The following is a 110,865-nucleotide window of genomic DNA, read 5'->3' as shown; positions in this document are numbered from 1 at the left end:
CGATGAGCGAGATCGCCACGGGTGTGACGTCGACCCTGCTGACACGGGCGGCGGACGTGGTGCTGAAGGAGCGCCGCCCTCTGGTGCTGATGGTGCGCGAGACGCCGTTCCACCTGGGTCACCTGCGGACCATGACGGCCCTGACCGAGATGGGGGCGATCATCGCGCCGCCGCTGCCGGCCTTCTATGCGCGCCCCGAGAGCATCGCCGACATCGTGGACCAGTCGGTCGGGCGGGCGCTGGACCTGTTCGGGCTGGACTGGGAACCGGTGCGGCGCTGGGACGGGCTGAAGGGTCCGGCGTGACGGGATCCCGATCTTCCGCTCATCCCCGCGAAAGCGGGGATCCAGTCCTTTGGAGCTGGATGATTTCGAGCGAGCGACGCCCTCGATCCCCGACGCCCTGCCTCACTTCAGCACTGGGTCCCCGCTTTCGCGGGGATGAGCGGAAAAATGATTGACGTTCAATCGCGTGCAGAGCTCTGGGCCTGGGCACTGACCGCCTATCGCGCGTCGGGCGTGTCCGAGACGTGCCTCGGCCTTCAGGATGTGAACGGGCAGAATGTGCCGCTGCTGCTGTGGGCGGCCTGGGCGGCGCGCACGGGCCGGGCGCTGGACGAGGACACGGTCGAGGCGGCCTGCGATGCCGCGCGGGCGTGGGACCGGGTCGCGGTGACGCCGCTGCGGGCCGTGCGGCGGACCCTCAAGCGGCCGGTGCCGGACATCGACGATACGGCGCGAGAGGCGCTGCGGGATCAGGTCAAGGCGGTCGAACTGGCGGCCGAGCGGCATCTGCTGGCCGGACTCGAGGCGCTGGCACCGACGGCGGAGGGTCCGCCGCGGCCGGCGATCGAGGGTCTGGTGGCGGTGGCCAGGGCCTGGAGCCGGGTCGTGCCGCGCCCGGCGCTGATCGCGCTCGCCGAACGACTTCCGGCGTGACCGACGAAGCGCTATAAGCCGCCGCGCGCAGGGTATCCGATGAACGACGACCAACCGTTTCTGACCGAGGAAGAACTGGCGCTGCATGCCCAGGTCAAGGCGCTGCGGCTGGAGCATTCCGACCTCGACGCCTCGATCGAGGCTCTGTCGCACATGCCGATCCCCGACCAGCTGCTGATTGCCCGGCTGAAGCGCAAGAAGCTGTCGCTGCGCGACGAGATCGTGAAGATCGAAAGCCGGATTCTGCCCGATATCATCGCCTGAGTTCGTTGGACTCTCTGAGTCCAGAGAAACTCATCCAGGTCATTGAAATCTATACAATTGTACGCGTTGCACCCGGTTTTTCTGAGTCCATTTCTGACGCCCGGGCGATCTTGGCCGCAAGCTTTCAGAAACGCACTTAATCATCTGAAAAACAGGGACTATCGCCCCCGTTTTCTGACCCACATGGCCGCATCGGCTTCGGCCAGCCAGGTCTCGACGTCGGTCTGGCCGGCGAAAGCCCGGACGCCGAAGGAGCCGGCGAGGGGGGCGGGCCGGTCGTCGTAGCGGAAGTCGGCCTCTTCCAGCGCCGCCTTCAGCCCGGCCGCCTTCTCGCGGCCTTCGTCGATACCGGCGTTCAGCAGCAGCAGGCCGAACTCGTCGCCGCCCAGCCGTCCGACGGCATCGGTGGCACGCACATTGTCCAGCAGCAGCCCGGCCACGCGGACCAGGGCGGCGTCGCCCGCGGCGTGACCCAGACTGTCGTTGACCCCCTTGAAGCCGTCGAGGTCGAGGTACAGCAGGACGGCGGGCACATTGTAGCGGCTGCAGTAGGCCATGGTCCGCTGCATGGCCGCGACGAAGCCGCGCCGGTTCAGGACGGGGGTCAGGACGTCGTAGTCGGCCGCGGCCTCGGCCGCTTCGGCGCGGGCCCGCAGGGCCTCGACCTCGGCACGCAGACGGGCGATCTCGGCCTGGGGATCAAGCCCGCTGTCGATGTCGGCGGCGTCGGTCACGAGGGGCGAAGGCTCCGGGGGCGCGCGACTCAGACGAATGAGGCACGGCCCTAGGCTAACGCCGTCAGTTGCGGGCGCAACGTGCGTGCTGTAACCGGCCGCTTTCGCAGCCGGGGGCTTCATCGACCATGACGACGACGACCGCGCCGGTGGCGATCATCATGGGCAGCCGCTCGGACTGGCCGACGATGAAACACGCGGCCGACGCGCTGGATCGGCTGGGCGTGGCCTGGGACGCGCGGGTGATCTCCGCGCACCGGACGCCCGCACGCCTTTACGACTTCGCGACCACGGCCCGGGCAGCGGGGTTCAAGGTCATCATCGCGGGCGCGGGCGGGGCCGCGCACCTGCCGGGCATGGCGGCCGCGATGACGCCCCTGCCGGTGCTGGGCGTGCCGGTGGAGTCCAGGGTGCTGAAGGGGCTCGATAGCCTGCTCTCCATCGTCCAGATGCCGGGCGGCGTCCCCGTGGCCACCCTGGCCATCGGCGAGGCGGGGGCGAAGAACGCGGGCATTCTGGCGGCGCAGATCCTGGCCCTGTCCGATGGGAACCTTGCCGGTCGGCTGGAGGCCTTTCTGGCGGCCCAGACCGAGGCTGTGCACGAGACGGTCGAGGACTGATTGAGCGCCGTGTCCGATCCTTCTCCCCTGGCCCCGGGATCGACGCTCGGGATCCTCGGCGGTGGCCAGCTGGGCCGGATGCTGTCGCAGGCGGCCTCGCGGCTGGGCTTCGATGTCGTCATCCTGGACCCGGAGGAGAACAGTCCGGCGGGGCGGGTCTCGCGCGGCCAGATCGTCGCCGCCTATGACGACCCGACGGCGCTGGGCGTGTTCGGCCGGGTCTGCGACGTGGTGACCTTCGAGTTCGAGAACGTCCCGGCCAGTTCGGTCGAGCGGCTGGCGGAGGCCGGGGCCCTGGTGGCGCCGGGACCGACGGCGCTGGCCGTGGCCCAGGACCGGGTGGACGAGAAGACCTTTCTGAACGCCGTAGGCGCATCGACGGTCGGCTTCGTCGCCGTCGAGGGTCTGGACGACCTGAAGGCCGGGCTGGAGACGCTGGGCCTGCCCGCGCTGCTGAAAACCCGCCGCGACGGCTATGACGGCAAGGGTCAGGTCTGGATCAAGTCGGCGAAACAGGCCGAGGCCGCGCTGGCGTCGCTGGGTGGACGCCCCGCCATCCTGGAGGCCAGGGCACCGTTCATCCGCGAGCTTTCGATCATCGCCGCGCGCGGCCGGGACGGGTCGGTCGCGGTCTATCCGCCGGGCGAGAACCGGCATTCGGGCGGCGTCCTGCGGACCACCCAGGCCCCGGCCGGGCTCGACAGGAAGACGGAGCGGCGCGCCCGGGCGATCGCAGCGGCCGTTCTGGACGGGCTGGCCTATGTCGGGGTGATCGGCATCGAGCTGTTCGATCTGGGGGACGGCAAGCTTCTGGTCAACGAGATCGCGCCGCGTGTGCACAACACCGGGCACTGGACCCAGGACGGCTGCGTCTGCGACCAGTTCGAGCAGCATATCCGCGCCATCGCGGGCTGGCCTCTGGGGCCGACGGCAGCCCATGCGCGGGTCGAAATGACCAATCTGCTCGGCGACGAGGTGAATCAGTGGTCCCGCGTGGTCGCGCGCGCCGATCAGCGGCTGCATCTGTATGGCAAGACCGACGCCCGGCCGGGCCGCAAGATGGGCCACGTCAACCGGGTACGGCCGCTGGGCTGAGGCCCCGAACATCTGGACCGCGTCGGTCGGCGGATGCTAGATCACTCGCGTCCGGGGAGAACATATCGCCATGCGCATCGGTCTCTATCCGGGCACCTTCGATCCCGTCACCAACGGGCATCTCGACATCATCGGCCGGGCCGTGAAGCTGGTGGACCGGCTGGTCATCGGCGTGGCCCAGAACGACGACAAGGGGCCGCTGTTCAGCACCGCCGAGCGCGTCGAGATGGTGCGGGCCGAGGTCGCGGGCCTGGGAGGCGACATCGATGTCCAGCCGTTCTCGACCCTGTTGATGCATTTCGCCGAGCGGCTGAACGCCAATGTCATCGTGCGGGGCCTGCGCGCCGTGGCGGATTTCGAGTACGAATTCCAGATGACGGCCATGAACCAGCGCCTCAATGCCGACATCGAGACCGTGTTCCTGATGGCCGATCCGCGCCACCAGGCGATCGCCTCGCGGCTGGTCAAGGAGATCGCCCGGCTGGATGGTGACATCGACAGCTTCGTCAGCCCCGCCGTCGCCGCAGCTGTGCGCGAGCGGGTCAAACGCTAACCCCGGGATGCCTCGCTTGAAGCTCACGCCTTTCGCCTTCGCCGCCGCCCTGTCGGTCCTGATGCCCGCCGTCGCTTCGGCGCAAACGGGCCCCGCGCCCGCCGCCACGGACTGGCGGACGGTCGCGCCCGAGAACCTGCTGGTCATCGACACGTCCAGGGGGCGGATCCTGGTCGAGCTGGATCCGCTGGTGGCCCCCAACCATGTCGTCCGCGTCCGCACCCTGGCCGATCAGGGGTTCTACGACAGCCTGACGTTCCACCGCGTGCTGACGGGCTTCATGGCCCAGACCGGCGATCCCCTGGGGACCGGGGCGGGCGGGTCGGAGCTGCCGGATATCGCGGGAGAGTTCAGCTTTCGGCGCGGCCGGGATGCCGGTTTCGCCCCGGTCGAGGGCGGCGGCACGGGCCTGGTCGGCTTCATCCATGCGATCCCGGTCGTGACCCAGCCGGATGCCCAGATGATGGTGACGTCCGACTTCAAGACCCCGGCGACGGGTCTGTTCTGCGCCGGGGTGGTGGGCATGGCCCGGGCCGGTAGCCCCGACAGCGCCAACAGCCAGTTCTTCCTGATGATGGGCCGCAACGACACCCTGAACGGCAATTACACGATCTTCGGACGTGTCGTGTCGGGGCTGGATGTCATCTCGCGCCTGAAGCCGGGACCGGAAGCCGAGGACGGCAAGGTCACCGACAACCCCGACATCATGACCCGTGTCCGCACCGCCTCCGCCCTGTCGGAGGCGGAACGTCCGACGGTGCGGATTCAGGACCCGCGCTCCGCCGCCTTCCAGGCCCATGTGGCCGAGGCGCGCGCCGCGAAAGGCGCGACCTTCAACGTTTGCGACGTCCAGCCCGTGACCGAGGTGATCGCTCCATGATCCGACTGTCCGTTCTGGCCCTGACCCTGCTGGCCTGCGCCCCCGTCGCTTCGGCGCAGGACATGGGGACGACGGCCACCGAACCGTCCATGGCCGTCGCCAGCGACTGGCGCACCGTGCCGGCCGAAAACCTGCTGGTCATCGACACGAACAGGGGCCGGATCTTGGTCGAGATGACGCCGGAGATTGCGCCCCTGCATGTCGAGCGGATGCGGCTGCTGGCCCGGCGCGCCTTCTTCGACGGCATCGTCTTCCACCGCGTGATCGACGCCTTCATGGCCCAGACCGGGGATCCGCTCGGCACCGGGGATGGCCAGAGCCCCTATCCCGACCTGAAGGCGGAATTCACCTTCCGGCGCGGGCCGGACATGCCCTTCGCCATGGTCGCGGCCCCGGCCGGCGCGCCGCTGGGATTCCTGAACAGCCTGCCGGTCCAGACCCAGCCCGACGCCCTGATGGCCACGACGGCCGACGGCAAGGTCCACGGCTGGGGCACCTATTGCCCCGGCGTGGCGGGCATGGCGCGCGACGAGGCGAACGACAGCGCCAACAGCCAGTTCTTCCTGATGCGCCAGCCCTATCCGGCGCTGGACAAGCGCTACTCCGTCTGGGGCCGGGTGGTGTCCGGCCTGGACATCGTGAGGGCTATCAAGGTGGGTGACGGCGAAAACGGCATGGTGACGGCCGATCCCGACCGGATGATCCGTGTCCGCGTGGCGTCTGACCTGCCGGTCGACCAGCGGCCGGTGGTCCAGGTGATGGCGACGTCGTCGGCGGCCTTCCTCACCCTGATCGAGAGCGTGCGGATGGTGCGCGGTGCGGATTTCTCGATCTGCGACGTGGACCTGCCCGTTCAGGTCTCGGGCCCGGCGGCGCCCGCCGTCTGAGGCCGTCCCCGGCCGCGTCCGCGCCGCCGCCGTACGGGCCGTCTGGCCTGACGCATCTGCTGCAGCAGCAGGCCCTCGCGCAGGCCGCGATCGGCGACGCGGACACGCTCGCTCGGCCAGGCCCGCTGGACGGCATCCAGGATCGCGGCGCCCGCCAGCACCAGGTCGGCGCGGTCGGGCCCGATGCAGGATTCGGCCGCCCGCCCCCCGGGCCCCATGGCCTTCAGCCGGTCGGCCGCCGCGTCGCACTCGGCCCGCGTCATCCACAGGCCGTCGACCCGGTCGCGCTGATAGCGGGGCAGGTTCAGGTGCACGCCCGCGAGGGACGTGATCGCGCCGGAGGTTCCGACGAGGTGGCCCTGGCCGCCCTCATACAGGCGCCGGAACTCCGGATCGTCGAATCCGTCGGCGGCCAGGGCTGCGGACATGTCGGCCACCATGGCCTCATACCAGGCCTGACCCGAGCCCTCCGGCTCGGGATGGCGCTCGGCCAGGGTGACGACCCCCAGCGGCACGGACAGCCAGGCAACCGTCTTCATCTCGGTGCCCGACTTGCGCAGCCAGGACAGCTCGGTCGAGCCACCGCCGACGTCGATGACCAGAACGGCCTCTGCCGCCGGGTCGAACAGGTTCAGACAGCCCTCGACCGACAGGCGGGCCTCCTCGACCGGATCGATGATGCGGAGCTTCAGCCCGGTGCCCTTGCGCACCCGCTCCACGAAGGCGGCTCCGTTCTCGGCCTGACGACAGGCCTGGGTGGCGACCGCGATCAGCCGGCTGGTGTCGACGCCGCGCCGGATCACCCGTTCGGCGCACTGGGCCACGGCCTCATAGGCGCGGTCCATGGCCGCCTCGTCCAGACGACCGGTGCGCGACAGACCTTCGCCCAGGCGCACGATCCGGCTGAAGCTGTCGACCACGCGGAAGCCGTCCCGCGCCGGGCGCGCGATCAGCAGACGGCAGTTGTTGGTCCCCAGATCAAGCGCGCCATAGACGGGGCCGTCGCGAGCCGACGCATCCCCGTTCGACGCCCGCTGGACCCGGGACCGTTCGTCGCGCCGTCGTGGCGCGCCGTCGGGTGCCGGCATGGGCCGAACTTTCACCTGGGCGCAACCGGGACGGGCGCCTGTCCCGGTCAGCCTAATGCGCGTTGATCGTCCGTGCCAAGCCTATCTGACGCCAGGATGAACGGATCTGACAGCGTCCCGCTCAGGCCGGCTGTCGTACAGAAGGGTCATGACCCGGTCCCTGACTGCCAAATTCGGCCTCGGCCAGATCGTACGTCACCGCGAGGAATCGTTTCGCGGGCTCGTGGTCGACGTCGACGGCGTCTATGCCGGACCCGCCAGCGAGCCCGGCCCGGATTATCGCGACCAGCCCTTCTATCGCGTCCTGGCCATGGGCGAGGACACCGGCTTTCTGGTCTATGCCGCCGAGGCGGTGCTGGAGCCCGACCCCGACATCGCCCCGATGAACGCCGACGACCGCGCCCGGTGGTTCACCATCGACGAGGCGGGACACCATGCGCCGAGGGCCCAGCCCATTCATTGACGCTTGGAGGGCGGGCGGGTGGCCTCTAGATTGGGGGCAGGGAGTTTCGCCATGGCCGATTTCGAACACGTCTTTCAAAGCCCGCCGGAGGGCGCGGCCGCCGACTGGACGATCAGCCAGAACTGGCGGGCCTATACCCAGGTCGAGCACGACACCTGGGACACCCTGTACGCGCGGCAGATGGAGATTCTGCCCGGGCGGGCCGCCGGTGCCTTCATGAAGGGGCTGAGCGCGCTGGACCTGAACACCGGCGGCATCCCCGATTTCGCCCTGATGAATCCGAAGCTGAAGGCCCTGACCGGCTGGACCGTGGTCTGCGTGCCCGGACTGGTGCCCGACGAGGTGTTCTTCGACCACCTGGCCAACCGGCGGTTCCCGTCGGGGCAGTTCATCCGCAAGGCCGACCAGCTGGATTACCTGCAGGAACCGGACATCTTCCACGATGTCTTCGGCCATGTGCCGATGCTGACCGACCCGGACTTCGCCGACTATATGCAGGCCTATGGCAAGGGCGGGCAGCGGGCGCAGAGCCTGGGCATGCTGAGGAACCTGGCCCGGCTGTACTGGTATACGGTGGAGTTCGGCCTGATCGACCAGGGCGAGGGCCTGCGGATCTATGGCGCGGGCATCGTGTCCTCGGCGTCCGAGAGCGTCTTCGCGCTGGAGGATCCATCGCCCAACCGCATCGCCTTCGACCTGGAGCGGGTCATGCGGACCGACTACCGCATCGACGACTTCCAGCAGGTCTATTTCGTCATCCCCTCGATCGAGGCCCTGAACGATGCGACCCTGGAAGACTTCGGCCCGATCTACGACCGGCTGAAGGGGCAGACCGACATCGGCATCACGGCGATCCAGCCCTATGACCGGGTCGTCACGCGGGGTACTCAAGCCTATGCGGCCAAGGGCGGGAGGTTCGCGGCGTGAGAAAGACCTTCGTCGTCCTTCTGGTCACGGGGCTGGCGGTGTCGGCCGCGGCCTGCACCGATGCCAGGCGCGCGCGGAACGCGGCGACCTTTGGCGACAAGCCTGCAGACATCACCTGCTGGACCTATGGGACCGAGACCTTTGCCGGCCGCTCGACAGGCAAGGTCGAATACAACGACGGCGGGCGCATCGCCTTCGTCGACGCCGCGAACGGCCGCTACACCACGATCGATGGCGAATGCCGGGTGGTCTATCTGGCCGACGGCGACGAGGCTGCGAAGGCCGCCGTAGCCCCGGGTGAAGCGGGCGGGCCGGTCGCGCCGCCGCCCGCGGTGCCGGAAGCCTAGTTAGGCTTGTCATCCCCGACGGAGCGAAGCGGAGATCGCTCTCTTGTCATCCCCGACGGAGCGCAGCGGGGGTCGGTCCCTTGTCATCCCCGACGGAGCGCAGCGGAGATCGCGCTCTTGTCATCCCCGACGGAGCGCAGCGGAGATCGCTCTCTTGTCATCCCCGACGGAGCGCAGCGGGGGTCGGTCCCTTGTCATCCCCGACGGAGCGAAGCGGAGATCGGGGATGGCGAAAGTCCCATCGTGTCTGGCCACGCCCGGACAGCCCGCATGGGCTGAGCCGGGCGACAGCGTGGGACCGAAAGAATGGCGGGAACCACGCATGAACGCCACGGCGAGGCGTCATACACCCGCGTCGCCGCCACCCGTCTCCCGGCTCAGCCCGGGCGGGCTGTCCGGGAGGGTCAGGAGGTGTGGGACCGTCCCGTCCCCGATCTCCGCTTCGCTCCGTCGGGGATGACAAGCCATCCGGGCGCCTAATCCTCGACGATCAGACTCTTCGTCTTCGTGTCGCGCATCAGGACGTAGGTGATCAGTGAAATCCCGATCATGCCGGTGACGTACCAGAAATACAGGCTCTCGCGTCCGTCCAGCTTGAACCACAGGGCGACGTATTCGGCCGTGCCGCCGAACACGGCATTGGCGAGGGCATAGGGCAGGGCGACGCCCAGCGCCCGGATATGGGCGGGGAACAGCTCGGCCTTCACCACCGCATTGATGGCGGTGTAGCCGGAGACGATGACCAGGGCAGCGAGGCTCAGGGCGAAGGCGGCGAGCGCATTGGTGGTGACCGCCAGGGTGCTCATGATCGGCACGGTGCAGACCAGGCCCAGGACCCCGAAGGCGATCATCACCGGCTTGCGGCCGATCCGGTCCGACAGCGCCCCCACGGCGGGCTGCAGCAGCATGAAGAGGAACAGGGCAGCGGCGCTGATCTCGGTGGCCTCGGCCTTGGAGAAGCCGGAGGTGTTGGTCAGGAATTTCTGCAGGTAGGTCGTGTAGGTATAGAAGGCGAGCGTCCCGCCGGCCGTCAGGCCGATGACGATCAACGCCTCCTTCGGATGGCGCAGGACCAGTTCCAGCGCGCTGGATTTCGGCGCGGCGCGGGTGCCCGGATCCGTGAAGGCGGTGGTCTCGTCCAGGCCCCGGCGCAGCCAGAAGACCACGACTGCCAGGGCCGCGCCGACGAAGAAGGGGATGCGCCAGGCCCAGTCCGACAGGGCGGTCTCGCCCAAGGTCCGCTGCAGCAGGATCAGCAGCATCAGGGCCAGCAGCTGGCCCGAGATCAGGGTCACATACTGGAAGCTGGACCAGAAACCGCGGTGCCGGGCCGTGGCCATCTCGGACAGATAGGTGGCGCTGGAACCGTATTCGCCGCCGACGCTGAGGCCCTGCATCATGCGGGCGATCAGCAGCAGGGCAGGGGCGGCGAGGCCGATGGTGGCATAGCCGGGCGTGCAGGCGATGATCAGCGAGCCCGCGCACATCAGGCTGACCGACAGGGTCAGGCCGGCCTTGCGCCCCCTGCGGTCGGCATAGACCCCCATGACCCAGGCCCCGACCGGCCGCATCAGGAAGCCGACCGCGAAGATGGCCGCGGTGCTCAGCAGCTGGGCGGTCGGCTCGCCCTTCGGGAAGAAGACCGGGGCGAAATAGACGGTGAAGGCCGCATAGGCGAACCAGTCGAACCACTCGACCAGATTGCCGGCCGAGCCGCCGACGATGTTCTTCAGGCGGCGGGCGGGGGTCATGGGGTGCACGCAGGTGGGGCCATCGCGGGTCCGATCAGAGGCGCTGGAACGGGTAGAATCCGGACCCGAGCTTAAGCAGGCCGGTCAGTTCGTCCAGCGCGCCCCGCGTCTCTGCGATCAGGGCCGGGTCGGCGAGGTCGGCGGGGGCCAGGGTGTCGCGGTAATGGCGGTTCGCCCAGTCCGACAGGCGGGCGTGCAGGGCGTCGGTCAGGCGCATGGCGGGGTTGGTGGCGGCCAGCTCGGCCTCGGTCAGGACGACGCGCAGGCGCAGGCAGGCCGGGCCGCCGCCGTTCCGCATCGACTGGCGCACATCGACGTATTCGACCCGGCCGATGGGGCCGTTGGAGGCGGTCAGAGACTGGGCGACCGCGTGGCTGCGGGGGTTGTCGCGGGTCTCGGTCGGGCAGATCAGGGTCAGGCGATCCTCGCCCGGGATCTGCACCAGCATGGAGTTGAACAGATAGCTGGAGATGGCGTCGGCCAGGGGCAGGTCAGCTGAGGACACCTCGACGAAGATCGGCTCGAAGCCTTGGGCCGCCGCCCGGATGGCGGCATGGGTGGCGGCGGTGTCCTCGAAGGCCAGGTCGTGGTGGAACAGGGTGTCCAGCGCGCCGACGCAGACCACGTCGTTGTGGAAGGTGCCGCCGGCGATGGCGGCGCGGGACTGTTGGGCGAGGACCGCGCCCGAGGCCGCGTGGCGACGGGCGATGGCCTCGGAGGCCTGACGCGTCTGGCGGGCGGGGAAGGGGCCGTCCCAGACCTGATGGGCGTCGCGGCCCCAGACCAGAAGGTTCACGCCGGGCGACCCATGCTCGGCGCACAGGCGGACATGGTTGGCGGCCCCCTCATCGGCCAGATGGGCGACGGCGGGCAGGGCGTCGTGGACGGCGAAGCGGGTGGGGTCGGGAAACAGGACGTCCAGCGACCGCTTCGTCTGGGCGTGCTCCAGGCTGCGGTGCAGATTGGTGTGCAGGTTGGCGGGGGTGAAATGGACGCGGCCGTCGGCTGAGTCCGCGCTGGGCGTCACGGTGGCGGCATTGGCGGCCCACATGGGACTGGCGGACAGGGCGGCGGCGGCGAAGGACGGGGCATCCTTCCAGGCCTGCTCCAGCACGCGGGTGTCCGGGCCGGTGAAGCCGAGGCTGCGCAGGAAGGGGATGTCGGGGCGCTCGTGCGGCGGCAGGACGAACTGGGGCAGGCCGAGGTCGGCGAGCCGCTTCATCTTGTCGAGCCCCTGCAGGACGGCCGCGCGGGGGTTGGACGCCTCGCCCTTGTTCAGGCTGGAGGCGAGGTTGCCGGGGCTGAGACCGGCATAGGAATGTGTCGGACCGATCAGGCCGTCGGCATTGGCTTCGAGGGCGGTCACAGACCCCTCTCCCGGCGGGAGAGGGTCATTGTCTCAACCCCTTGATCTCGCCCTCGATGTTCTTCACCGCCCCGGCCTCGAAACTGGCCACCGGATAGGCGCAGTAGTCGGCGGCGTAGTATGCGGACGGGCGGTGGTTGCCGCTGGCGCCGAGGCCGCCGAAGGGCATGTCGCCGGCGGCGCCGGTGGTCGGGCGGTTGAAGTTGACGACGCCCGCACGGATGCGGCGGATGAAATGGTCCCAGTGGGCGGGGTCGTCGCTGATGAGGCCGGCGGACAGGCCATAGCGGGTGGCGTTGGCGGCGGCGATAGCGGCCTCGAAGGTCGGGACGCGGGTGACGGACAGGAAGGGGGCGAACATCTCCTCGTCGGGGACGTCGATGCCGGTCACGTCGAGGATGGCCGGTTTGACGAAGGCCCTGGGCAGGCTGCCGACAGGACCGGAGGCGCGGATCACCCTGGCACCTATGTCGATCCGCTGCTGCAGGGCCGCCAGCGCCTGTTCCGCCGCGCGCTGCGAGATCAGGGGGCCACCATAGGGTTCGGGCGTCGCGTCCCAGGGGGCGAAAATCAACCGGTCGACGAGGCTGTTGACAGCCTCGACGATGGCGTCGCCCGACGCCCCCTCGGGCACGATCAGGCGGCGCGCGCACGAGCAGCGTTGGCCGGTGGTGACGAAAGCGGATTGGACGACGAGGCCGGCGACGGCCTCGGCATCGGCGGCATCCCAGACGACCAGCGGATTGTTGCCGCCGAGCTCCAGCGCCAGGATGACGTGCGGATCGTCGGCGAACTTGCGCCTGAAATGGGCACCGGCCGCACCGGAGCCGGTGAACATCAGGGCGTCGATGGGCTGGTCCAGCAGGGCGGCCCCGACGTCGCGGCCACCCTGAACGAGGTTGAACACGCCCGCGGGCAGGTCGGCTTCCTCAAGGCATTCGGTGATCAGCTGACCGGCGTGGGGCGTCTCCTCCGACGGCTTGAACACGACGGTATCCCCGGCCAGCAGGGCAGGGACGATATGGCCGTTGGGCAGGTGGCCCGGGAAGTTGAACGGGCCCAGCACCGCTGCGACGCCGTGCGGACGGTGGCGCAGGGTGGCGTGGCCGAAGGCGGTCTCGGCCGTGCGCTCGCCGGTGCGCTCGTCATAGGCGCGGATGGAGAGGTCGACCTTGCCGGTCATGGAGCCCAGTTCCGCCGTGGTCTCCCACAGGGCCTTGCCGGTCTCTCTGGAGATGGCTTCGGCGAAGGCGGGGGCGCGGGCCTTGAGCGCGGCCTGATAGCGTTTCATGGCCGCGATCCGCTCGGTGCGCGGGCGGTCGGCCCAGTCGGGGAAGGCGGCGCGGGCGGCCTCGACGGCGGCGCCGACCTGATGGGTCGAGGCCTCGTTGCCGCGCCAGACGCGGGCTTCGGTCGCCGGATCGAAAGAGGCGAAGCCGTCGCCCGCGCCCTCGGTCCAGGCCCCGTTCAGATAAAGGTGTCCCTCGGACATTCAAACAACTCCGCTCATCCCCGCGAAAGCGGGGACCCAGTTCTTTCATGACGCTCGGGGCGTCGGATTCCGACGTGCGTGATCTCTCAATGTCGGAGCCGCCAGACCACTGGGTCCCCGCTTTCGCGGGGATGAGCGGGGAGAGGGGGTCATGACTTCACCCTGACGACATCGCCCGTGCGGACTTTCAGGGCCTCCGCCACCTCGGCGGGCAGGCGCACGGTGTCGCCGTCGATCGCGGCCCGGCCCCGCACCGCGCGGAAGTCGCCGACGCTGTCGGTCGACACCAGCGAGGGCAGCTCGGCCTCGACGTCGTCGACCACAGAAGCCGTCAGGCGGCGGGCGTCACGCACGGTGCGGATGTGGTCGCGGGAACAGCTGACGGTCGGGCCGGCATCGAAGATGTCGATCAGGCCGTTGGGGCGAAAGCCCTCGCTTTCCAGCAGGGCCATGGCCGCCACGCCCTGGGGGTGGACCTTGCCGATCACGGCGCGGGCCGGCTCGGGCAGCAGCGCGACGTAGATCGGGTGGCGCGGGGCGAGGTCGAGGATGAACTGCTTGTCGGTGGAGCCCGTCATCATGTCCGCCTGGTCGAACGGCATGGGGAAGAATTTGTGCGCCACATGGTCCCAGAAGGGGCAGGCGCCGTCGGGGGTGAAGACGCCCCGCAGCTCGGCGAGGACCGTCTCGGCGAACAGGTCGGGCTGGGTCCCGATCAGCATGTAGCGGGACTGGGACAGCAGCCGCCCCGCGCCGCCCTTGCGCCGGTCCGCCTTCAGGAACAGGGAACCGACCTCGGTCCAGCCGGTGCATTCGTTGACCAGCTGCAGCGTCTGATGCTCCAGCCTGATGTCCAGCGACGGGGAGGACGAGGCGTTGGTCACGAGCCGGAACGAGAAGAAGGGCCGGTTCAGCCCGACCGCCGCCTTGACCGAGGCGATGCCGTCCACGTCGCCGGTGTCGGTCTCCTCCATCATCAATGTGTACCACCGGGCCTGGGGGGCCAGGGTCCCGGCGAAGCTGTCGCGGCTGATGTCGAGGCGTTCGGCCAGCTGGTCCGGGTCCTCGGGCAGGCTGGTGAAACCGGGGCCGGAGAGGATGGCCAGTTCCAGCAGGTGATCCAGGTCGGCGGGACCGGCGGGGCGGATGACGAGCATCAGGTGATCCTCCCCTGTTGGGGGAGGGGGACCGCGTCTTCGCGGTGGAGGGGGCTAACCCCGGACTCCGGTGTCTGTGGTGGGCCCCCTCCGGCGCTGCGCGCCACCTCCCCCGATGGGGGAGGATTGAGCCGCAGCGACTTCAGCTTCAGCGCGTCGATCTCTCCGGACGCGATCTTGCACAGCATCAGGGTCGAAAGCTGCGCCCGCTCGACGAAGCTGTCGGGCCAGGCGAACTCTTCCTGCGAATGGATCAGGCCGCCCCGGACGCCGAGGGTGTCGATATTGGGCAGGCCGGCGGCGTGCAGGTTGTTGCCCTCGCAGACGCCGCCCGAGGGCGACCAGGCGATGGTCTGGCCCAGCAGGGCACCGGTCTCGCGCACCGCCTCGAACAGGGCGGTCTGGGACGCGTCCATCGGCTTGGGCGCGCGGGTCATGCCGCCGTGCAGGTCCAGGGTCAGGCCGTCGAACGGGGGCGAGGCGACGATCTCGGCGATGGCGTCGGTGATCCAGGCGGCGGCCTGGGCATCCGGGACGCGGACGTTGAAGCGGACGACCGCATTGTCGGCGACGACGTTCAGCGCCCCGCCGCCCGAGATGCGGGCGACGTTGACCGTCACGCCTTCACGCCGGCCGTTCAGGGCGTGAAGGGCGGCGGCGACGATGGCGGCCCCGGCGACGGCGTTGGCGCCTTCGTGGAAGGCGCGTCCGGCGTGGGCGGCCTTGCCCGTGACGATCAGGTGGAAATTGCCGCTGCCCTTCCTCGCCCCCGCCAGGGTGCCGTCGGCCAGGGCGGGTTCGTAGGTCATGCCGACATGACCGCGCGCGCCCAGTTCGGCCAGAAGGGGGGCGGAGGCGGGCGAGCCGATCTCCTCGTCCGGGGACAGCAGGACGGTCCAGCCCACGCCGTCGCGATCGGGGTGGGTTTCGAAGGCGGCCAGGGCCCCGAGCATGACCGAGATGCCGCCCTTCATGTCCGCGATGCCCGGGCCGTTCAGGGCCCCGTCGGCACGGCTCACAACGGTCTGGAAGGCGCTGTCGGCCGGGTAGACGGTGTCATAATGGCCGGTCAGGACGACCTGGATCGGCGCATCGGGGCGGGCGGTGATCTTCAGGGCGTCGGCGCGGGCCTGGGAGCGGACGGTGCCGTCGTCGGCGACGGTGGAAAAGCCCTGGGTGGGGATGCGGGCGACCTCGGCGGGCAGGCGGCCGGCCTCGGCCTCCAGCAGGGCCAGGATTTCGTTCAGGCCGTCGGGATTGTCGCTGCCGGAGTTGATGTTCGACCAGGCGACCGCACGGTCGATCAGGACCGCCGCGCCCCGCCCGACCAGGTCGAGGGCGGCATGATCCTGTGGGAGAATCCGCATGGCCTTACCTTAGCCGGGCCGATCCGAAAGGTGAAGGCTTGCGATACGTCCGGATTGAGTGTAAAGCCTGCTTGTCATTTTGGGAGGATTTCGATGACCGACTGGATCAAGGCCTTCAACCCGGGCAGCCCGATCACCACCGAGGCCGAGGCCGAAAGCGCGGCACGGGCCAGCGCAGTGGCCATGTTCATCGGCGCACTGGTCGGCGTCGTAAGCCTCGCATGGGCTGTGGCCAATCCTGCCGAACTCCAGGCGGCCGTGGACGCCGCCAGCGCTGCCAATCCGGCGGGTGCCGCCTCCGCTGCGGCCAGCGTCCAGATCGGGCTGTGGACCGCGGGCGGGTTCGCCGCGCTTCAGCTGATCCTTGGCGTGGTCCAGTGGCGGAACCCCGGCAAGATGCTGGCCATCCTGTTCATGGTCCTCGTGATTTTCGGGATCGTATCGACGGCGGCGACGCCTCTGATCGCCAGCGCCATGCCCAATATCCCGGCGACCCCGATATGGCAGATCGCCCTGTCGCTGATCGTCATGGTGGTCCAGCTGATCCTGCTGATCGCGGGCCTTCGCGGCATCGGGCGGCTGGACCGGCTGCAGATGGAAAGCGCCCGCTAATCTGACGGACGATTCGGGCGGCGGTCGTCATCACCGGCGGCCGCCCCCGGCACCCGCGACTGACGCCGCCACCGGATCGACAGGGTGGCGTCGCCCTGGCCGCCGAACCGGGAGCTGATGGCCACGTTCCGGCGCACCTGCCATTCGACGTTGACGGCCGCGCCGCCTTCACCTCCGCCGATGATCTCCAGATAGACGTCGTCGGTGATGTAGCGACCGCCCGAGACGGTCAGGGCCGAGGCCTCGCCACTGAATGACAGCCGGTCCAGACCGGCCAGTTCGCGCAGATTGCCGATCACGTCGAAGCCGCCGCCGCCCGCCAGGGACGCCACCCCGGCTGCCAGCTGCGCCGCCTCGAACGGCGACAGCTGCGAGGCCGAGCGGCCGAACAGGACCTGGGACAGGATCTCGTCCTGGGGCAGCTGGGGTGTCGAGGTCAGGACGATGACGGGCAGGGCGGCGGTGCCGGTCACGCGGATGGTGGCGGCCAGGGCCGGGTCCTCGCGCACAGCCGCCAGGTTCAGCCGGATCCGCGCCGGATCGGTGGACAGGGCGACGGAGCCGCGATCGTCGAACACGAACCGCTTGCCCGCGAAATCATAGTCGCCGCGCACGATCCGCGCCGTGCCGCTGAGGGTCGGCCGGGCGACCGTGCCGCGCACCCGCGCATTGACGCTGAGATAGACGTTCAGGCCGCGTCCAACCACGCGCACGGCATTGCCGGTCGAGCGCAGACGAATGTCCAGACCGATCTGGGGCCCGCGATGGGTGGTGACCTCATCGCTCCCGGCCGGGTCGCCTCCCGCCCGGTTGATCTCGACGACGTCCATGGCGGTGACGCCGCTGGGAACCGGGGGATTGGCCTCGATCCGGGCCTCGTCGATCGCCATCTGACCCGCCAGCTGGATGTTGCCGTCGGCCCCGCGCGTGACGGTCAGGGGGCCGGTCGCGCGCCCCTGGGCGATGTCGTTGTCGATGATCCGGAAACGGGTCAGGGCCAGCTGGAAACTGGAGCCGGAGCCCTGGCGCAGGCCGATGCGGCCGTCGCCCGAGACGGTGCCGCCCGCGCCGTCGGTGGCAGTGAAGGTCTGGATCAGCGCCGTCGTGTCGTCGAACCGGCTGGCCAGGGTGACGTCGTTCAGCACCAGGCCCGTGCCATTGTCGCGGAACCGGCCCTGGGCCAGGTTCAGGCGACCGGTGATCAGGGGGGCGTTTATCGTGCCGTTCAGGATGGCGCGACCGTCGACCTGACCGGCCAGGGTGCGCTCGCCGCCGAAGAAGACGTCCCAGATCGGCTGGATCTGTCCGTTGACCACCACTTCGCCGGACATGGGCCGGGTCTTGTTGATGGCGAGGCGCAGCGGGGCAGCCGAGGCCTCGACCGGCAGGGTGACATCGGCGGTGGCGCGCACGGCGTCGGTCCCGGCCGCATTGGCCTGGATGCGCAGCGTGTTGTTGACCAGGGTCGCATTGACCGAGCCATCGACCGACAGGCCGCGCGGGGCATCGACGCTGCGCAACTGGGCCAGGGTGACGTTGGCGGAGCCCGACAGGTCGTCGCCCGAACCGCGCAGGGAGACCCGGCCCGTGACCCGGCCGCCGAGATCGGGCGCGATGGAGCCCAGTTCGACGCTGGTCAGATCGGCCTGGATCACGGCCGCTCCGGCATCCTGGCGCATCTCGCCCAGCAGGATGCCGCCGCCGACCGTCATGTCGACGCGGACCACCCGACCGTCGCCGGCCAGGGCGATCACCGCCGGGCTGCGAGTGGCGAAGGCCACCTCGCGCACGCGACCGTTGCCGGACAGGGTCAGGCTCCGGGCCGTGTCCTGGTGCGCGTATACGCCGGTGCCGTCGAAGGAGACCGGGGTCGGTCCCCCGACGTCGGCGACGACGCGGAAGGGCAGGCGGTCGAGGGTACCGCGTCCGTCCAGACTGATGCGGCGGATCACATAGGGCGATCCGGAGAAACTGAGGTCGCGGCCGGTCACGTCCAGAATGGCGCTCTCGCTGCCCGGACCGTCGGTGAGGCGGATGCGGCCTTCCGCCGTGCCGGACGTCAGGAAGGCCCCCGGCCGCGCGGTGAAGGTCAGGTCCGCGCTGGACGGCGTATTGTTGTTCAGGGCCAGGGCCCCCTGGGCGGTGACGCCGCCTGCGTTCAGATCGACGTCGGTCAGGCGGAGCGCACTGCCGCCGAGGTAGAAATTGCCCGAGGCGGTCGCCGGGCCGTAGTTCGAACCGGCCGTGAGCACGACGCGGCCATCCGAGGCGTCCGCACCCTTGCGGAAGCTTAGGATCAGATGGGTGTCGGTCAGGGTCAGGGCCCCGGCGGCGACGCTGGCGAAGGTCGCGGTCAGGTCGGCGCGGGGCCGGGCGAGGGTGCCGGTCAGGGCACCATTGCCGGTCATGGCTCCGTCGATCGCGACCGGCCCCACGCCGAAGGGCCCCTGGGCATTCCAGTCCAGCGCCAGGCGCAGGCGCCCGGCCGACTCGATCAGGCCCTTCGCGCTGGCCCGGCCCGCCGCCCCCGTCAGCAGGCCCTGCTCGACCTCGATGCGTCCGCCATTCAGGGCACCGCCCAGTTGCAGGCGGGGAGTGGCGCCCAGCAGGCGATCCAGCTCGGCCATGCCCGTGGCCAGACGCGCGGCACGACCGTCGAAGGTCAGACGCCAGGGTGCGCCCGATCGGGCCGAGGACGCCTGGATCGGTCCGCCGAATGTGCCGCGCGCGCCGGGGCGAAGGCGGCCGACGTCGGTGATCTCGGCCCGGCCCCGGAAGTCCAGGCCGCCCAGCAGGTTGCGACCGCCCGAGCCGGTCAGGGTCAGGGCCTGGCCGCGCGCGTCGATGTCTTCCAGCAGGATCGCGCCGTCCTTCGCGCGGGCGGCGGCGAACTTGAAGCGCGGTCGGGACCCCAGCAGGGCGCCGACGATCCCGGCGCTGCGACCGCCCGTCACCGACAGGTCGCCGCCCAGGGTGAAACGGCCGTTGTCGGCGGCGAAATCGAGCGGGCCGGACACCTGGCCGGCCGCATAGCTGGCGATGTCGGCGTTCGACAGGCGGACATTGCCGTCGAGTTTCCAGACTTTCGCATCGCCCGTGAACATCGCCGAATAGGTCGCTGCCCCGCCGATGGTGGTGCCCGCCAGCCGGGACATCGATCCCGTGGAGATGGACACGGCGACGCCGTCGTCGGCCGTCTGGGTCTTCAGGTCGATGATCCCGCGCGCGCTGGAGGTCAGATTGTCGGCGATCAGCCGCCAGGCCATGCCCTGGACGTTCCCGTCCTCGGCCGTCGGCACCGAGGCGAAGCCGAACCGGGCCGTCCGCCCGATCCGCTGCACGAAGGGCTCCAGCAGATCCGAGCCACTGAAGTCGAAATAGCCGGAGATCCGCGATCCCGCGACGCCATAGCGGCCCCGTACCGTCAGGGGGACGAACGGCCCCGTCTGGAGGGTGGCATTGACGATCTCTCCATTCACCACGGCGACGGCGGAGAAGGGCTGGTCCGGCGAATAGCCCAGCGACCCGGCCAGGGGACCGCCCTGGGCCTCGCTGGCGCGAAGGTTCAGGCGCAGGTCCTCGATCTTGCCGCCGAAGGTGGTGGTGACGCGCAGATAGTCGCCGGGCCGGTTCCGGCTGTAGGCGTTCAGGGAGGCCGACTTGTTGCCGAGACGCGGGATCAGGGCGTCGCCGTTCAGACGCCATTTGCCGTATTCCTTCGAAAAGCCTTCTAGAAGTTCGACGTCGGCCGAGAACCGGTCGATGTCGACGCCGATGGGGCTGGGCTGCGGCGGCTTGCCGTCGGGCGGATCGAGCGTCGGGCGGCGCAGCAGGCGGATGGACCGGGCGCTGATGTCGGTCGCATGGAACCGGCGTGTGACGAGTGGCCAGAAATCCCAGTCCACGCGGACATCGCTCGCTTCCAGCCAGACGCCGTCCCTGTCGGTGACGGTGACGCGCGCCAGGGTGAAGTCGTCGAACAGGTCGCCCGTCAACCCCTCAACGTTTATGCGGCCATAGCGGCTGATCTTCTTGCCGGCGATGAAGCTGGTGATCAGATCGCGGCCGGGACCCGAGACCAGATACATCCGTCCGCCGACCGCCAGGATCAGGGCGAGGGCCGCCAGACCGACCAGCACCAGACCGGCGATGAAGCCAAAGGCCTGAAGGCGCGTGCGACGGCGCCTTTCGGCCTTCGTCGGCGTCTCGACCTCGGGCGTTTCGGGGCCCGGATCGGTCAAAACGCCTGACCGATGCTGACATAGACCTGGAAGCTGGCGTCGCCTTCACGCTTGTCCAGGGGAATGGCGATGTCGGCGCGGATGGGGCCGAAGGACAGGGTGTAGCGGCCACCGACACCGACCGAATAGCGCAGGTTCGAGAAGTCCGGGGTTTCGTCGAAACCGATGGATCCCGCGTCGATGAAGGCCACGGCGCCGAAATTCCGGCCCAGATCGCGGCGGACCTCGGCGGAAACCTCGAACAGGGAGATGCCGCCGCGCGGGGTGTTGTCGGGCAGACGCGGGCCGACGCCCTGGTATTCGTAGCCGCGCACCGAGCCGCCGCCACCCGAGAAGAACAGGCGATCGGACGGCGCGCTGAGCTCGCTGCCGCCGAGGATGGAGCCCAGTCTCATGCGGCCTGCCAGGACCGTCCGGTTGCGCGGGTCCAGCGGCCGGTAGCCGGTGATCTGGGCCTCGCTGCGCAAAAACAGGATGGTGTCCTCGCCCGCCACGGCGGTCGGCTGGATATTGACGGTCAGTCGCCACCCGTTCGCGGGGTTCAGCGGATCGTTCGACTGATCGATATAGGCGCTGATGCGGCCGGTGAAGAGGGCGAGGTCGCGATCGAGGCTGACCGGCAGCCGGGTGACCGGATCGAACCGGCCTTCGTCGTATCGGCCGAAGTCCAGGCCGACGCCATAACTGTACCAGGACGTCTTGCCGAGGCGCTGGCGCAGGTCGGCGGACAGGACCCCGGCCGTGCGGATATAGGCGTCGGTGTCCTCGTTCACGACGGCGGCGGACAGGGCCAGGGTCTGGCCCGGCGCGCGCCAGTGGGGCAGGGACAGGTCGGCCCCGATCCGGCTGTCGACATTGGCGATGCGCGCCTGAAACCGCAGGGTGTCGGCTCGACCGAAGCGGTTGTACCAGGTCCACAGACCTTCGACCCCCGATCCCTCGGCGGTGGAGAAGGTGGCACCGGCCTCGAGGATCCTGCGGGGGCGATCGGTCAGGGTCACCACGATCGGGCGGTTGCCGTCGGGCGTGGTCTGGTCCGGGCCGGTCAGGGCCACGGCCACCCCGTCATAGACGCCGGTTTCCAGCAGGCGTCGCTCCAGCTCGCCGACCAGTTCGGGATCGTAGCGCTGGCCCGCGCTCCAGGGGGCCAGGTTGGCGACCCACTCGGGATTGGTCGGTCCCCGGGTCTCCACGCGGACGCCGTCCAGACGCACCAGGGCACCGGAGCTGATGTTGAAGGTCGGTTGCACCGTCATGGCGGCATGATCGACCACCACGCGGCGCGGCCGGGTGGCGGCGTCGGGATAGCCTTCGCGCGTCAGGCTGGCGATGATCCGACCCTCGGCGGCGACGACCTCGGCGGCCCGACCGGGGTCACCGGGGGTCAGTCCGATGTCGGTCCGGGCCGTCTGGATGACCTCGGGCTCCGGCTCCGGCGCGACCCACTGGATCGTCGCGGGGGCCAGGACGAAACGGGGGCCGGGGCGCACGCTGACGATGGCCACGGGGGCGTCCTCGCCCTCGACGATGTCCTCGAGGATCGACTGGTAGTAGCCCTCGGACCGCAGCAGGGCCTCAGCGGACTCCATCGCCCCGCGGGCGCGGCGTCGGGCCTCGAAACGGTTTCCCGGCGCATCGTCGACTGCGCCGATGGCCTGGACCAGACGGGTCCGAAGATCGGCGGGCAGATCGCCCCGGACCTGCGCCCGGGGGTCGGCATGGGCGTCATCAACACCGCCCAGCCAGCCGCACGCCGTCACGAGGACGGCCGACAGGCACAATGCGTAGCGGTGACGACACAACCTCAATCTCTATCCTTCATCGTCGACCCCCGCGGTCGACGGGCGCGGCTTGTGAGACCCGATCGCGACGACGTTGCGGCAACGGCTCAATAGAACAGGGTTTCGCTTTCCGGCTGAACCGACTGTTCCGAAGACCGTTCGTCGGCAGGCAGGGTGGTCGTCGATGGCGTCGTCGGCGCGGTCGTGTCGGTGACGGGTGCGGTCTGGTCGGCCGCTGACGGCGCAACCGGCGTTTCCATGGGCTGCGACGCCGTCCCGGTCTCCTCCCGATAGGGCTCGTCACAGGCCGACAGGGTCAGGGCGGCCACCCCGATCGCCGCAACAAACATCAATGACTTCATCTGCATCTCCCCCGGATCGGCGTCGAAACGCCCCGTGCTCCGGCCCGTTCCATAACGCGACACCGCGCCGGGGTCACGCCCGTTCAGCCTGACGGAAACCAATCCTTCGTCTCTTTCAGCTTATGGTGTTCGGTGAAGAGAGGTGCGCAATGACCGCCAACGGCTATTCCATGATCGCGCAGGTTCGCTTTCGTGAGCTGAAGACGCGGATCGCCCTTGCCCTGTTCATCGCCGGGACGGCCTGTTTCCTGTCGAAATCCTTCTGGCCCGCCGTCTGGTTCGGGGCGGTTCTGGTGGGCCAGTTCATCGACTGGCTGGTATGCCGACCCATCCGGCGCAATCCAGAGATCAATCCCACGCAGGCCTATCGCGTGGCGATGTGTGCCACCACCAGCCTGAATGTCATCATCTTCTCGGGCATCTCTGCCTATCTGTGGATGACCGCCGGCGAGGCGGGACGGCTGTTCGCCATGATCCAGGTGGCCGGAGGTCTTCTGCACGTCAGCCTGCATATGCACCATATGCGAGCGCTGCTGCTGTCGGCGGTCATCCCTCACGGTCTCTATTTCCTGGGTTTGCCGATCATGGGAGCCATTCTGGGGCGCCAGCCCCAGGACTTGCTGATCGCCATCGGTGGCGTTCTGTACATGACCCATCTGATCGTCGCCGCCCGCCAGAGCTCCATGACCACACGCGCCATGCAGGAAGCCAATGACGAGGCGCGGGCCGAACGCAGAAAGGCCGAGATCGCCAGCGCCGCCAAGTCCGACTTTCTGGCCGTCGTCAGCCACGAGATTCGCACGCCGATGAATGCCGTGATCTCGGCCGCCAATCTTCTGCGCCGGACGCGCCTCGACCGCCAGCAGCGGGAACATGTCTCCATGCTGCTGGATGCGGGTGACGTGCTCGTCGGCCTGCTCAACGACGTGCTGGACTTTTCCAAGATCGAAGCCGGCAAGATGCAGCTGGAGATGGCCGATATCGATCTGCGCGAAAAGATCGGTTCGCTGGTCCGGCTGTGGGAGCCCAAGGCCAGCGCCAACAGCGTGCGGCTGAAGGTGATGATTTCGGACCGGACACCGGCCCGCATTCGCACCGACCCCCTGCGGCTGCAGCAGATGCTTTTCAACCTGCTGTCCAATGCGGTGAAGTTCACCGAGCATGGCGCCATCACCCTTTCGGTCGACTGGCAGGCCGGGCCGGGTCACCTGGTGGTGTCGGTTGCAGACACGGGATGCGGCATTCCCGCCGATCGGCTGGCGAACATCTTCAACAGTTTCGAACAGGTCGATGCGGGCACGACCCGGAAATACGGCGGTACCGGTCTGGGACTGGCCATCAGCCGTCGCCTGGCCGAGATCATGGGCGGGCAGCTGACTGCCGCAAGCGTAGAGAACAAGGGTTCGACCTTTACCCTGACCCTGCCCGTCGAGGTGGCCGAGGCCGCCATTCCGGAGCCGAAGCGTCGGGCCGTCACCAGCGGCTCTCTCGCCGGCAAGATCATCCTGGCGGCGGACGACCACGCCGTGAACCGCCGGATCCTGGCCCTGCTGCTGGAGCCGCACGGCTGCAATCTCGTTCTGGTCGAAAACGGCGCGGAGGCGGTCGAGGCCGCGGCGAGCCAGCGGTTCGATGCCATACTGATGGACATGCAGATGCCGGTGATGGACGGGCTCGAGGCCTCGGCCCAGATCCGGCGGTCAGACCTGAACCGCAGCACGCCGCTGATTGCGCTGACGGCCAACGCCATGGATGTGCACCGCGCGGTCTGGGACGCGACGGGTGTCTACGCCTTCCTGACCAAGCCGATCGATCCGGTCCTGCTGGCCCAAACCCTGGCTGAAGCGTGCGCCTCCGTCGAAGACGAGGCCCCGGAGCACAACGCCGCCTGAATCCACGAAAGCGGCAACCGGCCTTGACCCGGCTGCTGCGATGCACCAGAAGGCGCAACCGCGAAACGGCGTCGCCGTTCAGCAGCGATGCGCGTCCTTAGCTCAGTTGGTTAGAGCATCTGACTTTTAATCAGAGGGTCCTCGGTTCGAGCCCGAGAGGACGTACCATCCGCATTCTGTCGCGCGATCGCGCCCGACGCGGTCGATCGTGACGTCGGTGCGGTCTTGCCTTCCGGGACATGACGGTGGAAGCGTGCGGGACGGGGTGGTCGGAGTACGGTCTTGGTGAAGCTCGGCGTCATGTCGGCCCTGGTGGCCGTGGCTCTTGTGGGCTGTTCGGCGGCGACCCAGGTGCGCGACGGCGTGGGCGCGGCGGTCACGGCCCCGCTGAACGACTTCAATCTGAGGCGCGAGTTCATCCCCACCGTCCTGCTGCAGGCGGAGGGCAATCCCTATGACACCCGCAACCTGAACCAGTGCACCACGATCGCGGCCGAGGTCATCCGCCTGAACGATGCGCTGGGTCCGGACACCGATGAGCCGCCGCACGACGACGGGACCCTGATGAGCGAGCGGGCCCAGGACGCGGCCGCGCGCGCGGCGCTGGATGCGATCCGCAACAGCGTGACCGACTTCATTCCCGGGCGGAACTGGGTCCGGCAGCTGTCGGGGGCCGAACAACACAGCCGACATGTGCAGTCCGCGATCCAGGCCGGGCGGTCGCGCCGGGCCTATCTGAAGGGGCTGGGGATGCAGCGGAACTGTGCGCCCCCCGCATCCCCCAGCTGGTACCGGCCGCGCAGCGCGGCCTACCCGCAGTAAACCTACTCTCGGTTGCCGAACACGGAGGCGGCCGTGGGTTCGGCGGTGCGACGCTCGCGCTCCTCGGGCACGAATTCCGGCTCGACGGGTTCCGAAGCGATCGGCTCCAGCGCCGGTCCGCCCTTTTTGGCGTCGTCGCGGTTCTTCTTTTCGGCCGCTTTGGAGATCAGGTCGTCCAGGACCAACTGACCGACCAGGCCCAGGGTCACCGGATCGACCGGCTTGATGTTGGGGCTGTTCCAGTGGGTGCGGTTGCGCACGCTGTCGATCGTCGACTTGGTGGTGCCCAGCAGTTTGGCGATCTGGGCGTCGGTCACCTCGGGGTGATTCTTGACGAACCAGCTGATGGCGTCCGGCCGGTCCTGACGACGCGAGACCGGCGTATATTTCGGCGCGGGCTTGTTGGTCTTCAGCAGTTCGGCGTGACGGCTGACGATCGCGGTCATCCGATAGCTTTCGTCGGCCTGGGCCCTGTCCAGTTCCTCGCGGGTCAGTTGACCGCCCGTGATCGGATCGACGCCCCGGATGTCGCGGGCCACGTCGCCGTCGGCGATGCCGCGCACTTCGAGGGGGTGCAGGCCACAGAAGGCGGCGATCTGTTCGAACGTCAGCGAAGTGTTGTCGACCAGCCAGACGGCGGTCGCCTTGGGCATCAGGATGTCGGTCATGGGTGGTGGTCCCGAAAGTGTGCGAGGGCCCGGCGATCCCGGGCTCCGGATACGACGGCGCCCGGCCTTTCGACCGGGCGCCTGATGCTGGCGATATAGGCCGTTTCGCGCGAAAAGAAAACGACGTCATGCAGTGCTATACAGCAACGGTTCATCCGGACTGGAAAACAATGGCTCACCGGATGCGAGAGGCATCCCCCCTGGAGGAAGAAAATCATGAAGACACCCGCTTTCATCGCTGCCGGTGCCGTCCTTGCGACGGTCGGCTTCGCGTCGGTTCCCGACGCGGCCGAGGCCCAGGCGCGGGGCGCGCCGCGCGGCAGCTATGCCCAGTCCTGTTCCGGGGCCTATGTGAATCAGGGTCGGCTGTATGCCGACTGCCGGGACACGCGGGGCCAGACGCGGTCGACGTCGATCGAGCTGGCCCCCTGTTCGTCCAGCGACATCGGTAACGACAACGGCCTGCTGGTTTGCCAGGGCGTTCGCGGCGAGTTCGAGAACAACGGCGGCAACAACGGCGGCGGCTGGAATGGCGGCGGTGGCGGCAACAACGGCGGTGGCTGGGGTGGCGGCGGGAATAACGGCGGTGGCTGGAACGGTGGCAACAACGGTGGCGGCTGGAACGGCGGCAACAACGGCGGCCGCAACAGCATCACCGTCTTCGCCGATCGCGACTATCGCGGTGCGTTCCAGACGTTCCGGGGCGAGCAGTACAATCTGTCCAACACGGACTTCAACGACCAGATCAGCTCGATCCAGCTGAACGGCCCGTGGGAGGTGTGTTCGGACTCCGGCTTCCGCGGCTACTGCCAGGTCATCGAGGGCAATGTGCGCAACCTGAACACCACCGGCCTGAACGACCGCATCTCCTCGATGCGCCCCCTGCGCGGCGGCGGTCGCTACTAGACCGTCAGGACGATCTTGCCGACGTGCTCGCCCGCTTCCAGCCGGAGGTGGGCGAGACCGGCCTGGTCCAGCGGAAAGGTGGCATCGATCGGCGGCCGGATCCGGCCGGACGCGACCCAGGGCCAGGCGTGCGTCTCGATGGCTGCGGCGAGCCGCGCCTTTTCGTCCGCCGGGCGACGGCGCAGGGTCGAACCCGTCAGGGTCGCCTGCTTCATCATGACCTTGCCCAGCTCGATCCGGGACAGGCCGCCGGTCAGCGTCGCGATCACGACCCAGCGGCCGAAGGGCCTGAGCGCGTCCAGGTTCAGCCCGGCATAGTCTGCACCGACCATGTCGAGGATGACGTCGGCCCCACCGGCATCGGCGATGCCCTTCGCCAGGTCGCCTGAGGTGGCGTCAAGACTGACGTCCGCGCCCAGATCGCGCGCAGCCCCGGCTTTCGTGGCCCCGCGCGAGGTTGCGATGACGCGGGCCCCGGCCGCCCTGGCCATCTGGATCGCCATGACGCCGATGCCGGAGGTGGCGCCGTGGACCAGCAGGGTCTCTCCGGCCGCGAGTCGCCCGCCCTCGAAGACGTTGGTGAACACGGTGAACAGGGTTTCGGGCAGGGCGGCGGCCTGGACGAAATCGAGGTCGTCGGGCAGGAGCAGGGTATGGCGGGCGTCGACCACGGCGTATTCGGCATAGCCTCCTCCGGCCAGAAGCGCACAGACCCGGTCGCCGAGCGCCCGGCGGGATACGCCGGCTCCGACCTGATCGACCGTGCCCGCGACCTCCAGCCCCATGATGTCCGAGGCCCCCGGCGGAGGCGGATAGGCCCCGATCCGTTGCAACAGGTCCGGCCGGTTCACCCCGGCGGCGGCGACGCGGATGCGGATTTCGCCGGGACCCGCCTGCGGTTCCGGGCGCTCGCCGATCTGCAGCGCGTCGGCCGGCCCGGAGCCGCCTTTGATCTCGATCACCCGCATGCGGCGTTCCCTGTCTTGCAATCGTCCGTGTCCGGGCGCTCAAATGGGGCGTTTTCCGATGATGGCCAAGGAGGCGACGATGAGTTTCGAAGATCTCGATCCCCGGCCGCAACGCGGGGCGATGCTGACGGCGCTGGGTCGAGAGGACCTGGACCTTTATTCCGTCGAGGAGCTGAACGAACGGATCGAGACCCTGACCGGCGAGATCGACCGCGCCAGGGCCGCGATCGCCGGCAAGAACGCCAAGAAGTCGGCGGCCGACGCCCTGTTCAACTTCGGCTCCTGATGGCATTCCGCCTCGATCCGATCCGTGGCATGGCCGTTGCAGTCCAAACGGCTGCGGTCCCGATGCGGCTCGTCGAAACAGCGGACGTCGATCGTTTTCATGAGTATGGTTGAGTTGATGGCGAGCGACGAGGAACAGTCGGCAGTGCGGTCCCGGGCAGGCGAGGTGCGCGATTTCGCGCGTTCCGAACTGTTCGAGCGGACCTTTCAGGAAGGCATGGACCTGGTCGAGGAGACCGCCGCCTATCTGGACGGCGACGGACGGCGCGAATCAAGGCTGCTGTCGCGCGCCTCGGCCCTGGCCTATGCGGGCGAGAGCATGAAGCTGACGACCCGGCTGATGCAGATCGCGTCCTGGCTCCTGGTGCAGCGGGCCGTCCGCGAGGGCGACATGGCGCCCGAGGCCGCCTGCGACGCCCGCTATCGACTGACCGAGCGCAAGGTCGAGACGGAGCCGACGCATCCGGAAATCCCCATCGCCTTGGTCGAATACCTGGTGCGGACCGAGAAGCTGCACGACCGGGTGCTGTATCTGGATCGTCGCCTGTATCTGGACGCGCCGGGCGAGCTCGACGCCAATCCGGTGCTGAGCCAGATGGGCCTGCTGGAAGCGGCGTTCCGGCTCTAGATCCTACGGCCCGACGTCGTTGGCGACGCGCGCGCCGTCATCGACGACGGTCGGCAGGCTGACGGCAATGCCCAGGGCCTCGGCCAGCGTCTGGTCGCGACGATAGATGTCCTCGCGGAAGGCCACGCGGCCCTGACCATCGACAAAGGCGGTCCAGTAGAGCAGGCGCACGTTGATCTCGCGGCCGGTCTGGATGCGCCGGGTCTGGCGGGTTTGCTGGGCCGTATCGAATTCGGCCAGCAGGGCCGGATCGGGCGCGAGCAGAATGCGCGCGAACTCCACGGCGTTCTGCACGCGGACGCAGCCGTGCGAGCGTTGCCGGACCGACAGGTTGAAAGCCGCCTTGGACGGCGTGTCGTGCAGGAAGATGGCGTAGCTGTCGCGCAGCTCGAACTTCACATAGCCGAGCGCGGCGGTCGGGCCGGCGCGCTGGATGACCTGGCCGTTCTGCACATACATGTTCTGGCTGGCCAGATAGGCGGGTCCGCGCGGCAGGATCTCGCGCCTCGCGATGCCGGCGGGCACATACCAGGGCGGATTGGCCACGACCGAGGCGAACGGCTTTTCAAGACTCGGCGTCTGGGTCGCCGGCGCGCCGCAGACGACGCGGTTGGAGTGAACGGGGCGGCCGTCCTTCCAGTAGACCATGATGGCCGCGGCGGTGTTGACCTCGATCCGTTCAGGACTGAGCTCGCGCTTCAGCCAGCGACGACGTTCGAGGTTGAGCGCGATCTGGCGGGCCCGGTCCTCGGCCGAGGCCCCCAGCGAGCTCTGGGTGCCCGCGCCGATCCGGCCGTCGGGGGCGAGGCCGTGCCGGGCCTGGAAGCCCCGGACGGCCGTCTGCAGCTCGGGTCCATAGACCAGGCCCTGGGCTGTCAGGCGCGCGCCGTCGGCCTCCGACAGGTCGCCCTCGGCCACCAGGCGCTGGATGATGATGGGCACGCGGGTGTCGCTGTTGCCCGGCTCGATCGCGGCACCCGCGCGGAACCGCGCCCAGCCCCCGTTGCGGATGATGCGGCGATAGCGGACGTATCCGGCCGAAAGATTGTTGTAGCCGATGTCGGTCGGGGCCAGGCCGTTGAACCATTCGACGATCTTGTTCTGGACCATTGCGTCGTTCAGCCCGGCGGGCAGATCGACGACGTTCTTCTGCATTTCCCACAGCTCTTCGACCGATTCCGGCCGCACCCGACCGCGAGCCAGAACGTCGGCATAGGCCATGGCCGCGCCCGTGGTCCGGACTTCGGCGCTGTCGGGGTCGGCGGCCAGCTCCACGAAATCGAAGAAGTCCGACCTGGCCAGACCATGACGCTCGGCGCGGTTCGACGCCTCGTTCAGCTTGCGCAGACGGTCGGCGTTCCACACCGGGCGCCAGCCGTTGAGTTCGTAGAAGGCCCGCACGTCCGCCTGCACGGCCTGCGGCAGGCGATCGATCTGGTCGCTATAGGCGGTGTAATAGGGGCTGTTGATCGAATTGGCCGGGGCCGGCTGCGCCGGGACCGTCTGGGCCGAGGCCCCGCCGGCCAACGCCGCCGCGGCCACGCCGAGGGTCAATTCACGTCGATTCATGGTCGTGTCGCTCTGTGTTCGACGCCGTGTTGAACCCGGCGTTCGCGCCCCGGCATCGAACCGCCGCATGTTATCGACCTTCCGCCCAAACAAAAAGCGCCGGTCGAGAAACCGGCGCCCTTCGTGTCGTCCGTGCCGCAGTTTGCGACTACTTCTTGATGAAGCCGCCGAACTTGTTGTTGAAGCGCGAAACGCGGCCGCCGCGATCCAGCATCTGCTGGTTGCCGCCGGTCCAGGCCGGGTGCGTCGACGGATCGATGTCCAGGTTCAGCACATCGCCTTCCTTGCCGTAGGTCGACCGCGTCTGGTACGTCGAGCCGTCCGTCAGGGTGACGGTGATGAAGTGGTAGTCGGGGTGCGTATCGGCCTTCATGGTCGTGTTCCAGTCTCTGTACGCGATGACGATGCCGACCGTCGGTGCGTGAAAATGAGAAAACCCGCCAGAACCCCGGCGGGAATGAGCGGCGGCGTTTACACCGGGGGGCCTTTGGGGGCAAGAGGCGCGCACCATGACAGACAGCGCCGCGCCGACCCGTGATTCCATGACAGGACAGGCGGAGGCGGCGGGGCGTCCCGGCGCGGGCGCGATCCTGGTCGAACAGATCGGCGAGGCCAAGCAGCGCCGTGCCAAGGGTCGCAGCGTCAAGCCCCTGCTGCGCCTGTGGCCCTATCTTTTGCGGCACCGGCTGAACGCCCTGTTCGCCATGTTCTGGCTGCTGGGCTCCACGGCCGCGTCCCTGGCCCTGACCGGCACGGCGCGGGGGGCCATCGACCACGGGTTCGAGAACGGCGGTCAGGACATCGATCGCTGGTTCCTGATCCTGGGCCTGAACGCGGTCGTTCTGGGTGTCGCCACGGCGGTCCGCTATTTCTACGTCACCAAGACGGGCGAGCGGGTCGTGGCCGATCTGCGCAAGGGTCTGTTCGACCGCATCCTGACGCTGGACCCTTCCTTCTTCGCGCAGATGCGGACGGGGGAGGTGCTCAGTCGGCTGACGACCGACATCGCCCTGGTGGAGACGCTCCTGACGACCTCGGTGTCGTTCGCCCTGCGCAACTTCCTGACCCTGCTGGGCGGTGTGGCCTTGCTGTTCGTGGTCAGCCCCAAGCTGACCGGTCTGGTGCTGCTGACCGCGCCCGTCCTGATCGCGCCGATCTTCATTTTCGGCCGGTCGGTGCGGAAGCTGACCGTCAGGTCCCAGGACCGGTTCGCCAATGCCGTCGGCTTCGCGGGCGAGAGCGTCGACGCCATCGAGACGGTCCAGGCCTTCGGACGCGTCCGGAGCGCCATCGACCGGTTCGGGGCGGTGGTCGAGGAGGCGTTCGGCGTGTCGCTGGTTCGCATGAAGGCGCGGGCCTGGATGACGGCGGTGATCATCGTGGTCGTGTTCGGCGGGGTGACCTTCGTGCTGTGGCTGGGGGCCCAGGACGTGGCCCGGGGCGTGATGACGCCGGGGGCGCTGCTGCAATTCGTGCTGCTGTCGGTCTTTACGGCCGGGGCCGTCGGGGCGCTGGGCGAAAGCTGGGGCGACGTGCAGAAGGCGTCGGGGGCCATGGAGCGGATCGACGAGCTGATGCGGGCGACCCCTTCGATCGCGCCACCTGCGCATCCCGTGGCCCTGCCCAGCCCCGCCGAGGGGCGGGTCGCCATGGCGGGCGTGCGGTTCGCCTATCCGGGCCGGCCGGATCTGCCGGCGCTGAAAGGCTTCGACCTGGTGGTGCAGCCGGGCGAGACCGTGGCGCTGGTGGGGCCATCGGGCGCGGGCAAGTCGACCGTGTTTCGCCTGTTGCTGCGCTTCTATGATCCGCAGGAAGGGGCCGTCAGCGTGGACGGCGTGGACGTGCGTGCCGCCGACCCGGTGGAGGTGCGCGGACGCTTTGCCTGGGTGTCGCAGGAGGCCCCGCTGTTCTCGGGATCGGCGCTGGAGAACATCCGTTTCGGGCGCGAGGCCGCCAGCGAGGCCGAGGTGCGTCAGGCGGCCGAGGAGGCCCAGGCCCTGGGCTTCATCGAGGCCCTGCCCGAAGGGTTCGGCACGGCTCTGGGCGAGCGCGGCAAGAGCCTGTCGGGCGGCCAGCGCCAGCGTCTGGCCATCGCCCGCGCCCTGGTCCGGGACGCGCCGATCCTGCTGCTGGACGAGGCGACCAGCGCGCTCGATGCCGAGAACGAACGTCTGGTCCAGGCCGCACTGGACAAGGCGATGGAAACGCGGACCACCCTGGTCATCGCCCACCGCCTGGCCACGGTGCTGCGCGCCGACCGGATCGTGGTGATGGAGGACGGAGCGGTCGTCGAGACCGGCACCCACCACGAACTGGTGGCCAGGGGAGGGCTGTATGCCCACCTGGCGGAGCTGCAGTTCCGGGAGGGGTGAGCCCGTCTCCTCCCCGTCGGCCTTGCCGACGGGGAGGTGGCTCGGAGCGTAGCGGAGAGACGGAGGGGTTCTTGCCGCACGAAGAACCCCTCCGTCAGCTCGCAAGGGCTCGCTGCCACCTCCCCATGCGCGAGGCGCATGGGGAGGAGACGCGTCTCAGTCTCTGGCCTGAACCGCCACGCCCGGGAAGTCGGTGAACACGGCGTCGACGCCGAGGGCGTAGAACCGTTTCAGCCAGCCCGGCAGATCGCCGCGATAGTCTGTCGACAGGAACGGGTCTTCCGCACGAAAGGTCCAGGCGACGACGTTCAATCCAGCGGCGTGGGCGTCTTCGATCAGGGGCGTCGGGGTCGTCGAAGCCCCGGAGGCGTCCCGCGGCACGATCATCGCCGTCTCGACCCCGATGGCATCGGCATAGGTGGCGATCGTCGCCAGACCGTCGGGGGTGGCCATGGCGGCATAGGTCATTCCAGGCTGGTCTGCGGGGCCGCCCGACGCCGCCATGAGCTGGAGCAGGGGGGCATCGGTGCTCCGGGCCAGCGATCGCAGGGTCTCGACCTCGAAACACTGGACCATGATCGGGCTGTCGGCCGCCATCAGGGCGTTCGTGCGCAGGGCCTCGAGGAACGGAGCCTCCATCGGCAGGCCGATCGAGGCGAAATAGGTCGGGTGTTTCAGCTCGGGGGCGACGCCGATGACCCGGCCGGTACGGGCCGTGGCGGCGCGGGCGATGTCGATGACCGCCTGGAAGGTCAGGATCGTCTCGTCGGCGAAGGCGGTGTTGCCGGGACGCAGGGTCGCCAGGCGTTCACGGGCCCTCAGGGTCTCCAGCTCGGCCAGGGTAAAGTCCTCGGTGAACCAGCCGGTCGTGACGACGCCGTCGATGGTCCTGGTCGTGCGTCGGGCGGCGAATTCGGGATGGTCGGCGACGTCGGTGGTGCCGGAGATCTCGTTCTCGTGCCGGACGATCAGATGGCCGTCCTTCGACAGGACCAGATCCGGCTCGATGACATCGGCCCCCTGTTCGATGGCCAGTTCATAGGCGGCGCGGGTGTGTTCGGGCCGCTCGCCCGACGCCCCGCGGTGGGCGATCACCAGCGGGTGGGGCGGGGTCTGGGCGTCGGCGGGGCTGGTGACGAGCATCAGGGCCGCGAGGATGAACCGGATCATGGCGGAAGGGTAGGGGACGGGGATGACGGGCCGGTGACGACGTTCTCCCTCCCCTGCGGGGGAGGGACAAGATCGTGGCTCAGCCCCGCAGCACCTTCGTCAGCTGCGGGTGCAGTTCGGGGTTCGACGCCAGGATGGAGACGCCGGTCTTGGGGTCGCCATCCGGATCGATGGTGGTGACGATGCCGCCGGCCTCGGTGACGAACAGGATGCCCGCCGCCACATCCCAAGGCTTCAGATTGCGCTCATAGTAGGCGTCGTAGCGACCGCAGGCGACCCAGGCGAAGTCCAGGGCGGCGGAGCCCAGGCGACGGATGCCGGCGACGCGCTGGCCGATGGCGTGGATGTCCTTGATCGACTGGGCGTGGCCCGACTTGCCGATGAAGGGCAGGCCGGTGGCGATCAGGCTTTCCGACAGGTCGCGCCGCCCGGCGACGCGGATGCGGGTGTCGTTCAGATAGCAGCCCTTGCCCTTCTCAGCCCAGAACAGCTCGTTCATGATCGGGTTGTAGGTGACGCCGGCGACGATTTCGGAGCTGCCATCCGGCGCATGGCGTTGCAGCCCCACCGTGATGGCGAAATGGGGCATGGCGTGCATGAAGTTGGTGGTGCCGTCGATCGGATCGACCACCCAGGTGTGGGACTTGTCGGTCCCCTCGATCATGCCGCGCTCCTCGCCCAGGAAGCCATAGCCGGGGCGGGCCTTCATCAGCAGTTCATACAGGGTGTCCTCGGCCTTGATGTCGGCGGCCGTGACGAAGTCGCCGGGCCCCTTTCGCGACACCTGCAACTGCGCCACCTCGCCGAAGTCGCGCAGCATGGGTCGGGCGGTCTTGCGGACCGCGTCGATGATGACGGAAACGAGGGCGGAGGCGAGGGCCATGGGGGAAGCTCCTGGTCCGCATGTCCTGAAAGGCGCCCGGCCCGGAGATGCGGAGAAGTTCAACGGCTCCGGATGGGGCCGAGTGGTTGCCATGAGTGGCGAGTGGCGAGTGGCGAGTGGCGAGTGGCGAGCAACGTGGCCGGAACGATATCAGCGACCCGTCAGCCCATCCTTCTCGTCACTCGTCACTCGCCACTCGTCACTTCCTATTCAGCGCGGCGGACGTATTCGCCGGTGGTGGTGTCGACGACGATGCGTTCGCCCACGCCCATATAGGGCGGGATCATGATGCGGACGCCGTTGTTGGCCCTGGCGGGCTTGTAGGACGAAGAGGCCGTCTGGCCCTTTACCGTCGGCTCGGTCTCGACGACCTCCAGCGTGACCTGTTCGGGCAGGGTCAGGCCGATGGGCCGGTCCTCGTGCATCTCGATGACGACCTTCATGCCGTCCTGCAGATAGGCCACGCGGTCCTCGCCGACCCAGTCCTTCTGCAGCTCGGTCTGCTCATAGGTGGCGTCGTCCATGAACACGAGGGCGTCGCCCTGCTCGTACAGATAGGAGAACTCCTTCTGCTCCAGGGTGACGCGTTCGACCTTGTCTTCCGAGCGGAAGCGTTCGTTCAGCTTGTTGCCGGTCTCGAGGTTCTTGGCCTCGACGTTGGCAAAGGCACCGCCCTTGCCGGGCTTGACGTGGCTGGCCTTGGTGACGACCCACAGGCCCTTGTTGTGTTCGAGCACCATGCCGGGCTTGATGGTGTTGCCGTTGATTTTCGCCATTGGGGGTCACTGTCTGGAGGGGCGCAGCCGGTCCCGTGACGGGCGCGCGAAATCGGGCGCGATCCCTAGAGGAAGCCGCTCGCAAGGGCAAGCCGAGCACAGGGGGCGGTGCCGGGCGCCGGCAGCACGGAGCGGAAGGGGCGGAGGGCGGACGGGTTCCGCCTCAGATCGCCCCGTCGTCGGCGCGGATCATGTCGGCGGGATCATGGTCGTAGTCCAGCAGGTCGCCGGGCCGGCAGCCCAGCACGGCGCACATCCGCGCCAGGGTGGAAAACCGGATGCCCTTCACCTTTCCGGAGCGGAACAGCGACAGCTGGGTCTCGCTGAGCCCGATCTCTGCCGCCAGGTCGCGGGCCTTGAGGCCGCGCTCAGCCGCCGGTGGCGGCCTTGTCCGGCGCGATCTCGGACATGGCGGACTGCAGATAGTTCTGCTCGCCCAGCTGTTCGATCAGCTTGAACTGGGCCTCGAGGAAGTCGATGTGCTCCTCGGTGTCCGACAGGATCTCCATGAAGATCTGCCGGCTGACATAGTCGGACAGCTGTTCGGCCTGGGCGACGGCGGCCAGCAGGGTGTCGCGTCCGCCCAGTTCCAGCTGCAGGTCGGCCCCCAGGCATTCGACCGCATTCTCGCCGATCTTGAGCTTGTGCAGGTCCTGCATATTGGGCAGGCCGTCGAGGAACAGGATGCGCTTGATCAGTTTGTCGGCGTGTTTCATCTCGCCGATCGATTCGTCATAGATGATCTGGCCCATGTGCTTCAGGCCCCAGCTTTCGAACATGCGGGCATGCAGGAAATACTGGTTCACGGCCGTCAGTTCATTGGTCAGCACCGCATTCAGGCTGCGGATGATCGCGGGATCGCCCTTCATGGCTCAGTTCCTTCGTGTTCGGGCCGGACTATTCGGCGGCGAGAGCGAAGGTGTCCCGGCTGTCCTGAATCATCTGGCGCATCTCGCAGACGCATTTAGCACACTGCGCGGCACATTGGTTGCGCTGGAAAACATCGGCGGGCCGCGTGGCCCCGGCCTCGATGGCGCGGGCGACGTCCCGTTGGCGAAGGCCATTGCAGTTGCAGACGTACAAGGCAGGCGATCCTGTCGGCCAGTTGCGATTGGTTCTCTGTAGCAGATGCCCCGGAGATTGCAACGCGTTCGCAACATGAGCGGCGGTTGACGGCCGGGCCGCGTTGACGCACCTCCCACCGATGTCTCTGCCGCCCTGCCAGCTCTATCTGATCACGCCGCCGACCATCGACGATCCGGACGCCTTCGCCGCCCGACTGGAGCGCGCCCTGGACGCCGGCCCGGTCGCGGCCCTGCAGATCCGGTTGAAGCCGGCCGACGATGCGACGATCACGGCGGCCGTCCAGCGTCTGGCCCCGCTGGCTCAGGCGCGCGGCGTGGCCGTCATTCTGAACGACCGCCCCGATCTGGCGGCGATGCTGGGCTGCGATGGCGTTCATGTGGGGCAATCGGACGCATCGGTCGCGTCGGCACGTCGGATCATGGGCAAGTCGGCGATGATCGGCGCGACCTGCCACGACAGCCGCCACCTGGCGATGGAAGCGGCCGAGGCCGGAGCCGACTATGTGGCCTTCGGGGCCTTCTTTCCGACGCGCACGAAGCAGACGGAGCACCGACCGGATCCCGAGATTCTGACGATCTGGCAGGAGGTTATGGAAATTCCGTCGGTCGCGATCGGCGGTATCACCGTCGAGAACGCCGCCGGCCTGGTCGCGGCCGGAGCGGACTTCCTGGCCGTCAGCGCCGGGGTCTGGTCCCATCCGGACGGCGAAGCGGCCGCCGTTCGCGCATTCGCTGCGCTTATGGCCCCATCGCGCTGACTTCAGGGGATATTAGGAAGCTCGTGGTTGAAGGGAGTCAACCGCCACTCCCGAGTTGTTACCCATGGCCACCGCCCGCGCCCTAGGCGCGACCAATCTGGCGTTCAGCGAGGCACCCGGTGTCGCCGTTCGCCCGACCGTGACGACGGCCGCGAGCCTTTTCGCCCAGCCCCTGGCCCCCATGCTGACCGTGCTCGGCATCGTGGTGCTGGTGATCCTGGCCGTGACGACGGCGAGTGAGGACGGCCTGGTCTCTGCCTTGTGGGCGGCGAACGGACTGGCGGTCGGCGTCTGGCTGCGAAGTGGTCGAGGCACCAGTTTCGACCTGAGTTTCGGTGCCCTGGTGGCGCTCGGCGTGCTTGCGGGAGAATTCCTGGCCGGGAATCCACCCGTCCTGGCCGTCTGGTTCACCGTGGCCAATATGATCGAGATCGTCGCGGCCGTGACGCTGGCCCGGCGGTTCGCACCGACGCTGAACCTGGCGACCGTGACCGGAGCCTCCCGCTTCATCTTCTGGGCGGCGATCGTCGCGCCATTCGTGGCCGGAGTGATTGTCGCCTCGGTCTTGCTGGCGACCTATGGCGCGCCGTTCCTGATGAGCTTCCAGACCTGGTGGTTCGGTCATGCCCTGGGTCTGGCCGTCGTCGCGCCGTTCGTTCTGGCGTTCGAGAAGCGCCAGCTTCAGTCGATGCTCGAACCCCTGCGGGTCGCCGAAACCGTGGGGCTTTTCACACTTCTGGGCGGTGCCTGTATCGTCGTCTATTTCTTTCTGGCGCTGCCAATCAGCTTTGTCGTCATCCCCATACTGATCCTGATCGCGGCCCGGCTGAGACTGCCCGGCGTGACGGCGGCGCTGGTGTTGGTGTCGGTCGCCGCCATCGGTTCGCTGATGGCGGGACTGGGTCCGTCGTCCTACCTGGGGGCACCGTTGGCCGAGCGTGCGGTGATTGTCCAGCTGACGATCCTGTTCGGCTATGTGCCCATTGTGCTGGTCGCCTCGCTGCTGGAAGAGCGCGACCGCCTGTCGGAGCGCGCCAGGGCCGGGCAGCTTCGCGCCGAACGGGCGTCGGCGGCCAAGTCGCGACTGCTGGCCAATGTCGCTCACGAGATCAAGAGTCCCATCGGCGGCGTCATCGGCATCGGCGATCTGTGGTCCGGCGGACAGTTGGGCCCGGTGACGAAGACCCAGGCCGAAATGGCGGCCATGCTGGTCAAGACCGCGCGCCAGGTCGAGGCGCTGTCGCACGATCTTCTGGATGTCGCCCGAGCCGAATCCGGAGCCGTCAAGGTCGAGCTTCGGCTCACCGACGTGCCCGGCATTCTCGAAGACATTCGCGCCGCGACCGTGTTGAGGCCGGAGGCGCGCGCCCTGTCCGTCAGCGTTCAGTGCGAGGGCGACGGGCTGATCGCCATCGCCGATTCGCAGCGACTGGCGCAGATCATCGACAACCTGGCCAGCAATGCGGTGAAGTACGCCAGCTCAGGCGGCAGCCTCGTGCTCCGGGCCCGCCGGATCCATGATGGCGTCCGGATCGAGGTCGCGGATCGCGGGCCGGGCCTGACTCACGAGAAGCAGGCTCAACTGTTCGAGCCCTTCAACCGCCTGGGCCTCGAGCGATCGACGGTCGAGGGCCATGGCATCGGGCTGGCCCTGGCCAAGCGCCTTGTCGAACTGCAGGGCGGATCGATCGGGGTCGAGTCGAAGCCCGGCGAAGGCGCGACCTTCTGGATCGAACTGCCCGCCGCCTGAGCGAGACCAGTACAGCCGTCGCGGGCCGGGCGCTGGACCGAAGTCGCCGATCCAGATAATCATCAGCTGATGAATTCCTGCGACGCACCGTCGCGCGATGCGTTGGTGTATGGACCTGGAGGAGAAGAAGGCGTCAAGCCCGACATTCTCTGTGGTCATGAAGGAACACGCCCGTGGATCTCGACGCCCTGTTGCTGTCGCGACTTCAATTTGCCTTCACCATCGCCTTCCACATCCTGTTCCCCGCCTTCACCATCGGGCTGGCGGCCTATCTGGCGGTGCTGGAGGGGCTGTGGCTGTGGACCCGGCGCGAGGCGTTCAAGACACTGTATCTGTTCTGGGTGAAGATCTTCGCGCTCAGCTTCGGCATGGGCGTCGTGTCGGGGGTGGTGCTCAGCTACCAGTTCGGCACCAACTGGTCGGAGTTCATTCGCCTGACCGGCGGTGTGATCGGACCGCTGCTGGCCTATGAGGTCCTGACGGCCTTCTTCCTGGAGGCGTCGTTCCTGGGCGTGATGCTGTTCGGCTGGAAGAAGGTGGGGCCGAAGCTGCACTTCACCGCCACCGTGCTGGTGGCGATCGGCACGTCGATCTCGGCCTTCTGGATCCTGTCGGCCAACAGCTGGATGCAGACGCCCCAGGGGTTCCGGATCATGGCGGACGGACGGTTCGAGGCTGTCGACTACATGGCCGTGATCTTCAACCCCAGTCTGCCGTCGCGGCTGGCGCACATGATGCTGGCAGCGTTCCTGACCACCGGGCTGGTCGTGGGGGCCGCGTCCGCCTTCCGGCTGCTGAAGGATCGCGCGGCCGGGGTCGTCACCAGGGGCTGGAGCGAAAGCCGCATCTCGCTGACCATGGCGGTCGGGCTGATCGCGGTGCTGGCCCCGCTGCAATTGGTCGTCGGCCATGCCTCGGGCGAGGTCACGCACAAATACCAGCCCTCCAAGACGGCCGCGATCGAGGGCTATTGGGAAACCCGGGCGGACCAGCCGCTGCATCTGTTCGGCATCCCCGACCGCGATGCGCAGAAGAACCATTTCGAGGTCTCCATTCCTGGCGTCGGCAATCTGATCCAGGGCGTGCCCAGGGACGAGGTGATCAAGGGTCTGGACAGCTGGGCGCGCGAGGATCAGCCGCCGCCGTTCATTCCCTTCTTCGGGTTCCGGATCATGGTGGGTCTGGGCCTGCTGATGATCGGTCTGGGCCTGTGGGGCGCGGTTCTGATCGTCCGGCGTCGACTGTTCGACAGTCCATGGTTCCTGCGCTTCGCCGTCGCCATGGGACCCTCCGGCTTCCTGGCCGTGCTGGCGGGGTGGATGGTGACCGAGGTCGGGCGCCAGCCGTGGATCGTCTATGGCGTGCTGAAGACGCGCGATGCCGTATCGCCGGTGGTGACCAGCCAGGTCGCGACCTCGCTGATCGCCTACATCATCGTCTATTCGATCGTCTTCACGGCGGGGGCCATCTTCATTCTGCGCCTGATGGCCGAAGGCCCGGTCGCGGCCACGACCGGGCCTTCGCCGCGCGGACAGCGACCGCCGGGGACACCCATGGCCATGGCCCCGGACGACGCGACCCCCGATGACAGCGGCGATGGCGGCGTGCGTGGAGCGGTGTCATGAGCCTGGACCTTCCCCTGATCTGGGCCGGGCTGATCGCGGTCGCGGTGCTGCTTTATGTGACGCTGGACGGCTTCGACCTGGGCATCGGCATCCTGTTTCCCTTCGCCCGGTCGAAGGAAGAGCGGGACGTGATGATGAACACCATCGCCCCCGTCTGGGACGGGAACGAGACCTGGCTGGTGCTGGGCGGCGGCGGGCTGCTGGCCGCGTTTCCGCTGGCCTATTCGGTGCTGATGCCGGCGCTGTATCTGCCGATCCTGCTGATGCTGGCGGGCCTGGTTCTGCGGGGCGTGGCGTTCGAGTTCCGGTTCCGGGCGAGGCTTCGAGGCCGCAAGTTCTGGACCCAGATGTTCGCGGGCGGCTCGATCCTGACGGCGGTGGCGCAGGGACTGGTGCTGGGCGGCTTCATCCAGGGCGTGACGGTGCGCAACGAGCGCTTTGCGGGCGGGCCCTTCGACTGGTTCACGCCCTATACGCTGCTGGTTGCGGTCGGTCTGGTGGCCGGTTACGCCCTGCTGGGCGGGGCCTGGCTGATGATGAAGACCAAAGACAATCTGCACGGCGACGCCAGGCGGTGGACCGGCGTCAGCGCGCTGGTCGTGACGGTGCTTCTGGGGGCCGTCAGTGTAGCGACGCTGCTGATCCACCCGCGTGTCGCGGCGCGCTGGGGGTTCGATCTGCAGGACGGGTTCGCCCTGGACTGGGGCATTCTGCTGCCGCTCCTGCCGATTCCGCTGCTGGGGCTGGCCGGGCTGGCCCTGGTGTTCGTGATGTCGCGGCGAGGGTCGCATCGGTGGCCGTTCGTGGGGGCGATGCTGGTCTTTCTGTCCGGCTATCTGGGGCTGGCGGCGGGATTCGCGCCCTATATCGTGCCCTATGCGCTGACCTTCCGGCAGGCGGCGGCCCCGCTGAACGCCCTGGGCCTGATGCTGGTCGGGACGGTGGTGATCCTGCCGCTGATCCTGGCCTACACCGGATGGGTCTATTGGGTGTTCCGCGGCAAGATCGACGAGGAGGCCGGCTATCATCATTGATCCCGTTCCCCCGCCCGAAGGCGACGAGGCGACCGGGCCGCTGTGGAAGAAGCTGGCCTGGTTCGTCGGGCTTTGCCTGGCGGGCTCGGTCAGCGTGGCTGGCGTCGCCTATGTGCTGCGGAGCTTGCCGTTCGGCGGCTGAAGCGCGATGGTCGCGGCCATGTTGCATCTCCTCGTCGCCCTCGCCCTGATCGCCCAGCAGACCGCGCCCGCAGCCCGCGGCAACGACCTGACCCGGATGCTGAACAGTGCGCCGCCGGGCGCGACGCCGTTGCCGAGGCCTGCGCCGGTCGCGCCGACCGGAGGCCCCCTGATCCAGCCGGCACCGACCGCTGAGAGCCCGACCGTCGCGACATCGGTTCCGGTGAGGCCGTCAACGCCCGCAGCGGCATCGGCCCCGCCCGTTGCGTCATCATCCCCAACGACCCCGCCGTCCGCGACGCGATCGGCGACCCCGACTTCGGCCGCGACGCCGCCGCGTTCGGCATCCTCGACGGCTGCATCCATCCCGCCCCGGCCGGATGCTTCAACCGGCGAGGGACCTGCGGGCGGGGCAGGGGGCGTGCCCGCTGCCCGGGCATCGGCCGCGCCGCCGGTCGCGCCGCCGGCGCCGGCACCGGTGACGCTGGACGCCCGAGCCGTCGCGGCCCTGGCGTTCACCGTCACCCTGCCGACCGGATTCTCGATCACCAGGGGACGGCCGGGGCCGGACTTCAACGTCTATACGATCCGGAGGGGCGGGCAGCCGTTCGTGATGGTCTATACCGGCCCGGCCTCGCAGTTCCCGATCTACTCCGGCGAGATGGTCGAGGCGGGCGGTCGGGCCTCGATCGTGGCGAGCGAGGACGGTCGACGCGTGGCGCTGGAGCATCTGTTCACCCGGAACACGGCACCCCGGGAGATCCACATCTGGATCACCAGCCTGGAGGGGGCGGACCGGCTGCTGGCCGAGCAGATCGGTCAGTCGGTGGACGCGCGCTGAGACCTCAGGCGCGGCCGTCGTTCGTGTGATCGTCGTAGAGGGCGCAGCCGCTGGTCTTGCCGAAATGGCGGCCCCAGCGGCCCGCAGGCGTGTCGAGGGCGGTGACGCCCATCGGCTTGCAGCCCAGGCCGCAGTCGCCGCAGGATGTCATCCGTTCCCGGACCAGACGGCGAGCTCGTTGCCGGAGGGGTCGATGAAGTGGAATCGCCGCCCGCCGGGGAAGGCGAAGATCGGCTTGACGATCCGGCCGCCGGCCACCTCGACCCTGGTCAGCATGGCTTCCAGATCGTCGGCATAGAGGATCGGCAGAGGGGCCTTTGCGCGGTCCGCCGCATCGGCGTCGAAGCCGCCGTCGAGGCCCTCATTGAAGCCGACATAGCTGGGGCCGTAGTCCTGGAAGGTCCAGCCGAAGGCGGCTTCGTAGAAGGCCCTTGTCCCGGGCAGATCCGTGGCGGGCAGTTCCAGATAGTCGAGTTTGCCGTCGTGTCGCATCCTTGGTCCCCCTGTTGGACGGTTAAGTTAGTCGGATGAGAACAAAATGGCAACTCAGGATCAGGGCAGCCAGCCGTTGCGCGATCCGAACGCCTGGACCAGGTCGGGCCAGACGGCGGCGGGCTTGCCGGCGATCAGGCGGATGCCGAAGCCGTGGCCGCCCTCCTGGAACAGATGAGCCTCGGTCGTGACGGCTGCGGCCCGCAGGGTGGCCAGCAGGTTCAGGCTGTTCTCGACCGGCACGGACGCATCGTCCAGCGCATGGATCAGGACGGTGGGGGCCACGCCGGACCAGTCCATCTGCTCCAGCGACCAGGCGGCGATCTGTTCGGGCGTCGGGGAGGCCCCGAGCAGCAAGTCGCGCGATCCGGCATGGGCGAAGGGGTCGGCCATGGTGACGACGGGATAGAGCAGGACGTTCAGGTCGGGGCGGAAGGAGGCGGCGTCGGCGGCATCGACGGCGTCGTAGGTCGCGTCGCGGCGGGCGGCCAGCAGACCGGCCAGGTGCCCGCCCGCCGAACCGCCGAGGCTGGCGATCCGGGTCGGGTCGATCCCGTAGTCGGCAGCGTGGGCGCGGATCAGACGCATGGCGCGCTGGGCGTCCTGCAGGGGCGCGTTCGGACCGGCCGTCCAGCCATCGGCGGGCAGGCGATAGCGCAGGACGAAACAGGTGACTCCGGCGGCCGCGAAGACCCGAGCGACGTCCAGACCCTCCTTGTCCACCACAGCCCAGCGGTAACCGCCGCCCGGGATCAGCAGCAGGGCGGCTCCGTTCGGGTGCAGCGGCCGCATGACCGTCAGGATCGGGTCGGTGGTGTACTGGGCGAAGCGGTCGTGGAAGGCCGGATCGGTCGAGCGTTCGGGCACGATCGCGGTGACGGTGACGTTTTCTCCGCCCGGCGCGCCCTTGGGCCACAGGCGGACGACCTCGGTCGGGTCGGGCGGGGCGAGGGCGGGCGTCCGGGTTTGGGCGGACGCGGACACCGGTGCCAGGGCCGGGGCGGCGGAGGCGAGGGCGGCGACGCCCAGGAGGGTGCGACGATCCAGGGTCATGGTGTCAGGCGATCTCGACCGCAATGGCGACCGCTTCTCCGCCGCCGATGCACAGGGAGGCCATGCCCCTCGACCGGCCCCGCGCCTGCAGCGCCGCGATCAGCGTCGTCAGAACGCGGGCACCCGAGGCACCGATGGGGTGACCCAGGGCCGTGGCACCGCCGTTCACGTTCAGCCTGGCGTGGTCGATGCCCATTTCCTGCATGGCGATCATGGGGACGACGGCGAAGGCCTCGTTGATCTCCCACAGATCGACGTCCTCGACGGTCCAGCCGGCCTTCTTCAACGCCTTCTGCATCGCCGGGACCGGGGCGGTGGTGAACAGGCCCGGTTCATGGGCGTGGGCGGCGTGGCTGACGATGCGGGCGACGACGGGCAGGTTCAGAGCCCTGGCCACGCTCTCGCGCGTCATGACGAGGGCCGCGGCACCGTCGGAGATCGAAGAGGCATTGGCGGCGGTGATGGTGCCGTCCTTGCTGAACGCCGGCTTCAGGGTCGGGATCTTTTCCGGCATGGCCTTGCCGGGCTGTTCGTCCTGGCTGACCGTGATGGTGCCCTTGCGGCCCGCGACCTCGACCGGGGTGATCTCGGCCTCGAAGGCTCCGGTCTCGATGGCCTTCAGCGCGCGGCTGAGGCTTTCGAGGGCATAGGCGTCCTGGGCCTCGCGCGTGAACTGATAGGTCCGGGCCGAATCCTCGGCGAAACTCCCCATCAGCTTGCCGGGCGTATAGGCGTCCTCCAGCCCGTCCAGATACATGCTGTCGACGATGACGTCGTGGCCGATGCGGGAACCGCCACGGTGTTTCGTCATCAGATAGGGGGCACCGGTCATCGATTCCATGCCACCCGCGACGATGACGTCGGCACTGCCCGCCGCGAGGCTGTCGGAGGCCATCATCACGGCCTGCAGACCCGAACCGCACATCTTGTTGACCGTGGTCGCCTCGACGTGCTGGCCCAGACCGGCACCGATCGCGGCCTGGCGGGCGGGGGCCTGGCCGAGGCCGGCGGGCAGGACGCAGCCCATGTAGATCTGCTCGATCTTCGCCGGATCGAGACCGGCGCGTTCGACGGCGGCCTTCACCGCGGTGGCCCCCAGCGCGGTCGCCTTGACCCCGCTCAGGGCACCCTGGAAGCCGCCCATGGGCGTCCGGGCAGAGGAGACGATGACGACGGGATCGGACATGGTGCGGCTCTCGGTTTCGTTGCGGTGGATCTAGCGCCGGGCGAGGGGGATTGCGAGGGGGGCGGCGGTCGCGCGGTTCCGCCTTACCCCACCGCCGACTCGAACACCCGGAACCGCCTCATCGGCGAGGGCCTCAGATGCGGCGCGCGCACCCGCTCGTCCAGCCAGGCCGCCCAGTCGGCGGGGTCGACGACGGCGGGCTGGCGGTCATGGGTAGCCACGATGTCGGGACCCGCATCGACCGTCAACAGGCTGAAGCGAGGGCCTTCGGGCGTCGACTTCCACAGGGCGGCGAAGGTGATGAAGTCCCTGTCCGCCAGGGCGATGGTCCATTTCGTCTTCGGGTATTTCGTGCCGGTGTATTCGTAGAACCAGCTGGCGGGGACGAGCGCCCGGCCGGTCGTGAAGCTGCGGCCCTCGGTGCGCATATTGATCAGCAGGGGGCGCTTCGGCGCGGTCGGCGGCAGGCCCCAGCGCACGGTGGTCAGGGTCGCCTGGCCCGTCCCGTCGCCACGGATCAGCAGGGCCGGATCGGTCGGGCGAACGGACGCGGTGGGCTCTGCATTGGGGGTGCCTTCCGGAAACAGCATCGGGATCGCAGCGTCGGCGAAGCTGGCCATCAGCGTCGCCGGCGACACCTTCATCGCATAGTTGTTGCACATGATCCTGGCTCCTCCGGAGCACGCGACGCTCACGCCGCGGTCGCTCGCTACTTGAGCGCACTTTCGTGCCAGGGCGCTACCGCTCGGAACGCGGTTCCTCGCTACTTGAGCGCATATTTGTGGAAGGGCGCTACCGGTCGGAACGCGGTTCCTCGCTAGGGGAGCGCGGCCGGGTCCGGGGCGATTTCGCGCTGAGCTCGCCGGGGTGCCAGTTTGCGGCGCTGACGGGCGAGGGCGAGAGGCTGGCCGGAGGGCGAGAAGGCGATGCCGTCGTCCAGAGCCCAACCGCCACCCAGATCGCGGACGGTGAACTGGAACACGGCCCAGCCCTCGGGCGAAGTCTCCGGCGTCAGGGGCTCGATGAAGTCGTAGCGCAGGTCGACGCTGGCCGAGATGATCGGCGGGGCGGGCAGGACGGTCATATAGGACGGAAAGATGCCATCCAGCAGGAAACACAGGTCCAGTTCGTCCAGCGGCTTGTGATCGGTGGTGCGCATCCACAGACGCAGGGTCGGGTCCGTGACGGGGTTCTGCTGATACAGGCGCGGCCCGCCGTCGAACCTGTGCTCGATATAGCGGGTGAACCAGGGCGCCAGGGCGGGATCGACGGGCGTGGCGTCCAGAGCGTCGAACGGGGTGAGCGGCGCGCTCAGGGGCTTGATCGTCTCTCCGTGCGAGACGGTGCCGAAGGTCGCAAGGGCCGACAGGGCGGGGCGGTCGGGCTGGCCCGCGTCGATACGGGCGAAGGCGACGTTCCGGCCGCCGCGCAGCAGTGTCGGGGTGAAGGCGCAGGTCTCGAACCGGGCGGCGGCCAGATACTGGACCGTCAGGGTCTGCAGCGGCGGCGCGATGGCCAGTCCCTCTCGCGCCGCGCGGGCTGCCAGGGCCGCCATCAATCCACCGAACGGCGCACCCCGGGTCGGGTCCATGGCCAGGGGGGCATTGGAGAAATCGCTGGTGAGGCCCGCCGACAGGCTGCCGTCCGTTCCCGACGTCAGCGACAGGGCTTCAGCGAGCGTTTGCTGCGACATGGGCTTCGTCCGGAAGAAACGGGCGGAAGCCGTAGCCCCCGCCCGGGAAGTTGGGAATGCAGGAACGCCACGACGGATCGAGAGGTTCGTTGCCAAACAAGACTGACGGACTGGGTTCCTTTTGGCAACCCTCTTGCCAAAAGCCTGACGCAACGTCATTTTCATGTCATGGGACGCACAGCCGACTATTCACGCCAGAGCTGCTCGATCGCCGCGACGCTGGAGGTCATCGGCGATCCGTGGACGCTGCTGGTCATCCGTGACGCCTTTCAGGGCGTGAAACGGTTCGAGCAGTGGCAGGAACGGCTGGGCGTGGCCCGCAATGTGCTGGCCGCGCGGCTGAAGACGCTGGTGCAGCACGGGGTGCTGGAGCCGGTGCTGTATTCCGAACGGCCGCCAAGGAACGAATATGTCCTGACGGCCAAGGGCCGGGATCTGTCGGACGTGCTGGTCAGCCTGTACGGCTGGGGCTCCAGGCACGTCTACGACAAGGAGGTCGCCGGGTTCGACATGATCCACGAGACCTGTGGTCACTCGCTGCAGCCGCGCATCGCCTGCGGCTGCTGCGGCGAGATCGTCAACCGCCGCGACATCAAGCTGACCCGCGCCGAGAACTGCCCCACAGTGGGCGAGGTCCTGCCGCGGGAGACGGCCACCGAAGAGGCGGCCTAACCGCTGAACACCTGCGCGTGGCGCGTGATGAGGGGGACGACGATATCCTCCTCATCGTCCAGATGGCGACCCAGAGCCGGACACGCCGCGTCGAGCGCGTCGTCTCCGTCGTTAACCTCGCATTATTAGCGTCAACTCCCCCGATATAGCGATCCTATCCTACCTCCTGCGCAAAATGTGGAAGTACTGCCGACTGGACTCTGCCGATAGCATCCGCCACGGTCCCAGTAGCTAGGAGGGCGAGCAATGCCAACGCGTGAAGTAGTCGATAAATCGAAGTCGAACCCTGACGCCGCGCTGCCATTCCAGCTCCGCATCGCGGATTTTGAGATCGCGATGCAAGATGTCTACGACTTTTTTTTCGACGTAAACTCACTCTTTTTCGATAAAGGCCTGCCCCGGTTGGAAGAGACGCTTAGGGCGGCGAATATGTCGGGCATGATCTCAGACATGTTGACGGTCAGCCTAGCCAAACACTCGCGAACCCTGTGCCAGAATAACTATCATAATGGGCATCCTGACCTGATTGTCCGGGGCACATACGCCAACGACAGGATCCAATCAGGAACTGATGGTGTCGAAATCAAAACGACGCGGAAAAAGGGCGGCGCGGTCGATACCCACGGTGTTCGAGAGCAGTGGATGTGTGTGTTCGTCTATACTATTGACGAAATCACACAACCGGCACGCAACCGCTCGGCTACGAGATTTACCGAAGTCTACCTAGCAAACGTCGGCATCGACGACTTCCGCAAGAATGCCAGGGGTGAACTTGGAACCCGGACGGCCACCTTACACAAAGAGGGCGTGGCGAAACTCAGATCGCAGTGGGTCTATCTAGCTTAAGCCGGGAAAGTTTCGGGATCGCGTCGTCGGCGAGCCTAACAAATTTGGGGTCAGCTTCCACGCCGATGCTTCGGTAGCCGACGGCATTTGCAGCGGCGAGCGTGGAGCCCGAGCCTGCGAATGGGTCCAGCACCACGCCTTCACCCAGCGGAAGCGACGCTAACACAACTTGCCGCAGGAAATCCTGAGGCTTGAGAGATGGGTGGGGAGCCATGGTTTTTTCTGCCTTGCTAGTAGGGTTCGACCGGATCACATCGCCAAACGGCCGCTCGTCAGATGGACGGCGAAATCCGCCAGTTTTCCATTTTCGCAAGTTATCCTGGACCCGACCCTCAACCGGCTTGCGGAGCACGACCCATGGCTCCCACTGAGACCGGGGCATAACCGATACTCCGCTAAATTCCTCGTGTGCATTTTTTGGACGATCGCCCCCGCGCATGGTCATGGTCAGGCGAGCAAGATAGCCGCGCATTTCCAGCCCCGACTCTTCCATCGCTGACGCCACCAAATGCGACAGCAAAGGATTGCTGGCGACCACTACGTTTCCTCCCGGAACTACAACCCGCGCTAGGTTCGTGCCAAGCCGCCGGAAGAATGCGTAAAGCTGCACGAGTTCCGCATCATTAAGGACTGTGAAGCGAGGGAGCGGTGCTCGCCGATGGCCATCGAACGAAGGGGGGACGCGCCAAACCCCGCCCTTCCCACTACGCAGCTTCGCCATTTCCTTTTCGGTGTATTCAATGATCCCATATGGAGGGTCAGTAACAACTGCCTGAATCGAGTTCGCCTCCCGCGCCGACAGCCACTCGAAACAGTCGGCGTGAAAAAGCGTGGCCTTTCCGTTCCGTACAGCTGGCTCGAGGTTCATATGATGAACGTTGGCCTCTTCCAGCACACCTTGCAGCCGATACTTGCCGCGTCCCGTCCGCGCAAAAACCTTCGGAACGTTCAGGTTCAAATATGACCTAACGGATGAAGGAGAGACTCCGCCCAGCTGAAGGGTCACGGCGGCGGTTATCTCGGAGGCTGTCGCGTCGCCGTCGACCGCTGCCAGATAGTTGATGATCGAATCGCGTATGCTGCCGGGAGCTACTGACACGGACGTTCCCCAGAGGTTCAAGGATACCCTGACGTCTGGACGTCAAATGGTCAAGCCCAATGTGATAGTTCCGGCAGGCCCGACCGCGTGGCGAGGTCATCAGACAACGCAGGCCGTCGTGCTGGCGATGAAGCCGCCGCCCAGCAGGCGATCGGGGTCGGCCGGGTCGTAGAGGGCGCAGGCCTGGCCGGGGGCGACCCCTTCCTCGCCCGTCTCGAAGACGATCGAGATCGTGCCGTCCTGACGCGTCAGGCGGGCGGGCGAGGGCGGGCGGGTCGAGCGGACGCGGGCGAGAACGGGGGTCCCGGCCCCGGCGGCGGCATCGATCGAGGCTTCGTCGCCGAGCCAGTTGGTCTCGTCCAGCGTCAGGGAGGCGGTCAGCAGGGCCTCGCGCGGGCCGACGATGACGCGGCGGGTGTCGGGGTCCAGCCGGGTGACGAACAGCGGCTCGCCCACGGCGACGTTCAGGCCCCGGCGCTGGCCGATGGTATAGTCGGTGATGCCGGCGTGAGTGCCGAGAACGCGGCCGTCCATGTGCACGATCTCGCCGGCCTCGCGGCCCTGCGGGCGCAGGCGGTCGATCAGGGTCCGGTAATCGCCCGAAGGGACGAAACAGATGTCCTGGCTGTCGGGCTTGGCGGCGATGCGCAGGCCAAGCCCGGCCGCGACGCCGCGCACGGCGGGCTTCTCCAGACCGGCCAGCGGGAAGCGCAGATAGTCGAGCTGGTCGCGGGTGGTTGCGAACAGGAAATAGGACTGGTCGCGCGAGGGGTCGATCGCCTTGCGCATCTGCGGGCGGCCATCGGCGGCGACGGCGCGGCCGACATAGTGACCCGTGGCCATGGCGGCGGCCCCCAGGTCGCGGGCGACGTCGAGCAGGTCGCGGAACTTGACTGTCTGATTGCAGCGGATGCAGGGGACCGGCGTCTGGCCCTTCAGATAGCTGTCGGCGAACTGGTCGATGACGGCGTCGCGGAAGCGGCTTTCGTAATCGAGCACATAGTGCGGAATGCCCAGCATTTCGGCGGCGAGGCGGGCGTCGTGGATGTCCTGGCCCGCGCAACAGGCCCCCTTCTTCTTGAGGGCCGCGCCATGGTCGTAGAGCTGGAGCGTGACGCCGACGACCTCGTAACCCGCCTTGTGCAGCAGGGCGGCGACCACGGTGGAGTCCACTCCGCCCGACATGGCCGCGACGATGCGCGACCCGACCGGCAGGCCGACCGCCGCGCGCGCCGAGGCGATCGCCGCGTCCATGTCAGGCGCGGCGATATCGGGGATCGCGCAAAGGGGCTCGGCGAGCGTCATCGGGCGCATATAGAGCGGATGGGGCCGGATTTCGAGGCCGGGTCGAAAACGACAACGGCCGCCCCCGTTGCCGGGCGCGGCCGTCGTCGTGGTCTCGGGAGAGGAACGTCAGGAGCGGTAGTTCTGGATCCGCGTGGTGCGCAGGCCCTGCATGCCCCATTTGTCGATCGCCTTCTGCCAGGCCAGGAACTCCTCGGCCGTCAGGCGGTATTTGGTCAGGGCGTCGTCGAGGCTGAGCAGGCCACCGCGAACGGCAGCGACGACTTCGGCCTTGCGACGGATCACCCAGCGATCCGTATTGGCGGGCGGCAGATCGCGAATCGTCAGGGGCGTGCCCGTCGGACCGACGACATACTGTTCGCCCTGATTGTTGACTCTGCGTTCTTGCAACATGGGCTTTTGCCTCATTCACCACTACCGATTGAGGGTGACTGTAGCCCGGCGCCGCTAAGGGCCGGTTTAGCGTCGTGGTGAAGGAATGGATAAAATCCATGTCCCACCAGTCGACGGTTTTTACACAATATAGGCATGTGATTCATTCACGCTAATGGACCGTTACTTTGCGATCAGCGTTTTATGTTGATCAGTTCGGCCAGCATCTCGTCGGCCGTGGTGATGATCTTGGACGAAGCGGAGTAGGCGCGCTGGGTGGTGATCAGGCCGGTGAACTCGGTCGACAGGTCGACGGTCGAGGCCTCCAGCTGTGACGCACCGATCAGGCCCGCCCCGCCTGCGCCCGGCGTCTTCAGACTGTAGGTGCCGGACCCCTGGCTGACGCGATAGGCGTTGCCGGTGGCCGAGCCCAGACTATCTGTGCTGATGAAGGTGGCCAGTGCGACCTGGGCGATCCGGCGGGTCACACCATTGTCGAAGATGGCGGTGACAAAGCCTTCTTCGTCGATGTCGATGTTTGCCAGGTTGCCGAAGGCGGTGCCGTTGGTGACGACGGACTGGACGATGGAATCCGAGTCGTATTGGGTCAGGCCGCCGGACGTGGCCGTCAGGTCGAACGAAATGGTCTGATCGTCGATGCCCAGCGAGGTTTTCCACTTCGGTGCGGCTGCGGTGCCCGCCGCCGCATCGGACGCGGCGAGGGTGATGGTGGCGGCCGAAGGATCGGCAAACAGCATGGAGCCCGGGGTGGTGATCTCCCGCGCCTTCATCGCGGCGACGTCCAGGCGACCGTCCTGGGTGAACAGGACGAGCCCCGACTTCAAGATGCCGTTCGCGGGCGTCGTGCCGTTGTCGACGTCGCTGACCGGGATGGCATGGAGCTCGACCTGCCATTCGTTGGGATTGGCGGTCTTGAGGAACGAATAGGCCAAGGTGCGCTGACCGCCCTTGGAGTCCGAGACGGGCAGGGTCATCTGGTAATCGGGCTTGAAGCCCGTGCCCGCCGTCGCGCTATAGGTCGACATCGACTTGGTCGCCGTGGAGTAGGTGGCAATGGCGGCCGAGACGGCCTGGCTGGATTTCAGGTTGGCGTTCAGCTGGGCCCGGGTCGTGGCCTCTGCCGTGCCGCCGACGGATCCGACGTTGATCGAGGCCAGCTTGCTCAGGTCCGATGCGTCCGTCGGGATGTTGCCATCGGCGTTCACCGGCCAGCCCTGCAGATACAGGCCTGCGGTGTTCTTCAGATAGCCGAAGTTATCGACCCGGAAGGCCCCCGCGCGGGTGAACAGGCGGGCGTCCGAGGGGTCGAGGCCTACGGCTTTTTCGGTGGTGACAAAGAAGCCCTGACCCGAGATGCCGAGGTCGGTGTTCGACGTTGTGCGTTGCAGCTGACCAGACTGGGAGATGAAGTTGCGCGTGTTGGCCAGGACGCCACCGGCGGAGTAGCCCACGCCCTGGCTCTGGGCGTTGAACACGGTCGAGAATTCAGCGGCGGTGCGCTTGTAGCCCACGGTGTTCACGTTCGCGATGTTCTGGGAGATCGCAGCCATGGAGGCGGCGTTGGCGGTCAGTCCGGACACACCGGCAATGAGGGCAGAGTTGATGCTCACGGTGTGGGCTCCTTACGAAACGCGAAAAAGATTTGAGGGAACGGTCGCGGTCATGTCGCGGGCCTTTCCTTGAGACCGATGACGGAGGACAGGGGCACCAGGGCCGCGCCGACGGTCAGGTAGGGTTTGCCGTCCGCCATCTCGACGCCAGTGACCGTGCCTCTGGTCAGGACCTGGGTCTGCACGTCGTTGGTGCCGCTCCTGGCTGTGACCTTCAGCGAATAGACACCACCGTCGGGCAACTGGCCGCCCGCCGTGGTCTTGCCGTTCCAGACGAAGTCGTGTGTGCCGGAAGCCCGATTGGGGGCGGGTCCGGTCCAGACCGTCTTGCCGGAGCTGTCGATCACGCTGAGCGAGGCCTCGGAGGCCGAGGCCCCCAGCTCATAGCTCCAGTTCGCCTTGCCGCCTTCCAGCCGGGTCGCGGACCAGACGGCCGTGGCGTCCTTGCCGATGTAGTCGGATGCGCCGCCGAGCCCCCCCTGCTGCGCCGCCAGCAAACTGGTCAGCAGGTCATTGGTCAGCAGCTGCTGCTCCACGCCCGACATCTGGGTCAGCTGCTGGGTGAACTCGTTGGAGTCGAGGGGCGACAGCGGGTCCTGGTTCTTCAGCTGTGACGTCAAAAGAGACAGGAAGGTCTCGAAATTCGAGGTCAGGCTGGTGCGGGCCGCAGTCGTGCGGCTGGCGGCATCTGTGGCGGTGATGGCGGCGACCATGGGGTCAGACCTTCATATCGACGCGCTCAGGCGTCAGGGTGAGAGACATCCAGCGGGGGGGCACGAGGCTTGCCTCCGCATCGAGAGAGAGGCGCGAGGCGGCACCGAAGGCGCGGGCGGGATTGCGGTCGTGACCCCGATCGAAGCCGCCGGCATCGGCCGAGGGCTCGCGCTGGTCGAAGGACAGGGCGTCGTCGGCGACGGTGAAGCCGGCGTCGGTCAGCTGACGGCGCAATTCGTCGACTCGCCCGCGCAGGTCGGCGGCGGCCAGGGGGTTGTCGAACGCCAGGCGAGCCGACAGCTGGCCGTCTGCATCGATATCCAGGCTGACATCGACGCGGCCGAGGTCGTCGGGCGTCAGGGCCATCTCGAACCGCGTGGAACGCCCTTCCAGCTTCTTGATGATCTGGGCGGCGATCTGGGCCGTGGCGTGGATCGCACCCTGGGACAGGGTGGACAGCACCGGGGTCGCGGCGGCAGCGGCCTGGGCCGCGCGGCTCTCTGCGGGGGTGGCGCTCTGGGGGGGCTGGGCGGGTTCGGCGGAATCGACCTGGGCCACGGCGGTCGAGGCGGGTTCGGTGGCGGTCCTTGATGCGGCGGACGCGGTGTCTTTTGGCTTGCCCTCGGGCGAAGCCGCGTTCGGCGCCCCGGTGCCCGGATCGTCCCCGGATGCATCGGTCTGGCCGTTGCCCGACGGTCCATGAGCGGCGGCGGCGTTGCCTGTCTTCGCCTGATCGATCGTGTCGCGCAGGCGCGGCGCAGCCGGGACCTCATCGAGCACGGGAAGCAGGGTGGTTTCAGCGGTCTCCGCGTCGGCCGCCGCCGCCGTTTCCTCAGAGGATGCGTCGGTCGTCCTGGCCTCCGGGACGGGCAGGGGCGCAGCCACCGGCGCGGCCGATGGGGCGGGGAGGGTGGCGGCGTCCACAGGAGGCGTGGGTGCAGGCGCCAAGGCAGGTGGCGAAACGGAGGCTGTGCCCCCTTCCAGCGACGACCCAGCACCGTCCATGTCGATTTTCGACGCGGGCGGAGCGACGGGAGGTGGATAAAGGGGGGCCCCGACCGTGTCGGCCTTCGCTTCTGTTCCGGCCGCTTCTGTCCCGGCCTTGTCGGTCTTCTCGATCGCGCTGTCGGCAGAGGCGGTCTTGGTGCCCTTGCCGGGCCGGGCGGCTGGGTGCGGCGCCTCTGGCGCGGTCGCCTCGTCCAGGACCGTCGCGAAGGTATCTGGCTTGTTCTCGGCGCGCACGGGGGCTGGTCGCCGCAATGGGGCGGCGGTCGGGGCCGTCACAGGGACGGGCGCGGGGGCGAGACCGGGAGCGGACATGCGAGCGGCAGGCAATTCAAGCTGGAGGTCGAGGGCGCCTGCTGCACCGGAACATTCACATCGACCGTCGCAAGGGTTGGGCCAGCGGTATAAATCGAGGCCAATCGCCTGTTTTAAATGACAATATTCTCATTGATGCGCCCGACCGACACCGTCGGGGCCCGTCGCTTCTTGCCGTGTCGAAGTCGATTCTTGCCCGGTGCCGCGGGGTCCTTTTCCGACTGGCCCGACCTTTGCGCCCCTGTTCCACCATGATGGATGCGTTGCATATCAGACTGAGGAAATTCAACGGCTTGGCCGGATCGCCCTTCATGACGGCTGGGCAAGACGCGCCGCTGGCCGGGCAGGGCTTGCCGGGCGGAGGGTTAATCGGATGAGCCTGAACTCGATCCTGAACATCGCCAACTCGGGGCTTCAGACCGCCCAACAGCAGCTGCGCGTCGTCTCGGACAATGTCTCGAACGTCAACACGCCCGGCTATATCCGCAAGTTCGCCGAACAGAAGTCTCTGACGACGCAAGGGGTCGGGTCGGGCGTCGAGGTCGCGAGCATCCGGCTGGCCACCGACCGGTTCCTGCAGGCCGCGTCGCTGAGTGCCGGGGCCGAGGCCGCCCGCCAGGGCGTGCGGTATGAACTGTACGACCGCATCCAGTCGCTGTTCGGCGATCCCGGTGGCGACAGCGGCTTTTTCTCGCAGATCGACGGAATATTCTCGTCCTTCGCCGCCAGTGCAGAGGGCCCCACGTCGGGGGCGCGCCGTCAGGACACCGTGTTCAAGACCCAGGCCGTGTTCGATGAAGCGGGGCGCATATCCCGTCAGATCCAGGCCGTGCGCGAGGACGCCGATGGCCGGTTGCAGACCGCGGTCGAGAAGGCCAACGGCCTGCTGCAGCAGATCGAGACGCTGAACACCGAAATCGCGCGGGCGACGTTGGTGAACGGCGATGCGACGGGTTCACAGACGCAACAGGCGCGGCTGGTGGACGAGCTGTCGAGCCTGCTGGACGTGCAGGTCAGCCAGCGCTCGGTCGGCGGGGTGTCGATCCGGACCGGCGCCGGCATCCAGCTGGCCGGAAACGGCGCGGCGACGCTGGAGTATCAGAGGGCGAGCACGGTCAATGCCGAGAGCAGCTTCGGCGACATCTATGTCACCGAAAAGGGCGGCACGCAGCGCGCCCTGGCCGACGGACTGCAGTCGGGTGAAATCAAGGGTCTGCTGGAACTGCGGGACAAGGAGGCTCCGGCGACGGCCGAACGACTGGCCGAGCTGGTCACCCGTGTCGCCGATGAGCTGAACCGCGCGCACAATGCGAACTCTGCGGTGCCCGCGCCGACCAGCCTGACCGGGCGCAACGTCGGACAGGCACTGGATACGGCGCTGACAGGCTTCACCGGCAGGACGTCGATCGCGGTGGTCAATCCGACGACGGGCGCGATCACGACACGGGCGGACATCGTGTTTTCCGGATCGACCCTGACGATCAATGGCACGGCCTCGACGCCCGCGAACTTTCTGGCCGATCTGAATACGGCCCTCGGCGGGGCGGCGACGGCGACCTTTGCCAACGGGTCGCTGAAGATCACGGCGGCGGGCCCGAACGGGGTGGCCATCGCCGACGATCCGACCACGCCAAGCAGCAAGGCCGGGCGCGGTTTCTCGCACTATTTCGGGATGAATGATCTGGTCTCGACCGACCGTCCCGCGCTGTTCGATGTCGGCTTGACCACGACGTCCCAGCACGGCTTCACGCCCGGCGAGACGGTGACCTTCCGGATCAGCGGTGACACCGGGTCGCGCCTCCGCGATATCGCGGTCGCCGTGCCGGTCGGAACCGGCACCGTCGGAGACCTGATTACCGCCCTGAACAACCCGACGACCGGTGTGGGGGGATACGGCAGCTTCGCGCTGGACGGCTCGGGCGAACTGAAGTTCACGCCGATCGGTGATCCCGCTCCGAAATTGAGCGTGATCGAGGACACCACCACCCAGGTGCCGTCGGGCGTCTCGGTCACCGAGCTGTTCGGGATCGGCGGGGGCGTGCGCGCCTCGCGCGCCGACGGGTTCAAGGTCCGGACGGACATCCAGCAGAGCCCTTCGAAGCTGGCGCTGGCGCAGCTGAACCTGTCGGCGGCCGCGGGCACGGCGGCCTTGAGCCCGGGCGATGGGCGGGGTGCGCTGCTGCTGGCCAACGCAGCCCAGGTGACCTCGAAATTCTCATCCGCCGGGAGCAGTCCGGGCGGAAGCCTGTCGGTCACGCGCTATGCGTCGGAGCTGTCGGGCGAGATCGGCGGGACGGCGGCGGCGCTCAAGACGCGGCAGGCCAGTGCCCAGGCCCTGGCCACCGAGGCGGACGCCCGCCAGTCCAGCCATGAAGGCGTCAATCTTGATGAGGAGTTGGTACTGATGACGACCTATCAGCAGGCCTTCAATGCGTCAGCCCGCCTGATCCAGGCGACGCAGGACATGTATGACACGCTTCTGGGGATGGTGCGATGAACCGCGTTTCGACCTCGGGCAGCTACCAGTCAGCCCTGCTGAACCTGATGGCGTCCCAGCAGCAGCAGGCCGATGCCACCAACCGCGTCTCGACACAGAAGAACGCCACCGACCTGGGCGGCTTTGGCCGAACCTCCGAGACCGTGACGGCGCTGAAGGCCGCGTCCAACCGGGTCCAGGGCTTTCTCGACACGGGCGAGACCGTCGGGGCGCGGCTGGAGGCCCAGGACCTGGCACTGAACCGGGTCATCGACGGCGTCGGCGGTGCGCGCGAAGCGATCGCCGGCGTCCTCTCCACGGATTCGGCAGGCAACCTGATGCTGGACCTGGAAAGTCAGTTCGCCACGGTGACCGGAGCGCTGAACACGCGGCATCAGGGGGGATATCTGTTCGGCGGCGCCAACACGACCCAGCAACCGGTGTCCGTGGCCAACCTGACGGACCTGGCCGCCGCCCCGACCGTCGCCAGCACCTTCAACAACGACACGATCAAGCCGGTGTCGCGGGTGGCCGAGAACACCTCGATGGAGACCGGCTACCTGGCCAGCGATCTGGGTTCGACGATTTTCCAGATCTTCAAGGACATCAAGGCCTATAACGACAATGCCCTGACAGGGCCGCTCACGGGCCGGCCGACGGATGCGCAGGAAGCCTTTCTGACGACCCAGCTGGCCCGACTGGACGCGGCCAGAACCTCGGCGATCGACACGACGGCCCGGAACGGCGCGTTGCAGAAACAGATCGAGCAGATCGGACTGAGCCACACGGCGCAGCTGAAATCACTGGAAGAGATGGCGTCCCGGCACACCGATGCCGACATGGCCAAGGCCGTGACGGACCTTCAGCAGGCGCAGATCGCGGTGCAGGCGAGCGCCCAGGTCATCAGCCAGCTGCGCGACGTGAGTCTGCTGAACTATCTGAGGTAGGCCTGCGACCGAACGCCTCTCGACCGCAGCATCGAACGAGAACCCAATGGCAAACGGTGGCTCGGCTCGACCTCAGGAAGAAACGGTCGGTTCTGGCTGGCGCTGCGAGATAAGGTGCGTCCTGCGCCTGGTCGGAAACGGCTAAACGCGACTCGAAAGGCGGCAAGGGGATCGGATCGACCGAGGGAATGGGGAACCTTTGCCATTGCCTGACAGTTCTCGCGCCATGGTCACGGTTCACTCCTCCTGTCAGCTCCGACGTCCCGAGGAGGCGGCGAGGGTGAGCGACCTGATCAGGGTCTATGACCTGCTCTGAGCCGATGCGCCCGTTGTTGCCGAATGATGACGCCTGTCAAACGACGTGCATCGGCCGCGCTAACCGGGCATGGGCGATTCAGTCGCACTCCGCTATGGAGGGCGAATGAGCATGGCTGATTTCCAGATCGAGCAGGCGCGTGGCGGAGGTGCCGTCCTCAAGCTGACCGGCGACTGGACGACCATGTCGCTGGGCCGCACGGCCCGTCGTCTGTCGGATGGCCTTTCGGGGCAGGCCATCAAATCCGTGGACCTCAGCGATCTGGGCCGGTTCGACACGGCCGGTGCCCTGGTCCTGGTTCAGGCGTCGGCCCTGACCCTGCCGAAGGAGGCCTGGAGCGCGCGTCCGGAGGCCGGGCGCATCTATGCGATGGTCGAGACGCTGGAACGCAAGTCGCAGCCCGCGCCCAGGCGTCAGGCCTCGCTGACCCGCGTCTTCGCCCGCATGGGCCACGGTGTGCACGATGCAGCGGCCGAGTTCCTGCTGTCCATGGCCTTCCTGGGTCGGCTGATGGCGGCGACGGGGAATGCGGTGCGCCATCCCGGCGCGATTCGCTGGCCGGCCTGGGTCAGTCAGGCCGAGCGGTCGGGCCTGGATGCCCTGCCGATCATCGCCGTGACCAACTTCTTCATCGGTGCCGTCATCGCCTTTCTGGGGGCGGATCTTCTGACCCAGTTCGGGGCGGGCGTGTTCGCGGTCGATCTGATCGGCGTGTCTATCCTGCGCGAGCTGGCGGTGCTGATCACCGCCATTCTGCTGGCCGGGCGCTCGGCGTCGTCGTTCGCCGCCGAGGTCGGTTCGATGCGCATGAACCAGGAAGTGGACGCCATGCAGGTCATGGGCGTCGATCCGTTCCAGGCGCTGGTGATTCCGCGCCTGGCGGCGATGTTGATCATGCTGCCTTTGCTGACCTTCGTAGGCATGGTGGCGGGTCTGTTCGGCGGGCTGATCGTGACCTGGAGCCAGCTGAGCCTGGGTCCGGCCTTCTTCCTGCAGCGCATGGTCGATGAGCCCGACATGTTCACCCACATGATGGTGGGCCTGTCCAAGGCCCCCGTCTTCGCCATCGTCGTCGCCGCCATCGGCTGCCGTCAGGGTCTGGCGGTGTCAGGCGATGTGGAGAGCCTGGGCCGGCGTGTGACGGCGGCTGTGGTGCAGGCGATCTTCGCGATCATCTTCCTCGATGCCGTCTTCGCCCTGATCTATCTGCAGCTGGACCTATGACAGACGTGTCCCCCGGCACGCCCGCCAACGACGCGGCGAAAGAACCCGAGGTCCTGATTGAGGTGCGGGGCCTGCGCAGCCAGTTCGGCGAGCAGGTGATTCACGACAATCTCGACCTGGACGTCGTCCGGGGCGAGGTGCTGGGCGTCGTCGGTGGCTCGGGCACGGGCAAGACGGTGCTTCTGAACACGATCATCGGGCTGAAGGAGCCCGACGGCGGGACCGTCAGGATCTTTGGCCACGACACGGGCGACCTGTCGGAGGCCGACAGCGCCGACATCGAACGCCGGACGGGCGTGTTGTTCCAGCAGGGCGCGCTGTTCAGTTCGCTGAGCGTGCTGGACAATGTCGCATCCCCGATGGTCGAGCATACGACCCTGCCCAGGGACACGATCCGCGAACTGGCAGAGATGAAGATCGCCATGGTCGGCCTGAAGCCCGAGAGCCATCACCAGAAGCCTTCGGAGCTTTCGGGCGGAATGCGCAAGCGCGTCGGCCTGGCGCGGGCCCTGTCGCTGGATCCGGAACTGCTGTTTCTGGACGAGCCGACGGCGGGTCTGGACCCGATCGGGGCGGCGGCGTTCGACGAGCTGATCCGCAAGCTGTCGGACGATCTGGGCCTGACGGTCTTCATGATCACCCACGACCTCGATAGCCTCTATGCCATCTGCGACAAGGTTGCGGTGCTGGCGGACAAGCGGGTGATCGAGAAGGCCACGGTTCAGGCGCTGGAGAAATCCGACCACCCGTGGATCAAGGAATACTTCCTGGGACCGCGCGGCCGCGCGGCCACCAGGGCCGCCTAGAGGACCGAGATGGAACGAGACGCACATTACGCCGCCGTCGGCATCGCCACCGTCGCCCTTCTGGCGGCGCTGGCCGTGTTCGCGATCTGGCTGGCCCGGCTGCAGTTCAACGACAGCTATGACCTGTACGACATCGTCTTCACTGGACCTGTGAACGGCGTATCGGAGGGGGGCGAGGTTCACTTCAACGGCATTCGCGTGGGCGAGGTCACGGATCTGAACCTGGACCCGAACCGGGGCGATCAGGTCATCGCCCGCGTGCGCCTGGACGCCACGACGCCCGTCCGTGTCACCAGCCGCGCCCAGCTGGAGCCCCAGGGCATCACGGGTCTGAACTTCATCCAGATCACGGCCGGGACCGAGGGCAGCCCGCTGCTGAAGACACAATACGCCGACGACGTCGTGCCGGTGATCCAGAGCCAGGCCTCGCCCTTCGCCGAACTGTTGAGCGGATCGGGCACTGTGCTTGCCCAGGCGGTCGATGCCCTGAACCGCGTGAACCGCGTGTTGTCCGACGACAACATTCGCAGCTTCTCGACGAGTCTGAGGAATGTGGAATCGCTGTCCAACGAGCTGGAGGCGCGCAAGGGCATGTTCAGGGAGCTTGAGGAGGCCCTGGCCAAAGCCAATGCCGCCGTCGGCGAATACGAGGCCCTGGGGGCCGATGCGCGTCGTCTGGTCAATGGCGACGGCGCCGAAGCCATCGCCAGCATCAATGCCGCCGCCGGCGATGCGCGCACTGCCATCGCCAGCATCAACCGCACGGCCACCGGGCTGGAAGGCCCTGTCGGGGAGCTGAGCACCAGCGGCATTCCGCAACTCCTGGAGGCGATCCAGGGGCTGCAGGAGGCGACGGAGTCGCTTCAGGGGCTGGTCGACGACGTGCGGGCCAGCCCGCGAGACTTTATCGGACGGCCGCCGTCCCGGGAACTGGAGGTCCAGCCTTGATCCGTACGATCCTTGCCACCGCAGGCGTCGCCGTCGCCCTGTCGGGCTGTGCCCTGCTGTCCTCGCCCGATCCGGTGCAGCTCTATCGGTTCGGCAGCCCGGACGCTGTCGCCATCCAGCCGGCGGCTGAACCGGTGCAGGTCAAGCTGCGCGCGGTGGAGTTCCCCCAGGAGTCCCAGGGCGACCGGCTGCTGGGCGTGACCGGCACCGAGGCGGCCTACATCAAGGGTGCGCGCTGGGTGTCGCCGGCATCGCAGCTTTATGCCGACAGCCTGGAAGGCGCGTTCGCCGGACAGGCCCGTGCGGTTCGCCTGATCGGTCGCCGCGAGCTGACGCCGACGACTCGGGTGCTGGATATCGACGTGCGCAGTTTCGAGACGCGCTATGACGAGGCGGGCGGTGTGCCGACGGTCGTGCTGAGCGCCCGGGCACGCCTGCTGCGGTTCCCCGAGCGCACCGTCGAGGCAGAGCAGAGCTTCGAGGTCCGCCAGCCAGCCACCGGGAACCGGATCGCGACGATCGTGGACGCCTATGACGTCGCCACGCGGGACCTGAACGCCCGGATCGTGGCCTGGACGGACGCGAACGCCACCGGCGACTAGAGTCTGATCGCTTGACGTGGACCGAGGCCGCGCGTCCGCCTCAGCCGATCAGGCTCTAGGCTGGCGTCGGGGGAACGGTGGGCCCTTCCGCGTCGTGGGCCGGAGGAACCATCGCCGCCGGCGGGCGCTTGCGGACCGTTGCGATCGGGCCATCCAGGTCGGCAAGGGCGGCCACGGCCGCTGCATGGCCGGACGCGACCACGGGATCGTACATCTTCCAGTCACGGATGTCGGACCCCTCAGGCTCCGGCAGGATCAGAAGATCGGTCTCCGCGCGCGACGTGGCCATTTCGGCATCGGTGGTGATGGTCGCCGACCGCATCAGGATGGAGACGATCGGCGGGCCCTTCTTCCACGCGCCCGACGCGATCCAGCGCCACCAGGACGGGGGATTCTCCAGCGCACCCGGATCGACGCCGCGCATCTGTGACATGTCCACGCCGATAATCGGACCGGCGTTGAACTGCCGCATCACCTCGGTGGGGAAGTTCTTGATCACGGCGCCGTCCACCAGCACCTGACCGTCGATGACCACGGGCGGCATGACGCCGGGGATGGAGATCGACGCCCGCATGGCACGGCGCAAGAGGCCGCGACGGTGCACCTCGATCCGGCCCGAGGTCAGGTTTGACGAAACCGCGAAGAAGGGCAGGGGCATGTCGGCGATGTCGATGTCGCCATAGGCCTCTTCCAGCAGCCGGGCGACCTTGCCCGCCCGGGTCATGGCGATCATCGGAAACGCCAGATCGGACAGGGGATCGGACCGGACGAAGGCGCGGCGGATGCGGGCGTCAAGCTCGTCGTCCGACCAGTTCAGGGCCGGGCCCGCGGCGATCACCGCCCCCATGGACGACCCGCCCAGGAAGTCGAAGGTCACGCCCGCTTCTCGCAGGGCCCGGACGGCACCGATGTGGGCATAGGCGCGCGCGCCACCCCCGGACAGGACCAGGCCGGTCGCAGTGCCGGTGACGATGCGGGCGAGCCGGGCGGCGTCGCCGGGGTCCGCTTCCATGGCATGGAACCAGCGGCCGGGGTTGATGGCGTTCAGCCAGACCGAGGTGTTGGCGGGTCGGGACATGCGGGGGTCGCGCAGCAGGATCAGGTCGGTGAACTGCTGAAGGCCGTGCGCCGTGCGGCTGGGAACGGACTTGGGCGGCGCGGTCAGGGCATCGCCGACGACGAACAGCCGGTCGACCTGGCGGGCGCACAGATTGGCCCATGCCGGTTCGTCCAGCTCGGCGACATAGAGGACGACGTCGTGCGTGTCCTCCATGCGCGAGAACCATTCCGACGCCGAGGACAGGGCCGAATGGTCGATGACCTGACAGGTGAAGCCCAGGGCCTCGACCGCCGCCGCCAGGCGCTCGACAAAGGCACGGATGGGCCGGTTGCGGACCGAGATGAAGCCGAAGACGCTGGGCTCGGTGACCCCGGGTGCGCGCTCGCGGGCGCGGTGCAGCATCAGGCGCGACAGCTCGAGCATGACCTCGGGCCGTGTGCGTACGGCCTCGAAGAAGGTCTCGGCCGGCAGGGCCAGGATTTCGGAATCGCGCAGGGCCACGACGCTGGACGTGTGGGGTGTCCCGGCGATCAGGGCCATCTCGCCCACCGGTTCCCCCGGCTTGATGACCCCCAGGAACCGGGGGGGCTGATCCTCTTCCTGCCGGAATACGCCGAGGCGACCGGACTGGACGAGGTAGAGGCTGTCGGGAGCGTCGCCCGCCGAGAACAGCAACTCGCCCCCGGTCAGGGCGAACCAGCTGGCCTTTGTGTTCTGGTCCTGAAATACGCGCGCGAGGGCGGCTTCCAGACTGTCGGGCCGTGGGTGTCGCATGTGGGGGTGTCGTCCGGTCTGTATCGGGGTTACGCCCCCGGGCGCACCACCATGCAGGTGACGTTGCGGGCGGCCAGGGCCTCGCAGGCGCTTTCGGCCGACGCCTGGGTCATGCCGACGAAGCGCGAGCGGTGCCAGCCGGCGGCGTCGACGACGGAGCGCTCTGCCGAGGCGAACTGGGTGCGGAAGCGGCGGTTGACCTCGGTCAGCCAGTTGCGGGCCACGGTGGCGTCGCGGAAGGCTCCGACCTGGACGGCCCACCGGCCGGCGGGCGTCGTGGGCGCGTTCGGGCGTGGCGGATTGGCGACGGCCGGCCCGGCCCGGCCCTGGGATCCCGTCGCGGAGGGGGTGACGCCGCTGTTCAGGCTGGCCGTCAGGTTGCCGCGTGGCGGAGAGGTCTGGGCTCGCTGGACCGGGGCCGGCTGGGTCGGCCCGGTCTGCCGGGGCTCGGGCGTCCGGGTCATTGCCGTCTGGTAGGGCACGACACCGGGGCCATTGCCCGGGGGGGGCGTCGGGGTCGACGACGCACTGCCCTGTTCCGTCAGGGCCGGCTGGCCATTCAGGGCGGCATAGGTGACGGGCGCACCGCCGTCGGGTTGGCCGATGCCGAAGCCGCGCTGCTCGAAGAAGGTCTGGGCCACCTGGATCCGCTCGCCGGCGGCGCGACGGGTCTCGACCTCGAAGCCGGTGTCCATCAGGGCAGCGACGTGGGCATTGCGGGTGATGCTGGAGCGGCCACCCAGAACGATGGTGATGACCCGCTTGCCGCCACGCACGGCCGAGGCCGCCAGGTTGTAGCCGGACGCGTTGGTGAAGCCGGTCTTGATGCCGTCATAGCCGTTGCCGCCCAGCAGCAGGCCGTTGGTGTTGCGATATTCGCGGCCCTGATAGGTCCAGTCGTGGATGCCGAAATAGCTGTAGTACTGGGGATAGTCGCGCATGATGGCGCGGGCCAGGATGGCCAGGTCGCGTGCCGAGGTCAGCTGACGGCTGTCGGGCAGGCCGTTCGGGTTGATGTAGCGGGTCTGGCCCATGCCGAGCTCTTCGGCCTTCAGCGTGGCCATGGCGGCGAAGCGCGCCTGGGAGCCGCCGACGTGCTCGGCCAGCACCATGGCCATGTCGTTGGCAGACCGGACGGTCGTGGCGCGCATGGCGTCGTCCAGCCGGATGGTCTGGCCTGCGGCAAGCCCGAGTTTCGACGGCGGCTGCGAGGCGGCGAGGGGTGAGACGGTGACGACGTCGTCCAGATGGACATTGCCTTTCTCCAGGGCCTCGAACACCAGATACATGGTCATCATCTTGGTGACGGACGCCGGATAGCGCGGGCTGTCGGCGTGGCGGGCAAACAGGACCTCGCCCGTGCCGGCATCGACGACGATGGCGGCATACCGGCTGTTCTCGCCCGATTGCGCCTCGACCCGCGTCGTCAGCGGACCCGACAGGCCGACCAGCACCAGCAGGGCCAGGCCCAGGGCCAGAAGGCGGCGCGGGAAGCCCGGACGGTCACGCATCATCGCCAATCGAAGCCTCATCCTTTGTGGCGCGGCGGCGGCCCCCCGGCGCGTCGCAAGTGGCCTTTAACATGGAAGCCGCAGGTTTCAGGGTGGTTAAGCAGAGATCAACGCAGATTTGAACGGGCTAATCCTGACAGGCGAGCGCGGCTCATTCACGAAAATGTTGCGCTGCACAATACGTCTTGACGCGACTTCGCACTTGCACCATATGGGCCGCATCGGACCAGAATCGCCTGGGTCGACAAACATTCCGCGGACCAAACCGCGATCATCCGTTTCAGGAGACTTCACATGGCTGACAGCGCCGAAACCATCAAGAAGACCGTCGAAACCGCCACCACGACCGCCAAGGCCCAGGCCGAGAAGATCCAGGCCACGGGCACGCAAGCCCTGCGCGAGACGCTGGACAAGACCTCGGCCTCGATCGCCGAGCTGTCGGCCCACTCGAAGCAGAACCTGGAAGCCCTGACCGCCTCGGCCACGGCCGCCCAGAAGGGCGTCGAGGCCCTGTCCTCCCAGGCCCTGTCCTATAGCAAGTCCAGCTGGGAAAACGGCGTCGCCGCTGCCCAGACGATCGCCAAGGCCCGTTCGGTGCAGGAGCTGATCGAGCTGCAGACCAACTACGCCAAGTCGGCCATGGAAACCTATCTCTCGGAAGTCACCAAGATGACCGAGACCCTGACCGGATCGGTCAAGGAGAGCTTCAAGCCGATCAACGAGCGCGTCACCGCGACCGTCGAGACCTTCCAGGCCGCCCGCTAAGGGCATTCCTGAACGCCGCAGTCAGAAGGCTCAGCCTTTTCGCTGCGACGCGGCCCGGGCCGGTTTTAGCGTAACGAGAGGGCCCCGGCGGAAACGCCGGGGCCCTTTTCGCATGCGTCACATCAACCTGTGACTGGACGTCCCTTCAAATCAGGCCATCATTGCCTATCTGAACTCTCGAACTCCCCAACCGGAACTTAGATGCCGACAAGAAGGCCAGGTGAACAGAACGGGGGCGGCCAGGGTGCCGCCACCATCACCGAGACAAAGCCCAAGCTTCAGAAGCCCTCGCTGTATCGGGTGCTGATCCTGAACGACGACTACACGCCGATGGAATTCGTCGTCTATGTGCTGGAGCGGTTCTTCCAGAAGAGCCGCGAGGACGCGACCCGCATCATGCTGCATGTGCACCAGCACGGCGTCGGAGTCTGCGGCGTCTTCACCTATGAGGTGGCCGAAACCAAGGTCGCCCAGGTGGTCGAGACGGCGCGCCGTCACCAGCACCCGCTACGGTGCACTATGGAAAAAGACTGAGAGGATCCTCCCATGCCCTCGTTTTCGCGTCCTCTCGAAGAGACCCTGCATCGCGCGGTCTCCTATGCCAACGAACGCCGCCACGAGTATGCGACGCTCGAACACCTGCTGCTGGCCCTGGTCGATGACGCCGACGCCGGCGCCGTGATGAAGGCCTGCAACGTGGATCTGTCCGCGCTGAAGACGGCGCTGACCCTGTATGTCGACACGGACCTGGCCGCGCTGGCCACCTCCGACGGCGAGGACGCCAAGCCGACCGCCGGTTTCCAGCGCGTGATCCAGCGTGCGGTGATCCACGTCCAGTCCTCCGGCCGGGAGGAGGTGTCCGGGGCCAATGTGCTGGTCGCCATCTTCAGCGAGCGCGAGAGCCACGCCGCCTACTTCCTGCAGGAGCAGGACATGACCCGCTATGACGCGGTCAACTTCATCGCTCACGGCATCCCCAAGAAGGCCGGTGGCGGCGAACCGCGTCCGCCCAAGGTGGCTGGCGGCCAGTCGCCCGAGGAGGCCGAGGATGCCGCCGCCGTCAAACAGGGCGGGGAGGCGCTGGAAGCCTATTGCGTCGACCTCAACGAGAAGTCGCGCAACGGCAAGATCGACCCCCTGATCGGCCGCCAGGCCGAGGTGGATCGCTCGATCCAGATTCTGTGCCGCCGGACCAAGAACAACCCGCTGCTGGTCGGCGAGCCCGGCGTCGGCAAGACCGCCATCGCCGAAGGCCTGGCCCGGAAGATCGTCAACCACGAGGTCCCGGCCGTGCTGGAAGGCGCGACCATCTACAGCCTCGACATGGGGGCGCTGCTGGCCGGGACCCGCTATCGCGGCGACTTCGAGGAGCGGCTGAAGCAGGTCGTCAAGGAGCTGGAGAACCACGAGAACGCCATCCTGTTCATCGACGAGATCCACACGGTGATCGGCGCGGGTGCGACATCGGGCGGGGCGATGGATGCGTCCAACCTGCTGAAGCCCGCCCTGGCGTCCGGCACCCTGCGCTGCATGGGCTCGACGACCTACAAGGAGTACCGTCAGCATTTCGAGAAGGACCGGGCCCTGGTCCGGCGCTTCCAGAAGATCGACGTCAACGAGCCGACGGTCGAGGACACGGTGAAGATCCTCAAAGGTCTGAAGACCGCCTACGAGGGCCACCACAAGCTGCGCTATACCGACGCGGCGATCCGTTCGGCCGTCGAGCTGTCGGCGCGGTACATGACCGACCGCAAACTGCCGGACAAGGCAATCGACGTGATCGACGAGGCGGGGGCGTCGCAGATGCTGCTGCCCGAATCGAAGCGCAAGAAGGTCATCGGCCAGAAGGAGGTCGAGGCCGTCATCGCCAAGATGGCGCGCATTCCGCCGAAGTCGGTGTCCAAGACCGACACCGAGGGGCTGCGTGAACTTCAGACTGACCTGAACCGGGCCGTCTTCGGCCAGGACGCGGCGATCGAACAGGTGGCCTCGGCCATGAAGCTGGCCCGGGCGGGCCTGCGCGATCCGCAGAAGCCGATCGGGTCCTTCCTGTTCGCGGGCCCGACCGGTGTGGGCAAGACCGAGGTGGCCAAGCAGCTGGCATCGACCCTCGGCATCGAGATGCTGCGCTTCGACATGTCGGAGTATATGGAGCGCCACACCGTCAGCCGTCTGATCGGGGCCCCTCCGGGCTATGTCGGGCATGACCAGGGCGGGCTGCTGACCGACGCCGTCGACCAGCATCCGCACGCCGTGGTCCTGCTGGACGAGATCGAGAAGGCCCACCCGGACGTCTACAACATCCTGCTCCAGGTCATGGACAACGGGATGCTGACCGACGCCATCGGCAAGAAGGTCGACTTCCGCAACGTCGTGCTGATCATGACCACGAACGCGGGTGCGGCCGACAACGCCCGGGCCTCCATCGGCTTCGGCCGTGGCAAGGTCGAGGGCGAGGACGAAAAGGCCATCCAGCGCCTGTTCGCGCCCGAGTTCCGCAACCGTCTGGATGCCGTGGTGTCGTTCAAGCCCCTCGCGGCCGAGACGATCCGCCAGGTGGTGACCAAGTTCGTGCTGCAGCTGGAAGCCCAGCTGGCGGACCGCAACATCACCATCGAACTGACCGACGACGCGGCCGACTGGCTGGCCAAGAACGGCTTCGACGAACTGTATGGCGCGCGCCCGCTGGGCCGGGTCATCCAGGAAAACATCAAGAAGCCGCTGGCCGACGACATCCTGTTCGGACGTCTGACGCGCGGTGGCCACGTCAAGGTCGCCTTGGTCGACGGCAAGATCGCCTTCGACATCACCCCCACCGCCGGCGCACCGGTCAAGGAAACGGTGGACGGGGAGGCGGTTTAATCCTCCCCCGTCGGGGGAGGGGGACCACGAAGTGGTGGAGGGGGCCGGCCGCAGACATCGTGTTTGGGTCAGGCCCCCTCCGTCACTCCGCTTCGCTCCGTGCCACCTCCCCCGACGGGGGAGGATCAGGACAACAAAAAGGCCCGGGAGCGATCCCGGGCCTTTCGTCTGTCTGGACGCTGCTCCCTAGTAGCGGCGACGGCCCGAGCCGGCGAGGAGGAAGGCCAGGCCGGCGATGATGCCCGTGGTCAGCAGCGGCTTGCGACGCGCGAAATCCAGGCCCGTGTTGATCGGGTCGCGCAGGTCGGCCGGGGCGCGTTCGGACAGGGTTTCCAGCTTGTCGATGGCTCGACCATAGGCGTCGAGCGCCTTGCCCTTCACTTCCTCGAACCTGCCCTCGACCTGCAGCCTGGTATCGCCGGTCAGGTTGCCGATGCCGCTCTTGATCTTGCCACTGATGCCGTTGGCAGCACCTTCGATGCGTTGTTCGGTCATGATGAAAGTCCTTCTGATCTGAAGCGCCGGGGAGGCTGTCGTGATAGCGCACGCGAACGGCTACGGTTCCGCCGACGGCGATGTCACGGGCCGGAGATAGACACGATCGGGTGATCGGCAAGAGTGGCTCCATGATCCGATTCCCGAACCTGATCCTGACCCTCCTGATGGCGCTGATCGCGTGGGCACCCGCCGTGGCCCAGACCGCCTGGCCCGACTCGGCACCCGAGGCCTTCGTCATGGCGCACGTCGATATCGAGACGACCGGCCTCGACCCCGCCTTCCACGAGATGACGGACATCGGCATGGTCTATACTGACGTCGATGGCCGCGAACTGGGACGCCTTTATGTGCGGATCATGCCGCCGCACCCCGAACGGATCGACCCGGGCGCGAAGGCCGTCAATGGCTTCGATGTCGACTATTGGCGGGCCAACGGCGCGGTCGACGAAGCAGAGGCGACGGCCCGCATCCTGGCCTTTCACCGCCGGGTCGCGGCCGGGCGGACGGTAATGTTCACCGCCTACAATGCCTGGTTCGACCAGGGCTTCCTCAGCTCAATGCTGGCCCGGAACGGGGCCGCCTGGCGCGATCTGTTCCACTATCATGTGCTGGATATCCCCTCCATGGCCTGGGGCCAGGGGCTTCTGCAGACACGCGGCTCGGGCGTCGCGGAGGCCGTGGGCGTGCCGGACGAGACCCGAGTCCCGATCGAGCATACCGGCATCACCGGGGCCGACTTCAACGTGTCCGTCTATCGGGCCCTGCTGGCGCGCCGCGCGGACGGAGGACTGGACCGCCCGTGACAAACCGGCGCACGATGGGTCGGAGCAGGCGGAGTCGTCCATGCTGAGATTCATCCTCCAGGCCGTGGTGACGGCCCTCGGTCTGTGGCTGGCGGCCTATGTCGTGCCGGGGGTTGATTTCAGCTCGACCGGATCGCTGATTGCCGCCGCGTTGCTGCTGGGGATCGTCAATGCGATCGTGCGACCGATCCTGGTCTTCATCACCTTTCCGCTGACCGTGGTGACGTTCGGTCTGTTCCTGCTGGTCGTGAACGCCGCGACGATCGGACTGGTCGCGTCCTTCCTTGGCGGGTTCAGCGTCGACGGGCTGTGGGCCGGGGTCGGGGCCGCGATCATCACCGGTCTGGTCAGCCTGATCGCGGGCTCGTCGATCCAGGAAGATCGGCCGCGCGCGAGGCGCTAGATGTGGAGCCTCAACAGGTTGTCCCCAGTGAGGGCGAGTCTGCTGATGGGTGTTTGTCGTTTGATGCCGCCGTGTGGTCGATGCCAGTTGTATCGGTGTAGCCAGAACGGAAGCTCGGCGGCGCGTCGATCCGAGCTCTGGTATTTCTGTGCGTAAGCCCATTCGCGCAGGGCGGTCTGGATGAAGCGCTCGGCCTTGCCGTTGGTCTTTGGCGTGTAGGGTTTTGTGCGGATGTGCCTGAGGCCCAGCGCCTTGCAGGCGTCGCGGAAGGCGAAGGCTTTGTAGCATGAGCCGTTGTCGGTCATGACCCGGGTCACGGTGACGCCGAGTCCGGCGTAGTACTCGATAGCCGCCTTCAGGAAGGGGACGGCGCTCGAGGCCTTCTCGTCGGGCCGTATCTGGCTGAAGGCGATGCGTGAGGCGTCGTCGATGCAGACGTGGACGAACTCCCAGCCGACGCCGCGCCCGTTGGACTGTCTGGTTCGATCGCCGGTGACGCGGTGGCCGGGCTGGTCGAAGCGGCCCAGTTTCTTGATGTCGATGTGGATCATGTCGCCGGGAAGGTCGCGCTCGTAGCGGCGAACCGGCTCAGGCGGTTCCAGGTCGCGGATGCGGCTGAGGCGGACGCGGCGCAGGATCCGGCTGACCGTGGCCGGCGACACCTTGGCGTCGCGGGCGATCTGCTGGCCCGTGAAGCGCTGCCGGCGCAGGGCGATAATCTGCTCCTGGACCCCTGTCGGAGTCGGGGCCCGCAGCCGGTGCGGACGCGACGAACGATCCCTCAGACCCGCCGTGCCCTCGGTTCTGAACCGGTTTACCCACTTGCCGACGGTCTTGGGATCGACGCCGAAGGCCGCCGCCACGACCTTGCGCGGCTGGCCCTGATCCACCACCCGCCGCACCAGATCGGCTCGACTATGCGCCGTCAGCCGGGCATTCTCATGCACGTTCATTCGGTCCTCCGAGGAAGTCTCTGAAGTCTGCAACTCCAGCTTCCCCGGCCTGGACCGGATGGACAACCTATTGAGAGCTCACAGCTAGAGCCGCGGGAAGGGGCTCATGTCCGTAACGCCCCGGCCGCAGATGGAGACCTCTCCCGCATGGGCCTCTTTCAGGCCCGCGCCGCGGCGCGAAGCGCGTCCACGTCCAGCCGTTTCGTCTCCATCATGGCCGCAAAGGCACGCGCCGCGACCGCCGGGTTTGGGTCGCTCATCAGCGCGGTGAAACCGGCCGGGATGATCTGCCAGCTGAGGCCGTAGCGATCCTTGACCCAGCCACACTGTTCGGCCTCGGGCACTGCGGACAGGGCGTCATACAGGCGGTCAGTCTCGGCCTGATCCGCCGTTTCGATCTGAAGCGAGATGGCCTCGGTGAAGGTGAAATAGGGGCCGCCGTTCAGGGCGGTATAGGGGCACCGGCCATGATGAACTCGACCATCAGGACGCTGTCCTTGCGGCCTCCCGGATAGTCGGCGGGCGCGCGCACGACCTTTTCGATGCGGCTGTCGGGGAGGACGGAGACGTAGAAATTCGCGGCCTCCTCGGCCTGGGTGTCGAACCACAGGCAGGGGACGATCTTCCGGTCGGCGGGCATGGGCGGGGTCCTCTCCTTGCGCTTCGACCACGATAGTTAACTCATCGGTTAAATGCAAGCGGAGCGGTTCAGGCCAGCAGGGCGATGCGTTCTTCGGGGGTCAGGAGGCGCCATCGACCTTCGTCCAGCCCGTCCAGACGGATGGGGCCGATGCGGACACGCAGCAGATCGGTGACCTCCAGATCCGCATGGTCGCACATGCGCCGGATCTGGCGGTTGCGACCCTCGGTCAGGACGAAGCGCAGGCGCTGCTGTTCCATCCGGCTGACCCTGGCGTATTTCAGCTGGCGGCCGTCCAGCATGATGCCGTGGCGCAGCAGGGCCAGCTTCTTCTCCGTCACATCCCCGGCGACGCGGACAAGGTATTCCTTGTCGAGTCTGGACTCCGGCCCGATCACCGCCTTGGCCACGACACCGTCCGAAGACAGCATCAGCAGGCCGCGCGAATCCTCGTCCAGGCGACCAATGGGGGGCAGGGAGGCGTCCGCGGTCGGCGCGGTGCCGGGGCCGATCAGGTTGGCGGCCGTCAGCAGGCGGACAGCGGGGATCTTGTCCGGCTCGGGCTGGCCGGAGACATAGCCGACCGGCTTGTTCATCACGACCGTGATCCCGGCGGCGAGGGCGGTTTCGGCGCGATCGGACAGGGTCAGGGTCTGGCCCGGCTCGATCTTGCGGCCGGCATCGGTGACGACCTCTCCGTCGATCGAGACCAGGCCGTCGGCGATCAGGGCGTCGGCCTCGCGCCGCGAGCAGACGCCGGTCTGGCCCAGCCATTTGTTGATGCGGCTGGGCTCCGGACCGTCATAGAGGCGGGAGAAGGCCAAGCTCAGTCTGCGGCCAGGGCGGCCGTGGCGACCTCGGCATCCTGGGCGGCCGTGGCGCCCGACACGCCGATGGCCCCGACGATGCGACCGTCGACGACGATGGGGATGCCGCCTGCGATGGGCAGGGCGTCGTCGTTGGCGAGGCTGACGATCCGGCCCGCCAGGGTGCGCTCCTCCATCACCGAGGTGGCCAGTCGATAGCGGGCGGCGGTGCGGGCCTTTCGCTGGGCCACGAGGATGGAGCCGTACTGGGTGTCGTCCATGCGGGCGAAGGCGACCAGTTCGCCGCTCGGTTCCACGATGGCCACGGCCATGCGGAAATTGCCCCGCGCGGCGGCGGCGACCGCGCGGTCGATCAGGGCCTGGGCGGCGTCCAGCGAGATCGGGGCGCCATAGGGCGGCGAGGGGGCGGGAGGCGTTGCCGGTGCGGTCTGGGCCGGTGCGGTCTGAACCGGCGCGGTCCGGGCCGAGGCAGCGGGTGCCGTGGCCGCGAGGGCCAGGCCGAGGGCGAGCAGGGAGGCGAGGGTCTTCATGGCAGGCTCCAGGGGTCAGCCGACGCGGCGAAACAGCAGCATCAGATTGTTGGCGGGCATTTCGGTGCGGCGGGTCAGGTGCAGGCCGTGGGATCTGGCGAGGGCCACGACGGCCTCGACGTCGCGCAGGCCCCATGCTGGGTCGCGGGACTTCAGGCTGGCGTCGAAGGCCTCGTTGGACGGGGCCAGCGGGACGTCGGCCTCGCGGAAGGGGCCGTACAGGACCAGCAGCCCGCCGGGATCGGGCAGGACGCGGGCGGCTCCCGCCATCAGGCCTTCGGTCGCCGACCACGGGCTGATGTGGACCATATTGATGCAGACGATGGCCTGGACATCGACCGGAGGCCAGGTGTCGGGACGGCCGGCGTCGAGATCGAGCACCGGGTTCAGATTGGACAGAGCCGCCTCGGCAGCCCAGGCGGCGATGCTGGCGCGTGCCTCGGGCGACGGATCGCTGGGCGTCCAGGTGGTCAGGGGCAGGGCCCGGGCGAAAGCGACGGCGTGCTCGCCAGAGCCGGAGGCGATCTCCAGCACCCGACCCCGGGCGGGCAGATGGGCCTTCAGCACCGCCAGGATCGGGTCGGTGTTCCGGGCCACGGCGGGAGAGGCCATGGCCACGGCGGGAGCGGCCGGTGTGATGGGATCGAGCGTCTGCACAGCGTTGCAGATACAGGGGCTTTGCCGGTCGCGCGACCGGATTCGACCCTCCCGGTACCGGGCGCGGGCGTGATCGGGGTGAAATCCTGCAGCGGTTGACGCCGCGGCATCCCGGGTGGCATTGCGCCTGTAACAGGTCGTGAGGCGCTGTTACAAAAGAGGCGGTTCACGGCGGCGTCAGATCAGCCGGGCCCACGTTCAGGAGAGTTCGCTTGGCTTCCATCCCGACCCTGCCGGGCGTTGCGCCCGGACCGACCCGTCATGCCGGGTTGATCGCCTGGGTGGAGCAGATCGCGGCGCTGACAAGGCCCGCGCGGGTGCACTGGTGCGATGGGTCCGAGGCCGAAAAGGCTGCGATCATCGCCGACCTGATCGACAAGGGCACGCTGAAGGCACTGGATCAGGACAAGCGCCCGGGCAGCTATTACGCCGCCTCGGATCCCAGGGACGTCGCGCGGGTCGAGAGCCGCACCTTCATCTGTTCGGCCGAGGAGATCGACGCCGGGCCGACCAACAACTGGGCCGACCCGATCGGGATGCGGACGCGTCTGGACGGTCTGTTCGACGGCTGCATGGCCGGCCGGACCATGTATGTGGTGCCCTTCTCCATGGGCCCGCTGGGCTCGGAACTGTCGGCCCTGGGCGTCGAGATCACCGACAGCGGCTATGTCGCCGTGTCCATGGGAATCATGACGCGGATGGGTGCTGCGGCGCTGGAGGCCCTGGGTGAGGACGGTGTGTTCGTGCCGGCTGTGCATACGCTGGGTGCCCCCCTGGCCGCGGGGCAGGCGGACGTAGCCTGGCCCTGCAATCCCGAGAAATGGATCGTCCATTTTCCCGAGACGCGTGAGATCTGGTCCTATGGCTCCGGCTATGGCGGCAATGCGCTGCTGGGCAAGAAATGCTACGCCCTGCGCATCGCCTCGGTCATGGCCCGCGACGAGGGCTGGCTGGCCGAGCATATGCTGATCCTGAAGCTGACCGATCCGAAGGGGCGGTCGAAGTATATGGCCGCGGCCTTCCCCAGCGCCTGCGGCAAGACCAATCTGGCCATGCTCCAGCCGACCCTGCCGGGCTGGACCGCCGAGACGATCGGCGACGACATCGCATGGATGCGCTTCGGCGAGGACGGGCGGCTGTATGCGGTGAATCCGGAAGCGGGCTTCTTCGGCGTCGCGCCCGGGACCAGCCGCAACACCAATCAGAACGCCCTGGCGACCCTGGCGACCAATACGGTCTTCACCAATACGGCCCTGACTGCCGACGGCGACGTCTGGTGGGAAGGCCTGACCCGGACGGCTCCGGAGGGCCTGACCAACTGGAAGGGCGTGGCCCACGACCCGGCCTCGGGTGAACCCGCGGCCCATCCCAATGCGCGCTTCGCTGCCCCTGCGTCCCAGTGCCCGACCATCGCGCCGGAGTGGGAAGACCCCCGGGGCGTGCCGATCGACGCCATCCTGTTCGGGGGGCGCCGTGCCTCCGCCGTGCCGCTTGTGACCGAGGCGTTCGACTGGGAGCACGGGGTGTTCCTGGGCTCGACCGTGGCGTCCGAAGGCACGGCCGCAGCCGAGAACGCCATCGGCGAACTGCGCCGCGATCCGTTCGCGATGCTGCCCTTCTGCGGCTACAACATGGGCGACTATTTCGCGCACTGGCTGGCGCTCGGGGCCAGGGCCGATCCGGCGAAACTGCCCGGCATCTATTTCGTCAACTGGTTCCGGAAGGGCGAGGACGGCGCGTTCGTCTGGCCGGGGTTCGGCGACAATGCCCGTGTGCTGAAGTGGATCGCAGGGCGGCTGGACGGCGAGGCCGAGGCCCTGGACACGCCGGTCGGCCGGGTGCCTGCGCCGGGGGCGCTCGACGTCGAGGGCCTGTCGCTGAGCGAGGCCGATCTGGCGACCCTGCTGCAGGTCGATGCGGACGTCTGGACCGAGGAGGCCCGGCTGATCCCCGAATTCTACGCCCGGTTCGGCGACCGTCTGCCCCGCGCGCTGTGGGACCAGCACGCCGCCCTGACCGAGCGGCTGGCCTCCGTCAGGATCGCCGATCAGGCCGCCGCCATGGCGGCGGAATAGGCCACAGGTCACTCTCGACTTGAAATGGCCGGACGGTGGGTCGAAGGACCGGCCGTGGCGGATATCTCCTGTGACATCGTCGTGGTTGGCGCGGGCGTGCTGGGCCTTTGTGTCGCCAATGAGCTGGCGGCGCGCGGGCGGGATGTGCGCGTGGTCGACCCCGGCCGGGCCAACGCCTCGTCTATTGCCGCCGGAATGATCGCCCCGGCGTTCGAGACGGTGCTGGACGGAGGCGATGCGGAGCGCGGAGCCTTGCTGCGGGATGCGGCCGCGCTGTGGCCGGCCTTTGCAGCGCGGTTCGGCCTGACGCTCGATCGGACACCGGCGGAGTGGCGCGGACCGGAGGCCGGGATGATTCACGCCCGGCTCGCGGCGCTTGGTTTTGAAGCCACGCGGACGGCCGGAGGGGTGGCGGCGCCGGAGGATATGCGGCTGGAGGCAGGCGCGTCATTGCAGGCCCTGTCGGAACGCCTCGGGCCCCGGCGGATCGGGGCGGGCGTCGATCGGCTCGCGCGCCATGAATCTGGCTGGCGGATCGATGCGGGCGGAACCGGGATTCGGGCGACCCGGGTGATCATGGCGACCGGTGTGGCCCTGGCGGTGCCCGGCCTTCCCCATCTGGCATCGTCGCTCATCGCCACCGTGCGCCCGATCAAGGGGCAAATCGGCTGGACGGCCGACGTCCTGACCGACCGCGTTCTGCGAGGGCCGGGTGGCTATGTGGCTCCGGCCGCGGATGGGACCCTGATCGGTGCGACCATGGTCGAGGGCGCGCGGGATCTGGCCGTCGATCCGGCCGCGTCGGACCGTCTGCTTGCCATGGCGCAGGTCCTCACCGGGCATGGGATCGCCCCGGCGGTGCAGTGGCGTGTGGGGGTCAGGGGTGGATCGGCGGACGGCCTGCCCATCGCCGGCCCGATCGGCGACGGATTGCATCTGGCCCTGGCCCCGCGCCGGAACGGCTGGCTGCTGGGGCCGATGGTGGCCCGGGTCGTGGCCGACGGGATCGAAGGACGGCCGCGCGATCGGTACGCGACCGCCTTTGATCCTCTCCGGTTCAGTCCTCCGGCAGATTGAACCGCAGGCCAATGTTGACGCGGGCCCCGTCCTCCGCCTGACCGTCCACGGTGCGCGGGTTCATGCGGAAATAGCGCGTCCGCCCCAGCGCCGCGTGGCCGAAGCCAAAGCCGCCGGGTGTCTCGGACACGACGCTGCAGTCCGTGACCGAGCCATTGGCCTGGACCAGGCAGCTGAGCCGCGCCGAACCCGACACCGACTGCGGGATCGCCCGGCCGGGATAGGCGCGGGCCAACTGGTCGGCGTTCGGCCGACCGACCCAGCGGGGTGAGGGGATGACCGGCGGGCCGGGCGGCGTGGCCGTGTTGATGACCGGTCCCATGGCGGAAACGGTGGTGTCGGACGTGACTGTATCGAGCGTCTCGACCGGCTGGTCCGTCAGAGGCGTGCGGTCTGCATCATCATGGCCGTCACTCCCTCGGCTACAAGCTGCTCCCCGGCACCTCCAGGAGGCGTGACGCGCGACGGATGGCGGCATCTGGGCAAGGGAAACCCTGGTTCTTCTGATCGTTGATCATGTGCATAGCCAGGCATCGCAGGGCCCGCGCCGTGCCGTTAACGGACATTAACACTCAATTAACCACGATCTCCGAGCCTTGCTCCATGAGCGTCAGAGCGATTCCAGCATCGGGTGGGGTGGAGGCGGCGATCCGTCGTGCCGCCAGCGCCACCGGGGTCGATTTCGACTTCCTGATGAAGACCGCCCGCCGCGAGAGCGCCTTCAATCCCAATGCCAAGGCCCCGACCTCCTCGGCCTCGGGCCTGTTCCAGTTCATCGAGCAGACCTGGCTGGCGACCGTCAAGCAGCACGGGGCACAGCACGGATACGGCCAGTATGCCGATCTGATCCATCGGGGCTCCGACGGACGCTGGCGGGTGGACGGGTCGGCGCGCAATATGGTGCTGGATCTGAGGTTCGATCCGCAGGCCGCCTCGACCATGGCGGCCGAGCTGACGGCCTCGAACGCCGCCTATCTTCGCGGGCGGACCGGCCGTGAGCCGGGTGCCGGTGACCTGTATGCGGCGCACTTTCTGGGGCCGGCGGGGGCCGCCCAGATCATGGAGGCCATGCAGACCCGGCCGGGCGCCAGTGCGGCGGCCATGTTCCCGCAGGCGGCAGCGGCCAATCGCTCGATCTTCTATCGCGACGGGAGAGCGGCCACGGTGGCCGAGGTTCATGCCAACCTGCAAAGCACGGCAGGCGAGGGCGCTCCGGCCCTGGGGTCGGGCGGCCCCGGCTTGCCCGCGCTGGACGAAAAGGACATGGCCATTGCGGCGCGGATGGACCGGCTGAAACAGGATCAGGGTCTGCTGGCGCTGCTGCTGGGACAGGAAGGCGACCAGAAGGCCGGTGCTTTCACCAAGGCTTTCGGATCAGGGTCTGAATCGACCTCCGGGAGCGGGTGGTAAACCGCGCGTTAAGCAAACAGGCTTCATGGTAAACCTCGCTTTCCGCGACTCACGATCCGAGCCCCAATGACCGCCCATCGCGCCCGTCTGACCGAGTTCGACATCCGACGCCTGATCAAGGCGACGGACGAGGACGAGCGCGCCTCCGCCGCGCACAAGCTGTGTCGCAGCATCGACCGGATCGACCTCGAAGACGCGGATCGGGAAGCCGCACAGAAGATCATACGGGTGATGGCCAACGATTCGGCCGAGCTGGTGCGGCGTGCCCTGGCGGTGACGCTGAAGAGCTCCGACCTGATTCCCCACGATGTGGCACGGCTGCTGGCGGCGGACGTGGATTCCATCGCCCTCGCGATGATCGGATTCTCTCCCGTCTTCACAGATGACGACCTGATCGAGATCGTGAAGGCCGGATCGGCCTTGCGGCAGGTGGCGGTGGCGGCGCGGCCCCGCGTGTCGCGCGACGTGGCCGACGTTCTGAGCGCTGATGGCTGCGAACAGGCGGTGCGGACCCTGGCCTCGAACGACAATGCCGACCTGTCCGAAAGCGCCATGGGCAGGATCATCGACCGGTTCGGTTCGGCCCCCGAGGTGGTGGCCGCCCTGGCCTATCGCCAGGTCCTGCCGCTGGATATCACGGAGCGGCTGGTGGCCCTGGCCAGCGAGGCTGTGCGCCATCATCTGGTCATGCGCCACGCGGTGGCACCCGAGACCGCCATTCGCCTGTCGACCTTCGCGCGCGAGCGGGCGACCGTCGACCTGATCGATCAGGCAGCGACGACAGCGGATATCGCCACCTTCGTCAGCCAGTTGAATTCGAGGCGTGCCCTGACCGGTTCATTGCTGCTGCGGGCTCTCGCGCGCGGCCAGATGACCCTGTTCGAGCACGGCCTGGCCGAATTGGCCTCGACCCCGCATGAGCGCGCCTGGCTGATGGTGCACGATGCGGGTCCGCTGGGACTGAAAGCCATCTACGACCGCGCCGGCCTGCCGCCGCGTCTGTTCCTGGCGTTCCGGGTGGGGGTCGATACGTGGCGTCAGCTGACGGCGGAAGGCATCGACACGACCGGCGAGGCCTTCCGCCAACAGATGCTTGAACGGTTCCTGACCCAGCGGCCGAACGCGTCGCGTGACGATCTGGCCTATCTGATGGAGCGGCTGGACCAACCGGCGGAGACGCCGCTGCGGTTGATGGCGGCGAACGCGGCCTGAAACGCCTTCTCCCGCTCGGAAAAGGTCGCGTTTACTCCGCGCGGTGCGCCGCAACCCGGGCTTCGAGCGTTTCAGACAGGGCGCGGCCCGTGGGGTGATCGTCGGTCTGAATCTGGTCGCGGACGACGGCACGTATGGCGTCGATGTGGGCGTCGATCAGCACCAGGGATGCGTCCATTCGCCGAATCGGATCGTCCATCAGCTTGCACAGAGATCCGGCCAGGCGTGTGACCAGCGGATACTGATAGGTGGAACCCAGACCCTTCAGATCGTGCGCTCTGAAGTACAGGTCTTCGGCAGTCTTGCTGGTGTAACCGTTGTCGCGGATCGCGGCCTGGGCGTTGTCCAGCTTGGAGATCTCGTCCTGCAGCCACTGGCCGAACTGGCCCGACATCGCCTTCAGGGCCTCTTCGGCCTTGGCAATGGCTTCGGCGTTGATGCCGCTGAAGCCGCCGCCGACCTTGGCGAGCAGCGTGTTGGGCGGGCGGGTAATCTGAGCCGGGTTGCTCATGGCGGACTCCTGGGGACGTCGATGCCGAAGAATACACGGCCCCCCTTAAGAACCCGTGACCCGCTTCAGGCGGTGAACTGTTCCGCCAGGACGCGCTCCTCGAACGATCGCCCGGCATCGAACAGCATGGTGAGGGCGACGTCGCGCCGTTCCTTGATCGCGACCTTTACCACGCGACGGATTTCCAGACTGTCGGCCACGGCGCTGACCGGTCGCTTGTCCGCCTCCAGCACCTCGAACTCGACCCGGGCGCTATGCGGCAGCAGGGCCCCCCGCCATCGCCGGGGGCGAAAGGCGCTGATGGGCGTCAGGGCCAGCATCCGGGCATCCAGCGGAATGATCGGACCGTGGGCCGACAGGTTGTAGGCGGTCGATCCGGCGGGCGTGGCGACCATGCAGCCGTCGCAGGACAGTTCCTCCAGCCGCACCTTGCCATCGACGCTGATACGAAGCTTGGCCGATTGACGGGTCTGGCGCAGCAGGGAGACCTCGTTGATGGCCAGGCCGGTGTGGACCGCGCCGCTCTCGGTCCAGGCGTCCATCTGCAGCGGATGTATGACGGCGCGCCCGGCGGCGGAAATCCGGTCCAGCAGAGCGTCTTCCTCATAGTCATTCATCAGGAAGCCGACCGAGCCGCGGTTCATGCCATAGACGGGCGTCCGGCGCGTCATGTTGGCGTGCAGAGTCTCCAGCATGAAGCCGTCGCCGCCCAGGGCGACGATGACATCCGCCTCGGCTTCAGGCGTCGAACCATAGAGGGTGGACAGCCGCTCGCGGGCTTCCAGGGCCTCGGGTCGATCGCTGGCGCAGAAGGCCAACCGGGGCGGTGAAGAGGGAGCGTTCACCGCGATACGAGAAGCCGACGCGACCGTCGAAGTCAAACGGCGTTTGGAAGCATCAACCGCCGACGTGGCCCATCAGCGACCGGAACGCTCGCGCTGCGGCGGTGGGGGCCAGGGACATGGGGCCGGGCTCGCCGGATTGGCTGACGCCGGGCCGACCGTCGTTCATCGCACGGACTTCCTCCAGCAGAGCGGGGAAGACCGCCCGGTCGATACCGACGGCCGCGCACATCAGGAACAGGGCATCGGGGCCGGGGCGCACCATCGCGGCACGCACCTGGTCAAGGGTGAAACCGCCGAGAGCGGTCATCGCATGCTCGAACAGGCTGAGGCGCCTTTCACGGACGGCGCGGATCAGGAAGCCGGCACGCAGTTGCCCGGAGCTTTGCAGCTTGGCGACCAGGCGGCGCTCCATCTCTTCCCTGTCGACGACGGCGTCGTCGTTCCCGATGCCCCTGGGCTCGGCCAGGGGTGGACGGATGACCGTGTCGACGGCGGCGGCGAGTTTGGTCTCGTCCACCCGGAAGCGCTCGCCGATGGCCTCGCGCAGGGCCTGACCGACCCATTGATACAGTTGTGTGGCCAGGGCGTCGTTCAGGCGCGGGTGACGTGTCAGGGGCGCACGCAGGGCGGCGATGCGGCTGGAGTGTTCGATCAGCCGCGCCAGGGCATCCTCGCTGACCTGGGCGGTGCGATTGCCGGCGAGCGCGGTCAGGGTGGCCGGGTCGCCGCGGTCGATGATGGCATCGGCGACCCTGCCGCTGATATGCGGGCGACGGGCGACCTCGATCTGATGTTCGATCGTCGCTTCGAGCAGGACGCGCAGAAGGTCCTGATCTTTCAGGAGGGGGCTGGCGGCGATGACGGGCCGCGCGATCTCGATTTCGTCGAGGGCCAGCATGGCGATCAGGGCCGGCGGGGCCCACTCGGCCGAGGCCAGGCTTTCGGACAGGGCCTTGCGGATATCGCTCTCGGCCTGGCGCGCGATGATCATGAAGATGTCGCCGAGCAGGGGCGAAGCCTCGGCTCCCGGCGGCGTGGCGTCGCAGAGGGCCGCGATGCCCAGCAGGAGACGACGACGGTCATCGGTGGTCCTGCCGCGGGCGAGTTCCAGCAGGTGCGACGCCGAGGTCAGCGTCCCCGCATCGGTCGGATGAGGGGACTGCGGGCGGATCAAAGCGTTCACGGTGAGCTCCGGTCGGAGGAGTATCCGAGCGCCCCCAAGACTGGCCTTGAGGTCGTGAAAACTTGGTTAAGCAAGCCTGAACGGGCTCCGTCTTGACCCCATGCCGGGTTGGCGCGAGGGTCGCCGCCCAAACTCGATACCCAGGATCAGGAGTCAGCCATGGCCGACGGTGCCGCACAAACCCTCAAGTCGCGTGTCTCGGCCGGGGAATGGCAGGCTCGGGTCGACCTGGCCGCGCTGTACCGGCTGGTCGCCCTGCATGGCTGGGACGACATGATCTTCACCCACATCTCCGCCCGCGTGCCGGGGCCGGAGCATCATTTCCTGATCAACCCCTACGGCTACTATTTCGAGGAAATCACCGCCTCGTCCCTGGTGAAGGTCGATCTGGAGGGCAAGATCGTCCAGGAGACGCAGAGCTTCATCAATCCCGCGGGCTTCACGATCCATTCGGCCATCCACGCCGCGCGCGAGGACGCGCATTTCGTCATCCATCTGCACACGGTGGCGGGCGTGGGGGTTGCGGCCCAGGCGGAGGGGCTGTTGCCGATCGGACAGAACGCCTGCCTGCTGCAGCCCCAGGTCGCCTATCATGGCTATGAGGGACTGGCTCTGAACCACGACGAGCGGGAGCGGCTGGTGGCGGATCTGGGGGACAAGCCGCTGATGCTGCTCCGCAACCACGGAACGCTGGCGGTGGGTCAGACGGCGGCGGCGGCCTGGGTCGGGATGTTCTTTCTGGAACGGGCCTGCGCCCAGCAGATCGCCGCGCTGTCCGGCGGCCGCGAGCATGTGCTGATGGCCCCCGAAGCCGCACAGGCCGAGACCCGGGAACAGGGCAAGGGGATCGGCTTCGTCTCCGGCCTGGCGTGGCCGGGGGCCCTGCGCCTGCTGGACCGGAAGTCGCCCGGCTACGACGCCTGATGTTCAGCCGCTGTCTTGCGGGTCTGGTCCTCGCGGCAGTGGCGTCGTCGGCCGAGGCCGGAGCCTGGACACAAAAGAAGGGCCGCGCCCAGGTCATCGTGAAGGCCGAGGTGATGCGGGCGAAGGACGGATATAGTCCGTCGGGTCAGATCGTGGCGCTGCCCGATGCGCGCGAGGATCGGGCCATCGGTGTCTTCGCCGAGTATGGCGTCACGGACCGGCTGACGCTGCAGTTCAAGGGCGACTGGCAGTCCGGCGAGGACGCCTTCTTCGACTATCAGGGACGCGGGCCGGCCGAGATGGGACTGACCTGGCAGGCCTGGCGCGACGATCGGGCGGCGGTCAGTCTGTATGCGGGCTATGCGCGTGCCGGTGAGGGACGAAACGCGGGCTATGCCGCTCCCGGCGTCGGGGATCAGGACTGGGAGGTCCGTGCCGCCGTCGGGCGGTCGTTCGGGGAGGGGCGGGGCCGGGTCGATCGACTCTTGCCGGGCCGGTCCTTCGCCGAGCTCCAGGTCGCACGGCGGATGCGCGATGGACTGCCCGACGAGACGCGGGCGGATGTCACGATCGGCAGCCGGTTCGGTGCAGGCTGGATGGTGCTGGGTCAGGCCTTCGGGGGCGTCACCGACGACGACGGCGCGCGCTGGCTGTCGGTCGAGACCTCGGTCGTGCGTGATTTCGGACCATGGAGCGTCCAGGCGGGATGGCGTCAGACCGTGACAGGGCGCGAGACTCCGGTCAGCGAAGGACCCATGATCGCGGTCTGGCGACGGTTCTGACGCCCGGCAGCCCCGTGGTGGAATGCCGCGACGGAAACCGGAAAGGCTCGCGTTACAAACTCTTTGGTTTCCTCGACAAGCGGAACGGCTATGTCGTCCGACGTGTCTTCAGGAGTCGGTGCCCGCGTGATCAAGCGTCATTTCTTTCTCGTCGCCGCGGCCGTGGTCCTGGGCCTGATGATCGTGGCCGCCGTCATGCGCATGGCCTTTGCCGGTGACGAGGCGGGCGCGGGCGGCCCGGGCGGCGGCGGTCGCGGGGGCGGCAGGGGGCAGGCGGTCGAGGCGGCCGTCGTCGCCCAGCGCCCCTTCAGCGACCAGATCAATGTGCTGGGCGTCGCGCGCGGGCGGCGGTCGGTCAATGTCACCTCCAACACCTCTGAACTGATCACCGGGGTGCTGTTCACGGATGGGCAGCGGGTCGCGGCGGGAACCCCCCTGGTTCAGCTTCAGGCGCGGGAGGAGGACGCCGGCATCATTCAGGCCCGGGCCAATGTCCTTCAGGCCGAACGGGAGTACGAACGGTTCCGGGTCCTGGCAGAGCGCGGGATCGCGCCGCGCGTGACGGCCGAGCTGGCCCAGACGACGCTGGACACGGCGCGGGCCTCGTTGTCGGCGGCTGAGGCGCGGCGCGGCGACCGGGTCATCCGTGCGCCCTTCGCCGGGACCCTGGGCCTGTCGACGGTGACGGCGGGCACGCTGATCAGCCCCGGCGCGGTCATCACCACCCTGGACGACATCACCGTAATCCGCGTCGATTTCCCGGTGCCGGAACGCTACATCGGCGTGCTGCGCCCGGGTCTGTCGATCACGGCGACGGCGGACGCCTATGGCAACGAGCCGTTCTCGGGCCGAATCGCCCTGGTGGATACCCGGATCAACGAGACGACCCGCGCCGTCACGGCTCGCGCCGAGTTCCCCAATCCGGGCGGACGCATTCGACCGGGCATGCTGATGCGTGTCGCCATCCAGCAGGGTCAGCGCACCACGCCGGCGGTGCCCGAGGCGGCGGTCCAGTATGAAGGCGACGGAGCCTTCGTCTATCGCATCGCGGCGGGCGACAAGGGATCGACCGCCCAGCGCGTCGAAGTCGAGACCGGGGCCGTCGAGGGGGGGTATGTCGAAATCGTCTCCGGCCTGAACGCCAACGATCGGGTCGTCGCGGGCGGCCTCAACCGCATCCAGCCCAATGCGCCGGTGACGGTCCGCGGTGCGGGCGAAGCCCGGCGTGCCGGGGCGGCCGCTCCGACGACAGCCGCGCAGCCGCAGGCGGCCGTGCGATGATGCTGTCCGACATTTCCGTCCGGCGGCCGGTGCTGGCGGCCGTGGCCGCCATCGTGCTGTGCGTGATCGGGGCGGCGGCCTTCTTCTTCCTGCCGGTGCGCGAACTGCCCGACGTCGATCCGCCGATCGTGTCGGTCTCCACCAGCTATGCGGGCGCTTCCGCAGAGGTGATCGAAAACCGGATCACCGAGCCGATCGAGCAGCAGGTCGCAGGGATCCAGGGCGTCGAGCGGATCACCTCGTCCAGTCGGGACGGCCGGTCCAACGTGACCATCGAGTTCGCCCTGGATCGCGATATCGACGTGGCCGCCTCGGACGTGCGCGACCGGGTCAGCCGGGTCCAGGGACGTCTGCCCGACCAGGCCCAGCCGCCGGAAGTCTCCAAGGCCGATTCCGACAGCCAGCCGATCATGATCCTGTTCCTGCGGTCGTCATCGATGAACCGGCTGGAGCTGACGGATTACGCCGACCGCTATCTGCTGGACCGGCTGGCGACCGTGCCGGGCGTGGCCCAGGCGCAGATCTATGGCGAGCAGCGCTATGCCATGCGCATCTGGCTGGACTCCGACGCCATGGGCGCGCGCGGCCTGACCGTCTCCGACATCGAGAGTTCGCTGAGCGCCCAGAATGTGGAGTTGCCGGCCGGGGCTCTGGAGTCGACCGACAAGGATTACACCGTCCGGGTGGCCCGCACCTATGCGCGCGCCCAGGACTTCGCCCAGTTGCCGATCGGCACGACCGGCTCGGCCTCGATCGGTTCGGCGGGTGCCTCCGGCGCGGTCTCCACCGGGTCGATCCCCAACGGATCGGGAGCCAGCGGCGCGTTGCAGCCTCGCGCCACCTATGTGACCCGTCTGGGCGACATCGCCCGGGTCGAGGAGGCCCCGGCCGAATCGCGGCGCCTGTTCCGCGGTAACGGCCTGGACCAGATCGGTCTGGCCGTGACGCGTCAGGCCCAGTCGAACGACCTTGAAATCTCCAAGGGGGTCACCGCGCTCGTCGACGAAATCCGGCCGAGCCTGCCCGAGGGCACGGAACTGGTCGTGGGGTCCGACAACTCGGTCTTCACCTCGCATGCCATCGACGAGGTCTGGATCACCATCGGCATTTCCATGGCGCTGGTCGCCCTGGTGAACTTCATCTTCCTCGGCAGCCTGCGCGCGGCGCTGATCCCGTCGATCGTGGCACCGATCTGCCTGTTGTCGACCTTCATCGTCCTCGCCCCGCTGGGTTTCTCCCTGAACCTCCTGACCCTGCTGGCCCTGGTTCTGGCCGTCGGCCTGGTGGTCGATGATGCCATTGTGGTGGTCGAGAACATCCAGCGCAGGCTGGATCACGGGGAACCCCCTCTGGTCGCGGCCGAGCGCGGGACGCGCCAGGTGTTCTTCGCCGTTGTCGCCACGACCATTACCCTGCTGTCGGTGTTCGCGCCGCTGCTGTTCCTGCCGGGGTACGTCGGACGGCTGTTCGTGGAGCTGGCGGCGGCCATCGCGGCGGCAGTGGCCTTCTCGGCCTTTCTCGCGCTCAGCCTGTCGCCGATGCTGGCGTCCAAAATCCTGCGGCCCGCCGCCGGGTCCGGCTGGTTGGCGCGCAAGGTCGACTGGGCGATGGACGGGCTGAAGAACTCCTATGCCGACTCGCTGAGGATGATGGTCGGCAAGCGGGTCGCGGTGGTCGGCGTATCCTTGCTGATCCTGCTGGTCGGTGCGGGGGCTGCGACCATGTTCCTGACCCTGCCCGACGAACTGGTGCCGCCGGAGGATCGCGGCCGGGTCCAGGTGCGTGTGCAGGGGCCGGAAGGGGCCGGCTTCGACTACACCCGCAAGATCGTGCTGGGGCTGGAACCCATCCTGGCCGAGTACAAGAACGGCGGAGAGGTCGAGAGCTATCTGATCTCGTCGCCCGGCTTCGGCGGCGGCAGCTTCAACTCCGGCAATGCGTCCCTGATCCTGAAGGACTGGTCCGAGCGGGACCGGACAGCCGATGAGATCGCCCAGGAGCTGAACGGCAAGCTGCGCGGCCAGACGGGGGCCCAGGTCAACGCCTCGGTCCCCGGCGCCTTCCAGCGCGGCGGTGGCGGTGGCGGGGGCGGCGGTTCCAACTCGATCGAGATGATCGTCACCGGGTCCGAATATGGCGAGATCTACGACTGGCTGCAGCCCGTGCTGGCGGCGGCGCAGGAAAATCCCGGCTTCTCGCGGCCGCGCCTGAACTATGAGCCGAACGCCCCGCGCCTGCTGGTCGAGGTCGATCCCGAAAAGGCAGCGGCCCTGGGCGTGTCCTCACAGGAGATCGGCCGGACCCTGGAGACGATGTTCGGATCGCGACGGGCCACGACCTATATCCGTGGCGGCCAGGAATACGACGTCATCCTGCAGACGGATCGGGAGGACCGGTCGTCTCTGGGCGATCTGGAAACCCTGTACGTCGGCGCCGGCTCGGGCGCGCTGGTGCCGCTGTCGTCCGTGGTCACGACCCGGACATCCGGCGATACGCCGGATCGTCGGCGACTGGATCGCCAGCGCGCCATCACCCTGTCGGCCGACCTGAACCCCGGCACCACCATCGCCGATGCCGTCGCCTTCATGAACATGCAGATCGCGGAGCAGCCGAGCGGCGTGGTCAATATCCAGTATGGTGGCGCGGCGCGCGACCAGCAGGAGGCGGGCGGAGCCGTGACCTGGGCCTTTGCCCTGGCGCTGCTGCTGGTCTTCCTGGTGCTGGCGGCCCAGTTCGAAAGCTGGATCACGCCGGCGGTCATCATGCTGACGGTGCCCCTGGCGGCGGCGGGCGGGCTGTTCGGCCTGTTCATGGCCGGGTCCAGCCTGAACATCTATTCCCAGATCGGCCTGATCATCCTGATCGGGATCGCCGCCAAGAACGGCATTCTGATCGTGGAGTTCGCCAACCAGCTGCGCGACCAGGGACGGTCGATCACCGAGGCGATCATCGAGAGCGCGTCCCTGCGGCTGCGCCCGATCATCATGACCTCGATCGCGACCGCATTCGGTGCCCTGCCTCTGGTACTGTGGCAGGGAGCGGGTGCGGGCAGTCGCCAGACCATCGGCGTGGTGATCTTCACAGGCGCGATGTTCTCCACCCTGCTGACCCTGTTCGTGGTGCCGGTGATCTACGGCGCCCTGGCCCGCTTCACCCGGTCGCCTGAATACACGGCCCGCAAGATCGAGGAGTGGGAAGCGCGGGAGGCGACCGCCAACGATCCGGTTCCGGCGGCGGCGGAATAGCGCAGGCGGTCCGTTCCGTGACGAAATGCTGGACGGACCGCACACGCGTCTGATAAGCGTTCGCAGTAACGGAGAGGCAAATGATCTCCGGTAAGGCGAGCGTCATGAGCAACGTCATTCCCCTGTCCGAAGCGCGTCTGGGCGACAAGGGTGTCATCACCCGGGTCGGCACCGATGCCCGCGACGAGCACGGGGCCGAGCTGGAACGCCGCCTGCTGGAACTGGGTCTGGTCGAGGGGGCCGTGATCCAGCTGCTGCATCAGGGGGCCATCGGCAGGGATCCCATGGCCCTGAAGGTGGACGACATGCGCGTCGCCCTTCGTCGCCGTGAGGCGCGCGGGCTGACCATCGAACTGTTCGCTCAAGCCGCCGAGTAGGCATGGACGTCGCCGTCAGGCCCGTCCGGGTCGCGCTGGTCGGCAATCCCAACTCGGGCAAGACCGCGCTGTTCAATGCCCTGACCGGGGCCCACCAGAAGGTCGCCAACTACGCCGGCGTCACCGTCGAACGCAAGGAAGGCCGGGTGCTGGCCGCTTCGGGCCGGTCGATGTCGGTGCTGGACCTGCCGGGTACCTATTCCCTGCGCGCCCGCAGTCCCGACGAGGAGGTCACCCGCGACGCCGTGCTGGGCCGGTTACAGGGCGAGGCCGTGCCCGACGTCATCGTCGCCGTGGCCGATGCGACCAACCTGCGACTGGTTCTGCGGCTGATCCTGGAGCTGAAGGCCGTCGGTCGGCCGATGGTGCTGGCCCTCAACATGTACGACATCGCCCAGCGCCAGGGTCTGCGGATCGATCTGGAGCGACTGTCGCGTGCGCTGGACGTTCCGGTCTTCACCACCGTGGCGACGCGAAAGCGCGGCATCGCCGAACTGGTGGAGGGCATCGAGACGGCCGCCGGGCCGGGCTGGTCGTCGGCCGGCGATGGCTGGACCGCGCCGGACGCCGAGGCCCTGCGCAGTGCGCACCGCCGCGCCGAGCAGATCATGCGCGACTGCGTGCGCCCGCCCGAGCGACCCGACACCCTGACCGGCAGGATCGACGGTGTGCTGCTGCATCCCGTGGCCGGGCTGGCCATCCTGATGGTGCTGCTGTTCGTCATGTTCCAGGCGGTCTTCACCTGGGCCACGCCGCTGATGGACGGGATCGAGGCGGGCTTCGGCGGGCTGGGCGTCGGTGTCGCATCCGTCGTTCCCGACACCGGGCCGGTCTGGCCCTTGGTGCAGAGCCTGCTGGTCGATGGCGTCATCGCCGGCGTCGGATCGGTGCTGGTCTTCCTGCCCCAGATCCTGATCCTGTTCCTGTTCATCATCGTGCTGGAGGACTTCGGCTATATGGCCCGGGCGGCCTTCCTGATGGACCGAATCATGGGTGGCGCGGGCCTGCACGGGCGGGCCTTCATTCCGCTGCTGTCCAGCTTTGCCTGCGCCATTCCGGGGATCATGGCGGCGCGGGTGATCGATTCGAAGCGCGACCGGCTGACGACCATCCTGGTGGCGCCGCTGATGACCTGCTCGGCCCGCATCCCGGTCTATACGCTGATCATCGCCGCCTTCATTCCGAACGAGACGGTCTGGGGCTTCGCCAACCTGCAGGGGCTGGTGATGTTCGGCCTCTATGCGACGGGCATCGTCAGCGCGCTTCTGGTCTCCTTCGTCATCCGCAAGGTGTTCTGGAGAGGGGCGGTGGAGCCCTTCATGATGGAGCTGCCGGCCTACAAGGCGCCGGACGTGAAGTCGGTGGCGATCAATCTGTGGATCCGGGCGCGCATCTTCATGGCGCGGGCGGCCAGGATCATCCTGCCCTTGATGATCGTGGTCTGGGCCCTGTCGACCTTCCCCTATCCGCCCGAGGGGGCCGTCGGCCCGGCGATCGACTGGTCGTTCGCCGGCATGATCGGTCATGCGCTGGAGCCGCTGTTCGCGCCGATCGGCTTCAACTGGCAGATGGTCGTGGCCCTGGTGCCCGGCATGGCGGCGCGCGAGGTTGCGGTGGCGGCGCTCGGCACCGTCTATGCCATCGGCGATCCGGAGGCGGCGGGAAGCCTGCTGGGCGCGACGCTGTCGGCGCAGTGGTCGCTGGCGACGGGCCTGAGCTTCCTGGCCTGGTATGTCTTCGCGCCCCAGTGCGTAGCGACGCTGGGGGTGGTGAAGCGCGAGCTGAACAGCTGGAAATGGATGTGGGTGATGATCGCCTACATGTTCGCCCTGGCCTATGGCGCGGCCTTCGTGACCTATCACGCCGCCGTCGCCCTGGGTGGCGGCTGAGGCCCGAACCGGGCTAAGCGGGATCCATGTCCGCAGCCGTCGTCATCGCCATCCTGATGGGCCTGCTCGGCCTGATCATCGGCAGCTTCATCGCCGCCGTGACGGTGCGCATGCCGCGGGATGAGGACATCGTCTTCGGCCGGTCGCACTGCATGAGTTGCGAGGCCCCGCTGAAGGCCTGGCATCTGGTGCCGGTGGTCAGCTGGCTGGTGCAGCGCGGGCGGTGCGCGATGTGCGGAGCGGCAGTGTCGCCGCGCTATCTGCTGATCGAGTGCGGGGCGGCGGCGATCGGGGTCTGGGCCGGGCTGTCCGGGGCCGGGGCCGGGTGGGTCATGGTCGCAGCCACGGCGGTGCTCGGCTGGCAGTTGCTGCTGATCGCCCTGATCGATGCGGAGAATTTCTGGCTGCCGGACGAACTGACCCTGCCGCTGATCGCGACCGGTCTGATCGGGGCGGCGGTCATCGCGCAGGGCTGGCCGGTCGCGTCCCTGATCGGTGCGGCCTTCGGGTTCGGGTTCCTCTGGGGGCTGGCCGCCCTCTACCGGCAGATCCGAAAGCGCGACGGGCTTGGCGGCGGCGATCCGATCCTGTTCGCCGGGGCCGGGGCCTGGGTCGGCTGGTTCGGCCTGCCCACCGTGCTGCTGTGGGCCTGCGCGGCCGGTTTCAGCGTGGTTCTGACGCTGCTGATCACCCGGCGGAGTGTCAGCGGTGCCGACCGGCTGCCGTTCGGGACCCTCCTGGCCATCGGCGTCTGGCTGACCTGGCTTTACGGCCCCCTGGGGGTGATCCGTTGAACCGTCTCCCTGCCCCGAGGGGGAGGGAGTGAGTTCTCAGCGCCCCGTGACCAGTTTCACGACGATATGGGCCGTCGTGTCGAGGATGGCGTCGGACGGGGTGTCCCCACGCCGCATCAGCTCGAACCCCGCAGCGACCGACTCCACCAGGTTGGCGACCTCATAGGAGGCCAGGCGCGGATCGAGACCGGGCGCGTGATAGCCGGTGGCGTGCGCCACGGCGATGCGGCGTTCCAGCGACAGGTGCACGCGGCGCAGGCGTCGCACGCGGGCCTCGACGAACCCCGCCTCGCCCTTGTCGGCCAGCATATGCTCGATGCGCAGGACCGGGCCGTGGTCGCGCCAGATCATCAGCACATCGACGACATAGGCACGGGCGGCAGAGAAGGCCTGCTCGGCCGACCAGTCGCCGTCCAGATGGCGCGACAGGGGCTGGAAATCGACGGCCGCCGCCTCGCACAGGGCCAGAACAGGTTCCTCCACCGTCTTGAAATAGGTGTAGAAATTCGACGGAGATACTCCGGCCTCGGCCGCGACGTCGGCGACGCGCAGCTCGCCCAGGTGCCGGCGTTCCAGCAGGCGCCGGGTGGCATCGAGGATGGCCGCGCGCGTGCGCCCGCCCCGCGCGCCGATGCGATGGCCCAGCTTGTTGATGGTGCGCTCGAGCATGGAAGTCCGGACGATCGGGAGCCGTGCGATGACGAGGGAACGCTACAGCGGATCCATGTTGTTATCATGATCGACCGCCTGGCGCTTCAGCCAGGTCACGAAGGCCAGGGCGCTGGCGGAGGCGGGGCGGTCGCGCGGCATGACGACGTGATAGGCGAAACCGACCGCCTCGGACCCGTCGGCAAAGGGGGCCACCAGGCGACCGGAGGCCAGGTCCGCCTGGGCCAGGGTGCGCTTGGCCAGGGCGACGCCGCGACCGGCGATGGCCGCCTCGATCAGCAGGCTGGACTGGTTGTAGCGCGAGCCCCGGCGCGGATCGGGGTGGCGGACCTTTCGCGCCTTCAGCCACATGGGCCAGTCCGGACGGCTCGGGTCGGCGTCGGACGAGACGTCGTGCAGCAGGGTGTGGTGGGCCAGGTCGCCGGGCGAGCGGATGGGGCGATCGCCCGTCATCAGACGCGGGGCGCAGACCGGCAGGACCGTCTCCGTCATCAGCAACTGCGAGACATGGCCGCCGTAGTTGCCGGGGCCGTAGCGGACGGCGAGGTCTGCGGCGCCCTCGGTAAGGTCGGCCGGCTCCATGTCGGCGGAAATCCACACCTCGATCTCCGGGTGGGCGGCGTGGAAGTCGTCCATGCGGGGCATCAGCCATTTGGCGGCGAAGCTGGGTGCCACGCTGACCGAGATCTGCCGGCGCCGGGGCGGCTCGCGCAGCAGGGCCGAGGCGTCCATCAACCGCTCGAAGCCTTCGCGCAGCAGAGGCGCGGCGGCCCGGCCCAGGTCGGTGATCTGCAGGCCCTTCGCCTCCCGCCGGAACAGGGGGCCACCCACGGTGTCCTCCAGAAGGCGGATCTGCTGGCTGACGGCACCGGGCGTGACGGACAGTTCGTCGGCGGCGCGGGTGAAGTTCAGGTGCCGGGCGGCGCTTTCAAAGGCGCGCAGGGCGTTGAGGGGAAGCAGGGGTCTGGCCATGCCCCTAGAAATCCTATCGGCACGCGGAAGACAATCGGGATCGGGGCGGCCGGATCGCAGGCGGGGCAGGGGAGCAGGCGTGGACAAGTCCGGGCGTCCACTTCACCCTGTCGAACACCCCGCCTTCAAGAGGTTCCATGCCCGCGACGTCCGTCATCGATCTCATCGGCTACACGCCGCTGATCCGGCTGAACCGCCTGTCGGAACAGACCGGCTGCGAGATTCTGGGCAAGGCCGAGTTCATGAACCCCGGCGGGTCGGTCAAGGACCGGGCGGCCCTGTCGATCGTCCGGACGGCGCGGGCCGACGGCTCGCTGAAGCCGGGCGGCACCATCGTGGAGGGGACGGCGGGCAACACCGGCATCGGGCTCGCCCTGGTCGGGGCGGCGCTGGGCCATCCGGTAGTGATCGTCATTCCCCGCACCCAGTCCGAGGAAAAGAAGTCCGCAATCCGGGCCCTGGGGGCCCGGCTGATCGAGGTGGATGCCGCGCCCTTCTCCAGCCCGAACCATTTCGTCCACTATTCCGGGCGCCTGGCGCAGGAACTGAATGTGTCGGAACCGAACGGCGCAATCTGGGCCAACCAGTTCGACAACACCGCCAACCGCGACGCCCACTACACCGGCACGGGCCCCGAGATCTGGGACCAGACCGGCGGGCGCATCGACGGCTTCGTCAGCGCGGTGGGGTCGGGCGGCACGATCGTCGGGGCGGGGACCTATCTGAAGGCGCGTGATCCGGCGGTCCAGGTCGCGCTGGCGGACCCGGCGGGCGCGGCGCTGTTCAACTGGTTCACCCGCGGCGAGATGACGGCCGAGGGGTCGTCGATCACCGAGGGCATCGGCGTGGCGCGGATCACCGGCAATCTGGCTGGCTTCACGCCCGACCACGCCTATCGCATCGAGGACGCCGAATTCCTGCCCCTGCTGTTCGACCTGGTGGTCCATGAAGGGTTGTCGCTGGGCGGATCGGCGGGGGTGAACATCGCCGGGGCGGTGCGGCTGGCGCGCCAGCTGGGGCCGGGCAAGACGATCGTCACCATCCTGTGCGACCCGGGCTCGCGCTATGCGTCCCGGCTGTTCAATGCGGAATTCCTGGCCGGCAAGGGCCTGCCGGTGCCGCCGTGGGCGTCCGCGTGACGCTGGTGCCGGCTGCAGGAATCGAACCCGCGACATCCAGTTTACAAAACTGGCGCTCTACCAACTGAGCTAAGCCGGCCACGCAACGAGGGCGTCGTTTAGCGGGCGTGGGCCACGGCGCGCAAGCGATGAAACGCCATGCCGGAGACCTCCTGCATCCCGCCTGTGGTCAGGCTGGCGCTGGTGACGGTCGTTCTGAACCCCCGTCATCCTCCGGCGAGCGCAGCGAGACCGGGGGACGCAGCGGCGCGCGAGAGCGCGAACCTGTCGCGAACCAGACGTTTCGACATCCTGCGTGAACAGATCGCCTTCGGCGCCGCTGCGTCCCCCGGTCTGCGCCGCGAAGGCGCGGCTTGCCGGAGGATGACGAGAGCTAGGGTCCGGACTCATTTGGCCCAGAGTGTGATGGCGGCGACGATGCAGAGGCCTGCGAGGTAGTTCCTGGCGGTCTTGTCGTATCGGGTGGCGATGGCGCGGAAGTCCTTGAGGCGGCAGAAGGCGCGTTCGACGGCGTTTCTGAGCCTGTAGGCTGTGGCGTCGAACGGGTGTCGGTTCACGCGATTGATCTTGTTCGGGATCACGGGTGTCGTGCCGCGTTCGATCAGCATTCGACGCAGGGCGTCGCCGTCGTAGGCCCTGTCTGCGAGCAGGTGCAGGCTGGGTCGGCTGGCGACGATCAGGTCGTGGGCGGCCACGATGTCGGAGGCCTGGCCGGGCGAGTTGAACGACGCGAGGCCTGCCCGTCTCGTCCACCAGCATGTGGACCTTGGTCGTCCGACCGCCGCGCGACCGGCCTATGGCGTGAGCTGAGCCCCCCCTTTTGCGCCCGCCGCCGAGCGGTGCGCCTTGACCGAGGTCGAGTCGATCATGGCCGTCACCGGCGGGTCGGCCGCCTCGCCGAGCGACGCCAGGATCCGCTGCCACAGACCTCGCTTGCTCCAGCGATTGTAACGGTTGAACACCGTCGTATAGGGCCCATAGACGTCCGGAAGAGCGCGCCAGCGACACCCCTCGCGCAGCCGATGAACGATACCCGAGATCACCCGGCGATCATCCACCCGCCGCTTGCCCGTATAGACCTTGGGGATGTGCGGCTCGATCACAGCCCACTGCGCGTCCGACAACCAGAAATGATCCGCCATGATTCAAGCCTCCTCAGAAGCTTGAATCACAACAGCCAGATCAACTCAATTGGGTACAGACCCTAGGCAAGCGCCGCCCGGATCCGTTCGGCCGTCGCCTTCAGCGCGTCCATGTCGGCCATCCCGGCCTGACCATGGCCCTTCAGCGGGCGGTCCGTCCAGCGGGGGATGATGTGGAAATGCAGGTGGAAGACGGTCTGGCCGCCGGCCTCGCCGTTGAACTGCATGATGGAAAAGCCGTCGGGCGACAGGGCCTTCACCACGGCGGCCGCGGTGCGCCGGGTCGCGGCGGTCAGGGCGGCCAGGGTCTCCGGCTCGACCTCCAGCAGGTTGCGGGCCTGCGAGGTCTTCGAGATCACCAGGACATGGCCCTCGGACTGGGGGAAGACGTCCATGAAGACGAGAACGGCATCGTCCTCCCAGACCTTCACGGCGGGGATCTCGCCGCGGAGGATCTTCGCGAAAATGTTGGACGGGTCGTAGGGGGCGTGCAGGGTCATGAGGCATGATAACGCTTCCCTCTCCCGGGGGGAGAGGGCTTGAGCACACGACGCGCAGCGTCGTTCCTGTGCGAAAGGGTGAGGGCTTACGGTGCGAACCGGTGAGGGCATAACCCCTCACCCTTTCGGGTTGCGGATCGCTGCGCTCTCCGAACCTCAAGCCCTCTCCCTCCGGGAGAGGGAAGGACTGGATACGATCGGCGACGCCCGCTAGAGCATCCCCCTTTCCCGACGCCTGCAAAGACCGCCCGCCATGCATGACATCCGCGCCATCCGAGAGACTCCCGAAGCCTTTGTGGCGGGCTGGTCGGCGCGGGGCTTCTCGCATGAGGAGGCGAAAGGCCTGGTCGATCAGATTCTGGCCTTGGATACCGACCTGCGGGCCGCCCAGACGGCCGGGCAGGACGCCCTGGCCCGGCGCAATGCGGCCTCGAAGCTGATCGGCGCCGCCATGGGCAGGAAGGACATGGCCGAGGCCGACCGGCTGAAGGCCGAGGTCGAGGGGCTGAAGGGCGAGATCGCGGCGGCGGAGGCCGTCGAGGCGGAGAAGGGCAGGGCCTTGCGCGACCTGCTGGCGGCGCAGAAGAACCTCGCCGCCGCCGATGTGCCGGACGGCACCGACGAGGACGGCAACGTCGAGGTGTCGGTCTGGGGCGAAGTGACGGCGACCCGCGCTGCTTGGCTGAAGCCCGCGAAAAACCATGCCGATCTCGGCGAGGCGCTGGGGCTGCTCGACTTCGAGGCCGCGGCGCGGATGTCGGGCGCTCGATTCGCGGTGCTGAAGGGCGGCCTCGCCAGGCTGGAGCGGGCGATCGGGCAGTTCATGCTGGACCTGCAGACGACCGAGCACGGCTATCTGGAGGTCAATCCACCCTTTCTGGTGCGCGATGAGGCGATGTTCGGGACTGGGCAGTTGCCGAAGTTTGAGGATGACCTCTTCAAGACGTCGTTTGAAGCGATCGATCCAACTGACCTAACGAATGTCGCTCCGCCGATACTAGCAATTCTGAATGCCCTATTGGCTCATCCCAATCCAAGTGACCTAGACTACGAGGAACCGTATGGCCTGACCGATCAAGAACGCATGGTCTTTTTCTTGGAATGGCTCAGTGACCCCGCAAACATGGACAAAGCGTTCCGATGGAACCGAGCCGAAATTAGGTCGAAGTTCAACACTGCTAATGAGCTGAAATCAGCCACATCTCATCGACTTTACCTCATCCCCACCGCCGAAGTCTCCCTGACCAACCTCGTGCGTGAGCAGATCACGCCGGAGGAGGAACTGCCGCTGCGGCTGACCGCCCTGACGCCCTGTTTCCGGGCCGAGGCGGGGTCGGCGGGGCGGGATACGCGCGGGCTGATCCGCCAGCACCAGTTCCACAAGGTCGAGCTGGTCTCCATCACCCGGCCCGAGGACTCCGACGCCGAGCACGAGCGGATGACGACTTGTGCCGAGGCGGTGCTGAAGCGGCTGGAGCTGCCGTATCGCCGGATGCTGCTGTGCAAGGGCGACATGGGCTTTTCGGCGAAGAAGACCTTCGACCTGGAGGTCTGGCTGCCCAGCCAAGGGACCTATCGCGAGATCAGCTCGGTCTCCAACTGCGGGGACTTCCAGGCGCGGCGTATGGATGCGCGGTTCAAGCGGGCGGCGGGCGGCAAGCCGGAGTTCGTCCACACCCTGAACGGCAGTGGCCTCGCGGTCGGTCGCACCCTGGTGGCGATCATGGAAAACTATCAGGACGAAGGCGGCCGGATCGCGGTCCCGGCGGCCCTGGTGCCGTATATGGGCGGGGTCACGCATGTCGGCGGATGATCCCTCTCCCGGCGGGAGAGGGCTTGAGCACACGGCGCGCAGCGGCGTCCTTGTGCGAAAGGGTGAGGGGTTACGGTGCGAACCGGTGAGGGCGAAACCCCTCACCCTTTCGGCTTTGCGCATCGCTGCGCTCCGCGAGCCTCAAGCCCTCTCCCTGCGGGAGAGGGAAGTCGCATGAGAATCCTCCTGACCAACGACGACGGGATCGAGGCCGAGGGGCTGGCGTGTCTCGAACGGATCGCCCGGACCCTGGGCGGCGACCCGGGCTCAAGTAGCGCGAAGCGCGGTAGCCCAGAGAATGATGTCTGGATCGTCGCCCCGCAGGAGGAGCAGTCGGGCAAGGGGCGGGGGATCACCCTGACCGAGCCGCTGCGGGTCAACCGGTTCGGCGACAGGCGGTTCTCGGTCACGGGGACGCCGACGGACTGCGTCGTGCTGGCGGTCAATGACCTGATGCCCGAGCGGCCCGATCTGGTGCTGTCGGGCGTTAACCGGGGGCACAATGTGGGCGAGGACTGCTCCTATTCCGGCACGGTCGCGGGGGCGCTGCAGGGCATGGCTTTCGGCATCCGCTCCATCGCCCTGAGCCAGTCGCTGGAGCGGTTTCACGACGAGGTCACCGCCCATTGGGAAACCGCGGAAGCCTTCGCCCCCGCCATCATCAGCCGCCTGCTGACCCAGAGCTGGGAGGCCGGGGTGGTGATGAACCTGAACTTCCCCGCCCGTCCGCCCGGGGACGTGACCGAGGTCGAGGTGACCGTGCAGGGCTTTCGTCAGGCGGGAGAGATGCACGCCGTCAAACGCACCGATCTGCGCGGCCGCGACTACTACTGGATGAGCTTTCGCGGCACGAAACAGGACCACGCGCCGGGCACCGACCTGCGGGCGATGGACGACGGAAAGATCAGCGTCACGCCGCTGCACATCGACCTGACCCACAGGCCCAGCGTCCACGATCTGAAGGGCGTGCTGGGCGGGGTGCCGCCCAGATGAACCTCCACGACGACCGCGCCGGGCGGCTGATCCTGTCGCTGCGCCAGCAGGGGGTGACGGACCCCGGTGTGCTGGCGGCGATGGAATCCATCGACCGCGCCGTGTTCGTGCATGAGAAATTCCTCGATCAGGCGTGGGAGGATCAGGCCCTGCCGATCGACTGCGCCCAGACGATCTCCCAGCCCTATATCGTCGGGCTGATGACCCAGGCGCTGGACGTCCAGGCCCGCCACCGGGTGCTGGAGATCGGCACCGGCAGTGGATACCAGTGCGCGGTGCTGAGCCGCCTGGCGCGCTATGTCTATTCGGTCGAACGCTATCGCAGCCTGCTGGTCGAGGCGGAAGGCCGGCTGCGGACGCTGGAGATCGACAATGTCATCACCCGCCATTCCGACGGCGGCCTGGGCTGGCCGGAGCAGGCTCCGTTCGACCGGATCATGGTCACGGCCGCCTCGCCGACCGAGCCGACCGAACTGCTGAAACAGCTGAAGCCCGGCGGCGTGCTGGTCTGCCCGGTGGGTCGCACATCGGTGCAGATGCTGCATCGCTATTCCGGCCAGGCCGACGGATCGTTCCGGCGCGAAAGCCTGTGCGAGGTCCGGTTCGTGCCCCTGGTCGAGGGGACGGCGAAGGAGGGGTGAGGGGAGGCAGTAGGGAATGGGGATTAGGGATTAGGGATTAGGGATTAGGGATTAGGGATTAGGGATTAGGGATTAGGGATTAGGGATTGGGGCGGCCATGTCTCGCATTGGTGCCGAACTCTTTTTCTCCTGATCCCTGCTCCTGATCCCTGCTCCTAATCCCCAATCCCTAATCCCTAATCCCTCACTTCCATTAACCACTCCGCCCAACTTTCGTGCTGTTTGCCGGTTTGTGTGCGAGGCACAGGGCGGTGTGTTTCGGAGAGGGGTTCCATGCGGGTTTTGAATGGGCTGACGGCGATGCTGCTGCTGGGCGGGGCGTTGGCGACGACGGCGTGCGCCAGCTATCCGGCCGAGCCGCGCTATTCGACCCGACCGATGTCGGGATACGGCACAGGCGCCGCATCGGGACAGCCGGGGGGCCAGCCCCAGGCCCCTGCCGTCGAGCCGCCGCCCTACGAGGCCCCGCCGCCCGCGACCGTGCCCTATGAGACCATCGAGGGCGGGGCGCTGCCGCCGCCGTCATCGGCCGGCACGACGACCGGAAACCTGAACGGCGGCAGCTATCCGCCGCCTCCGGCCTATGAGCCGCCGCCGCCCCCGCCCGCCGATCAACCGCCCGGCGCGCCGGTGACGACCAGCGCCGGGGCCGCCTATACGATCCGCAGCGGCGACACGATCTCGGGCATCGGACGCCGGTTCCAGACGCCGGTACAGACCCTGATCGACCTGAACGGCCTGGGGCCGCGCGGCGCGATCACGGTCGGCCGGGAGATCATCCTGCCCGACAGCGCCGTCGATACCGGACCGGACCCCTATGCGACCGGGCCCGCCCCCAGAGGCGTGATGGTGCCCGAGAACGGTGTCGTGCCGCCGCCGCCTCCGCCGCCCTCGGGCAATCCGGCCGCGCCGCCGCCCCCGCGCCAGCCCGCGTCCGCGGGTCAGGTGGGCACTGCGCCCGTCGGCACCTCGGTCGCGATGCAGTGGCCGGTGCGGGGCGAGATCGTGCGCCGGTTCGGGCCGGTCGGCATGGGCGAGCGTAACAACGGCATCAATATCGGGGCCTCGGCCGGAGCGACCGTGGTCGCGTCCGCCGACGGGCGCGTGGCCTATGTCGGCGATCTCGTGGGGCAGGGGCTGACGGTCCTGATCGTCCACCGCGACGGCTGGCGCACGGTCTATGGCCATCTGGGCTCGGCGACCGTTGACGACGGGGCGGACGTCCGCGCGGGCCAGCAGATCGGCACCGTGGGCCTGACGGCCGGCGACGGCCGACCCTCGATCCACTACGAAACCCGGCGCATGCAGGGCGACGTGCCGGTGGCGATCGATCCGCTGACGGTGCTGCCCCGCTAGCGGCGTTGCATTGTGGGAGGCTCGGCCCTAGGTATCGCGCCTTGTTTTCAAAGGGCGCCCGACTGAGGCCTGCCCGCGTCGGGGAATGATCTATGACACCTACCGCTGACGGCGGCCCTGTGGCCCTCATCGTGCAGTTCCTGCCCTTCGTCGCCATCTTCGTGCTGTTCTACTTCCTGCTGATCCGTCCGCAGCAGAAGCGCGCCAAGGAGCATCAGGCGCTGATCGCCGCGGTCAAGCGCGGCGACACCATCGTCCTGTCGTCGGGCCTGATCGGCAAGGTGACGCGGGTGGAAGAGGCCGAGGTCAATATGGAGATCGCGCCGTCGGTCAACGTCCGCGTGGTCAAGGCCATGATCGCCGAGGTGCGCAATCGCACCGCCATCGCCGCCAACGACGCAAAACCTGCCCCCAAGGCCGTCGCCAAGTCCTGATCCCCGACCGCTGAACCGGAAATCGCGTCCATGATTCAGCTGTCCCGCTGGAAAGTCATCGTTCTCATCATCGCGCTGGTGTTCGGCGTGCTGCTGGCCCTGCCGAACGTGCTGACGCCCGCCCAGCGCGCGTCGCTGCCCGGCTTCATGCCGAAGAACGCGCTGAACCTGGGGCTGGACCTGCAGGGCGGATCCTATCTGCTGCTGGAAGTCGACGTGGACGCGATGCGCACCAAGCGGATCGACAACCTGATCGAGGACGTCCGCGTGTCCCTGCGCGAGGCCGGCATCGCCACCAACCAGATCGCGCGCGAGCCCGGCGGGGCCCTGGTGACCCTGGCCGATCCGTCGCGATCCGAGGCGGCACTGGAGGAACTGCGTAAACTGGTCGGGGCACCGGGGCCGAACGGCGCGGCGGAGCGGGCGGCGACGCGGCTGTCTGACGGCCGGGTGCGTCTGGCCTTTACCCGGGCGACCCTCGACAGCATGGGCGCGACGGCGGTGGACCAGTCCATCGAGGTCGTTCGCCGCCGCATCGACAGCCTGGGCACGCGCGAGCCTTCGATCACCCGCCAGGGCGCGGAACGCATCGTGGTCCAGGCCCCGGGCGAGAGCGACCCCGCCGCGCTGGAACGCGTCATCGGCCAGACGGCCCAGCTGACGTTCCAGATGGTGGATACCGAAAACTCGGTCCAGGACGCTCTCGCCGGTCGCGTGCCGCCGGATGCCCAGCTGCTGGTCGGCGACGACGGGCAGACGCCCTATCTGGTCAAGAAGCGGGTCCTCGTCTCGGGCGAGAACCTGACCAAGGCCGAGGTCAGCGCCGACCAGAGCGGCCGACCCGCCATCGGCTTCCGTTTCGACGGCCAGGGCGCGCGCCGCTTCGGGGAGGCGACCGCAGCCAACATCGGCAAGCCCTTCGCCATCATCCTCGACGGCAAGGTGATCTCGGCCCCGACGATCAACAGCGCGATCCTGGGCGGGTCCGGCATCATCGAGGGCAACTTCACCATCGCCTCGGCGTCCGAGCTGGTGAACCTGCTGAACGGCGGGGCGCTGCCCGCGCCGCTGAAGGTCGAGGAACGCCGCACCGTGACCGCCGAACTCGGCGCCGACGCCGTTCAGGCCGGTGCCATCTCGACCATCATCGGCTTCATCATCATCGTCGTCTTCATGCTGCTGGCCTATGGCTTTCTGTTCGGCGGCATCTCGGTGATCGGACTGGTGCTGAACGGCATCCTGATCATCGCGGCCATGTCCTTGACCCAGGCGACCCTGACCCTGCCCGGTATCGCGGGTCTGATCCTGACCTTCGCCGTGGCCGTGGACGCCAATGTGCTGATCTATGAGCGCATGCGGGACGAGGCGCGGGCCGGCCGGTCGGTCATCGCCTCGATGGACGCCGGGTTCAACAAGGCCTGGGGTACGATCCTTGACGCCAACCTGACGACCCTGGTGGCGGCCCTGATCATGTTCATCTTCGGGGCCGGCCCCGTGCGCGGCTTCGCCTGGACCCTGACCATCGGGGTGTTCACCTCGGTGTTTGCCTCGGTGCTGGTCGCCCAGGTTCTGCTCGCCTACTGGCTCAAGACGGCCAGACCCAAGAAACTGCCGATCGCGGAGTGATGGCGATGTCCTGGTGGCCCCTTATCAAGATCATTCCGGTGAAGACGAACCTGCGTTTCGTCTCCTTCGCCAAATACGCGGCGATTCTGTCGACCGTTCTGGTCGTGGCCTCGCTGATCAGCGTCTTCTATCCCGGCCTGAACCTGGGCATCGACTTCCGGGGCGGGGCCTCGATGGAGGTGGCCAAGCCGGCCGGACAGTCGCTGCAGCTCGATCGGTTGCGGGAATCGGTCGGCGAGATCGGCCTGGGTGACGTCCAGGTGCAGGGCATCGCCCGTCGGGACACCAATGTCGACGACGGCTCGACCGCCATCGTCCGCTTCCAGATTCCCGACGGCCAGGACCAGGCCGCCGTGGTCCGGCAGGTCGAGACGGCCATGACGGAGGCGGTGGGGCAGGTCACCTATTCCGGTGTCAGCATCGTGGGGTCCAAGGTTTCGGGCGAGCTGTTCACCTCCGGACTGCTGGCCCTCGCCTCCGCCATCGTGCTGATGTTCGCCTATATCTGGTTCCGGTTCGAGCCGCAGTTCGGCTTCGGGGCCGTGGCGGGTCTGCTGCACGACGTCATTCTGGTGTTCGGCCTGATCGTGCTCCTGCGTCTGGAGTTCAGCCTGAACATGGTGGCCGCCATCCTGACCGTCATCGGTTATTCGATGAACGACACAGTCGTGGTCTTCGACCGCCTCCGGGAAAACCTGAGAAAGTACAAGAGCATGCCACTCCGGGAGGTCATCGACCTGTCGGTCAACGAGACCATCTCGCGAACCGTCATCACCGGCTTCACGGCGGTCATGGTTCTGGCGGCCCTGGCCTTCCTCGGCGGAGAGGCCCTGTTCGGCTTCTCGGTGGCGCTGATGTTCGGGATCGTGGTCGGCACCTATTCGTCCGTGTTCGTCGGCGCGCCGATCATCCTGTTGTGGGGCGTGAAGCGCGGCGAGATCGCCGAGGACGCCAAGCCGGTCAAGCTGGGGATGGCGTCGAGGCCCTGACGACCGATTTTGACGTGTCCATGGTTCAGGAGAGCTGCGACGTCGCCGATCCGCAGCCCGGGTTGGAGAAGCAGGCGTCACTTTTTCTCACTCTCTCCACTCGAACCCCGTCGGCAAGGGGTTGCGGGTTCTGGCGTCGGTCGCTCATTAGGGTAGGGTCGCCGCATTGATTCATGCCTTGGGGGGTACACCGTTGGCCAATCTGCTTTCGAACTTTCGCACCACCATCCTGCTCAGCCTGGTGTTGGCAGCGATCATGATCTTTGCTTTCGCGCGCGTTTCGGACGTCGACGCCCTGACCTTCTGGCAGTCCGTGGCGCGCTGGGCCCACGTCGGGTTGGGCATCCTGTGGATCGGGCTGCTGTATTATTTCAACTTCGTCCAGATCCGGGTCATGCCGAACATTCCGGCCGAGCTGAAGCCCGCCGTGTCGAAACACATCGCGCCCGAGGCCCTGTTCTGGTTCCGCTGGGCCGCGCTGGGCACGGTGATCGCCGGCCTGGCCGTGATGGGGCTGAAGGGTCACCTCTATTCAGCCGAGGTGCTGAGCTTCGGTTTCGCCGGCGGGCTGGTCGAGGGCGATCAGGGCTTTGCCCTGATGGGTGTCGGCGTCTGGCTGGCCATCGTCATGTTCCTCAACGTCTGGGGCATCATCTGGCCGAACCAGAAGCGGGCCCTGGGCATCGTCGTCGTCGATGATGCGACGAAGGCCAGGGCCGCCCGCGTGGCCATGCTGGCCAGCCGCACCAATCTGCTGCTCAGCCTGCCCATGCTGACCTCCATGGCGATGTACCAGACCCTGTTTGGCTGAGGTCGCGGACAGTCTGGACGCCCAGGTCCGGGCGGCCGATCCGGATCGCTGGCTGTCCAGCCGGTTCGTGTCCGATCCGCAGGCCCGGGCCGAGCTGATCGCCCTGTACGCCTTCGAGGCCGAGCTGATGGCCATCCCGACGCGGGTCACCCAGCCCCTGCTGGCCGAGATGCGCTATGCCTGGTGGCGCGAACAGCTCGATGGCGTATGGGCCGGGGTAGCGCGCAAGGGCCATCCGGTGCTGGAGGCTCTGACCGGCCTCGTGGGCCGCCACGGTCTGGATCGCGCGCCGTTCGACGCCCTGATCGAGGCCCATATCGGCCGTGTGCACGGCGAGCCGCACGATCTCGACGCCTTCTACGTCGGGCCGATGCAGGTGGCCGTACGGGTGCTGGCGGGCCCGGGGCATGAGGCCGGGGTGGTGGCGGCGGGGCGGGTGTGGGGCCTGCTCCAGACCGGCCGGAGCGAGGCTGCCGGCACCCTGCGGCCTGACGCCAACCGCGCGCTCAGATCCCTCCCGCCCGCAGCCTTTCCCGCCGTCGCCCACACTGCTCTGAGGCACCGCGAGGAGGCCGAGGCGCTCAAGCGACTGAGACTGGTCTGGGCGACGCTAGGGGGGCGGGTCTGAGGTCTGGGGATCGACCCAAATCGGATGTTCACCGCTTGAGGCTGTGAAGCGTGTCCATCTGAAATAGGACCAATTGTCGGGTATGCTGATGTGACGACAGCGAAGGACGGAGCGCTCAATGACCAAGTTCGTCGAGATGGGTTTCGCGTCTGATGAAACCCGCGAGAGCATCGCCGATCTGATATCGACCAACGCCGAGTGGTTTGGCTTGCTGAACGAAGTGATCCGGTCGCTCCAGATCACTGCGATCAAGGCTTGCGACACTGTCAAAGGATCACCCTTCGACAAACTCCCTCTGTCGCTTCTCGTCCTGCATCGGGCGAACGGTCACCTCCAAGGTGCGGCGATCTTGCTGGAACGTGGGATGGTCGTCGAGGCGCGGACGCTCCTGCGGTCCTTCCTCGAAACGGCGCTGGTCATGGCGGGTCTCCATGACAACTACGAGACCGTCAAAGCCATGCTCATTGAGGACATGGACGCCGCCAAAAAGGGTCAGGCGAAGGTAATCATGAAACATGGGATCGCCCACGATATCGAGAAGCTGGAGGAACGGATCAAGGAGTTCGGGAGGGTTCAGAATCTCTCCATCGACAAGTTGGCCGAGCAAGGCCCCCTGAACAGAATGTATTTGCTCTATCGTGTCATATCGAACGACGCAGCGCATCCATCGGGTCGGTCGCTCCGCCGTCACATGCGGATAGCGGACGATGGCTCGTCTTGGAACGGCTACCTGATCGGGCCGAATGATCCGGCCGATGTCGCGGAGACGGCCGATCAACTGATCATGACCGGGATCGCCCTCGGCGTCGCCTTCCAGCAAATGGTTGAGGACGTCGAGAACAACGAAAAACTCGGCGAGATTGCTGAGCGCTATTACCCGGTCAGAGACGCGCATGAGAAGGCCAAACAGGTGATCTGCAAGTAAGCGTCGGCCGAACGGACTACCCGCGATACGTCTTGGACGTGGATCTGGCTGACGAACAATCTCGTAACAACCGAGTTCGAACAGCAGACGCGTTGTGGTCCCGCTCGATCCACAGCCAGCCAAATCTTGCGCCGGTCCGTCCAGCTTAGGTCCGCTCCCACCACCCATAGCGGACGTTGGCAGCGTCCGCATGCCGACTGTAAGTCTTGGGTTCGGTCAGCTGAACCGTGAGGACAGCCGGGCCCGTCCGTCAGCGACCCTCAGGCCGCCCTGTCTCGCCAGGCACTCAACTCATCCAGCGCCCGGATGCTCATCAGCCGCTTCTTCGCCCGGCCGCGCTCCTTCAGCGGGATCTTGACGCCCGCCTCATCGACCTTTGGCGCGTCCAGGGGCGGCAGGAGGCCATAGTTGATGTTCATCGGCTGGAACTTCGATCCGGTCAGGTGCCCGCCGGTGATGTGTTCGACCAGGGCCCCGATGGCGGTGTGGGCGGCGGGGGCATCCAGCGGCCTGCCCAGCCGCTCCGCCGCCGCCAGCCGTCCGGCCAGCAGACCCGTCGCCGCGCTCTCGACATAGCCTTCCACCCCCGTGACCTGCCCGGCGAAGCGCAGGCGCGGCATGGTTTTCAGGCGCAACTGCCGGTCCAGCAGCTGCGGGCTGTTCAGATAGGTGTTGCGGTGCAACCCACCCAGCCGGGCGAACTGGGCGTTCTGCAGGCCGGGGATCATGCGGAACACCTCGGCCTGGGCCCCGTGCTTCAGCTTGGTCTGGAAGCCGACCATGTTGAACAGGGTCCCCAGCGCATTGTCCTGCCGCAGCTGGACGATGGCATGGGCCTTGACCAGCGGGTCGCGCGGATTGGTCAGTCCGACCGGCTTCATCGGGCCGTGACGCAGGGTCTCGCGGCCCCGTTCCGCCATCACCTCGATGGGCAGGCAGCCGTCGAAATAGGGAACCTTCTCCCAGTCCTTGAACTCGGCCTTGGGCCCATCCAGCAGGGCGTCGATGAAGGCCTCGTACTGGGCCTTGTCCATCGGGCAGTTGACATAGGCGGCGGCGTCGCCGCCCGGGCCTTCCTTGTCATAGCGCGACTGTCGCCAGGCGATGTCGAAATCGATGGTCTCGGCATGGACGATGGGGGCGATGGCGTCGAAGAACGACAGGCTCTCCTCGCCCGTCAGCGACAGGATGGCGTCGGCCAGGGCCGGGGAGGTCAGGGGGCCGGTGGCGACGATGACGCTGTCCCAGTCCCCGGATGGCAGGCCGGCGATCTCCTCGCGGACCACGGTGACCAGCGGATGGGCGTGCAGCCGTTCCGTCACCGTGCGGGAGAAGGCCTCGCGGTCCACGGCCAGGGCCCCGCCCGCGGGCACCTGGTTGACGTCGCCGCTGGCCATGATGATCGAACCCAGCGCCCGCATCTCGGCGTGCAGCAGGCCCACCGCATTGTATTCCCAGTCGTCGGAACGGAACGAGTTGGAACAGACCAGCTCGGCCAGTCCATCCGTGTGGTGGGCATCGGTCCTGACCCCCGGTACGCCGCGCATCTCGTGGATCACGACCGGCACGCCCGCCTGGGCGATCTGCCAGGCCGCCTCCGAGCCGGCGAGGCCGCCGCCGATGACATGGATGGGCTTCAGCGTGGGGGAGGGCATGGTCATGCGGCTTCTTAGTCACGCCCGGCCAGTTCGTCAGCAGGTGTCTGTCGGACGTCATCGTCGCGGTCTATGGTGACGGGCTGCTCAGCGAGGGGGCTTGATGAGCCACAAGGATGTCCAGGGTCGGCGGCTGAACCTGCGCGACGCGCTGCTTGCGACGGCCAGGGCGATGCCGCGTCTCTGGCTGTGGGCCAGCGGCGTGCTGGTCGCGGCCGTCATCGCATGGGTGGGTCCGCTGTTCGTGGCCCTCGACGCCGGGATCGCGCCCTTGACGCTCGGCGCGGCAGCCGTGTTGACGCTGATGGCGGTCGGGGCCCTGGCGCGGTTGTCGATCAGCGCCGACGCCCATGCGGCGCGGGCGCTCGGTCTGGGGCCGCTGGGCTTCCAGTTCGGCTGGCCCGAGCCGCGCCTGGTCGGCGCCGCCCTGCTGTGCCTGATCTTTCTGGGCATGATCGTCGCCATGCTGGGTCTGGTCGTTCTGGCCATCGCCGGGGTGGCGGAGCTGGACGTGGCAGCCATCCAGGCCCGCGACTGGGGGGCCGTGGGCCCGGCGTGGAAACTGGCCGTTCTGATCGGGGTCGGCGTGGGGGCCTTGCTGATCCCCCTGCTACTGGCCGTGCGGCTGTCCCTGTTTGTGCCGGCCACCCTGGGTCGCAGGCAGATGGTGTCGCTGAACAGCATGGGCATTGCCTATGGCAGCTTCTGGCAGATCCTGGGCGGTTTGATCGTGACGGCAGCCCCGAGCGTCGCGGTCGCGATCCTGACGGGGGCCGGGATGATGACAGGTCCGTTGGCCGAAATCATCCGGGTCGTTGTGCTGTGCGCCTTGCAACTCCCCTTGACGCTCGGGTTTCTGGGGGCCGCCTATCGCCGACTCGAATACTGGAGCCCGGAGGAGGGCAAGGCATGAAACCGACTTTCTCGATCGGGCAGGCTCTGGGCGCGCCGTTCCTGCTGGCGCGACGACGGCCTGTGTCGATGTTCCTCTGGGGCGCGATCGTGACGGCGGCGATGGTCGGAGTCTATGCCATGTCCATCCCCCTGTTCGCCAGCCTGCCGCTCGGCGAGGGGCAGGCCGACCAAACGCTGGCCGAATACATGCGCCAGTCCCGGATATCGCCCGTCGGGATCAACGCCATGACGCCCCTGATGTCCCTCGCCATGCTGCTGGCCTGGACTGCGGCGGGTCGCGCGGCCTTGAGCCCCGGCAAGGGGGACGGACTGGCCTTCCTCCGGATCGGCATGGACGAGGTCCGCGTGGCCGTCGTCTACGTCGGCTGGTTCCTGATCTGGTACATCGGCCTGATTGTGCTGGTGATGATCGGCGTCGCCCTGGGGTTAGCGATCTGGGTCGTCGACCAAACGGCCGCCATCGTCGTCGGGCTGGTGTTGGGCCTGGGCATGGCCGTACTGGCGACCTGGCTGTGGCTGCGGCTGTCCCTGATCGCGCCCGCCACCCTGATCCTGAAAACCTTCGCCTTTACGGAGGGCTGGGCGTTGACAAGGGGACAGGTGTGGAAGCTGCTGGGGCTGAACCTGCTGAAGTGGCTGATCTCGATACCTCTGGGACTGCTCCTCTACGTCCTCGTCGCGGCCATCCTCGTCGGAGCCTACTTCGGTCAGGGCCTGACCTGGCCCGCCGACGTCCGGACCGTGGCCGATCTGGAACCCCTGTTGCGTGCCTTGTTGCCGGCGGGTGCCGTCGCCCTGATCCCCTTCGCGGGCCTGTATGGATTGATCCTGACGCTGAACGCCGCGCCATCGGTTGTCGCGGCGCGACAGTTGCTGGATGGGGTGCCGCAGCCTCCGCTCCCTATCGTGGCTGATGCCGCGTCCGGGGATGGTCTAGAACAGGCCTGACACAGACCCGCCCAGGGAGGG

General features: G+C 67.9%; 108 protein-coding genes, 2 tRNA genes and 2 pseudogenes (1 of these 112 only partly in view). 61 read left to right on the top strand and 51 right to left on the bottom strand.

What is annotated here, in order from left to right; all coding sequences use genetic code 11:
- The 3 genes from HZ989_RS12675 to HZ989_RS12665 form a co-directional block, all read left to right on the top strand.
- Positions 1 to 305, top strand: partial view of a UbiX family flavin prenyltransferase gene (locus HZ989_RS12675; RefSeq protein ID WP_209321165.1) — the 3' portion only. It extends 304 nt beyond the left edge of the window; 305 of the gene's 609 nt are visible here — the last part of the coding sequence; its start codon lies beyond the left edge, outside the window; its stop codon occupies positions 303 to 305.
- Positions 306 to 452: 147 nt separating this feature from the next.
- Positions 453 to 938 carry a TIGR02444 family protein gene (locus HZ989_RS12670; protein ID WP_209321164.1) on the top strand — a complete coding sequence of 162 codons (486 nt, stop codon included), beginning with the start codon at positions 453 to 455 and terminating at the stop codon, positions 936 to 938.
- Positions 939 to 977: 39 nt separating this feature from the next.
- A complete protein-coding gene (locus HZ989_RS12665) occupies positions 978 to 1,202 on the top strand; it encodes a YdcH family protein (protein WP_209321163.1) in 225 nt (74 codons plus the stop codon).
- Between the two features lie 158 nt (positions 1,203 to 1,360).
- Here HZ989_RS12665 and HZ989_RS12660 read toward each other — a convergent pair whose 3' ends face one another.
- Positions 1,361 to 1,936 carry a GGDEF domain-containing protein gene (locus HZ989_RS12660; RefSeq protein WP_305852208.1) on the bottom strand — a complete coding sequence of 192 codons (576 nt, stop codon included), beginning with the start codon at positions 1,934 to 1,936 and terminating at the stop codon, positions 1,361 to 1,363.
- A gap of 128 nt (positions 1,937 to 2,064) precedes the next feature.
- On the opposite strand from HZ989_RS12660, the gene purE reads away from it, so the two are divergent.
- The 5 genes from purE to HZ989_RS12635 all read left to right on the top strand — a co-directional run bounded on the left by purE (position 2,065) and on the right by HZ989_RS12635 (position 5,971).
- Positions 2,065 to 2,556, top strand: a complete 492-nt coding sequence (gene purE, locus HZ989_RS12655) for a 5-(carboxyamino)imidazole ribonucleotide mutase (protein WP_209321161.1) — start codon at positions 2,065 to 2,067, stop codon at positions 2,554 to 2,556.
- Positions 2,557 to 2,634: 78 nt separating this feature from the next.
- On the top strand, positions 2,635 to 3,651 hold the full coding sequence (locus HZ989_RS12650; RefSeq protein ID WP_245162536.1) for a 5-(carboxyamino)imidazole ribonucleotide synthase: 1,017 nt from the start codon (positions 2,635 to 2,637) through the stop codon (positions 3,649 to 3,651).
- Positions 3,652 to 3,721: 70 nt separating this feature from the next.
- Positions 3,722 to 4,204 carry a pantetheine-phosphate adenylyltransferase gene (coaD, locus tag HZ989_RS12645; protein ID WP_209321159.1) on the top strand — a complete coding sequence of 161 codons (483 nt, stop codon included), beginning with the start codon at positions 3,722 to 3,724 and terminating at the stop codon, positions 4,202 to 4,204.
- Between the two features lie 7 nt (positions 4,205 to 4,211).
- Entirely contained in the window at positions 4,212 to 5,084 is an 873-nt protein-coding gene (locus HZ989_RS12640) for a peptidylprolyl isomerase (protein ID WP_371812954.1), read from the top strand.
- Entirely contained in the window at positions 5,081 to 5,971 is an 891-nt protein-coding gene (locus HZ989_RS12635) for a peptidylprolyl isomerase (protein ID WP_209321157.1), read from the top strand. The genes HZ989_RS12640 and HZ989_RS12635 overlap by 4 nt, the downstream gene beginning before the upstream one ends.
- On the opposite strand, the gene HZ989_RS12630 is transcribed toward HZ989_RS12635, so the two are convergent.
- Positions 5,938 to 7,059: a Ppx/GppA phosphatase family protein gene (locus HZ989_RS12630; protein ID WP_209321156.1), complete on the bottom strand. Its 1,122-nt coding sequence runs from the start codon at positions 7,057 to 7,059 to the stop codon at positions 5,938 to 5,940. The two genes, HZ989_RS12635 and HZ989_RS12630, sit on opposite strands and share 34 nt — an antisense overlap.
- 148 nt (positions 7,060 to 7,207) lie before the next feature.
- Between HZ989_RS12630 and hspQ the strand changes: the two genes are divergently transcribed.
- Genes hspQ through HZ989_RS12615 form a run of 3 tightly spaced genes read left to right on the top strand, consistent with a single transcriptional unit; the run spans position 7,208 to position 8,796 of the window.
- Positions 7,208 to 7,522, top strand: coding sequence for a heat shock protein HspQ (gene hspQ / locus HZ989_RS12625; RefSeq protein ID WP_209321155.1), 315 nt, complete (start codon positions 7,208 to 7,210; stop codon positions 7,520 to 7,522).
- A gap of 51 nt (positions 7,523 to 7,573) precedes the next feature.
- On the top strand, positions 7,574 to 8,449 hold the full coding sequence (gene phhA / locus HZ989_RS12620; protein WP_209321154.1) for a phenylalanine 4-monooxygenase: 876 nt from the start codon (positions 7,574 to 7,576) through the stop codon (positions 8,447 to 8,449).
- A complete protein-coding gene (locus tag HZ989_RS12615; protein WP_245162367.1) occupies positions 8,446 to 8,796 on the top strand; it encodes a hypothetical protein in 351 nt (116 codons plus the stop codon). Before phhA ends, HZ989_RS12615 begins: the two co-directional genes overlap by 4 nt.
- A 476-nt stretch (positions 8,797 to 9,272) precedes the next feature.
- Here the strand turns inward: HZ989_RS12615 and HZ989_RS12610 are convergent, their stop codons facing one another.
- The 5 genes from HZ989_RS12610 to HZ989_RS12590 all read right to left on the bottom strand — a co-directional run bounded on the left by HZ989_RS12610 (position 9,273) and on the right by HZ989_RS12590 (position 15,929).
- Positions 9,273 to 10,547, bottom strand: a complete 1,275-nt coding sequence (locus HZ989_RS12610) for an MFS transporter (RefSeq protein ID WP_209321153.1) — start codon at positions 10,545 to 10,547, stop codon at positions 9,273 to 9,275.
- A gap of 34 nt (positions 10,548 to 10,581) precedes the next feature.
- On the bottom strand, positions 10,582 to 11,913 hold the full coding sequence (astB, locus tag HZ989_RS12605) for an N-succinylarginine dihydrolase (protein ID WP_209321152.1): 1,332 nt from the start codon (positions 11,911 to 11,913) through the stop codon (positions 10,582 to 10,584).
- A 25-nt stretch (positions 11,914 to 11,938) separates the two neighbouring features.
- Complete coding sequence (gene astD / locus HZ989_RS12600; protein WP_209321151.1) at positions 11,939 to 13,405, bottom strand: succinylglutamate-semialdehyde dehydrogenase; 1,467 nt, start codon at positions 13,403 to 13,405, stop codon at positions 11,939 to 11,941.
- 149 nt (positions 13,406 to 13,554) lie between these two features.
- The gene (locus tag HZ989_RS12595) at positions 13,555 to 14,562 is read right to left on the bottom strand and encodes an arginine N-succinyltransferase (RefSeq protein ID WP_209321150.1); all 1,008 of its coding nucleotides are present in this window, start codon (positions 14,560 to 14,562) and stop codon (positions 13,555 to 13,557) included.
- Entirely contained in the window at positions 14,562 to 15,929 is a 1,368-nt protein-coding gene (locus tag HZ989_RS12590; RefSeq protein ID WP_245162366.1) for a hydrolase, read from the bottom strand. The genes HZ989_RS12595 and HZ989_RS12590 overlap by 1 nt, the downstream gene beginning before the upstream one ends.
- Before the next feature lie 93 nt (positions 15,930 to 16,022).
- Here HZ989_RS12590 and HZ989_RS12585 point away from each other — a divergent pair, with 93 nt between their 5' ends.
- A complete protein-coding gene (locus tag HZ989_RS12585; protein WP_209321149.1) occupies positions 16,023 to 16,541 on the top strand; it encodes a hypothetical protein in 519 nt (172 codons plus the stop codon).
- On the opposite strand, the gene HZ989_RS12580 is transcribed toward HZ989_RS12585, so the two are convergent.
- The 3 genes from HZ989_RS12580 to HZ989_RS12570 all read right to left on the bottom strand — a co-directional run bounded on the left by HZ989_RS12580 (position 16,538) and on the right by HZ989_RS12570 (position 22,925).
- Positions 16,538 to 20,782: a translocation/assembly module TamB domain-containing protein gene (locus tag HZ989_RS12580; protein ID WP_209321148.1), complete on the bottom strand. Its 4,245-nt coding sequence runs from the start codon at positions 20,780 to 20,782 to the stop codon at positions 16,538 to 16,540. The two genes, HZ989_RS12585 and HZ989_RS12580, sit on opposite strands and share 4 nt — an antisense overlap.
- Positions 20,779 to 22,584 carry an autotransporter assembly complex family protein gene (locus HZ989_RS12575; RefSeq protein ID WP_245162365.1) on the bottom strand — a complete coding sequence of 602 codons (1,806 nt, stop codon included), beginning with the start codon at positions 22,582 to 22,584 and terminating at the stop codon, positions 20,779 to 20,781. Before HZ989_RS12575 ends, HZ989_RS12580 begins: the two co-directional genes overlap by 4 nt.
- Positions 22,585 to 22,670: 86 nt before the next feature.
- On the bottom strand, positions 22,671 to 22,925 hold the full coding sequence (locus tag HZ989_RS12570) for a hypothetical protein (RefSeq protein ID WP_245162364.1): 255 nt from the start codon (positions 22,923 to 22,925) through the stop codon (positions 22,671 to 22,673).
- A gap of 149 nt (positions 22,926 to 23,074) precedes the next feature.
- Between HZ989_RS12570 and HZ989_RS12565 the strand changes: the two genes are divergently transcribed.
- The 3 genes from HZ989_RS12565 (at position 23,075) to HZ989_RS12555 (ending at position 25,639) form a co-directional block, all read left to right on the top strand.
- Positions 23,075 to 24,817 carry an ATP-binding protein gene (locus HZ989_RS12565; protein WP_209321147.1) on the top strand — a complete coding sequence of 581 codons (1,743 nt, stop codon included), beginning with the start codon at positions 23,075 to 23,077 and terminating at the stop codon, positions 24,815 to 24,817.
- Between the two features lie 91 nt (positions 24,818 to 24,908).
- Positions 24,909 to 24,985: transfer RNA gene (locus HZ989_RS12560), tRNA-Lys, on the top strand.
- A gap of 117 nt (positions 24,986 to 25,102) precedes the next feature.
- A complete protein-coding gene (locus tag HZ989_RS12555; protein WP_245162534.1) occupies positions 25,103 to 25,639 on the top strand; it encodes a hypothetical protein in 537 nt (178 codons plus the stop codon).
- 2 nt (positions 25,640 to 25,641) lie between these two features.
- On the opposite strand, the gene HZ989_RS12550 is transcribed toward HZ989_RS12555, so the two are convergent.
- A complete protein-coding gene (locus HZ989_RS12550) occupies positions 25,642 to 26,307 on the bottom strand; it encodes a DUF1013 domain-containing protein (protein ID WP_209321146.1) in 666 nt (221 codons plus the stop codon).
- 216 nt (positions 26,308 to 26,523) lie between these two features.
- Here HZ989_RS12550 and HZ989_RS12545 point away from each other — a divergent pair, with 216 nt between their 5' ends.
- Complete coding sequence (locus tag HZ989_RS12545; RefSeq protein WP_209321145.1) at positions 26,524 to 27,213, top strand: beta/gamma crystallin-related protein; 690 nt, start codon at positions 26,524 to 26,526, stop codon at positions 27,211 to 27,213.
- Here HZ989_RS12545 and HZ989_RS12540 read toward each other — a convergent pair.
- Complete coding sequence (locus tag HZ989_RS12540; RefSeq protein WP_209321144.1) at positions 27,210 to 28,181, bottom strand: NAD(P)H-quinone oxidoreductase; 972 nt, start codon at positions 28,179 to 28,181, stop codon at positions 27,210 to 27,212. The two genes, HZ989_RS12545 and HZ989_RS12540, sit on opposite strands and share 4 nt — an antisense overlap.
- Before the next feature lie 79 nt (positions 28,182 to 28,260).
- Here HZ989_RS12540 and HZ989_RS12535 point away from each other — a divergent pair, with 79 nt between their 5' ends.
- On the top strand, positions 28,261 to 28,467 hold the full coding sequence (locus tag HZ989_RS12535) for a DUF1192 domain-containing protein (protein ID WP_245162363.1): 207 nt from the start codon (positions 28,261 to 28,263) through the stop codon (positions 28,465 to 28,467).
- A 99-nt stretch (positions 28,468 to 28,566) separates the two neighbouring features.
- Positions 28,567 to 29,094, top strand: a complete 528-nt coding sequence (locus tag HZ989_RS12530) for a DUF1465 family protein (protein ID WP_371812953.1) — start codon at positions 28,567 to 28,569, stop codon at positions 29,092 to 29,094.
- A gap of 3 nt (positions 29,095 to 29,097) precedes the next feature.
- On the opposite strand, the gene HZ989_RS12525 is transcribed toward HZ989_RS12530, so the two are convergent.
- Positions 29,098 to 30,663: a murein L,D-transpeptidase gene (locus HZ989_RS12525; RefSeq protein ID WP_209321143.1), complete on the bottom strand. Its 1,566-nt coding sequence runs from the start codon at positions 30,661 to 30,663 to the stop codon at positions 29,098 to 29,100.
- A 148-nt stretch (positions 30,664 to 30,811) separates the two neighbouring features.
- Positions 30,812 to 31,036 (bottom strand): 50S ribosomal protein L31, encoded by a 225-nt coding sequence (gene rpmE, locus HZ989_RS12520; protein ID WP_183211651.1) that lies wholly within the window; start codon positions 31,034 to 31,036, stop codon positions 30,812 to 30,814.
- 136 nt (positions 31,037 to 31,172) lie between these two features.
- On the opposite strand from rpmE, the gene HZ989_RS12515 reads away from it, so the two are divergent.
- Positions 31,173 to 33,035: an ABC transporter transmembrane domain-containing protein gene (locus HZ989_RS12515; protein ID WP_209321142.1), complete on the top strand. Its 1,863-nt coding sequence runs from the start codon at positions 31,173 to 31,175 to the stop codon at positions 33,033 to 33,035.
- A 156-nt stretch (positions 33,036 to 33,191) separates the two neighbouring features.
- Here HZ989_RS12515 and HZ989_RS12510 read toward each other — a convergent pair whose 3' ends face one another.
- The 6 genes from HZ989_RS12510 to HZ989_RS12485 form a co-directional block, all read right to left on the bottom strand.
- Positions 33,192 to 34,205 (bottom strand): glycerophosphodiester phosphodiesterase, encoded by a 1,014-nt coding sequence (locus HZ989_RS12510; protein WP_209321141.1) that lies wholly within the window; start codon positions 34,203 to 34,205, stop codon positions 33,192 to 33,194.
- A 79-nt stretch (positions 34,206 to 34,284) separates the two neighbouring features.
- A complete protein-coding gene (locus HZ989_RS12505) occupies positions 34,285 to 35,088 on the bottom strand; it encodes an inositol monophosphatase family protein (RefSeq protein ID WP_209321140.1) in 804 nt (267 codons plus the stop codon).
- A 206-nt stretch (positions 35,089 to 35,294) separates the two neighbouring features.
- The gene (efp, locus tag HZ989_RS12500; protein ID WP_209321139.1) at positions 35,295 to 35,864 is read right to left on the bottom strand and encodes an elongation factor P; all 570 of its coding nucleotides are present in this window, start codon (positions 35,862 to 35,864) and stop codon (positions 35,295 to 35,297) included.
- A 163-nt stretch (positions 35,865 to 36,027) separates the two neighbouring features.
- The gene (locus tag HZ989_RS12495) at positions 36,028 to 36,288 is read right to left on the bottom strand and encodes a helix-turn-helix transcriptional regulator (RefSeq protein ID WP_209323122.1); all 261 of its coding nucleotides are present in this window, start codon (positions 36,286 to 36,288) and stop codon (positions 36,028 to 36,030) included.
- Positions 36,233 to 36,733 (bottom strand): bacterioferritin, encoded by a 501-nt coding sequence (gene bfr, locus HZ989_RS12490; RefSeq protein ID WP_209321138.1) that lies wholly within the window; start codon positions 36,731 to 36,733, stop codon positions 36,233 to 36,235. Before bfr ends, HZ989_RS12495 begins: the two co-directional genes overlap by 56 nt.
- 28 nt (positions 36,734 to 36,761) lie before the next feature.
- On the bottom strand, positions 36,762 to 36,947 hold the full coding sequence (locus tag HZ989_RS12485; RefSeq protein ID WP_013268844.1) for a bacterioferritin-associated ferredoxin: 186 nt from the start codon (positions 36,945 to 36,947) through the stop codon (positions 36,762 to 36,764).
- Between the two features lie 121 nt (positions 36,948 to 37,068).
- Between HZ989_RS12485 and thiE the strand changes: the two genes are divergently transcribed.
- The 4 genes from thiE (at position 37,069) to cydB (ending at position 42,116) form a co-directional block, all read left to right on the top strand.
- Positions 37,069 to 37,707 (top strand): thiamine phosphate synthase, encoded by a 639-nt coding sequence (gene thiE, locus HZ989_RS12480; RefSeq protein ID WP_209321137.1) that lies wholly within the window; start codon positions 37,069 to 37,071, stop codon positions 37,705 to 37,707.
- 64 nt (positions 37,708 to 37,771) lie between these two features.
- Positions 37,772 to 39,457: a sensor histidine kinase gene (locus HZ989_RS12475; protein WP_209321136.1), complete on the top strand. Its 1,686-nt coding sequence runs from the start codon at positions 37,772 to 37,774 to the stop codon at positions 39,455 to 39,457.
- Between the two features lie 173 nt (positions 39,458 to 39,630).
- Positions 39,631 to 41,082 carry a cytochrome ubiquinol oxidase subunit I gene (locus HZ989_RS12470; protein WP_209321135.1) on the top strand — a complete coding sequence of 484 codons (1,452 nt, stop codon included), beginning with the start codon at positions 39,631 to 39,633 and terminating at the stop codon, positions 41,080 to 41,082.
- Complete coding sequence (gene cydB / locus HZ989_RS12465; RefSeq protein ID WP_209321134.1) at positions 41,079 to 42,116, top strand: cytochrome d ubiquinol oxidase subunit II; 1,038 nt, start codon at positions 41,079 to 41,081, stop codon at positions 42,114 to 42,116. The genes HZ989_RS12470 and cydB overlap by 4 nt, the downstream gene beginning before the upstream one ends.
- A 108-nt stretch (positions 42,117 to 42,224) precedes the next feature.
- On the opposite strand, the gene HZ989_RS12460 is transcribed toward cydB, so the two are convergent.
- Positions 42,225 to 42,623: a hypothetical protein gene (locus HZ989_RS12460; RefSeq protein WP_209321133.1), complete on the bottom strand. Its 399-nt coding sequence runs from the start codon at positions 42,621 to 42,623 to the stop codon at positions 42,225 to 42,227.
- Between the two features lie 55 nt (positions 42,624 to 42,678).
- On the opposite strand from HZ989_RS12460, the gene HZ989_RS12455 reads away from it, so the two are divergent.
- Positions 42,679 to 43,098, top strand: coding sequence for a hypothetical protein (locus tag HZ989_RS12455; RefSeq protein WP_209321132.1), 420 nt, complete (start codon positions 42,679 to 42,681; stop codon positions 43,096 to 43,098).
- Positions 43,099 to 43,102: 4 nt separating this feature from the next.
- Here the strand turns inward: HZ989_RS12455 and HZ989_RS12450 are convergent, their stop codons facing one another.
- The 6 genes from HZ989_RS12450 to HZ989_RS12425 all read right to left on the bottom strand — a co-directional run bounded on the left by HZ989_RS12450 (position 43,103) and on the right by HZ989_RS12425 (position 47,522).
- Positions 43,103 to 43,249, bottom strand: coding sequence for a hypothetical protein (locus HZ989_RS12450; protein WP_209321131.1), 147 nt, complete (start codon positions 43,247 to 43,249; stop codon positions 43,103 to 43,105).
- Positions 43,246 to 43,590, bottom strand: a complete 345-nt coding sequence (locus tag HZ989_RS12445) for a VOC family protein (protein WP_209321130.1) — start codon at positions 43,588 to 43,590, stop codon at positions 43,246 to 43,248. Before HZ989_RS12445 ends, HZ989_RS12450 begins: the two co-directional genes overlap by 4 nt.
- 60 nt (positions 43,591 to 43,650) lie before the next feature.
- Positions 43,651 to 44,643, bottom strand: a complete 993-nt coding sequence (locus tag HZ989_RS12440; protein WP_209321129.1) for an alpha/beta hydrolase — start codon at positions 44,641 to 44,643, stop codon at positions 43,651 to 43,653.
- Between the two features lie 4 nt (positions 44,644 to 44,647).
- Positions 44,648 to 45,829: an acetyl-CoA C-acyltransferase gene (locus HZ989_RS12435; protein WP_209321128.1), complete on the bottom strand. Its 1,182-nt coding sequence runs from the start codon at positions 45,827 to 45,829 to the stop codon at positions 44,648 to 44,650.
- A gap of 83 nt (positions 45,830 to 45,912) precedes the next feature.
- Positions 45,913 to 46,491, bottom strand: coding sequence for an SOS response-associated peptidase (locus HZ989_RS12430; RefSeq protein WP_209321127.1), 579 nt, complete (start codon positions 46,489 to 46,491; stop codon positions 45,913 to 45,915).
- Positions 46,492 to 46,646: 155 nt separating this feature from the next.
- Positions 46,647 to 47,522 carry an acyl-CoA thioesterase II gene (locus HZ989_RS12425; protein WP_209321126.1) on the bottom strand — a complete coding sequence of 292 codons (876 nt, stop codon included), beginning with the start codon at positions 47,520 to 47,522 and terminating at the stop codon, positions 46,647 to 46,649.
- Between the two features lie 168 nt (positions 47,523 to 47,690).
- Between HZ989_RS12425 and HZ989_RS12420 the strand changes: the two genes are divergently transcribed.
- Together HZ989_RS12420 and HZ989_RS12415 are read left to right on the top strand one after the other, a co-directional pair.
- The gene (locus tag HZ989_RS12420; RefSeq protein ID WP_209321125.1) at positions 47,691 to 48,194 is read left to right on the top strand and encodes a helix-turn-helix domain-containing protein; all 504 of its coding nucleotides are present in this window, start codon (positions 47,691 to 47,693) and stop codon (positions 48,192 to 48,194) included.
- 246 nt (positions 48,195 to 48,440) lie between these two features.
- Positions 48,441 to 49,040 carry a hypothetical protein gene (locus HZ989_RS12415; protein ID WP_209321124.1) on the top strand — a complete coding sequence of 200 codons (600 nt, stop codon included), beginning with the start codon at positions 48,441 to 48,443 and terminating at the stop codon, positions 49,038 to 49,040.
- Here the strand turns inward: HZ989_RS12415 and HZ989_RS12410 are convergent.
- The 6 genes from HZ989_RS12410 to HZ989_RS12385 all read right to left on the bottom strand — a co-directional run bounded on the left by HZ989_RS12410 (position 49,012) and on the right by HZ989_RS12385 (position 55,481).
- Entirely contained in the window at positions 49,012 to 50,139 is a 1,128-nt protein-coding gene (locus tag HZ989_RS12410) for a DNA methyltransferase (RefSeq protein ID WP_209321123.1), read from the bottom strand. The two genes, HZ989_RS12415 and HZ989_RS12410, sit on opposite strands and share 29 nt — an antisense overlap.
- 99 nt (positions 50,140 to 50,238) lie before the next feature.
- Positions 50,239 to 51,444: a tRNA 2-thiouridine(34) synthase MnmA gene (gene mnmA / locus HZ989_RS12405; RefSeq protein WP_209321122.1), complete on the bottom strand. Its 1,206-nt coding sequence runs from the start codon at positions 51,442 to 51,444 to the stop codon at positions 50,239 to 50,241.
- Between the two features lie 108 nt (positions 51,445 to 51,552).
- Complete coding sequence (locus HZ989_RS12400; protein ID WP_209321121.1) at positions 51,553 to 51,837, bottom strand: DUF1153 domain-containing protein; 285 nt, start codon at positions 51,835 to 51,837, stop codon at positions 51,553 to 51,555.
- 173 nt (positions 51,838 to 52,010) lie between these two features.
- Positions 52,011 to 53,447, bottom strand: a complete 1,437-nt coding sequence (locus HZ989_RS12395) for a flagellar hook-basal body complex protein (RefSeq protein WP_209321120.1) — start codon at positions 53,445 to 53,447, stop codon at positions 52,011 to 52,013.
- 50 nt (positions 53,448 to 53,497) lie between these two features.
- Positions 53,498 to 54,160, bottom strand: coding sequence for a flagellar hook assembly protein FlgD (locus HZ989_RS12390; RefSeq protein ID WP_209321119.1), 663 nt, complete (start codon positions 54,158 to 54,160; stop codon positions 53,498 to 53,500).
- A 4-nt stretch (positions 54,161 to 54,164) separates the two neighbouring features.
- On the bottom strand, positions 54,165 to 55,481 hold the full coding sequence (locus tag HZ989_RS12385; RefSeq protein ID WP_245162362.1) for a flagellar hook-length control protein FliK: 1,317 nt from the start codon (positions 55,479 to 55,481) through the stop codon (positions 54,165 to 54,167).
- Positions 55,482 to 55,854: 373 nt separating this feature from the next.
- Here HZ989_RS12385 and flgK point away from each other — a divergent pair, with 373 nt between their 5' ends.
- The 6 genes from flgK to HZ989_RS12355 all read left to right on the top strand — a co-directional run bounded on the left by flgK (position 55,855) and on the right by HZ989_RS12355 (position 62,800).
- Positions 55,855 to 57,978: a flagellar hook-associated protein FlgK gene (flgK, locus tag HZ989_RS12380; RefSeq protein WP_209321118.1), complete on the top strand. Its 2,124-nt coding sequence runs from the start codon at positions 55,855 to 55,857 to the stop codon at positions 57,976 to 57,978.
- On the top strand, positions 57,975 to 58,904 hold the full coding sequence (locus HZ989_RS12375) for a flagellin (protein ID WP_209321117.1): 930 nt from the start codon (positions 57,975 to 57,977) through the stop codon (positions 58,902 to 58,904). The genes flgK and HZ989_RS12375 overlap by 4 nt, the downstream gene beginning before the upstream one ends.
- A gap of 421 nt (positions 58,905 to 59,325) precedes the next feature.
- Positions 59,326 to 60,444 carry an ABC transporter permease gene (locus HZ989_RS12370; RefSeq protein ID WP_209321116.1) on the top strand — a complete coding sequence of 373 codons (1,119 nt, stop codon included), beginning with the start codon at positions 59,326 to 59,328 and terminating at the stop codon, positions 60,442 to 60,444.
- Positions 60,441 to 61,250 (top strand): ABC transporter ATP-binding protein, encoded by an 810-nt coding sequence (locus HZ989_RS12365; protein WP_209321115.1) that lies wholly within the window; start codon positions 60,441 to 60,443, stop codon positions 61,248 to 61,250. Before HZ989_RS12370 ends, HZ989_RS12365 begins: the two co-directional genes overlap by 4 nt.
- A 9-nt stretch (positions 61,251 to 61,259) precedes the next feature.
- Positions 61,260 to 62,198: an MlaD family protein gene (locus tag HZ989_RS12360; protein ID WP_209321114.1), complete on the top strand. Its 939-nt coding sequence runs from the start codon at positions 61,260 to 61,262 to the stop codon at positions 62,196 to 62,198.
- A complete protein-coding gene (locus HZ989_RS12355) occupies positions 62,195 to 62,800 on the top strand; it encodes an ABC-type transport auxiliary lipoprotein family protein (RefSeq protein ID WP_209321113.1) in 606 nt (201 codons plus the stop codon). The genes HZ989_RS12360 and HZ989_RS12355 overlap by 4 nt, the downstream gene beginning before the upstream one ends.
- A gap of 55 nt (positions 62,801 to 62,855) precedes the next feature.
- Here the strand turns inward: HZ989_RS12355 and HZ989_RS12350 are convergent, their stop codons facing one another.
- Together HZ989_RS12350 and HZ989_RS12345 are read right to left on the bottom strand one after the other, a co-directional pair.
- Positions 62,856 to 64,634, bottom strand: a complete 1,779-nt coding sequence (locus tag HZ989_RS12350; RefSeq protein WP_245162361.1) for a patatin-like phospholipase family protein — start codon at positions 64,632 to 64,634, stop codon at positions 62,856 to 62,858.
- A 29-nt stretch (positions 64,635 to 64,663) separates the two neighbouring features.
- Complete coding sequence (locus HZ989_RS12345) at positions 64,664 to 66,145, bottom strand: serine hydrolase (protein ID WP_209321112.1); 1,482 nt, start codon at positions 66,143 to 66,145, stop codon at positions 64,664 to 64,666.
- 294 nt (positions 66,146 to 66,439) lie between these two features.
- Between HZ989_RS12345 and HZ989_RS12340 the strand changes: the two genes are divergently transcribed.
- The 3 genes from HZ989_RS12340 to clpA all read left to right on the top strand — a co-directional run bounded on the left by HZ989_RS12340 (position 66,440) and on the right by clpA (position 69,772).
- Complete coding sequence (locus HZ989_RS12340) at positions 66,440 to 66,910, top strand: phasin family protein (protein ID WP_209321111.1); 471 nt, start codon at positions 66,440 to 66,442, stop codon at positions 66,908 to 66,910.
- Positions 66,911 to 67,111: 201 nt separating this feature from the next.
- The gene (gene clpS, locus HZ989_RS12335; RefSeq protein ID WP_209321110.1) at positions 67,112 to 67,444 is read left to right on the top strand and encodes an ATP-dependent Clp protease adapter ClpS; all 333 of its coding nucleotides are present in this window, start codon (positions 67,112 to 67,114) and stop codon (positions 67,442 to 67,444) included.
- A 12-nt stretch (positions 67,445 to 67,456) separates the two neighbouring features.
- Positions 67,457 to 69,772 (top strand): ATP-dependent Clp protease ATP-binding subunit ClpA, encoded by a 2,316-nt coding sequence (gene clpA, locus HZ989_RS12330; protein ID WP_209321109.1) that lies wholly within the window; start codon positions 67,457 to 67,459, stop codon positions 69,770 to 69,772.
- Positions 69,773 to 69,958: 186 nt separating this feature from the next.
- On the opposite strand, the gene HZ989_RS12325 is transcribed toward clpA, so the two are convergent.
- On the bottom strand, positions 69,959 to 70,267 hold the full coding sequence (locus HZ989_RS12325) for a CsbD family protein (RefSeq protein WP_209321108.1): 309 nt from the start codon (positions 70,265 to 70,267) through the stop codon (positions 69,959 to 69,961).
- Positions 70,268 to 70,398: 131 nt separating this feature from the next.
- Here HZ989_RS12325 and HZ989_RS12320 point away from each other — a divergent pair, with 131 nt between their 5' ends.
- Both HZ989_RS12320 and HZ989_RS12315 read left to right on the top strand, forming a co-directional pair.
- Positions 70,399 to 71,073: a hypothetical protein gene (locus HZ989_RS12320; RefSeq protein ID WP_209321107.1), complete on the top strand. Its 675-nt coding sequence runs from the start codon at positions 70,399 to 70,401 to the stop codon at positions 71,071 to 71,073.
- 40 nt (positions 71,074 to 71,113) lie between these two features.
- A complete protein-coding gene (locus tag HZ989_RS12315; RefSeq protein ID WP_209321106.1) occupies positions 71,114 to 71,476 on the top strand; it encodes a phage holin family protein in 363 nt (120 codons plus the stop codon).
- Here the strand turns inward: HZ989_RS12315 and HZ989_RS12310 are convergent.
- From HZ989_RS12310 to HZ989_RS12290, 5 genes and pseudogenes are all read right to left on the bottom strand, one after another.
- The gene (locus tag HZ989_RS12310; protein WP_209321105.1) at positions 71,473 to 72,429 is read right to left on the bottom strand and encodes an IS481 family transposase; all 957 of its coding nucleotides are present in this window, start codon (positions 72,427 to 72,429) and stop codon (positions 71,473 to 71,475) included. The two genes, HZ989_RS12315 and HZ989_RS12310, sit on opposite strands and share 4 nt — an antisense overlap.
- Before the next feature lie 158 nt (positions 72,430 to 72,587).
- Positions 72,588 to 73,069 (bottom strand): annotated as a pseudogene (locus HZ989_RS12305) (VOC family protein).
- 68 nt (positions 73,070 to 73,137) lie between these two features.
- Complete coding sequence (locus HZ989_RS12300; protein WP_209321104.1) at positions 73,138 to 73,893, bottom strand: pseudouridine synthase; 756 nt, start codon at positions 73,891 to 73,893, stop codon at positions 73,138 to 73,140.
- Positions 73,894 to 73,895: 2 nt separating this feature from the next.
- Positions 73,896 to 74,426, bottom strand: coding sequence for a heme-binding protein (locus HZ989_RS12295; protein WP_209321103.1), 531 nt, complete (start codon positions 74,424 to 74,426; stop codon positions 73,896 to 73,898).
- A 15-nt stretch (positions 74,427 to 74,441) separates the two neighbouring features.
- A complete protein-coding gene (locus tag HZ989_RS12290) occupies positions 74,442 to 75,083 on the bottom strand; it encodes a DUF938 domain-containing protein (protein ID WP_209321102.1) in 642 nt (213 codons plus the stop codon).
- Between the two features lie 212 nt (positions 75,084 to 75,295).
- Here HZ989_RS12290 and HZ989_RS12285 point away from each other — a divergent pair, with 212 nt between their 5' ends.
- Positions 75,296 to 77,158 (top strand): phosphoenolpyruvate carboxykinase (GTP), encoded by a 1,863-nt coding sequence (locus HZ989_RS12285; RefSeq protein ID WP_209321101.1) that lies wholly within the window; start codon positions 75,296 to 75,298, stop codon positions 77,156 to 77,158.
- 54 nt (positions 77,159 to 77,212) lie between these two features.
- On the top strand, positions 77,213 to 78,235 hold the full coding sequence (locus tag HZ989_RS12280; protein ID WP_245162360.1) for an FAD-binding oxidoreductase: 1,023 nt from the start codon (positions 77,213 to 77,215) through the stop codon (positions 78,233 to 78,235).
- Here the strand turns inward: HZ989_RS12280 and HZ989_RS12275 are convergent.
- Positions 78,216 to 78,557, bottom strand: a complete 342-nt coding sequence (locus HZ989_RS12275) for a TonB family protein (RefSeq protein WP_245162359.1) — start codon at positions 78,555 to 78,557, stop codon at positions 78,216 to 78,218. The two genes, HZ989_RS12280 and HZ989_RS12275, sit on opposite strands and share 20 nt — an antisense overlap.
- Before the next feature lie 281 nt (positions 78,558 to 78,838).
- Here HZ989_RS12275 and HZ989_RS12270 point away from each other — a divergent pair, with 281 nt between their 5' ends.
- Both HZ989_RS12270 and HZ989_RS12265 read left to right on the top strand, forming a co-directional pair.
- A complete protein-coding gene (locus HZ989_RS12270; RefSeq protein ID WP_209321098.1) occupies positions 78,839 to 79,645 on the top strand; it encodes a transglycosylase SLT domain-containing protein in 807 nt (268 codons plus the stop codon).
- A gap of 66 nt (positions 79,646 to 79,711) precedes the next feature.
- Positions 79,712 to 80,857, top strand: a complete 1,146-nt coding sequence (locus HZ989_RS12265) for a DUF2336 domain-containing protein (protein WP_209321097.1) — start codon at positions 79,712 to 79,714, stop codon at positions 80,855 to 80,857.
- 31 nt (positions 80,858 to 80,888) lie between these two features.
- Here HZ989_RS12265 and HZ989_RS12260 read toward each other — a convergent pair whose 3' ends face one another.
- The 3 genes from HZ989_RS12260 to HZ989_RS12250 all read right to left on the bottom strand — a co-directional run bounded on the left by HZ989_RS12260 (position 80,889) and on the right by HZ989_RS12250 (position 83,396).
- Positions 80,889 to 81,368, bottom strand: a complete 480-nt coding sequence (locus HZ989_RS12260) for an Hpt domain-containing protein (protein ID WP_209321096.1) — start codon at positions 81,366 to 81,368, stop codon at positions 80,889 to 80,891.
- A gap of 65 nt (positions 81,369 to 81,433) precedes the next feature.
- On the bottom strand, positions 81,434 to 82,213 hold the full coding sequence (locus HZ989_RS12255; protein WP_209321095.1) for an NAD kinase: 780 nt from the start codon (positions 82,211 to 82,213) through the stop codon (positions 81,434 to 81,436).
- Positions 82,214 to 82,265: 52 nt separating this feature from the next.
- Positions 82,266 to 83,396 carry a DUF2336 domain-containing protein gene (locus HZ989_RS12250; protein WP_209321094.1) on the bottom strand — a complete coding sequence of 377 codons (1,131 nt, stop codon included), beginning with the start codon at positions 83,394 to 83,396 and terminating at the stop codon, positions 82,266 to 82,268.
- A 159-nt stretch (positions 83,397 to 83,555) separates the two neighbouring features.
- Between HZ989_RS12250 and HZ989_RS12245 the strand changes: the two genes are divergently transcribed.
- The 7 genes from HZ989_RS12245 (at position 83,556) to HZ989_RS12215 (ending at position 92,688) form a co-directional block, all read left to right on the top strand.
- Positions 83,556 to 84,320, top strand: a complete 765-nt coding sequence (locus HZ989_RS12245; protein WP_209321093.1) for a class II aldolase/adducin family protein — start codon at positions 83,556 to 83,558, stop codon at positions 84,318 to 84,320.
- Positions 84,320 to 85,102, top strand: coding sequence for a hypothetical protein (locus tag HZ989_RS12240; RefSeq protein ID WP_209321092.1), 783 nt, complete (start codon positions 84,320 to 84,322; stop codon positions 85,100 to 85,102). The genes HZ989_RS12245 and HZ989_RS12240 overlap by 1 nt, the downstream gene beginning before the upstream one ends.
- A 126-nt stretch (positions 85,103 to 85,228) precedes the next feature.
- Positions 85,229 to 86,383 carry an efflux RND transporter periplasmic adaptor subunit gene (locus HZ989_RS12235; RefSeq protein ID WP_209321091.1) on the top strand — a complete coding sequence of 385 codons (1,155 nt, stop codon included), beginning with the start codon at positions 85,229 to 85,231 and terminating at the stop codon, positions 86,381 to 86,383.
- Entirely contained in the window at positions 86,383 to 89,628 is a 3,246-nt protein-coding gene (locus HZ989_RS12230; RefSeq protein ID WP_209323120.1) for an efflux RND transporter permease subunit, read from the top strand. Before HZ989_RS12235 ends, HZ989_RS12230 begins: the two co-directional genes overlap by 1 nt.
- 104 nt (positions 89,629 to 89,732) lie before the next feature.
- A complete protein-coding gene (locus HZ989_RS12225) occupies positions 89,733 to 90,005 on the top strand; it encodes a FeoA family protein (protein WP_209323119.1) in 273 nt (90 codons plus the stop codon).
- A gap of 2 nt (positions 90,006 to 90,007) precedes the next feature.
- Positions 90,008 to 91,894, top strand: a complete 1,887-nt coding sequence (locus HZ989_RS12220) for a ferrous iron transporter B (RefSeq protein WP_209321090.1) — start codon at positions 90,008 to 90,010, stop codon at positions 91,892 to 91,894.
- 26 nt (positions 91,895 to 91,920) lie between these two features.
- Complete coding sequence (locus HZ989_RS12215) at positions 91,921 to 92,688, top strand: A24 family peptidase (protein ID WP_209321089.1); 768 nt, start codon at positions 91,921 to 91,923, stop codon at positions 92,686 to 92,688.
- Positions 92,689 to 92,724: 36 nt separating this feature from the next.
- Here the strand turns inward: HZ989_RS12215 and HZ989_RS12210 are convergent, their stop codons facing one another.
- The gene (locus HZ989_RS12210; RefSeq protein WP_209321088.1) at positions 92,725 to 93,357 is read right to left on the bottom strand and encodes a TetR/AcrR family transcriptional regulator; all 633 of its coding nucleotides are present in this window, start codon (positions 93,355 to 93,357) and stop codon (positions 92,725 to 92,727) included.
- Between the two features lie 42 nt (positions 93,358 to 93,399).
- The gene (gene gcvA, locus HZ989_RS12205; protein ID WP_209321087.1) at positions 93,400 to 94,329 is read right to left on the bottom strand and encodes a transcriptional regulator GcvA; all 930 of its coding nucleotides are present in this window, start codon (positions 94,327 to 94,329) and stop codon (positions 93,400 to 93,402) included.
- Positions 94,330 to 94,466: 137 nt separating this feature from the next.
- Here gcvA and HZ989_RS12200 point away from each other — a divergent pair, with 137 nt between their 5' ends.
- Complete coding sequence (locus HZ989_RS12200; RefSeq protein WP_209321086.1) at positions 94,467 to 95,468, top strand: cysteine synthase A; 1,002 nt, start codon at positions 94,467 to 94,469, stop codon at positions 95,466 to 95,468.
- Positions 95,469 to 95,471: 3 nt separating this feature from the next.
- Here the strand turns inward: HZ989_RS12200 and HZ989_RS12195 are convergent.
- From HZ989_RS12195 to HZ989_RS12185, 3 genes and pseudogenes are all read right to left on the bottom strand, one after another.
- Positions 95,472 to 95,547 (bottom strand) — tRNA-Thr (locus tag HZ989_RS12195).
- A 307-nt stretch (positions 95,548 to 95,854) separates the two neighbouring features.
- Positions 95,855 to 96,610 (bottom strand): annotated as a pseudogene (locus HZ989_RS12190) (IS5 family transposase).
- A gap of 62 nt (positions 96,611 to 96,672) precedes the next feature.
- Positions 96,673 to 97,110 (bottom strand): HIT family protein, encoded by a 438-nt coding sequence (locus HZ989_RS12185; protein ID WP_209321085.1) that lies wholly within the window; start codon positions 97,108 to 97,110, stop codon positions 96,673 to 96,675.
- 253 nt (positions 97,111 to 97,363) lie between these two features.
- On the opposite strand from HZ989_RS12185, the gene serS reads away from it, so the two are divergent.
- The 10 genes from serS (at position 97,364) to HZ989_RS12130 (ending at position 107,326) form a co-directional block, all read left to right on the top strand.
- On the top strand, positions 97,364 to 98,923 hold the full coding sequence (gene serS, locus HZ989_RS15215; RefSeq protein WP_245162358.1) for a serine--tRNA ligase: 1,560 nt from the start codon (positions 97,364 to 97,366) through the stop codon (positions 98,921 to 98,923).
- A gap of 174 nt (positions 98,924 to 99,097) precedes the next feature.
- Complete coding sequence (surE, locus tag HZ989_RS12170; protein ID WP_209321084.1) at positions 99,098 to 99,916, top strand: 5'/3'-nucleotidase SurE; 819 nt, start codon at positions 99,098 to 99,100, stop codon at positions 99,914 to 99,916.
- Positions 99,913 to 100,557 carry a protein-L-isoaspartate(D-aspartate) O-methyltransferase gene (locus HZ989_RS12165; RefSeq protein ID WP_209321083.1) on the top strand — a complete coding sequence of 215 codons (645 nt, stop codon included), beginning with the start codon at positions 99,913 to 99,915 and terminating at the stop codon, positions 100,555 to 100,557. The genes surE and HZ989_RS12165 overlap by 4 nt, the downstream gene beginning before the upstream one ends.
- A 273-nt stretch (positions 100,558 to 100,830) precedes the next feature.
- Positions 100,831 to 101,913 (top strand): peptidoglycan DD-metalloendopeptidase family protein, encoded by a 1,083-nt coding sequence (locus HZ989_RS12160; protein ID WP_209321082.1) that lies wholly within the window; start codon positions 100,831 to 100,833, stop codon positions 101,911 to 101,913.
- 92 nt (positions 101,914 to 102,005) lie between these two features.
- Positions 102,006 to 102,347 carry a preprotein translocase subunit YajC gene (yajC, locus tag HZ989_RS12155; RefSeq protein WP_209321081.1) on the top strand — a complete coding sequence of 114 codons (342 nt, stop codon included), beginning with the start codon at positions 102,006 to 102,008 and terminating at the stop codon, positions 102,345 to 102,347.
- 30 nt (positions 102,348 to 102,377) lie between these two features.
- A complete protein-coding gene (gene secD / locus HZ989_RS12150; RefSeq protein ID WP_209321080.1) occupies positions 102,378 to 103,973 on the top strand; it encodes a protein translocase subunit SecD in 1,596 nt (531 codons plus the stop codon).
- Positions 103,973 to 104,962 carry a protein translocase subunit SecF gene (gene secF / locus HZ989_RS12145; RefSeq protein WP_209321079.1) on the top strand — a complete coding sequence of 330 codons (990 nt, stop codon included), beginning with the start codon at positions 103,973 to 103,975 and terminating at the stop codon, positions 104,960 to 104,962. The genes secD and secF overlap by 1 nt, the downstream gene beginning before the upstream one ends.
- Before the next feature lie 193 nt (positions 104,963 to 105,155).
- Entirely contained in the window at positions 105,156 to 105,773 is a 618-nt protein-coding gene (locus tag HZ989_RS12140; protein ID WP_209321078.1) for a hypothetical protein, read from the top strand.
- Positions 105,766 to 106,401, top strand: a complete 636-nt coding sequence (locus tag HZ989_RS12135; protein WP_209321077.1) for a squalene/phytoene synthase family protein — start codon at positions 105,766 to 105,768, stop codon at positions 106,399 to 106,401. Before HZ989_RS12140 ends, HZ989_RS12135 begins: the two co-directional genes overlap by 8 nt.
- Before the next feature lie 118 nt (positions 106,402 to 106,519).
- Positions 106,520 to 107,326, top strand: a complete 807-nt coding sequence (locus tag HZ989_RS12130) for a DUF5677 domain-containing protein (protein ID WP_209321076.1) — start codon at positions 106,520 to 106,522, stop codon at positions 107,324 to 107,326.
- Positions 107,327 to 107,586: 260 nt separating this feature from the next.
- Here HZ989_RS12130 and trmFO read toward each other — a convergent pair whose 3' ends face one another.
- Positions 107,587 to 108,981 carry a methylenetetrahydrofolate--tRNA-(uracil(54)-C(5))-methyltransferase (FADH(2)-oxidizing) TrmFO gene (trmFO, locus tag HZ989_RS12125; protein ID WP_371813008.1) on the bottom strand — a complete coding sequence of 465 codons (1,395 nt, stop codon included), beginning with the start codon at positions 108,979 to 108,981 and terminating at the stop codon, positions 107,587 to 107,589.
- Between the two features lie 103 nt (positions 108,982 to 109,084).
- On the opposite strand from trmFO, the gene HZ989_RS12120 reads away from it, so the two are divergent.
- Both HZ989_RS12120 and HZ989_RS12115 read left to right on the top strand, forming a co-directional pair.
- On the top strand, positions 109,085 to 109,894 hold the full coding sequence (locus HZ989_RS12120; protein WP_209321074.1) for a hypothetical protein: 810 nt from the start codon (positions 109,085 to 109,087) through the stop codon (positions 109,892 to 109,894).
- Complete coding sequence (locus tag HZ989_RS12115) at positions 109,891 to 110,844, top strand: hypothetical protein (RefSeq protein ID WP_209321073.1); 954 nt, start codon at positions 109,891 to 109,893, stop codon at positions 110,842 to 110,844. Before HZ989_RS12120 ends, HZ989_RS12115 begins: the two co-directional genes overlap by 4 nt.
- Positions 110,845 to 110,865 lie beyond the last annotated feature (21 nt).

This window comes from Brevundimonas sp. AJA228-03 (genome assembly GCF_017795885.1).
GTDB lineage: Bacteria > Pseudomonadota > Alphaproteobacteria > Caulobacterales > Caulobacteraceae > Brevundimonas.
Note: the sequence above shows the minus strand (reverse complement) of the source record. Positions and strands in the feature narration are given on the sequence as shown.

Excerpts from the sequence above, each read along its gene's own strand:
- HZ989_RS12670 (WP_209321164.1), top strand. The coding sequence starts at position 453 with ATGATTGACGTTCAATCGCGTGCAGAGCTCTGGGCCTGGGCACTGACC.
- HZ989_RS12665 (WP_209321163.1), top strand. The coding sequence starts at position 978 with ATGAACGACGACCAACCGTTTCTGACCGAGGAAGAACTGGCGCTGCAT.
- purE (WP_209321161.1), top strand. The coding sequence starts at position 2,065 with ATGACGACGACGACCGCGCCGGTGGCGATCATCATGGGCAGCCGCTCG.
- HZ989_RS12650 (WP_245162536.1), top strand. The coding sequence starts at position 2,635 with ATGCTGTCGCAGGCGGCCTCGCGGCTGGGCTTCGATGTCGTCATCCTG.
- coaD (WP_209321159.1), top strand. The coding sequence starts at position 3,722 with ATGCGCATCGGTCTCTATCCGGGCACCTTCGATCCCGTCACCAACGGG.
- HZ989_RS12640 (WP_371812954.1), top strand. The coding sequence starts at position 4,212 with ATGCCTCGCTTGAAGCTCACGCCTTTCGCCTTCGCCGCCGCCCTGTCG.
- HZ989_RS12635 (WP_209321157.1), top strand. The coding sequence starts at position 5,081 with ATGATCCGACTGTCCGTTCTGGCCCTGACCCTGCTGGCCTGCGCCCCC.
- HZ989_RS12630 (WP_209321156.1), bottom strand. The coding sequence starts at position 7,059 with ATGCCGGCACCCGACGGCGCGCCACGACGGCGCGACGAACGGTCCCGG.
- hspQ (WP_209321155.1), top strand. The coding sequence starts at position 7,208 with ATGACCCGGTCCCTGACTGCCAAATTCGGCCTCGGCCAGATCGTACGT.
- phhA (WP_209321154.1), top strand. The coding sequence starts at position 7,574 with ATGGCCGATTTCGAACACGTCTTTCAAAGCCCGCCGGAGGGCGCGGCC.
- HZ989_RS12610 (WP_209321153.1), bottom strand. The coding sequence starts at position 10,547 with ATGACCCCCGCCCGCCGCCTGAAGAACATCGTCGGCGGCTCGGCCGGC.
- astD (WP_209321151.1), bottom strand. The coding sequence starts at position 13,405 with ATGTCCGAGGGACACCTTTATCTGAACGGGGCCTGGACCGAGGGCGCG.
- HZ989_RS12595 (WP_209321150.1), bottom strand. The coding sequence starts at position 14,562 with ATGCTCGTCATCCGCCCCGCCGGTCCCGCCGACCTGGATCACCTGCTG.
- HZ989_RS12590 (WP_245162366.1), bottom strand. The coding sequence starts at position 15,929 with ATGCGGATTCTCCCACAGGATCATGCCGCCCTCGACCTGGTCGGGCGG.
- HZ989_RS12585 (WP_209321149.1), top strand. The coding sequence starts at position 16,023 with ATGACCGACTGGATCAAGGCCTTCAACCCGGGCAGCCCGATCACCACC.
- HZ989_RS12570 (WP_245162364.1), bottom strand. The coding sequence starts at position 22,925 with ATGAAGTCATTGATGTTTGTTGCGGCGATCGGGGTGGCCGCCCTGACC.
- HZ989_RS12565 (WP_209321147.1), top strand. The coding sequence starts at position 23,075 with ATGACCGCCAACGGCTATTCCATGATCGCGCAGGTTCGCTTTCGTGAG.
- HZ989_RS12550 (WP_209321146.1), bottom strand. The coding sequence starts at position 26,307 with ATGACCGACATCCTGATGCCCAAGGCGACCGCCGTCTGGCTGGTCGAC.
- HZ989_RS12545 (WP_209321145.1), top strand. The coding sequence starts at position 26,524 with ATGAAGACACCCGCTTTCATCGCTGCCGGTGCCGTCCTTGCGACGGTC.
- HZ989_RS12540 (WP_209321144.1), bottom strand. The coding sequence starts at position 28,181 with ATGCGGGTGATCGAGATCAAAGGCGGCTCCGGGCCGGCCGACGCGCTG.
- HZ989_RS12535 (WP_245162363.1), top strand. The coding sequence starts at position 28,261 with ATGAGTTTCGAAGATCTCGATCCCCGGCCGCAACGCGGGGCGATGCTG.
- HZ989_RS12530 (WP_371812953.1), top strand. The coding sequence starts at position 28,567 with ATGAGTATGGTTGAGTTGATGGCGAGCGACGAGGAACAGTCGGCAGTG.
- HZ989_RS12525 (WP_209321143.1), bottom strand. The coding sequence starts at position 30,663 with ATGAATCGACGTGAATTGACCCTCGGCGTGGCCGCGGCGGCGTTGGCC.
- rpmE (WP_183211651.1), bottom strand. The coding sequence starts at position 31,036 with ATGAAGGCCGATACGCACCCCGACTACCACTTCATCACCGTCACCCTG.
- HZ989_RS12515 (WP_209321142.1), top strand. The coding sequence starts at position 31,173 with ATGACAGACAGCGCCGCGCCGACCCGTGATTCCATGACAGGACAGGCG.
- HZ989_RS12510 (WP_209321141.1), bottom strand. The coding sequence starts at position 34,205 with ATGATCCGGTTCATCCTCGCGGCCCTGATGCTCGTCACCAGCCCCGCC.
- HZ989_RS12505 (WP_209321140.1), bottom strand. The coding sequence starts at position 35,088 with ATGGCCCTCGCCTCCGCCCTCGTTTCCGTCATCATCGACGCGGTCCGC.
- efp (WP_209321139.1), bottom strand. The coding sequence starts at position 35,864 with ATGGCGAAAATCAACGGCAACACCATCAAGCCCGGCATGGTGCTCGAA.
- bfr (WP_209321138.1), bottom strand. The coding sequence starts at position 36,733 with ATGAAGGGCGATCCCGCGATCATCCGCAGCCTGAATGCGGTGCTGACC.
- thiE (WP_209321137.1), top strand. The coding sequence starts at position 37,069 with ATGTCTCTGCCGCCCTGCCAGCTCTATCTGATCACGCCGCCGACCATC.
- HZ989_RS12475 (WP_209321136.1), top strand. The coding sequence starts at position 37,772 with ATGGCCACCGCCCGCGCCCTAGGCGCGACCAATCTGGCGTTCAGCGAG.
- cydB (WP_209321134.1), top strand. The coding sequence starts at position 41,079 with ATGAGCCTGGACCTTCCCCTGATCTGGGCCGGGCTGATCGCGGTCGCG.
- HZ989_RS12460 (WP_209321133.1), bottom strand. The coding sequence starts at position 42,623 with ATGGATGCAGCCGTCGAGGATGCCGAACGCGGCGGCGTCGCGGCCGAA.
- HZ989_RS12450 (WP_209321131.1), bottom strand. The coding sequence starts at position 43,249 with ATGACATCCTGCGGCGACTGCGGCCTGGGCTGCAAGCCGATGGGCGTC.
- HZ989_RS12445 (WP_209321130.1), bottom strand. The coding sequence starts at position 43,590 with ATGCGACACGACGGCAAACTCGACTATCTGGAACTGCCCGCCACGGAT.
- HZ989_RS12440 (WP_209321129.1), bottom strand. The coding sequence starts at position 44,643 with ATGACCCTGGATCGTCGCACCCTCCTGGGCGTCGCCGCCCTCGCCTCC.
- HZ989_RS12435 (WP_209321128.1), bottom strand. The coding sequence starts at position 45,829 with ATGTCCGATCCCGTCGTCATCGTCTCCTCTGCCCGGACGCCCATGGGC.
- HZ989_RS12430 (WP_209321127.1), bottom strand. The coding sequence starts at position 46,491 with ATGTGCAACAACTATGCGATGAAGGTGTCGCCGGCGACGCTGATGGCC.
- HZ989_RS12425 (WP_209321126.1), bottom strand. The coding sequence starts at position 47,522 with ATGTCGCAGCAAACGCTCGCTGAAGCCCTGTCGCTGACGTCGGGAACG.
- HZ989_RS12420 (WP_209321125.1), top strand. The coding sequence starts at position 47,691 with ATGGGACGCACAGCCGACTATTCACGCCAGAGCTGCTCGATCGCCGCG.
- HZ989_RS12415 (WP_209321124.1), top strand. The coding sequence starts at position 48,441 with ATGCCAACGCGTGAAGTAGTCGATAAATCGAAGTCGAACCCTGACGCC.
- mnmA (WP_209321122.1), bottom strand. The coding sequence starts at position 51,444 with ATGACGCTCGCCGAGCCCCTTTGCGCGATCCCCGATATCGCCGCGCCT.
- HZ989_RS12400 (WP_209321121.1), bottom strand. The coding sequence starts at position 51,837 with ATGTTGCAAGAACGCAGAGTCAACAATCAGGGCGAACAGTATGTCGTC.
- HZ989_RS12390 (WP_209321119.1), bottom strand. The coding sequence starts at position 54,160 with ATGGTCGCCGCCATCACCGCCACAGATGCCGCCAGCCGCACGACTGCG.
- HZ989_RS12385 (WP_245162362.1), bottom strand. The coding sequence starts at position 55,481 with ATGTCCGCTCCCGGTCTCGCCCCCGCGCCCGTCCCTGTGACGGCCCCG.
- flgK (WP_209321118.1), top strand. The coding sequence starts at position 55,855 with ATGAGCCTGAACTCGATCCTGAACATCGCCAACTCGGGGCTTCAGACC.
- HZ989_RS12375 (WP_209321117.1), top strand. The coding sequence starts at position 57,975 with ATGAACCGCGTTTCGACCTCGGGCAGCTACCAGTCAGCCCTGCTGAAC.
- HZ989_RS12370 (WP_209321116.1), top strand. The coding sequence starts at position 59,326 with ATGAGCATGGCTGATTTCCAGATCGAGCAGGCGCGTGGCGGAGGTGCC.
- HZ989_RS12365 (WP_209321115.1), top strand. The coding sequence starts at position 60,441 with ATGACAGACGTGTCCCCCGGCACGCCCGCCAACGACGCGGCGAAAGAA.
- HZ989_RS12360 (WP_209321114.1), top strand. The coding sequence starts at position 61,260 with ATGGAACGAGACGCACATTACGCCGCCGTCGGCATCGCCACCGTCGCC.
- HZ989_RS12350 (WP_245162361.1), bottom strand. The coding sequence starts at position 64,634 with ATGCGACACCCACGGCCCGACAGTCTGGAAGCCGCCCTCGCGCGCGTA.
- HZ989_RS12345 (WP_209321112.1), bottom strand. The coding sequence starts at position 66,145 with ATGCGTGACCGTCCGGGCTTCCCGCGCCGCCTTCTGGCCCTGGGCCTG.
- HZ989_RS12340 (WP_209321111.1), top strand. The coding sequence starts at position 66,440 with ATGGCTGACAGCGCCGAAACCATCAAGAAGACCGTCGAAACCGCCACC.
- clpS (WP_209321110.1), top strand. The coding sequence starts at position 67,112 with ATGCCGACAAGAAGGCCAGGTGAACAGAACGGGGGCGGCCAGGGTGCC.
- clpA (WP_209321109.1), top strand. The coding sequence starts at position 67,457 with ATGCCCTCGTTTTCGCGTCCTCTCGAAGAGACCCTGCATCGCGCGGTC.
- HZ989_RS12325 (WP_209321108.1), bottom strand. The coding sequence starts at position 70,267 with ATGACCGAACAACGCATCGAAGGTGCTGCCAACGGCATCAGTGGCAAG.
- HZ989_RS12320 (WP_209321107.1), top strand. The coding sequence starts at position 70,399 with ATGATCCGATTCCCGAACCTGATCCTGACCCTCCTGATGGCGCTGATC.
- HZ989_RS12315 (WP_209321106.1), top strand. The coding sequence starts at position 71,114 with ATGCTGAGATTCATCCTCCAGGCCGTGGTGACGGCCCTCGGTCTGTGG.
- HZ989_RS12310 (WP_209321105.1), bottom strand. The coding sequence starts at position 72,429 with ATGAACGTGCATGAGAATGCCCGGCTGACGGCGCATAGTCGAGCCGAT.
- HZ989_RS12295 (WP_209321103.1), bottom strand. The coding sequence starts at position 74,426 with ATGAAGACCCTCGCCTCCCTGCTCGCCCTCGGCCTGGCCCTCGCGGCC.
- HZ989_RS12275 (WP_245162359.1), bottom strand. The coding sequence starts at position 78,557 with ATGGGACCGGTCATCAACACGGCCACGCCGCCCGGCCCGCCGGTCATC.
- HZ989_RS12270 (WP_209321098.1), top strand. The coding sequence starts at position 78,839 with ATGAGCGTCAGAGCGATTCCAGCATCGGGTGGGGTGGAGGCGGCGATC.
- HZ989_RS12265 (WP_209321097.1), top strand. The coding sequence starts at position 79,712 with ATGACCGCCCATCGCGCCCGTCTGACCGAGTTCGACATCCGACGCCTG.
- HZ989_RS12260 (WP_209321096.1), bottom strand. The coding sequence starts at position 81,368 with ATGAGCAACCCGGCTCAGATTACCCGCCCGCCCAACACGCTGCTCGCC.
- HZ989_RS12245 (WP_209321093.1), top strand. The coding sequence starts at position 83,556 with ATGGCCGACGGTGCCGCACAAACCCTCAAGTCGCGTGTCTCGGCCGGG.
- HZ989_RS12240 (WP_209321092.1), top strand. The coding sequence starts at position 84,320 with ATGTTCAGCCGCTGTCTTGCGGGTCTGGTCCTCGCGGCAGTGGCGTCG.
- HZ989_RS12230 (WP_209323120.1), top strand. The coding sequence starts at position 86,383 with ATGCTGTCCGACATTTCCGTCCGGCGGCCGGTGCTGGCGGCCGTGGCC.
- HZ989_RS12225 (WP_209323119.1), top strand. The coding sequence starts at position 89,733 with ATGAGCAACGTCATTCCCCTGTCCGAAGCGCGTCTGGGCGACAAGGGT.
- HZ989_RS12220 (WP_209321090.1), top strand. The coding sequence starts at position 90,008 with ATGGACGTCGCCGTCAGGCCCGTCCGGGTCGCGCTGGTCGGCAATCCC.
- HZ989_RS12215 (WP_209321089.1), top strand. The coding sequence starts at position 91,921 with ATGTCCGCAGCCGTCGTCATCGCCATCCTGATGGGCCTGCTCGGCCTG.
- HZ989_RS12210 (WP_209321088.1), bottom strand. The coding sequence starts at position 93,357 with ATGCTCGAGCGCACCATCAACAAGCTGGGCCATCGCATCGGCGCGCGG.
- gcvA (WP_209321087.1), bottom strand. The coding sequence starts at position 94,329 with ATGGCCAGACCCCTGCTTCCCCTCAACGCCCTGCGCGCCTTTGAAAGC.
- HZ989_RS12200 (WP_209321086.1), top strand. The coding sequence starts at position 94,467 with ATGCCCGCGACGTCCGTCATCGATCTCATCGGCTACACGCCGCTGATC.
- HZ989_RS12185 (WP_209321085.1), bottom strand. The coding sequence starts at position 97,110 with ATGACCCTGCACGCCCCCTACGACCCGTCCAACATTTTCGCGAAGATC.
- serS (WP_245162358.1), top strand. The coding sequence starts at position 97,364 with ATGCATGACATCCGCGCCATCCGAGAGACTCCCGAAGCCTTTGTGGCG.
- surE (WP_209321084.1), top strand. The coding sequence starts at position 99,098 with ATGAGAATCCTCCTGACCAACGACGACGGGATCGAGGCCGAGGGGCTG.
- HZ989_RS12165 (WP_209321083.1), top strand. The coding sequence starts at position 99,913 with ATGAACCTCCACGACGACCGCGCCGGGCGGCTGATCCTGTCGCTGCGC.
- HZ989_RS12160 (WP_209321082.1), top strand. The coding sequence starts at position 100,831 with ATGCGGGTTTTGAATGGGCTGACGGCGATGCTGCTGCTGGGCGGGGCG.
- yajC (WP_209321081.1), top strand. The coding sequence starts at position 102,006 with ATGACACCTACCGCTGACGGCGGCCCTGTGGCCCTCATCGTGCAGTTC.
- secD (WP_209321080.1), top strand. The coding sequence starts at position 102,378 with ATGATTCAGCTGTCCCGCTGGAAAGTCATCGTTCTCATCATCGCGCTG.
- secF (WP_209321079.1), top strand. The coding sequence starts at position 103,973 with ATGGCGATGTCCTGGTGGCCCCTTATCAAGATCATTCCGGTGAAGACG.
- HZ989_RS12130 (WP_209321076.1), top strand. The coding sequence starts at position 106,520 with ATGACCAAGTTCGTCGAGATGGGTTTCGCGTCTGATGAAACCCGCGAG.
- trmFO (WP_371813008.1), bottom strand. The coding sequence starts at position 108,981 with ATGCCCTCCCCCACGCTGAAGCCCATCCATGTCATCGGCGGCGGCCTC.
- HZ989_RS12120 (WP_209321074.1), top strand. The coding sequence starts at position 109,085 with ATGAGCCACAAGGATGTCCAGGGTCGGCGGCTGAACCTGCGCGACGCG.
- HZ989_RS12115 (WP_209321073.1), top strand. The coding sequence starts at position 109,891 with ATGAAACCGACTTTCTCGATCGGGCAGGCTCTGGGCGCGCCGTTCCTG.